Raw genomic sequence first — 85866 nt, 5'->3', positions numbered from 1 at the left:
TGTTGCGGGGCCGGGGGCGGCGCCCCGGGGCGCCGCGGCGTGTCAGGGGCGTCGGTCCCGGGAAAGGCCCCCTGCCGACCCGGTTCCATGGAACCGGAGTCCCACCCGCTTCGCGTGCGCCGCCCGCATCCGCGCCGGTGGGGCCCGCCGTCGTCAGGACACGCTCGGCCCCGTCCGGGGTTCGACGAGGGCGAGTGCGAACTCGAACGCCCGGTCGACCCGCGCGCGGTCTCCCGAGACGAGAAGGTCGAGCTGAAGCCCCCGTATCTGAGCCAGGAGGAGGGTGGCCAGGGCCGACGCGTCCTCGGGCGCCCACCCGTCCCGCCTGAGCCACCCGGAGATGAAGCCGACGAAGTCGTCCTCCATCGACCGTGTCGGCTCCCCGCCGTCGCCGGACCGCCGACCCGCGCCGGCGGCCATCTCGAACAGGAGCAGGAACTGCCGCTGCTCCTTGGGTTCGCACAGCCGTCGCCACGTGGTCCTCAGCAGTTGTGCCGTCGACCCGGCCTCCTGGAGTCCGCTGTCGGCGGTCACCTGGGCGAAGAGGTCGGTGCGGATCTTGTCCAGCACGCACGTGATCAGCTCGTCCTTGGACGAGAAGTGGCGCAGCAGCGTCGCGTGCGTCACCCCCAGCGCCTGGGCCACCGGACGCAGCGACAGGCCGGCGATGCCGTGGTCGAGGACGTACTCGGTCGCCGCGGCCAGCAGCTCCGGCCGCCGGTGCTGAAACCGGAGCGTCCGCCCGTCGACGCGCTCGGAACCCATCAGGTGTCGTCCTCCTCCGCTCGCCCGGTCGATTGAGCGTACCACTCGGTTGTCCTAACCGAGTGGTACTGCTACTTTTCCGCCATCGGAGCCGGAAGCCTCCGCATCGGTCGGGGTCCGGAAGGGACGGCGACGACCGATCCGGCACGGGTGCCGGCAGTCGGACCTCCACCACGGCAAGGACACTGATGACCGACACGACAGGGACGCCGATGACCGACGACGAGACGGCGGTCCGCGCCGCGTACACGGCCTTCGCCCGGGCGCTGCAGGCGATGGATCTCGAGGCGATGAAGGGTCGGTGGGACGACGGCTACGAGCACCTCGTCTACCAGCCGGAGGAGTACGGGACCGCCATCACGGCCTGGGACGCGATCGTCGACTACTGGCGCGGCATTCCGGAGGCGGTCGACCGGATCGAATGGCGTGAGATCGGCAGCGAGGTCGCCGTGCTCGGCGATGTCGCGCTCGTCTACTGGCGGGGCCACACCACGTTCGAGTTCAAGGACTCCAGCGAGCCGCTCGCCGGCGAGTCACGGCTCTCGGCCGGCCTGCGCCGGACCGGCAGCGGTTGGCGATTCATCCACTGGCACGAGTCGCGCAGGCTCGTCGTCGGCTGACGGCACGGCACGACCCATGAACAGGGGAGTTCCGCACCTGTCACTCAGGGAGGCGGTCATCCTCGACACAGATCGGACCATTGATGAACATCGTGCTCTGGGCCCTGCAGGGAGTGCTGGCCGCCGTCTTCCTCGGCGCGGGCCTGACGAAGATGGCCAAGCCGAAGGAGGACCTCGTCGCCCCCTTGGGCGCATGGGTCGAATCCTTCCCCGCCCCGGCGGTCAAGCTCCTCGGCCTGGTCGAGGTCCTCGGCGCCGTCGGCCTGGTCGTTCCGCCGCTCGTCGGAATCGCCCCGGTGCTGAGCCCGCTCGCGGCCGTCGGCATCGTCATGATCATGGTCGGCGCCATCGTGGCCCACGCGCGGGAATCGGCAGGGTCCAAGATCGCCATGAACGTCGTCCTGGGCGTGCTCGCGGCCGTCGTGGTGTGGGGACGCTTCGGGCCGTACGCGTTCTGACCGGAAGCAGGGTCGCCCTCCACCGGCGGCGACCCTGCTTTCCGAAGGCCGATTGCGGCGCTTCGCGTCCTGAACCACCGGCGCCGGTCCTCCCGGGATCAGTGAGGGGAGGGGCCCGTGGCCGCCGCGCGGGCGCTCCAGCGGCCCGCGCGGCGTTCGATCTCGATCGGGTGGTCGAAGCACTCCGACACGAACTTGGAGGTCAGCACCTCGTCGGCCGGACCGCACGCCACCGTGCGCCCGGCCCGCAGCAGCAGCGCGTGCGTGGTGGTGGCGGGCAGCTCCTCCAGGTGGTGGGTGACCATCACGGTGGCCATGTACGGGCGCGCGGCGCGCAGCCGGTCCACCGCCGCCAGCAGCCCTTCGCGCGCGGCCACGTCCAGGCCGGTGGCGGGCTCGTCGAGGAGGAGCAGGTCGGGGTCGGCCATCAGCGCGCGGGCGATGAGCACCCGCCCCCGCTCGCCTTGGGAGAGTGTGGTCCACGGGTCCTCGGCCCGGTCCGCCACCCCGAGCAGGGACAGCAGCTCCCCGGCGCGCGCGGTCTGCCCGGCGGTGGGCTCCCAGCGCGGCGGGACCTCGATGCTGCCGGTGGCGCCGGTCAGCACCACGGTGTGCGCGGGGAGCGCCGAGCGCAGGTCGTGGCGGGGGTCGACGTGGCCGATGCGCGCCCGCAGCTCGCGCACGTCCACCCGGCCGAGCCGGTGCCCGAGCACGTGAACGGTGCCCCGGGTGGGGTGGGCGCGCGCCCCGAGGAGCGTGAGCAGGGTGGTCTTCCCGGCCCCGTTGGGGCCGAGCAGCGCCCAGTGCTCGCCCGGGCGCACCGCGAGGGTCACCTGGTCGAGCAGGAGCTTGCCGGTGCGGACCAGGTCCACCCCGTCGGCGTCGATAACGTTCCGGTCGCACTCGTCGGCGGCCACGGGTCACCGCCCTCCCTCGTTCGCGGGCCTGTCGGACGCCGGATCACCCTACCGCCGGGGCGTACGGGCGCGCGGCCCGGCCCGGCACCGGGCCCCGCCCCCGGGCCGGACGCGGACGGGCCCGGTGATCGCACGGTCGACCTGCGCATTTACCGTGGTAGGCGACAGTGAGCACATCGCGCCGCGATCGGCGCGGAAGGGGCGCGAGAAGGTGGTAGGGGACCCGTCGGACCGGCCGTGCAAGCTGGTCGTGTGCCGGGGCTGTTGCTGCGGGACCAAGAAGAAGGTCCCCGGGGTGGACCACAAGGCACAGCTCCAGCGGCTCAGCGGGCTGGAGGACCACGAGGGGCGTTCGGTCCCGGTGCGGGTCAGCAAGTGCCTGGGCATCTGCTTCAAGGCCAACGTGGTGGTCGTGCAGCCGTCGTCCAAGGGGAGGGCCGGCGGCGGGCGGCCGGTGTGGCTGGGCGACTTCGCCGAGGACCGGTTGGTGGACGAGCTCGACGACTGGATCTTCCAGGGCGGACCCGGGGTGGCGCCGGTGCCCGAGCCGTTGCGCCCCCACCTGACCTCCAAGGACGCGAAGAAGCCCAAGAAGAAGAAGCTGAAGAAGCAGCTGAAGCGCAAGCGCAAGCGGGCCGAGGAGGAGAAGAGGGCGGCTTCCAAGGGGGCGAAGGACAAGAAGGGCAAGAAGGACGGGCCGGAGAAGGCGAAGGGCGAGAAGAAAAAGAAGAAGAAAAAGAAGAAGTGAGGTGGGCCCCCGGACCACCCCACTCCTTCCCGCCCCGTCGGCCCGGCGCCCTGGCCGGGCGCCGGGACCGGGTCCGCCGCTACGCGGGCGCCGCCACCTTCTCCGGCTCGCCCCCGCCCGGGCCGTCGGACCCGGAGCCGGCCCCCTCGTCCGCCTCCAGGCTGGTCGCCAGCGGCTTCTCCTTGATGAACAGCGACAGCACGAACCCGACCGCCACGATCGGCACCCCGTAGAGGAACACCGGGGGCAGCGCGTCCGCGAAGGCGTGCACCACGAAGTCGCGCACCTCCGGCGGGAGGGCCTGCAGCATGTCCGGGGTCAGCGAGCTGAGCCCGGCCTCGCCGCCCTGCATCTGCAGCCCGCCGCCGGGCAGCTCGGCCACCCGGTCGTTCAGCCGCCCGACGAAGATCGAGCCGAAGACCGCGATGCCGAACGACGCCCCGATCTGCCGGAAGTAGTTGTTGGCCGAGGTCGCCGTGCCCAGGTACCGCGCCGGGGCCGCGTTCTGCACGATGAGCACCAGGTTCTGCATCACCATGCCCACGCCCAGGCCCAGCACCAGCATCCCGGTCGCGTTGTACAGGTAGGCGGTGTCGGCGTCCATCCGGGACAGCAGCACCAGCCCGGCCATGATCACCAGGGTGCCGATGACCGGGAAGGCCTTGTAGCGCCCGGTCGAGGAGATCAGCCGCCCGGTGGTGATGGTGGCCGCCAGCATGCCCGCCACCATCGGGATCATCATCAGCCCGGACTCGGTGGCCGTGGCGCCGTTGACCATCTGCAGGAAGGTCGGCAGGTAGGACACGGTGGAGAACATCGCGATGCCCACGGTGATCCCGATCAGCGCGGTGAGCACGAAGTCGCGGTTGCGGAACAGCGACAGCGGGATGATCGGCTCGCTCGCCCGGCGCTCGGCCAGCACGAACAGCGCGGCGCCCACGACGGCCCCGGCGCCCAGGCCGATGATGACCGGGCTGGTCCAGGCGTACTCGCCGCCGCCCCAGCTGGTGAACAGCACGATGCACACGCTGGCGGCGGCCAGCAGCGCCGTCCCCAGGTAGTCCAGGCGCGGGCGCGGCCCCTCCGGCTTGGGCAGGTGCAGCACGGCGGCCGCGACGGCCAGGGCCAGGGCGCCCAGCGGCAGGTTGATGTAGAAGATCCACCGCCAGTCCAGGTGGTCGGTGAAGAACCCGCCGAGCAGCGGGCCGGCCACCGAGGCCAGGCCGAACACGCCGCCCATCAGGCCCATGTAGCGGCCGCGCTCGCGGGCGGGCACCACGTCGGCGATGATCGCCTGGGCGGTGATCATCAGCCCGCCGCCGCCGATGCCCTGCAGCGCGCGGAACGCGATCAGCTGCGGCATGTTCTGGGCGATGCCGCACAGCACGGACCCGACGAGGAACATGCCGATGGCGAAGATGAAGACGTTCTTGCGGCCGAACAGGTCACCGGCCTTGCCGTAGATCGGCATGCCCACCGTCGCGGCGAGCATGTAGGCGGTGACCACCCAGGACAGGTGCTCCAGTCCGTTGAGCTCGCCCACGATCGTGGGCAGGGCGGTGGACACGATCGTCTGGTCGAGCGCGCCGAGCAGCATCGTCAGCATGACGCTGAAGAACACCCAGCCGACGTGCGGCTTCCTGCTCTCGCCGCCCGCGCGGCTCGGCGGTGCCGAGGGGTCCTCGGTGCCGGTGGTGGTCATGGATGGATCTCGCTTCCCCGTGGGATGGTTCGGGCGCCGCCCCCGGCGGGCGCCGTGTGGGTCGGTGTGGGGTCGGTCTGGTGGCGGTGCGGGGGGTGCGGGGGAGGGGCGCCGGGTCAGGCCCGCTCGGCGGGGAGCACGAAGAACTCCCGAAAGGCCTGGAACGTCTCGTCCATGACGCGCTCCAGGTCCTCCCGGAAATCCTCGGGCTCGGGCGCCGGGTCGTCGGGGCCGTGCCCGGACTCCTTCAGCCGGTGCATGGTGAACCGCATCAGCGTGGTGGCCAGCAGCGCCCCGAGCTGGGCGCGCGTGCCCTCGGCGTCGCCGTCGCCGAGCCGCGCCGCGATGTCGGCGGCGACCCGCTGCTCGGTCTCGGCGAAGCGGGCCATGACGCGCGGCATCAGCGAGGGCTCCTGCTGGACCAGCCGCTTGCGCTGGTACAGGTCCCGCATGGCGGTGCGGTGCTCCTCCGGGTCGTCGCCGACGAAGGTCATCAGGTAGGCCTTCAGGTCGTCGACGGGGTCCCCCGTCGGGCCGCCCGAGGTGAAGACGGCCCGTCCCTCCTCGGACGGGCCCAGGGGGCCGTCTCCGACCAGGGCGTCGTCCTTGGAGGCGTAGTAGTTGAAGAAGGTCCGGGAGGACACGTCCGCGGCGGCGGCGATGTCGTCGACCGTGACCGCGTCCAGCCCGTGCTCAAGGACCAGCCGCACCGCCGCGCGGTGCAGGTTGCGGCGGGTCTCGCGCTTCTTGCGCTCCCGCAGTCCCATGGCGGTCCCCCCGTCGGAGCCGGGCCTTCCTCTGACACCTTCCATCTTGCAGTCTCTGCAAAAATGCGGCAACTGAATTTCTGCGTGATCTGAATCTCTGGAGCGGCGGGGAATACCGGACGGGCAAGAACGCCGGAGGGGGCCGCCGTCCACGGCGGCCCCCTCCGGCCTCGGTGCCTCCCGGGTCTCAGGCCCGGGACTTCTCCTGTGAGGCGAACTGGGTGCGGTACAGCGCCGTGTACAGGCCGCCGCCCGCCAGCAGCTCGTCGTGCGTGCCGCGCTCCAGGATGCGCCCGTCCTCCATGACGAGGATCAGGTCGGCCTCGCGCACCGTCGCCAGCCGGTGGGCGATCACCAGGGAGGTGCGGCCCTCCAGGGCGGTGGCCAGCGCCTCCTGCACCGCCGCCTCGGACTCCGAGTCCAGGTGCGCCGTCGCCTCGTCCAGGACCACCACCGAGGGGCGCTTGAGCAGCAGCCGCGCGATCGCCAAGCGCTGCTTCTCGCCGCCGGACAGGCGGTACCCGCGGTCGCCGACCATGGTGTCCAGGCCGTCCGGCAGCGCGTCGAGCAGGTGGCCGAGCTGCGCCGCCCGCATCGCCTCCACCAGTTCGGCGTCGGTGGCCTCCGGGCGGGCGTAGCGCAGGTTGGCGCCGACGGTGTCGTGGAAGAGCTGGGCGTCCTGGGTGACCACGCCGACCGCGTCGCGCACCGAGTCGAAGGACGCCCCGCGCAGGTCGGTCCCGCCCAGGCGCACCGCGCCCTCGGTCGGGTCGTACAGGCGCGAGACCAGGTGGGTCAGCGTCGTCTTCCCGGCGCCGGAGGGGCCGACCAGCGCGACCAGCGACCCGGCCGGGGCGGTGAACGACACCCCGCTGAGCACCTGGGTGTCGTCGCCGGACTCGGCCTGCGGCGTCAGCTCCAGGGAGGACAGCGAGGACTCGGCGGCGGTGGGGTAGCGGAAGGAGACCCCGTCGAACTCCACGTCCAGCGGCCCCGGCGGCAGCGGGCGGGCGTCGGGCGCCTCGCCGATCATCGGCTCCAGGTCCAGCACCTCGAAGACGCGGTCGAAGCTGACCAGCGCCGTCATCACCTCCACGTGCACGTTGGACAGCGCGGTGATCGGCGCGTACAGCCGGGTGAGCAGGGTGGCCAGAGCCACCAGGGTGCCCAGCTCGAAGGCGCCGCCGACGACCAGGGCGCCGCCCACCCCGTAGACCAGGGCCGTGGCCAGGGCGGTGATCAGCCCGATCATGGTGAACAGCAGGCCGCCGACGACGGCCTGGGTGATGCCGATGTCGCGCACCCGCCCGGCCCGGTCGGAGAAGGCCGCGGCCTCCTCGTCGGGGCGTCCGTACAGCTTGACCAGCATCGCCCCGCCGACGTTGAACCGCTCGGTCATCAGCGAGCTCATCTCGGCGTTGAGGTTCATCCCGTCGCGGGAGATCCCGGCCAGGCGGCGGCCGATCAGCTTTGCGGGGATGAGGAAGAGCGGCACCAGCACCAGCGCCGCCAGGGTGATCTGCCAGGACAGCACGAACATGGTGGCCAGCACCGCCACCGTGCTGATCAGGTTGGACACGATCGACTGCAGCACCGAGGTGATCGCGCGCTGGGCGCCCACCACGTCGGTGTTGAGGCGGCTGATCAGCGACCCGGTCTGGGTGCGGGTGAAGAACGCCAGCGGCATCCGCTGCACGTGCGTGAAGACCTGGGTGCGCAGCAGGTAGATGACGCCCTCGCCGATGCGGGAGGACAGCCACCGGTTGGCCAGGTTGAGCACGGCCTCCAGGACCGCCAGCCCGGCGACGGCCAGGGCGAGCGACGCCACCAGCCCGGTGTCCCGGTTCGCCACGCCCTGGTCGATGATCTGCTTGAGCAGCAGCGGGTTGGCGACCACGATCGCCGACGCCAGCGAGGTGCCGAGCACGAACAGCACGATGGAGCGCCAGTGCGGGCGGGCATAGCCCACGATGCGCCGGGCGAGGCCCTTGGGCAGCGCGCTCTGCTTCGCGCTCCCGTCGTTGACCAGGGAGCGGTAGATCGGGGGGCCGCCCCCTCCCATCATCGCCATATCGACCTCATTCGCCTTCGGGACAACGCGCGGAAAGCAGGGGAGGCGCGGCGGACCCGGCACCGCCCTGCAGCGTCGTCAACAGCCCCCGGAGGCGGCCTGTTCCCGGGTCGGGCGGGAGCAAAGAAGGTGCCATGCGCGGGAATAAGGGGCCGGAACCGGCCGTCGCCGTGCGGGGCGGGCCGCCGTCACCCGGGGCCGTGGGCGGTGTCCAGCGGCCCCGCTCAGAGGCTGGGCGACAGGCGGTTCAGCGTCGCGCTGGTCGAGCGCCCCCGGGTGAGCGGGAGCTCCCAGAAGTCGGCGCCGAGGGCCTCGGCGCCGCGCCGCTTGGCGTCGGTGTGCGGGTCGCCGGCGGTGATGGCGAGCGCGGCGGGGTCCAGGGGGCGCAGCAGGTCGGCGTAGGCGTCCCAGCCGTTGACCTCGGGAGGGCCGGAGACGATGAACACGCCGTCGACACAGCGCAGGGCGGCCAGCAGCTCGGCGCGCTCCTCGTCGGGGTTGACGGGGCGGTCGGGGCCCTTCCAGGCGCTGACCCGCCGGTCGTCCTCGACGCCCACCACGAGCGGCAGGCCGCGGTCGCGGATGGAGGACAGGAAGCGCAGGTGGCCCACGTGCAGCACGTCGAACACCCCGGTCACCACGGCGGGGGACGCGCCCCCCGGCGGCCCGGCGACCCAGCGGGCCGTCAGCGCGGGAACCTCCATGGGCATCTGCACACCTTCACACGATCGACCGGACGCGGAGCGGCCGCGGGGCGGGGGCTTGTCCGCCCGAACCAACATATCCCCGGGCGACCCCATTCCCCGCGCACGGCCCACCCCTCGGCCCGCAGAGGCCATGAGGCGGTGCCCACACCGGCGGAGCGGCGGCACGTCGGCCCCCGGGAACGACGAAGGCCGGGTCCGTTCGGACCCGGCCTCGACCGTGCACGGAGCGGGCGACGGGAATCGAACCCGCATGGCCAGCTTGGAAGGCTGGAGTTCTACCATTGAACTACGCCCGCGTGGCTCCGGTCCCTCTGAGTTTCCTCTAGACTCGTTGAGCCGACGGGGACAAGACTACAGTCTCCGCAGCGTTGGTCGTACACCCGGACGGCGCGGCCGGCGCGAGTGGTACGGGGAGTAGCGCAGCTTGGTTAGCGCGCATGCTTTGGGAGCATGAGGCCGCGGGTTCGAATCCCGCCTCCCCGACGACGTCTACGGCTCCAGGTCCGGGGGCGCTGCGGCTCCCGAAGGCCGTGAGCCCCCGCTGTTCTGCCCTAGACTTGGTGTGATCAGCAGGGGGGACGAGCGGGACCGGGTCAGGTCCCGGCTCAAGGCCCCGCGGCTCGGATCACTGACTGCTCGGCCGGTGCCGTCCCGGACACCGCGGCCTTGCGTCGTGCCCTGCGTGCCGGGTCGTCCCGGAAAACAGCCGGAAATCTAGGAGTACCGCCCCGTGAAGACCGATGTCGAGGAGCTCAGCCCGACCCGGGTCAAGCTGACCATCGAGGTTCCGTTCAAGGAGCTGGACCACGCCTTCGACGTGACCTACAAGTCGCTGGCCAAGCAGGTCCGGATCAAGGGCTTCCGCCCGGGTAAGGCGCCGGCCCGGCTGATCGACCGCTACGTCGGCCGCGGTGCGGTGATCAGCGAGGCGGTCAACCACGCCGTTCCCGAGCTCTACAACGAGGCCATCCAGAAGGAGGAGGTCTTCGCGCTCGGCCAGCCCGACGTGGAGATCACCAAGCTGGAGGACAACGACGAGCTCGCCTTCACCGCCGAGGTCGACGTCCGCCCCAAGTTCGAGGTCGCCGACTGGGAGGGCATCGAGGTCACGGTCGACGACGCCGAGGCCACCGACGAGCAGGTCGAGGACCAGCTGGGCAACCTGCGCGAGCGCTTCTCCACCCTGGTCGGCGCCGACCGCCCGGCCGCCGAGGGCGACCACGTCTCCATCGACCTGTCGGCCGCGGTCGACGGCGAGAAGCTGGAGGACGTCCAGGCCTCCGGCGTCTCCTACGAGGTCGGCACCAACACCATGCTCGAGGGCCTGGACGACACCCTGACGGGCATGTCCGAGGGCGACGAGGCCACCTTCTCCACGAAGCTGGTCGGCGGCGAGCACGAGGGCAAGGACGCCGACGTCACCGTCACCGTGCACAGCGTCAAGGTCAAGGAGCTCCCCGAGCTGGACGACGAGTTCGCCCAGCTGGCCAGCGAGTTCGACACCATCGAGGACCTGCGCGCCGACGTGCGCAACCGCCTCGGCGAGATGCGCCGCGTCCAGCAGCTCTCCCAGGCGCGCGACCGCGCCATGGAGAAGCTGGTCGACTCGGTCGACATCCCGCTGCCGGACTCGGTCGTCGACGAGGAGGTCGACCGCCGCCGCCAGAGCCTGGAGAACCAGCTCCAGCAGGGCGGGCTGTCCAAGGAGTCCTACCTGGAGTCCCAGGGCCAGACCGAGGAGGAGTTCGACGAGGAGCTGAAGACCAGCGCCCGTTCGGCCGTCAAGGCCGGCTTCGTCCTCGACCAGCTCGCCGTCCAGGAGGAGCTGTCGGCCGGCCAGGAGGACCTGACCGCCTACGTCGTCGAGCAGGCGCAGCGCATGGGCGTCTCCCCCGACCAGCTCGCCCAGCACCTGGTCCAGTCCAACCAGCTGCAGATCGCCTACACCGAGGTCGTCCGCTCCAAGGCCATGGACCTGGTCCTGGAGAAGGCCAAGGTGTCCGACGAGTCCGGCAACCCCGTCGAGACCGCCCGGGGCGGCGACGAGGACGCCGAGGCCCCCGCTGAGGCCGCGGCCGAGGCCGCCGACGCCCCGGCCGCCGAGGAGTCCGAGGCCAAGGCCGAGGACGAGAAGTCCGAGTAAGGCTTTCGCCCTGACGCTCCGGGTCCCCGGGCCGCGCCGCGTGCGCGGCCCGGGGACCCGTTCGCTTTCTGCGGAATGCGCGGCCGCCGTGGCCCGCCCCATGCGCTCAAAGCGAACAGGCCCGTGAAGCGTGCGAGCGGGACCGTGAAGAGCGTTAGTGTCGCAAGCGTCGCAACCGTTTCGATTTCGGAGCAGGTGACGAGAGTGCCGCCGACCCAGAACGAGTCCACGCGAGTCGAAGCCCGTACGGCCGAGTCGCCTATTCCCCCGGTGTTCGAGCAGACGTCGCAGCGTCTGCTGCGCCAGCGCATCATCTTCCTCGGCCAGCAGGTCGACGACGAGATCGCCAACCGCATCGTGGGTGAACTGCTGCTGCTGTCCGCCGAGGACCGCCAGAGGGACATCACGCTGTACATCAACTCGCCGGGCGGTTCGGTCACCGCCGGTATGGCGATCTACGACGTCATGCAGTACATCCCCAACGATGTGCGCACCGTCGGCATGGGCATGGCCGCGTCCATGGGCCAGTTCCTGCTGTGCGCGGGCGCGTCGGGCAAGCGTTTCGCCCTGCCCCACGCCCGCGTGATGATGCACCAGCCGATCGGCGGGATCGGGGGCACCGCCTCCGACATCCGGATCCTCGCCGACGACCTGCTGTACGTGAAGAAGATGTTCCAGGAGCGCATCGCCTTCCACACCGGCCAGACGGTGGAGCAGATCGAGAAGGACTCCGACCGGGACCGCTGGTTCACCGCCCAGGAGGCCAAGGACTACGGGTTCATCGACGAGGTGCTGGAGGGCACCCTCGACGTCTCCGGCCAGTCCTGAGGGCCGTGTCACGCCTGAGGAGTCCGGGACCGGTTACCCCCGAAGTACGGTGCATGTGGAGGGCCAGAACATGAACGAGTACGAGTACAAGGCGTTCGGCGCCGGCGGCATGGCTCCGCCGAGCCCCCAGAGCCGCTACATCCTTCCGTCGTTCGTCGAGCGCACCTCGTACGGCGTCAAGGAGATGAATCCGTACAACAAGCTCTTCGAGGAGCGGATCATCTTCGTCGGCGTGCAGATCGACGACACGTCGGCCAACGACATCATGGCGCAGCTGCTGACGCTGGAGCAGATCGACGCCGACCGCGACATCCAGATGTACATCAACTCGCCGGGCGGGTCGTTCACGTCGCTGATGGCGATCTACGACACGATGCAGTTCGTCCGCCCCGACGTGCAGACGGTGTGCATCGGCCAGGCGGCGTCCGCCGCCGCGGTGCTGCTGGCCGGCGGCACCAAGGGCAAGCGCGGCTGCCTGCCCAACGCGCGGATCCTGATCCACCAGCCCGCCACCGACGTCACCCGCGGCCAGGCCAGCGACATCGAGATCCAGGCGAACGAGATCATGCGGATCCGCAAGCAGCTGGAGTCCACGCTGGCCAAGCACACGGACAAGACGGAGGAGGAGATCTCGCAGGACATCGAGCGGGACAAGATCCTCACCGCGGAGGAAGCCAAGGATTACGGCATCATCGACTTCGTGCTGCCGTACCGCAAGACCTCCCTGAAGTAGGCGGTGTCCGCGGGCCCGGCAGGGCCCGCGGGGCCGTCCGCGGGGCACGGCCCCCACACGCCGCGGGCGATCGGGTGGTGAAGCCGGTCTCCCTCTTCGCTTACGCTCGTTAAGAGCGACGCACAGATCACCCCGCACGGAGTCGGCGCCGGAGGGCATATCCTGCAAGAGCGGATAGGCCCGCTGGGGACGCCTCGTACCGCGGACCGCGCAGCGGGCGCACGGGCGCCGTTGACGGGGCGGCCTACGTTTTAAGGAGTGGCTGGGTGGCACGCATCGGCGACGGTGGAGACCTGCTGAAGTGCTCGTTCTGCGGCAAGAGCCAGAAGCAGGTGAAGAAGCTCATTGCCGGCCCGGGTGTGTACATCTGCGACGAGTGCATCGACCTGTGCAATGAGATCATCGAGGAGGAGCTCGCCGACTCCACCGAGCTCAAGTGGGACAGCCTCCCCAAGCCGCGCGAGATCTACGAGTTCCTCGACTCCTATGTGATCGGCCAGGACCAGGCGAAGAAGGCGCTGTCGGTCGCGGTCTACAACCACTACAAGCGGGTCCAGTCCGAGGGCGACCGCCCCCGTGACGAGGACGTGGAGATCGCCAAGTCCAACATCCTGCTGCTGGGCCCCACCGGTTCGGGCAAGACGCTGCTGGCCCAGACACTGGCCAAGATCCTCAACGTCCCCTTCGCCATCGCCGACGCCACCGCGCTCACCGAGGCCGGGTACGTCGGCGAGGACGTGGAGAACATCCTCCTCAAGCTGATCCAGGCGGCCGACTACGACGTCAAGAAGGCCGAGACCGGGATCATCTACATCGACGAGGTCGACAAGGTCGCGCGCAAGAGCGAGAACCCCTCGATCACCCGGGACGTGTCCGGGGAGGGCGTGCAGCAGGCGCTGCTGAAGATCCTGGAGGGCACCACCGCCAGCGTGCCGCCGCAGGGCGGGCGCAAGCACCCGCACCAGGAGTTCATCCAGATCGACACCACCAACGTGCTGTTCATCTGCGGCGGGGCCTTCGCCGGGCTGGACCGCGTGATCGACCAGCGGGTCGGCAAGCAGGGGATGGGCTTCAACGCGGTGCTGCGCACCTCCTCCGAGCACAAGGCCGAGGACCTGTTCACCGACGCCATGCCCGAGGACCTGCTGAAGTTCGGGATGATCCCGGAGTTCGTCGGGCGGCTGCCGGTCATCACCAACGTGCACAACCTCGACCGCGAGGCCCTGGTGCGCATCCTCACCGAGCCGCGCAACGCCCTGGTCAAGCAGTACCAGCGGCTGTTCGAGCTGGACAACGTGGAGCTGGAGTTCACCGGGGACGCCCTGGAGGCCATCGCCGAGCAGGCCATCATCCGCGGCACCGGCGCGCGCGGGCTGCGGGCCATCATCGAGGAGGTCCTGCTCTCGGTGATGTACGAGGTCCCCAGCCGCGAGGACGTCGGCCAGGTGATCATCACCCGCGAGGCGGTCCTGGAGCACGTGAACCCCACGATCGTCCCTCGCGTGAACCCGGGCGACGAGCCCGAGGAGAAGAGCGCCTGACGGGCGCACCCACCGACGACGAAGGAGCGGGCGCCCCCGCCGAGGGGCGGCCGCTCCTTCGCTGTCCGCTGGGCCCTCGATGATCTCGACGAAGGTGCTGTCAAAACCGCCGGAATGACAGCACCTTCGTCGAGATCAACGCGGAGGGGACCCGGCGGTCAGCCCTCCAGGGCCTCCTGCATGCGGTTGATGTCGGCCTGCTGCTCGGCGATGACGTCGTTGGCCATCCGCAGCACGTCGGTGTCCTTGCCGTCGATGGTGACGTCCTCGGCCATCTGGATGGCGCCCTCGTGGTGCTCGGTCATCAGCTCGACGAACAGCTCGTCGAACTCCTCGCCCTCGGCGGCCTCCAGCTCGTCGAGCTGCTCCTGGACGAGCATGCCCGGCATGTCCGTGTGGTCGATCTCGATGGGGCAGGCTTCCAGCCCGCCGCCGCCGTGGTGGCCGCCGCCGTCCTCGACCCCGGCCTCGCCCTCGCGCCACTGGGTCAGGCCGCAGGAGTCGGCGTAGTTGGGGTTGCCCTCGGCGGGCCCGTAGACGTGGGTCTCCAGCCAGTTCTCCATGGCCTCGACCTCGGGCCCCTGGGCGTCCTCGATGCGCTCGGCGATCTTGCGCACGTCCTCGTTCTCGCCCTGCTCCGGGACCAGCGGCGTCATGTCCAGGGCCTGCTTGTGGTGCTCGATCATCTTGAGCACGTAGACCACGTCGGCCTCGTTGTGGGTGATCTCCTGGTTGGCGGCGTCGATCTGCTCCTGGGAGGCGGGCGAGGCGGACTCGCCGGGGCCGCCCGGCATCACCACATCGGGCTCGTCGCCGGAGCCGCCGCCCGAGCAGGCGGTGGCCGCGGCGAGAAGGAGGGCGGCTCCGAGCGCCAGGGTGTGACGCGGCACGGGGGGCTCCTCTCGGCGGGGAAGGCGCGGCGGTCGGCCGCTCCGGGTTGTCTACTGTCATCAGGGCCGGTTTGTCCAGTATCCGTCCCGTCGCCACATCGTGACGGGGGGTGTGCGTACGGGCTGAACTGCTCTGATCGCCGCGTGTGATCATTTATGTCGTTTTTACTCATGGTCGCGGTTCGTGTGGATATGTATCTTCTTCGTGTTCACCTTCGGTATCGGCGACGATGAGGAGCCCTCATGCCGAGATCCCCCCGGGTGTCCACGAGACGCCCGCTGCGCCGGCGCGTGCTGAGCGCCGCCGTGACCCTCCTGGCCGCCGCGGGACTGACCGCCTCCGCGCTGCCGGCCCAGGCGGACACCCCCGTCGACGAGATCGACAAGAGCGACAACGTCGAGCTGATGGCCAACCTGCCCAAGCCCGAGGGGTTCGAGCCGACCAACTCGGACCTGGCCTTCACCGGTGACCACGTCATCGTCGGCAACTACAACGGGTTCGTCATCCACGACGTCTCCGACCCGTCCGAGCCCGAGATCACCGCCGCGGTGCTGTGCCCGGGCGGCCAGGCCGACGTGTCGGTCAGCGGGGACCTGCTCTACTTCTCGGTGGAGTACCCGCGGGCGAACGACGAGTGCGGGGCCCCGGAGAGCACCCCCGAGGACCCCGGCGCCTTCGAGGGCATCCGGGTGTTCGACATCTCCGACAAGTCGAACCCCGAGTACATCGCGTCGGTGCGCACGGACTGCGGTTCGCACACCAACTCGCTGATCCAGGGCGAGGAGAGCGACTACATCTACGTGTCGTCGTACGCGCCGTCGGAGAAGTACCCGAACTGCCAGCCGCCGCACGACAAGATCTCCATCGTCGAGGTCCCCAAGGACGCCCCGCAGGAGGCGGCGGTCGTCGCCCAGCCGGTGCTGTTCCCGGACGGCGGCAACGAGGACCAGGACGGCCTGCTGCGGCCGACCCAGGGCTGCCACGACATCACCGTCTACGCCGAGAAGGGCCTGGCGGCCGGGGCGTGCATGGGCGACGGCATCATCATGGACATCAGCGACCCGCTGGAGCCCGAGGTGATCGAGACGGTGCGGGACGACAACTTCGCGTTCTGGCACTCGGCGACCTTCACCAACGACGCCAAGGGCGTCATCTTCACCGACGAGCTGGGCGGAGGCGGTGCGGCCACGTGCAACGCCGAGATCGGCCCCGAGCGCGGCGCGGACGCCATCTACGGCCTGAAGGCCAAGCCCGCCAAGGGCGACAGGCCCGCGAAGGCCGAGCTCAGCTTCAAGAGCTACTACAAGATCCCCAGGCACCAGAGCGACACCGAGAACTGCGTGGCGCACAACGGCTCGCTGATCCCGGTCAAGGGCAAGAACTACTTCGTGCAGTCCTGGTACCAGGGCGGGGTGTCGGTCATCGACTTCAACGACCTGGAGAACCCGAAGGAGATCGCCTACTTCGACCGCGGCCCGGTGTCCGACACCGAGCTGGTGCGGGGCGGCAGCTGGTCGGCGTACTACTACAACGGCTACGTGTACTCGGCCGAGCGCACCCGCGGCTTCGACATCCTCCGCCTGGACGACAAGCGGCTCAAGGGTGCCGAGAAGGTGCGGTTCGAAGAGCTGAACCCGCAGAACCAGGTCCGCTACTGACGCGCCGTCAACGTCGCCGGCACAAGGCGCCTGCGCCGAGGACATGACGCCGGGGCCCACGTACCCGTAACCGGAACGTGGGCCCCGGCCCCTCTGCGCTCGGTCCTGCCGACGGCCCCGTCGTCGGCCCCTCCGCGTGCGCCTCCCTGTCGGCCCCGCGGGTGCTGGGCCCCTTCCCGGGCGCCGCGGCCGTTTTGCGGACGTCCTAACGTCGGTTCACTCCCGTCCGAAACCCGGACAGCAGGCCGGGGAGCGGCGCCGGGCCGCCGGGCCCCCGGTGGGCCCAGGCGCACCCGTTCCGGCGTGCGCACATTCCCGGTTCGTGCCCGGAGTGTCACGACGTGCACCGGCAACGGGGGAAGCGCGCAGTGTGTCGAATCGGAAGCGGTCCGGATTACCCCTCTGTACAGGAGGGGACCGGTCTATGTAGTTTGCCCCTGTTTTCGGCTCTCACCGACGAAGGAGTCCGGATGCCGACATCCCCCCGGCCGCCCCGGCGGTCCCCGCTCGCGCGCGCGGCGCGCCTCGGCATCGCTCTGACGGGCGCGGCCGCCCTGGCCATCGGCCTCGCCCCCGCCGCCGGTGCCGCCGACACCGGCGGGAGCGGCACCGACAAGAGCGACAACATCGAGCACGTGGCCAACCTCCCCAAGCCCGAGGGCTTCGACAGCACCTCGGCCTACAACACGGACCTGGCCTTCACCGGCGACTACGCCATCGACGGCAACTACAACGGCTTCGCCGTCTACGACATCTCCGAGCCCGAGGAGCCCGAGCTCGTCACCACCGTCCTGTGCCCGGGCGGCCAGGGCGACGTGTCGGTCAGCGGCGACCTGCTCTACTACTCGGTGGACTACCCCCGGGAGAGCGCCGACTGCGGGGCCGCCGAGAGCACCCCGGCCGACGCCGACGCCTTCGAGGGCATGCGCGTCTTCGACATCTCCGACATCGAGAGCCCGGAGTACGTGGCGGCGGTGCCGACGGCGTGCGGGTCGCACACCAACTCGCTGGTGCAGGGCGAGGAGACGGACTACATCTACGTGTCCTCGTACGCGCCGTCCGACCGCTACCCGAACTGCCAGCCGCCGCACGACCAGATCTCGGTCATCGAGGTCCCCAAGGACGCTCCTGAGGACGCGGCGGTCGTGTCCGAGCCGGTGCTGTTCCCCGACGGCGGCAACCCGCCCGGCACCCCGAGCCGGGAGACCAGCGGCTGCCACGACATCACCGTCTACGCCGAGAAGGACATCGCGGCCGGGGCGTGCATGGGCGACGGCGTGATCATCGACATCAGCGACCCGGTGAACCCCGAGGTCGTCGAGACGGTGCGGGACGACAACTTCGCGTTCTGGCACTCGGCGACGTTCACCAACAAGGGCGACGGCGTCATCTTCACCGACGAGCTGGGCGGCGGCGCCGGGGCGACCTGCAACGCCGAGACCGGCCAGGAGCGCGGCGCGGACGCCATCTTCGGGCTCAAGGCCAAGCCCGCCAAGGGGGACCGGCCCGCGAAGGCGGAGCTCAGCTTCAAGAGCTACTTCAAGATCGACCGGTTCCAGGAGGACACCGAGAACTGCGTGGCCCACAACGGCTCGCTGATCCCGGTGAAGGGCAAGAACTACTTCGTCCAGGCCTGGTACCAGGGCGGCGTGTCGGTCATCGACTTCAACGACCTGGAGAACCCGGAGGAGATCGCCTACTTCGACCGGGGCCCATTCACCGAGGACCTGAGCGGGTCGTGGTCGGCGTACTACTACAACGGCCACATCTACTCCTCGGAGATCCAGCAGGGCTTCGACGTCCTGAAGGTGACCGACAAGCGGCTCAAGGGCGCCGAGGACGTGGAGTTCCACGAGCTGAACCCGCAGAACCAGCCGCGCTACTGACGCCGGGCGCGCCCGGCCCCACCCATCCCCACCCCCACCGTCCGCCCGCCCCGTGAACCGGGGCGGGCGGCGTACCGACGGGGCCGCGGTCTGGGCCCGCATGTGCCCGGCCGGCCCCGCCCCTCCCACGGAACGAGGAGTTCTGCATGTCGCTATCCCCCAAGCGCAGACGGTTCGGGCGCATCGGCGCCGCCGTCGCGGGCGCTGCGGGCCTGGCGCTGAGCCTGGCAGTGGCGCCGCCGGCCGCGGCGGACACCCCGCCGGCCGACTCGGTCACCAGTGACAACGTCGAGCACGTGGCGCACCTGCCCAAGCCCGAGGGGTTCGAGAGCACCAACTCGGACCTGGCCTTCACCGGCGACTACGCCATCGGGGGCAACTACAACGGCTTCGTGATCTACGACATCTCGGAGCCGGAGGAGCCCGAGGTCGTCAGCACGGTGCTGTGCCCGGGCGGGCAGGGCGACGTGTCGGTCAGCGGTGACCTGCTCTACTACTCGGTGGACTACCCGCGTGAGAGCACGGACTGCGGGGCCGCCGAGAGCACCCCGGCCGACGCGGACGCCTTCGAGGGCATCCGGGTGTTCGACATCTCCGACAAGGAGAACCCGCAGTACGTCGCGGCGGTGCCCACGGCGTGCGGGTCGCACACCAACTCGCTGGTGCAGGGCGAGGAGACGGACTACATCTACGTGTCGTCCTACTCGCCGTCGGAGCGGTACCCGAACTGCCAGCCGCCGCACGACCAGCTCTCGGTCATCGAGGTGCCGAAGGACGCGCCCGAGGACGCCAACCTGGCCAGCGAGCCGGTGGTCTTCCCCGACGGCGGCAACCACGACCAGGACAACCTGCTGCTGCCGACCCAGGGGTGCCACGACATCACCGTGTGGTCGGAGAAGGACATCGCGGCCGGTGCCTGCATGGGCGACGGCGTGATCTTCGACATCAGCGACCCGCTGCAGCCCGAGGTCATCGAGACCGTGCGCGATGAGAACTTCGCGTTCTGGCACTCGGCGACGTTCACCAACAAGGGCGACGGGGTCATCTTCACCGACGAGCTGGGCGGTGGCGGCGCTCCCACCTGCACCGCCGAGATCGGCCCGGAGCGCGGCGCGGACGCCATCTTCTCGCTGAAGGCCAAGCCCGCGAAGGGCGACAAGCCCGCGAAGGCGGACCTGAGCTTCCAGAGCTACTACAAGATCGACCGCCACCAGGGCGACGAGCAGAACTGCGTCGCCCACAACGGGTCGCTGATCCCGGTGAAGGGCAAGAACTTCTTCGTGCAGTCCTGGTACCAGGGCGGCGTGTCCATCATCGACTTCAACGACCTGAAGAACCCGGAGGAGATCGGCTTCTTCGACGCCGACAACCGGGTGGACGAGGACGTCGAGGTGAACACGAACACCTGGTCGACCTACTACTACAACGGCTACATCTACTCCTCGGACATCGACCGCGGCTTCGACGTGCTGAAGGTCGACGACAAGCGCCTCAAGGGCGCCGAGGACGTCGAGTTCGACGAGTTCAACCCGCAGAACCAGCCGCAGTACTGAGGCTCTGAGCCTTCAGGCGACTGAGTGACGCACAGGGCCGCCGCCCCGACGGGGCGGCGGCCCGTTCGTGTCGGTGGGGGAGTGGGGGGTCTTACAGCTCCCGCCGGCGAACGTCCCTGATGAAGGAGGCCCACTCAGAGGCCGGGAACGAGAGGTGCCCGAGCCCGCGGTTCTGCGTATCACGGACGGCGATGCCGGGGGCTGAGGTCGCGGCGACCTCGACGCAGCTACCACCGCTCTGGTTGCTGTAGCTCGACTTGTGCCACGGGCCTGCGACCTCGACGCACTCGCCGCCGGTCGTGCTGCTGTAACTGGACTTGCGCCAGGACGTATAAGTCACCGAAGTTCTCCCAAAGCAGTGGAGATGAGCTCGTGCGAAGCCTCCACAGGAAGCGCCGCTCCCCTGAGGTCCTCGAAGACTCGGGCGTAGTCGGCGACATCTTCAGGCGCTTCGATCAGCGAGCTCTCGAAGCGGGTCTCGGTGTGCGCGACCTGGCCACGACCGGGGGACGTGAAGAGACTGAACGCACCATCGAGCCCGGGATGCCGGGTGCAGTCTAGAGGCACTATCTGAACCGTCACGCGAGCGGCTTCAGCCATATGCAAGAGGTGCTCGATCTGTCTCGCCATCGTCTCGCGGCCACCGATGGGGCGACGGAGGACCGACTCGTCCAACACCGTCGTCATCAGCGGAGGGCGGTCTGAGGCGAAGATCCTCTGCCGTTCGATACGTGCACGCACCCGTTCTTCGAGCTCTTCGGCACTGCTCGACGGACGGCCGGTCCGGATGATGGCCCGTGCGTACTCCTCCGTTTGTAGTAGCCCCGGGATCAGTAGAGGGCTGAATTGCCGAATCTCGGTTGCATCCTGCTGGAGGGCGGTTACCTGTCGGGCCCATTCGGCGAGTCCGCTGAAGGCATTCATGCCCTCCCACATCCGAGAGAGCGCACCCTCTGTTGAAAGTGCCTGGTCGAGCTGGGCGAGATGCTCCGGATTGGTGCCCCGTACACCCCGTTCGAGGCCACTGATGGTCCCGTAGGACAGCATGACCCGCTTGCCGAGCTGCGTCTGTGTCAGCCCAGCTTGGATCCGTAGTCGTCGTAGTTCGCGTCCGAGTTTCACCCACTGTGGGCGACTCCTGTCGCTCATGGTCAACATGATTGAACCGCTGCTGAACCTGCGTCAACCAGAATGAACAAAAATCCGCAGTTCAGTTGACTTGCTAGTGGATTGACTTGTGCGTCAAGCAGGATCAATACCGAAGCGGCCCCGATCGGCGGTAGCGCGCCGGACCGGGACCTGAGCCCACGACCTGGAATGACAGGTGAGGACCTGATGGGCAACCCTATCCGTCCGCCCGATGCGCAAGCCGCCCGATTCGGCAACTCTGGGGACGACCCTTCCGCCCCCTCCAGCGCCTACAACCTCTTCCTCCTCCTCGCGTGCGACCTGCGGGAGACCTGGACCCTCCGCTGGGCGGGGGACGACCACCTCCGCCCCGACCTGTACATCGCCGAGCGGCGCACCGAACTCCCGGAGCACGCCCGCGCGGTCGGCGCCACCGGCCGCGTCGCCGCCCGCGACATCGACGAGTTCGCCCGCCGCCTCCGTGACCAGGAGGCCATCGACTGGAGCATCGGCCTGCACCCGCACCGTTGACACGCACGACCACCGCGGAATGACCGCACCATGACCGCCGTGGCCCGGTTCCCCTGGGGAACCGCGGGCGCCCGCCCGGTCCGCCGGGCACCCGCGGGGTGAATCGGGCCACGGTCCGCCGTCTTCTACGCTGGGCCTGTGAGCATCCCGACCCCAGTCACCGCGCCATGAGCAGCAAGCAGAGCGTCCACGAGCGCTACACCGCGATCATCGCCGAGATCATGGGCAGGCGCGTCGAGACCGACATCGACCCCACCACCGAGCGCGTGCGGGAGGTCCTGGACCTCCTCGGCGACCCGCAGCGCAGCTACCGGGTCATCCACCTGACCGGGACCAACGGCAAGACGTCCACGGCCCGGATGATCGACGCCCTCCTGCGCGAGCGCCACCTGCGGGTGGGCCGCTACACCAGCCCGCACCTGCGCACCGCCCGCGAGCGGATCGTCCTGGACGGGGACCCCGTCTCCGAGGAGGCGTTCATCGCCGCCTACGAGGACGTCATCCCCTATATCCGCATGGTCGACGAGGGCTCCGACGTCCCGCTGTCCTTCTTCGAGGTGATCACGGTGATGGCGTTCGCCGTCTTCGCCGACGCCCCGGTGGACGTCGCCGTCGTCGAGGTCGGCCTCGGCGGCACCTGGGACGCGACCAACGTCGCCGACGGGGACGTCGCCGTCGTCACCCCGATCGGCATCGACCACACCGACTTCCTCCCCGACACCGTCGAGGGCATCGCCGAGGAGAAGGCGGGCATCATCAAGCCGGGCGCCATCGCGGTCCTGGCCCAGCAGCAGCTCCCCGCCGCCGAGGTGCTCATGCGCCGCGCCTCCGAGGTCGGCGCCACCGTGGCCCGGGAGGGCCTGGAGTTCGGCGTCACCCACCGCGAGGTGGCCATGGGCGGGCAATTGGTCACGGTCAAGGGCCTGCGCGGCGGCTACGAGAACGTCTTCCTCCCGCTGTACGGGGAGCACCAGGCGAGCAACGCCGCCGTCGCCATCGCCGCCGTGGAGGCCTTCGCCGCCCCGGCCGAGGGCGACGACGAGCTGGACCCCGAGCTGATCGGGCAGGCGCTCGGCGGAGTGGAGTCCCCGGGCCGCATGGAGGTCGTGCGGCGCGGGCCGACGGTCATCGTCGACGCCGCGCACAATCCGGCCGGGATGGCGGCGACCGTCGCCGCCGTGGAGGAGTCGTTCGGCTTCACCCGCCTGGTCGGCGTGCTGGCGGTGATGGGGGACAAGGACGTCGAGGGCATCCTCGAACCGCTGGAGCCGCTGCTCACCGAGGTCGTCGTGACCCGCAACTCCTCGCCGCGCTCGCTGACCGCCGAGGACCTGGGCGACATCGCCGAGGGGATCTTCGGCAGCGAGCGGGTGCACGTGGCGCCGCGCCTGGACGACGCGATCGACCGGGCGGTGGCCCTGGCCGAGGACACCGGCGAGTTCTCCGGGACGGGTGTGCTGATCACCGGTTCGGTGGTGACGGCGGGCGACGCCGGCCACCTGCTGAAGGGGGACTGATGCGGACCATCTGCGCGGTGGTGCTCGGCTTCGAGGTGATCGTGATCGGGCTGGCCGTCCCGGTGGCGATCCAGCTCAGCGGGTTCTCCCCGGCGGTCGCCGGCGCCGTGTGGGGCGGCCAGGCGCTGGCGGCGCTGGTGCTGGCGGCCCTGCAGCGCAAGCACGCCTGGGCGCACTGGGCGGGGTGGGTCCTGCAGGCGACCCTGCTGGCGAGCGGGTTCCTGGTGCCGGGTCTATGGGTGCTGGGCATCATCTTCGCGGGCCTGTGGGTGGCCGGGGTGATGCTGGGGCGGAAGACCGACGCGATGAAGGCGGAGGCCGACGCCCGGGCCGCGGCCTCGGGCACCGACGGGGCCACCGGAGCGGCAGGGGCCGCCGAGGCGGGCTGAGGCCGAGGCAGGCTTCGAGGAGATGACGAACGGGGGCGGCGCCGGTCACGGCGCCGCCCCCGTCGTTCGTTCCGCCGGTCGGCGGGAGGGTCGTCCCCGCGCGTGCGGGGCGCTGGAAATGCTCATCGGGCAGGGAACGATCAAACAGTCTCCATCCCCGCGTTCGCGGAGCGGTACAGCACAATAGGCTGACACGCCTCGGGCGCCAATGCGGGCGGGAACGCGACCGCCCTGACCAGCGTCCCAGGTACGGGCCGACGCCTCCGCATCCCCCTTCCCCCATGAAAGGGCGCCACGATGGCGAATCCCCCTCCGTACCCTCCCCACCCCCACGGGCGGCCGTCGCCGCAGGGGCCGCCGGGGCCGGGCCCACAGCCCGGCCGCCCGCAGCCGCCCCACGCTGCCCCGCCCCCGCAGGCGAACCCGTCCCCGCAGCCGCCTTCGCCGCCGAAGAGCAACGGCGTCGTCCGCCTCGGCGGGGCCGGGCTCGCCCTCGGCGCGCTGGTGCTCTTCGCCGCCCTGCCGTTCGCCCCGTGGCAGGTGCCCGACGATGACAGATACGTCGACGCGGGGGAGGGGCGGACCTGGCTGGAGCTGCTCACCAGCGGCCACATCGAGAACATGCTCGGCCCCGGCCTGATCGCCCTGTCCGGGCTGTTCGCCGTACTGGTCGGGGTCATCGCCCTCATCATGGGGCGCGGCGGCACCGGCTACCTCGGGTTCGGCGTCGGCCTCTTGGCGGCGCTCGGGGCAGGGGCCGCCGGGGTGGGCTCCTTCTACTTCGCCGTGATCAACCTCGAATACGGCGTGGACCACGTCCTCTTCGGAACGTGGGGCCTGCTCATCGCGGCTCCGGTCCTTGCCGTGTCGTGCGTGATGTGCCTGGTGGGAGGGCTGAAGACCCGCCGGCCGAAGGCGCACCGCGGGCGCCCGGCATGACTCGGGGCTAGAAGCGGAAGTGGTGCGCGGCCTGAGGGGTGAGCAGCAGGCCGAACACCGTGCCGCTGAGGGCGGCCAGGGGGAGGAGGGTCAGCACGGGGACGGTCTCGCCGTCGACGGCCGCCGACACCATGGCCAGGAGGAACACCCCGCACACGATCCCTTCGAGCACGAGGGTGCCGACGCGGACTCCTCTACTGCGACGGCCGAAGCGGGCCGCCAGGACGAGGGTCGGCACCATGACGCCGAAGGCGACCACCCCGAACGCCACGGCGACGATGCCCACCACGAGGATCACGATCGCCACCCCGATGGCGGCGAGTGCATCGAAGAAGTCCGCCGGCGGCTCGGCCCCTCCGAGGGGTGAGTCGGCGACGAAGACGAGCAGGGCCAGCCCCGCCAGGCCCAGAAGGACCGCCAGGGCGGCGGCCGCCCCTTGGGCCCACAGGAGGATGCGGGCGATGACGACCGGCATGGGCGTCGGGGTGTCCGGGGCGTCCGCGGCGTCGCCGAGCGGGGCGTTCGTCGGCGGCAGGGCCCACACCGGCCGCCCCTGTGGCTGTGGATGGCCCATGTGCGGCTCCTCGCCCATCGGGTCCGAAGTGGCCCCACCGTACCGGCGGTCCGCACCTGGACGCCTCACCCCAGGCGTTCCGCCAGCTGCTCCAGGCCGCCTCGGATCAGCTTCCCGTAATCGTCGTCGTTGAGGGTGCCGATCGTGGCCCGTGCGTGATCGAGGTGCTCCCGCGCGCGGTCGAGATCGCCCAGCTTGCGGTAGCACTCGCCCAGGTTGAGATGCAGTGACGGGTAGAGACCGGCGACGGACAGCGGTACCCCGGCCTGCGCGGCGCGCTCATCCGTGATGTGGTCGGCGGCGGAGAGCGCGCGCAGGTCCCAGGCCAGTTCTTCGGCAACGTCGTCCTGCACGTCGGCCATCGAGTGGGCGAGGACGCACACGTGCAGGGGGTCGCCCTGGTCGCCGCCGATGTCGTCCCAGATCCGGGCGAAGAGGTCGCGGGCGTCTTCCCGTCGACCCTGGCGGTGGTTGAGGTCCACCGCCTCGCCGATCCGGGCCATGATCGGGTCGGTGGTCATCGGAGGCTCCCTCGTCGGTGTCGGTTGGCCTTCACAGCGCCTAGACGACTCCCGCCATCACACAGCCTTCCGCGTCCTGGCTTCCTCGGCGAGTCGGGAGAGGTCGCGTCCACCGCCGTATCCGAAGGACGCAGAGGAGCCCTCGAAATCCATCTCCACCTCGTCGAAGATCGCGAGTGCCTCCCGAGCCCTTCTGCGCTCGGCGAATGATTCAAGGGCGGCGTTGATCGTCGCCACCTTAGTTCCGGTGCCCAGCTCTTCGCGGGCTGCGTCGAGCCATTCGTCATTGACATCAACAGTGATCCTCGTCATGCATCGGTTATAGGCCACAGTTGCGGGTTCGTGGTGTGCTTGGTTGAACTTTTCTGGTGCTCTCAGTGCGTGTGAGCCAGCATCAAGAGTGTGTGTCCTTGGTGCGTGTCTCCGTTTGTGTGACGCCGGTCCCTCACACCACGACCGCGCCCAGGGACACCGACCTCGGTGCCCCCTTCGGGGCCGTGTAGGCGTTCCACGCCTCCGCCAGCCTCCGCACGCCCTCCGCCAGGCGGTCCGGGGCGGGGGAGAACGGCAGCCGCAGCCGGTCGCGGCTCCCTCCCGAGGCGTCGATGGCCGGGCCCGGCAGCACCGCCACCCCGTGCCTGATCGCCACCTGCGCGAAGGACGCCGCGTCCCCGCGCGGCAGGCGCGCCCACACCGTCTGCCCCCCGGCCGCCGGCGGGCACTCCCACTCCGGCAGCCGCCGCCCCATCTCCTCCAGCAGCAGGTCGTGCCCCGCCCGCAGCTCCGCGATGCGGCGCCCGCGCACCTGCTGGTAGTCCTCCAGCAGCGCCGCCGCCACGAGCTGGGACCCCACCTCGCCGCCCAGGTCCCGCATCGACTTCAGCCGCGTCAGCCGCGCCACCAGCTCCTCACGGGCCCGCAGCCACCCCACGCGCAGCCCGCCCCAGGCCACCTTGCTGAGCGAGCCCACCGTGACCGCCTCCCCGTAGGCCGCCAGCGGCGGCGGGGCCGGGGAGCCGTCCAGCGACAGGTCGGCGGCGACCGCGTCGTCCACCAGCACCACCCCGTACTGCGCCGCCGCCCGCACCAGCCGCCGCGCCGCCAGCGGCGGCAGCACCGACCCGGTCGGGTTGTGGTGGTTGGGCACCGTGTAGGCCAGCACCGGCCGGCGCTCGGCCATCAGCCGCACCGCCCGCGCCACGTCCAGTCCCTCCGGGCCCGTGGCGACCGGCATCAGCGCGGCCCCCGACGCCCGCAGCACGTCCAGCGCCCCCGCGTACGTCGGCGCCTCCACGAGTGCCCCGTCGCCCGGCGCCACCAGGTGCTCCACCAGCAGCGACAGCGCCTGTTGCGCCCCCGTGGTGACGAGCACCTGCTCCGGCGCGGTCGGCACCCCCTGCGCCGTGTACTTGGCGGCCACCGCCCGCCGCAGCCGCGCCAGCCCCGCCGGGTGGTAGCCGAGGTCGACGGCCGAGGGCAGGGACAGCTCCCCGTACGCCCGCGCCACCTCCGGCGGCGGCTCCTCCGGGGCGGCGCAGCTCAGCACCACCGTTCCGTCCTGCGGCTCGAGCAGCTGCAGGAACATCGGGTTGACCGGGCCCTCCTCCGCCGCCGGGGGCAGCGGCACCGCCTCGGCCACCCGCGTGCCGCTGCCCTGGCGCCGCTCGATCCGCCCCTCGCCGCGCAGCTCCTCGTAGGCCGCCACCACCGTGGTGCGCCCCACCGCCAGCGCCGAGGCGAGCACCCGGTCCGGCGGCAGCACCGCCCCGGCGCGCAGCGTCCCCTCCTCGATGAGCCGCCGCAGCCGCCCGGCCAGCAGCAGGTACAGCGGCCCCCGCCCCGACGACCAGCGCCCCAGCAGCGACGCCAGGGTCCGCGCGTCCACCTTGTCCGTTCCCATGCGGACCATTCTGCCCTGATTGGCCCTGGATCAGCGGACCAATCCCCGATGGCATGGAGGCATGCAGCGCACCGAACTCCACGACGCGACCCGCAGTGTGCACACCCCGGTGTCCGAGCCCGAGGGCAGCACCCCGCTGGGCGCCCCGCTCCACCTCGACCACCAGTTCGCCTTCGCGACCGCCGAGGCGCTGGCGGGGGCCTTCAACGGCCCCGACGCCGCACCCCTGTACGGCCGCTACTCCAACCCCACCGTCCGCTCCCTGGAACACGCCCTCGCCGACCTCGAACACGGCGCTGCCGCCACCGCCTACGCCTCCGGCATGGGCGCCATCAACGCCGTGATCACCGCACTCGTGGGCGGCGGCGACCACATCATCACCCAGCGCGCGCTCTACGGCGGCACCCACGCCCTCCTCACCGACCTGGAGAAGCGCTGGGGCGTGCAGGTCGACCGGGTCTCCGGCGACGACCCCGAGGAGGTGCGGGCCCTGCTGCGCCCGAACACCCGGCTGCTCTACCTGGAGACCATCGCCAACCCCACCACCCGCGTCAGCGACGTGCCCGCGCTGGCCGCGGTCGCCCGCGAGGCCGGGGTCCCCACGGCCGTCGACAACACCTTCGCCACACCGCTGCTGTTCCGCCCGCTCGACCACGGCGCCGACATCGCCCTCCACTCCACCAGCAAGTACCTGGGCGGACACGGGGACGCGATCGGCGGCGCCGCGGTCTACGCCGACCGCGACCTGCACCGGCGGGTATGGAAGCACGGCGTCGAACTGGGCGCCTGCGCCTCGCCGTTCAACGCCTGGCTCACCCTGCGCGGCCTGCGGACGCTGGCCCTGCGCATGCCCCGGCACAGCGCCAACGCGGCCGCGATCGCCCGCCGCCTGGCCGAGCACCCCGCCGTGCGCTCGGTGTCCCACCCCGACCTGCCCGACCACCCGGACCACGCCCGGGCCTCCCGCCTGCTCGCCTCGGGCGGCGGCGTGCTCTCCTTCGACCTGCGCGGCGGCCGGGCGGCCGGCGCCGCCTTCACCGAGGCGCTGGAGGTGGCGAGCCTGGCCCCGTCCCTGGGCGACGTGAAGACGCTGGCGATGGCGCCCGCCTCCACCTCCCACCACCGCCTCACCGCCGCCGAGCTGGAGGCCGCGGGCATCACCGAGGGGACGGTCCGCATCGCGGTGGGCATCGAGGACCCCGACGACCTGTGGGCCGACATCGCCAAGGCCCTCGCCGCCGTGTGACGGTGTCGGAGGGCCGGCCGGAGCCCCTGTGCGGCAGGCGGTCAGGCCTGTTCGCCGGTCGGTGGGGCCTGGCATCATGCATTGATCCGGGCCCGCCCGGGGCCCCGGCCCCCTGGAGGCCCCGTGCTCGCACCCCTGCGCAGTGGCGACCCGCGTTCGGTGGGCCCTTACCGGCTCAAGGCGCGCCTGGGCGCAGGGGGAATGGGGCAGGTGTTCCTCGGCCGCTCCAAGGGCGGCCGCCCCGTCGCCGTCAAGGTGGTGCGCGACGACCTCGCCGGGGACGGCGGGTTCCGGCGCAGGTTCGCCCTGGAGGTGGAGGCCGCCCGCCGCATCGGCGGCCACTACACCGCCCAGGTCGTCGACGCCGATACCGGCGGTACGCCGCCGTGGTTCGCCACGGCCTACATCGCGGGTCCGTCCCTGCAGTGGGCCGTGGACGAGCACGGCCCGTTCCCGGCGGGGTCGGTCGCCGCTCTGGGAGCGGGCCTCGCGGAGGGGCTGGCCGCCGTCCACGCCAAGGAGCTGGTGCACCGGGACCTCAAGCCCGGCAACGTCATCCTGGCCGAGGACGGGCCCCGGCTGATCGACTTCGGTATCGCGCGGGCCATGGACGCGACCAGCTTCACCCAGAGCCGGACCCTGCTGGGCACCCCTGCGTTCATGTCCCCCGAGCAGGCGCGCGGTGAGGAGATCGGTCCGCCGAGCGACGTGTTCTCCCTGGGGTGCGTACTGTTCTTCGCTGCCACGGGCGCCGGCCCCTTCGGGACGGGTGCTCCGCATGCGGTGGCCTACCGGATCGTGCACGAGGCGCCCGACCTGTCCGGGGTCTCGGGGCGCCTGGCCGGGCTGGTGAGGTCCTGCCTCGACAAGAGGCCGGGGCGAAGGCCCTCCACGAACGATGTGCTGGAGGCCCTCGCATCACAGGCGGAGGCCGAGGAGGCGCCGCCCGGTGCGCACTGGGTGCCCGACGCGGTCACCGAGGTCATCACCCGGGAGAAGACGAAGGTCCTGACGCTCGTCGGCCCCAGTGGGGCGAAGTCCGCGCCGACCGGGCCCGAGGGAGTGAGGCGGACGCCGGAGCGGGCGGAGGGGAGCCGCAAGGCCGAAGCGGGAGCCGGGCCCCAGAGGCCACGGCCCTCCGCGCCCTCGGCGCGGCGCGCGGCCGCGGCCCCGGTCTCCCTCGGCAACACGGACGTGCGTTGGGAGTTCACCGCCGTGAACTTCCGGGGCCGCGACCACGAGCGCTTCACCGTCCGATTGCCCCCCAACGGAAACACGGGGCTCGGCAGGGTCCACGGCGACGGCGTCTATACGGACGAATCCTCGGTGGGCCTTGCCGCCGTGCACGCCGGTCTGATCAGCCTGACGTACGGCGGCACGGTCACCTTCGAGGTCCGGCCGGGCCGAAGGGGCTACACCGCCTCCACCGCGAACGGTGTCACCACGTTCCGGCACGGACCTTCCCCCGGCGCCTTCGTCTTCCCCCGACCCCAGAAGCACGCACGGCACCCGTCCGGCGCGGCGGGCGGATTCAACGAGTGGGCCGCGGTCGTGGTCATAGCCGCGGCGTTCGTGATCGTCATCGTGCTCCTGTCCCTGGGCGGCGCGTAGGCGTCCGCCACCGGGGTGAGCCGGTCGGCCGCCCTCGGAACCGCCTCAGTCGACGAGCGCCGTGGCCTCGATCTCGACCAGGTGGTCGGGGATGTCCAGGGCGGCGACGCCGATCACCGCGATCGGCGGCGTCGGGGCCTTGCCCAGGGCTTTGGCCACCCGCTCCATGCCCTCCTGGAACACGGGCAGCTTCTCCGGGGCCATGTCCACGACGTACACGGTCAGCCGCACCACGTCGTCGAAGGTCGCCCCCGCCGCCTCCAGGCCGGTGGCGACGTTGCGGTAGCACTGCTCGACCTGGGCGGCGAGGTCCCCCTTGCCGACCGTGTTCTGCTCGGCGTCCCAGGACACCTGCCCGGCCACGGACACCAGCTTCGACCCGGTCGCGACCGACACCTGCTTGTACAGGTCGATCTTGGGCAGTCCTTCGGGGTGGATCAGGGTGACGGCCATGCCGGTCCTCTCCTCGTGCGCGGCGCCTGGCGGCCCACGCTCTCTTGCGGTTACCCGGGAACCGTAGGAGAGTGAGCGCCGACAGGGAAGAACGCACTTTTCCGTAACGGGGGAACCCGGCGGTGACCGAGCAGGACAGGGGCGGGACGGGCATGAAGAGCGAGGCGGACGCGGACCTGCGGCGCGCGGACTCCCTGGCGCGGGAGATCTTCTCCGACGTCGCCAACAAGTGGGCCCTGCTCATCATCGAGGCCCTGGGCGAGCGCACCCTGCGCTTCAGTGAGCTGCGCGGCGAGGTCGAGGGCATCAGCCACAAGATGCTCACCCAGAACCTGCGCATGCTGGAGCGCAACGGCCTGGTCGAGCGGACCGTGCACCCCACCGTCCCGCCGCGCGTCGACTACGCCCTCACCGGGCCCGGCCGCGACCTGCGGCAGGCCGTCGACCTGTTCTGCGACTGGACCCGCGCCAACCTCGCCCACATCGAGGACTCCCGCGGCCGCTTCGAGGGGTGAGGGGCGCCTCGGCCTCCGGCCCTATCAGCGATGATCTCGGGGATGTCGGGCTTGAACGGGCCCGCTTAAGCCCGACATCCCCGAGATCAACACGGGTTGGGGCCGACCTGTCGTTGCCGTATTAGGGGCCGCCCTGAACCGGCCTCGGGACCGCCGCCGCACGGGTAAGGTTGCGCTCACCGGGGCCGACGGCGCACCCCTCGCGCGGGCCGACCGCCCGTCGCGGGTGCGAACCGAAACCGCCGGCCGCGCCATCCCTACCGACAGCCCTGAGGAGATCCACGTGGAGCGCACCCTTGTCCTGATCAAGCCCGACGGCGTCCGGCGGAGCATCATCGGCGAGGTCGTCTCCCGCATCGAGCGCCGCGGCCTGCGCATCGTCGCCATGGACCTGCGCACGCTCGACGAGGAGACCGCCAAGACGCACTACGAGGAGCACGCCGAGCGCCCGTTCTTCCCCTCGCTCGTCGAGTTCATCACCGGCGGCCCGCTGGTCGCCATGGTCGTCGAGGGCGAGCGCGCCGTCGAGGCCTTCCGCGCCCTGGCCGGGGCCACCGACCCGGTCTCGGCCGCCCCCGGCACCATCCGCGGCGACTTCGCCCTGGAGGTCCAGGCCAACATCGTGCACGGCTCGGACTCGACCTACTCGGCCGAGCGGGAGATCAAGCTCTTCTTCCCCGACCTGCAGGCCTGACCGCCGGACCGGTCTCCGTCGGCCGCCCCGGCCGACGCGTCGTGAGCCCGAGTCCTCAGCGGTGCAACGATTCGGTGTGTTTGCGTAACGGAGCAACTCCCCAGCGTTACGATACGGGTGCTGGATCCACATCCGTGCTGGAACGAGACCCTATTGCCCGCCCCGTGCGCGACGCGCCGATTCGGTGCCGCTGAGGACGATTCATGACCACTAATCTCGCCTTTCTCGGCCGCGACATGGCGGTCGATCTCGGTACCGCCAACACGCTGGTCTACGTGCGCGGCAGGGGCATCGTGCTGAACGAGCCCTCCGTCGTGGCCCTCAACACCTCGACCGGCAAGATCGTCGCGGTGGGTGTCGAGGCGAAGCAGATGATCGGTCGCACCCCGTCCGACATCACCGCGGTGCGCCCGCTCAAGGACGGCGTCATCGCCGACTTCGAGATCACCGAGCGCATGCTGCGCTACTTCATCCAGAAGATCCACCGCCGCCGCCACTTCGCCAAGCCCCGTGTGGTCGTCGCCGTCCCCAGCGGCATCACCTCGGTGGAGCACCGCGCAGTGAAGGAGGCCGGCTACCAGGCCGGCGCCCGCCGGGTGCACATCGTCGAAGAGCCCATGGCCGCCGCGATCGGCGCCGGGCTCCCGGTGCACGAGCCCACCGGCAACATGGTCGTCGACATCGGCGGCGGCACCACCGAGGTCGCCGTCATCTCCATGGGCGGCATCGTCACCTCCCAGTCCATCCGCGTCGGCGGGGACGAGCTGGACCAGGCGGTGATGACCTCGGTCAAGAAGGAGTTCTCCCTGATGATCGGGGAGCGCACCGCCGAGGAGCTCAAGTTCGCCATCGGCTCGGCCTACCCCACCGGCGCCGAGGAGCTGCACGCCGAGGTGCGCGGGCGCGACCTGGTCAGCGGGCTGCCCAAGACGGTGGTGCTCTCCGCCGCCGACGTGCGCCAGGCCATCGAGGAGCCGGTCACCGCCATCATCGACGCGGTGCGCACCACCCTGGACAAGTGCCCGCCGGAGCTGTCCGGCGACATCATGGACCGCGGCATCGCCGTCACCGGCGGCGGAGCCCTGCTGCGCGGCCTGGACGACCGGCTGCGCCACGAGACCGGCATGCCCATCCACCTGGCCGAGAACGCGCTCGACTCGGTCGCCATCGGCTCGGGCACCTGCGTGGAGAACTACGAGCGCCTGAACCAGGTCCTCGTCCCCGAACGGCGGCGCTGACATGCGGCGCGACGGCCCACGCCCGCGCCTGGTCCTGGTCCTGCTGGTGGCGGCCTCCATCGCGCTGATGGTGCTGGACGGCCGCCCGGGCACCGACCCGGTCACCGGGACCGCCCGCGCCGCCGCCGGCGCGGCGTTCGGCCCGGTCGCCGGGGCGGTGTCCGCCGCCGCTGGGCCCCTCGCCGACGGCTACCGCACGCTCGCCGCCGCGCCCGGCGCCCGCGCGCGCATCGAGGAGCTGGAGGAGCGCAACCGCGCCCTGAGCGCCGAGCTGGCCGCCGCCGAGCAGGACGGCGTGCGCTCCGGGCGCCTCGACGACCTGCTGCACCTGTCCGGCCTGGGCGGCTACGAGATCGTGCCCGCGCAGGCGGTGACCCGGATGGGCTCGGGCGGCTACGCCGAGACCGTCACCCTGGACGCCGGCACCCGCGACGGGGTCGCCCGCGACATGACGGTGGTCGACGGCTCCGGCCTGGTCGGCCGCGTCATCCGCGCCTCCCGCTCCACCTCCACGGTCCTGCTGTTCACCGACGGCGCGTCCTCGGTGGGCGCGCGCATGGAGGGCTCGCGGGACATCGGCGCGGTGCACGGCCGGTCCCGCGCCCTGGACGGCCGTGCCCCCGCGGTCCTGGAGCTGATGCAGGCCGACGCCCAGGTGGAGGAGGGCGACCGGGTGGTGACCATGGGCTCGCACAACGACGCCCCGTTCGTGCCCGGCGTGCCGCTGGGCACCGTGACCCGGGTGCGCGAGACCCCCGGTGCGCTCACCCGCACCGCCGAGATCCGGCCCGCGGCCGACCTGGGCTCCCTGGACGTGGTGGGGGTGGTCGTCGGCGGCCCGGAGGAGGACCCGCGCGACTCGGTGCTGCCCGAGAAGCCCGACGGCGACGCCGCCCGGCCGCCCGGGGACTCCGAGCGGCGCACCGACCGGCACTCCGACCGGCAGGAGGGGGACCGATGAAGGGGGCGGTGACCGCACTCCTGGTGGCCGCCGCGGTGCTGGCGCAGGCCGCGCTGGTGAACCGGCTCCCGCTGCCCTGGGGGGTGGGCCCCGACCTGGTCGTCCTGGCGGTCGCGGCCACCGCGCTGCGCAGCGGCCCCGCAGGGGCGGCCGCCACCGGGTTCTGCGCCGGGCTCGCGGTGGACCTGCTGCCGCCCGCCGACCACGAGGCCGGGCGGTACGCGCTGCTGTACTGCCTGGCGGGCTACCTGGTCTCCCGCTACGGGCGGGTGGAGGGCCGCGGCCGCGCCCGGGTCTACGGGACCGCCGCGGTGGCCGCCCTGGGGACCGCCGCCGGATTCGCCCTCCTGGGCGCGGGCCTGGGCGACCCGCGGGTGGGCCTGGCGGCGGCCGCCGTCGCGGTCCCGCTGTCGGCGGCGGAGACGATGCTGGTCAGCCCGCTGGTCCTGGCCCCTGCGGGGCGGATCATGCGGGCGGTCGCCCCGGACGCCTACGCCGAGGGCGGCTACCCCGACCTGCCCGCGTTCAGCGGGGGAGGGACGCGCGGATGGCGTGGATGAGGAGGAGGCGGCCGGGGCGCCCCCGGCGGCGCGGCGGAGAGGCGCCGGGGGGTGGGCCCACCGCCCGCGCGGCGCCCGGGCGCCGCGGGCTGGTCCTGGCCCAGGTGCTGGTCCTGGCCCTGTTCGCGGCGCTGGGCGTGCGGCTGTGGTACCTGCAGGTGCCCATGGGCGAGCACTTCTCGCGGCTGGCCGAGGCCACCCACACCCAGGAGCTGGTGGTGCCCGCCACCCGGGGCCTGATCCTGGACCAGGCGGGGCGGCCGCTGGTGCGCAACCGCACCGCCCTGGTCGTCTCGGCCGACTGGCACGCCCTGCAGCGGATGCCCGACCAGGGGGCCGAGGTCCTGGAGCGGGTGGCCGAGGTGGTGGGCGAGCCCGCCGACACGGTCAAGAAGCGCACCCGGCTGTGCGGCCCGGAGGTGAGCCGCCCCTGCTGGCCCGGCTCGCCGTACCAGCCGGTCACCCTGGCCGACGACGTCGACCCCAAGGCGGCGCTGCAGATCATGGAGCGCTCGGAGGACTTCCCCGGCGTCTCCGCCCAGCACCTGGCGGTGCGCGACTACCCCAACGGCGACCTGGCCGCCCAGGCGCTCGGCTACCTGCAGCCGGTCACCCAGGAGGAGCTGGACGCCCGCGAGGAGCTGCGCACCCAGTACAGCGGTGTGGACCAGGTCGGCCGGGACGGCCTGGAGGCCACCTACGACCCCGAGCTGCGCGGCACCGCCGGGGTGCGCACCCTGGCGGTGAACAACCACGGCGAGGTGACCGGCCTCGTCGACGAGCAGGCCCCCGAGCCCGGCATGCACCTGGTCTCCACCATCGACCAGCGGGTGCAGCGGACCGTGGAGGACGCCCTGCGGCGCGGCCTGGACCGGGCGCGCGGCGCCGGCCACCCCGCGTCCACCGCCGCGGGCGTGGTGATGGACGTGCGCACCGGCGGCATCGTCGCCTCGGCGAGCCTGCCCGGCTACGACCCGTCGGTCTGGCAGGGCGGGATCGACCAGAAGACGTTCGAGGAGCTGCTCAGCGAGGAGGCGGGGTCGCCGCTGACCTCCCGGGTGATGCAGGGGCAGTACCCGCCCGCCTCCACCTTCAAGGTGTCCTCGCTGGCGGCGGGGGTGAAGGGCGGGCAGGCGCTGCGCGGCACCTACTCCTGCCCCTCCTCCATCTCGGTGGGCAACCGCTCCTTCGAGAACTACGAGGGGTCGGCGCACGGCGCGCTCAGCCTGCACCGCGCCATCGTCGTCTCCTGCAACACGGTCTTCTACCAGATGGCCTACGACGAGTGGCGCGAGGACGGGCGCAAGAAGAAGCCCGACGACGTGTTCGCCCGCACCGCCGAGGACTTCGGGTTCGGACGGCCCACCGGCGTCGACGTGCCGCACGAGGCCGCCGGGCGCATCCCCACCCGCGAGTGGAAGAGGGAGCTGTGGGAGGCCACCAAGGAGGAGAGCTGCAAGCGCGCCAAGGAGGGCTACCCCGGCGTGGCCGAGAAGGACCCGGGGCGGGCCTCGTACCTGAAGAGGGTCGCCAAGGAGAACTGCACCGACGGCTACCGGTGGCGCGCCGGTGACGCGGTCAACTTCTCCATCGGGCAGGGCGACGTGCTGGTGACGCCGCTGCAGCTGGTGCGCGCCTACGCGGCCGTCGCCAACGGCGGCACCCTGTGGGAGCCGCGCGTGGGCAAGGCGCTGGTCTCGGCCGACGGGGAGACGGTGAAGCGGATCGAGCCGAAGGAGGCCGGGAGGCTGGACGTGCCACCGGAGGTGCTGTCCTACATCCAGAAGGCCGTCACCCAGGTGCCCAAGGAGGGCACCGCGCGCGGCGCCTTCGGCGGGTTCCCGCAGGACGAGGTCTCCATCGCCGGGAAGACCGGTTCGGGCTCGGCGCTCAACAGCGACTCCACCGCCTGGTTCGCCTCCTACGCCCCGGCCGACGACCCGCGGCTGGCCGTGGTGGTCGTCGTCCCCAAGGGCGGCACCGGCGGCGAGACCGCCGCCCCCATCGTCCGGGAGATCTACGAGGGCATCTACGGCTTCACCCGCGAGGGCGGGGACGACAAGGACGGGAAGGGCGCCGGCGGCGAGGACAAGAGCGTCAAGGGCGGCGACCCGGACCTGCCCGGCGGCGAGCCCCAGGAGGACCTGCCCGAGGTGCGGCCCGACGGCACCATCGGCCTGGCGGCGGGGGAGTGAGGGCCGTGTCCACCACGCGCTCGGCACCCGAGCCCCTGCGCCGCGGGGCCGCCTCGCGGGTCCTGCACACCGTGGCGGTCAACCGCCCGCGCCGCCTCGACCGCACCCTGGTGGGCGGCGTCCTGGCGCTGACCGCGATCGGCACGGTGCTGCTGGCCGCCGCCACCTACGAGCCCGGAGACCCCGAGAGCCCGCTGGCCTACGTCGAGCGGCACCTGGCGCACGTGGGCATCGCGCTGGCGGCCGGGGCGGCCGTCGCCTTCGTCGACTACCGCAAGCCCCGCGCCTACGCCCCGATCGTGTTCATCGCCTCCTCGGTGCTGCTGGCCCTGGTGCTCAGCCCGCTGGGGCAGGTGGTCAACGGCTCCCGGTCGTGGGTCGCGCTCGGCCCCGTCCAGCTCCAGCCCTCCGAGTTCGCCAAGGTGGGGCTGGTGCTGATGGTCGCCATGCTGCTGGGCGAGCCCCGCGACGGGGAGACCGCGCCCACCAGCCGCGACGTGCTGTTCAGCCTGGGGGCCATGGCGGTCCCGCTGGGGCTGGTCATGCTCCAGCCCGACCTGGGGACCGGCATGGTGGTGGGCGTCACCTACCTGGCCATGCTCACCCTGTCCGGGGCGCCGCTGCGGTGGATCGCCGGGATGCTGGCCTGCGGGGTGGCGGCGGTCGTCGCGGTGTGGTGGTTCGGCCTGCTCAAGGCCTACCAGCTGGCGCGCTTCACCAGCTTCCTGGACCCCTCGCTGGACGCGCGGGGCACCGGGTACAACGCCAACCAGGCGATGATCTCCGTCGGGTCGGGCGGCATCAGCGGCACCGGCCTGTTCCAGGGCGAGCAGACCGCCGGGCGGTTCGTCCCCGAGCAGCACACCGACTTCATCTTCACCGTGGCCGGGGAGGAGCTGGGCTTCGTCGGCGGCATCGCCGTCATCGGGCTGCTGGCCCTGGTGCTGCTGCGGATCCTGCGCATCGCCGCCGGGTGCGAGCAGCCCTACGCCCGGCTGGTGTGCGTGGGCGTGGCCGCCTGGTTCGCCTTCCAGGGGTTCATCAACATCGGCATGACCATCGGCGTCACCCCGATCACCGGGATCCCGCTGCCGTTCGTGTCCTACGGCGGCAGCGCCACCATCGCCAACATGTGCGCCGTGGGGCTGGTCCTGGGGGTGCACGCGCGCGACCGGGGCTTCGAGTGACTCGGCATACCCTGGTAGGGCACGTGCCGCAGAACCCGACCCGGAGGCGACAGTCCGATGTCCTTCAATGCCGGTGAGAGCGTCCTTCCGCAGCTGGAGGGGCTCCTGCCGCGTGTGCAGAAGCCGATCCAGTACGTCGGCGGCGAACTCAACTCCGTGGCCAAGGACTGGGAGGGCGCCGAGGTCCGCTGGGCCCTGATGTACCCGGACGCCTACGAGGTGGGCGTGCCCAACCAGGGCGTGCAGATCCTCTACGAGGTCCTCAACGAGCGCGAGGGCGTGCTCGCCGAGCGCACCTACGCGGTCTGGCCCGACCTGGAGGCGCTCATGCGCGAGCACGGCGTCCCGCAGTTCACCGTGGACGCGCACCGCCCGGTGGGCGGCTTCGACGTGCTCGGCGTCAGCTTCGCCAGCGAGATGGGCTACACCAACCTGCTCACCGCCCTGGACCTGGCCGGGATCCCGCTGCACGCGGCCGACCGGACCGGGGACCACCCGGTGGTGCTGGGCGGCGGGCACGCCGCCTTCAACCCCGAGCCGGTGGCCGACTTCCTGGACGCCGCGGTGCTCGGCGACGGCGAGGAGGTCGCCCTGGCGATCACCGAGGTCGTGCGGGAGTGGAAGCGCGAGGGCCGCCCGGGCGGCCGCGACGGGCTGCTGGAGCGGCTCGCGGCCGGGGGCGGGGTGTACGTGCCGCGCTTCTACGACGTGGAGTACCTGCCCGACGGGCGGATCGGCGGCTACCGGCCCAACCGGCCCGGGGTGCCCTGGCAGGTGCAGAAGCACACCGTCATGGACCTGGACTCCTGGCCCTACCCCAAGGCGCCGATCGTGCCCGTGGCCGAGTCGGTGCACGAACGGTACAGCGTGGAGATCTTCCGCGGATGCACCCGCGGCTGCCGGTTCTGCCAGGCGGGCATGATCACCCGCCCCGTGCGCGAGCGCAGCCGGGAGACCGTGCAGTCCATGGTCGACGAGGGGGTGCGCAACACCGGCTTCCAGGAGGTGGGGCTGCTCTCCCTGTCCAGCGCCGACCACACCGAGATCGGCGGCATCGCCAAGGGGCTGGCCGACGCCTACGAGGGCACCAACACCGGCCTGTCGCTGCCCTCCACCCGGGTGGACGCCTTCAACATCGACCTGGCCAACGAGCTGACCCGCAACGGGCGCCGCTCGGGCCTGACCTTCGCCCCCGAGGGCGGCAGCGAGCGGATGCGCCGGGTGATCAACAAGATGGTCACCGAGCAGGACCTGATCCGCACCGTCACCGCCGCCTACGAGGCCGGGTGGCGCCAGGTCAAGCTGTACTTCATGTGCGGCCTGCCCACCGAGGAGGACGAGGACGTCCTGGCCATCGCCGACCTGGCCAAGGAGGTCGTCCGCACCGGACGGGAGGTCACCGGGCGCAAGGACATCCGGTGCACCGTGTCCATCGGCGGGTTCGTGCCCAAGCCGCAGACCCCGTTCCAGTGGGCGGGCCAGACCCCGGCCGAGACCGTCGACGCCCGGCTGCGCAAGCTCCGCGACGCGCTGCGCTCGGACAAGCGCTACGGCAAGTCGGTCGGGCTGCGCTACCACGAGGGCAGCCCCTCCATCATCGAGGGCCTGCTCTCCCGCGGCGACCGCCGGGTGGGCGCGGTCATCGAGCGGGTGTGGCGCGACGGCGGCCGGTTCGACGGGTGGAGCGAGCGCTTCTCCTACGAGCGGTGGATGCGCTGTGCGGAGGAGGCCTTCGCCGGGCAGCCGGTCGACGCGGACTGGTTCACCGTGCGCGAGCGCGCCGAGGACGAGGTGCTGCCCTGGGACCACCTGGACGCCGGGCTGGACCGCTCCTGGCTGTGGCAGGACTGGCAGGACGCCCAGCACGGCGAGGAGTCGGTGGAGGTCGACGACTGCCGCTGGAACCCCTGCTACGACTGCGGGGTGTGCCCGAGCATGGGCACCGGGATCCAGATCGGCGTGTCCCCCGCGGACCGCTCGAAGCTGCTGCCGCTGAGCGTGGTCTGACGCGCAGGAGCGCATGAGTATGGCCCGGTGCCCCGCTCGCACCGGGCCATACGCCGTGTAAGACGGACGGGGCGCCCGGATGGTTTGCACGATCGGCGAAAAATCTCGAAGATTCTTTGGTGCCAGGGATTTTCGCAGGTCGGCGCGGTGTTTCCCAGGTAGTGGGACGGCCCGGGTCCGGGGGGCGCGCGGTCCGGAGGGCGGCGTGTCCGCTTTTCAACCGGTGTCGCCCTGGGAACAGCACGGGTGTGCCCTGAGCGCGCCGGCGTGGCCGACAGGCCCCGTTTCGTCGGGTGATGGGCGCTCGCCCCCGGGGCGGTGGCGCGCTCCGCCCCCCGCGGGCCGTAGGCTGAATGGGACGTGAATTCCCCAGGTGGGTGTGTCGTGTTGGTATCGGCACCCCGCCAGGGGGGTCGACGAGGAAAGGAGTTCCGCTGCCCCCCGCACCTGAGGGCACCGCTTCGCCCGCCGACGACCGACCCGCACCGAAGCTGCGCGTGCGCTACGCCAAGCGCGGCCGGATGCGCTTCGCCAGCCATCGCGACATCGCGCGCGCTCTGGAGAGGGCGATCCGCAAAGCGGGCGTGCCCGTCGCCTACTCGGCGGGGTTCACACCCCACCCGAAGCTCTCCTACACCGGGGCCGCCCCCACCGGGGTGGCCAGTGAGGCGGAGTACTTCGAGATGGTGCTCGCCGAGTCCGTCCCGCCGGCGCGCGTGAGCGCCGGCCTCGACGCCGCCCTGCCCGACGGGTTGGACGTCGTGGAGGCCGTCCAGGCGGGACCGGGAGGACTGGCCGACCGGTTGCAGGCCTCGCAGTGGCGGGTGGAGCTGCCCGGCGTCGCCCCCGACGACGCCGAGAGTGCGGTGGCCGCCTTCCTGGCGGCCGACAGCGTCGAGGTCGAGCGGCTCACCAAGAAGGGCCGCCGCCGCTTCGACGTCCGCGCGGCCGTGGTCCGACTGGAGTCGGACGCGCGTGCCGCAAGGGAACACAACGCGACATATGCCATACTTCGGATGGTCGTCCGGCACACCGCACCTGCCGTTCGACCGGACGACGTGGTGACCGGCCTGCGTCACGCGGCCGGCCTGGCGCCGCCGTCATCGCCGATGATGACCCGGCTGGCGCAGGGGCCGCTGGACGAGGGGACCGGAGGGATCGCCGACCCGTTCGCGACGGATCGACGGGGCGCGACCCCCGGACCCGCGGAAGGGGAGCGGCCGGTGCCGCCCCCGTCGGGGATCGCGGGCCCGACATGACGACTTTGCCCCGGCGGCGGGAGGCCGCCGGGCGCCGACACAGCGACGACAGCTCTCGCGAGCCGCGGCCCGGCACCGAGCCGGAGCCGCGCCCGAGGGCTCTGACGGGAGACCGCCCGGATGCTCGAGAACGAGCCCAACGGCGGTGCCGAAGGCACCGCGGGTACAACTGAAACAGCAGGGACCGACGCCGAGGTCAGGGTGAGCGCCCCGGCCGCGCGCCGGGGGGTTCGGGCCGCCGGCCCGCCTCCGGAGCCGGACGCCCCGCAGGCCGCCCCCGCCGCACCGCTCACGCGGCCGGCCGGGCAGGTGGACGACGACGCCCACCAGGTGGTCGTCTCGGCCCCCAAGGCCGCGGGCGCGGTGCGCCGGGTGATCACGCCCGAGGAGCCGCCCGCCCCCGCCGTCCCGACCCGGCGCACCGTCACCGCGGCCGAGGCCGCGGAGGCGGACGGCGTCGACGGGACCGAGGAGGAGCAGGAGGAGGCGCAGGCCGAGGGCGCCGCCGCTGCCGCGCCCGAGGAGCCGGCCGAGAAGCCGCGCACCCGGACCCGGACGCGGCGCGCCGCCAAGGCCGGCGGCGCCGACGCCGGTGCCGCCGACGAGGCGGCCGCCGAGGGGCGGGCCGAGGAGAAGAAGGCGGGCGCGAAGAAGACGGCCGCCAAGAGGTCCACGGGCCGCAGGAAGGCCGAGCCGGAGCCCGAGCCCGAGGCCGCCCCGGCCGCCGAGGAGCCCGCCGCCGCTGTCGCGGACGTGTCGGCCGCCTCGCCGTTCCAGTCGCCCATGGTCCTGTTCCAGCCGCCGGTCGCGCCGCCCGCGGAGGCGCCCGCGGCCGCGGCCAACGGCACGCACGCGCCCGCCGCGGACGCCGAGGAGCCCGTGGACGAGGCCGATGAGGAGGCCGGGGAGGCCGAGGCCGACGCCGGGGACGCCGACGAGTCCGCGGAGGCCTCCGATGAGCGCCCCACCCGCCGTCGCCGCCGCCGCGGCGGACGCGGGCGCGGCCGTTCGCGCTCGGGCGAGGAGCAGGCCGAGGACGAGGGCGGCGAGGGCGAGGAGCCCGCCGCCGAGGCCGACACCGCCGAGGGCGGCAGGGCCGCCGCCCGGCAGGCCGAGTCCGACGAGGGCGGTGCGGCGGGCAGCCGCCGCCGTCGCCGCCGTCGCCGCCGCGGTTCCGGAGACGGCGCCGCCGAGGAGCCGGCGTCCAAGGACGACCCGCCCAACACCGTGGTGAAGGTGCGCGAGCCGCGCGCGGCCGCCACCGCCGAGAGCGAGGTCCAGGCGGTCCGCGGCTCCACCCGCCTGGAGGCCAAGAAGCAGCGCCGCCGGGAGGGCCGTGAGCAGGGCCGCCGCCGCGCCCCGATCATCACCGAGTCGGAGTTCCTGGCCCGCCGCGAGTCGGTCAAGCGCGACCTGATCATCCGCCGCATCGAGGACCGCACCCAGATCGCGGTGCTGGAGGACGACGTCCTCGTCGAGCACTACGTGGACCGCGCCACCCACCGCTCCTACGTCGGCAACGTCTACCTGGGCCGGGTGCAGAACGTGCTGCCGTCGATGGAGGCCGCCTTCGTCGACATCGGCAAGGGCCGCAACGCGGTGCTGTACGCGGGCGAGGTCAACTGGGACGCCTCGGGCATGGAGGGCCAGCCCAAGCGCATCGAGTCGGTGCTCAAGTCCGGCCAGTCGGTCCTGGTGCAGGTCACCAAGGACCCGGTGGGGCACAAGGGCGCCCGGCTCACCAGCCAGATCAGCCTGCCCGGCCGCTACCTGGTGTACGTGCCCGACGGCAACATGACCGGCATCAGCCGCAAGCTCCCCGACAAGGAGCGGGCGCGGCTCAAGCAGATCCTCAAGAAGGTGATGCCCTCCGACGCCGGCGTGATCGTGCGCACCGCCGCCGAGGGCGCCAGCGAGGAGGAGCTGGAGCGGGACATCTCCCGCCTGGCCTCCCAGTGGGAGTCGATCAAGCGCAAGTCGAAGTCGGCCTCGGCGCCCTCGCTGCTCAACAGCGAGCCGGACCTCACGGTCAAGGTGGTCCGGGACGTCTTCAACGAGGACTTCTCCAGCCTGGTCGTCTCCGGCGGCGAGGCCTGGGACACGGTCCGCGAGTACGTGGACTACGTGGCCCCGCACCTGTCCGAGCGGGTGGACCGCTACGACGGCGAGCGGGACGTCTTCGAGGCCTACCGGATCGACGAGCAGATCACCAAGGCGCTGGAGCGCAAGGTGTGGCTGCCCAGCGGCGGGTCGCTGATCATCGACCGCACCGAGGCGATGACCGTCGTCGACGTGAACACCGGCAAGTTCACCGGCCAGGGCGGCAACCTGGAGGAGACGGTCACCAAGAACAACCTCGAGGCGGCCGAGGAGATCGTGCGCCAGCTCCGGCTGCGCGACATCGGCGGCATCATCGTGATCGACTTCATCGACATGGTGCTGGAGAGCAACCGCGACCTGGTGCTGCGGCGGCTGCTGGAGTGCCTGTCCCGGGACCGCACCAAGCACCAGGTGGCCGAGGTCACCTCGCTGGGCCTGGTCCAGATGACCCGCAAGCGGGTCGGCCAGGGGCTGCTGGAGGCGTTCTCGCACTCCTGCGAGCACTGCAACGGCCGGGGCCTGGTGCTGTCCAGCGAGCCCGTCGAGGGCAAGGGCGGCGGCTCCGGCGGCGGCCGGAAGAAGAAGGGCAAGAACGGCTCCGACAAGGGCGGCGAGAAGGCGTCCGAGAAGGGCGCCGACGCGGCGGCGGACAAGGCCGTCGAGCAGGCGGCCGAGCCGGTCGCCGAGAAGGCGGACAAGGCCGCGGACAAGGCCGACAAGGCCGCTGAGAAGGCGGCGGAGAAGGCCGAGGCGGCCGAGCCGGAGGCCAAGGAGGCGCCGAAGAAGCGCTCGTCGAGGCGCAGGTCCGCCAAGCAGGCCGCGCCCGAGGAGCCCGCCGCGGAGGCGGCGGCCTCCGAGCCCGTCGCCGAGCCGGCCGCCGAGGCCGCGGACGCGCCGGTCGAGCAGGTGGCCGAGGCGCCCGCCGAGGCCGCGCCCGACGCCTCCGGGACCGAGGCCCCGGAGGAGGCACAGGAGGCGCAGGAGGCGCCGAAGAAGACCAAGCGCGCCTCCACGCGGTCCACGGCCAAGACGTCGACGGCGTCCAAGGCCAAGACCGCCAAGAGCACCTCCAAGACCGGCACCAAGGCGGCGGCGAAGTCCACGTCCGCGCGCCGGACCAAGAAGGCGGCGGAGGAGGCGGCCGAGACCGCCGACGAGGCCGCCGCCCCGGTCGCGGACGCGGCCCAGCAGGTTTCCGCGGAGCCCTCGGGCGCCGCGGCGGCGGAGCAGGGGACGGCCGCGCCCGAGGGCGCGGCGGCACCCGCGGACTCCGCCGACGCCGGGGAGGCCGACGGCGGGGCCGAGCGCCCGCGCCGCCGCCGCACCCGGCGCACCAAGACCGGCGGCACCCCCTCGGAGTCGGCGGTCGTCGTCGAGGCCTGACGGGCGCGGGCCGGACCGCGGTGCGCTGCGGTCCGGCCCCCGACCGGGCGTGCCGGGTGCCGACCGGGCGGTGGTAACCTAAAGGTCGGTGCGTCGGCGCGCCCCTATCGTTCGCGCGCCCGAGACCCGACTTCGATTCCCACGCCCCCTAGCGGGAGCCCGGTGGGTATGGGGCTGCGGTCAACAGCAGCGCATTTCACTCCCCGCCTCGGCGGGGATTGTCCACGAGCAGGAAGAGAGTTCCCCGGTGTACGCGATCGTGCGAGCGGGCGGCCGACAGGAGAAGGTGTCTGTCGATGACGTCTTGAACATCGACAGGGTCTCCGAGGAGGCCGGTTCGACGGTGTCCTGGGAGCCGCTGCTGGTCGTCGACGACGGCAAGGTCGTCAGCGACTCCAGCGAGCTGAGCGCCTACAAGGTCACCGCCGAGGTCCTCGGCGAGACCAAGGGCCCGAAGATCAACATGATCAAATACAAGAACAAGACCGGTTACAAGAAGCGCCTGGGTCACCGCCAGAAGTACACCCGGGTCCGCGTCACCGGCATCGCCAAGTAGAGGAGGGCTCCCCGATGGCACACAAGAAGGGCGCATCGTCCAGCCGTAACGGGCGCGACTCCAACGCTAAGCGGCTCGGTGTCAAGCGCTTCGGCGGCCAGTCCGTCAAGGCCGGCGAGATCCTGATCCGCCAGCGCGGGACGAAGTTCCACCCCGGCGACAACGTCGGCCGCGGTGGCGACGACACCCTGTTCGCGCTGGTCGAGGGCAAGGTCGAGTTCGGCAACCGGCGCGGCCGCAAGGCCGTCAGCATCGTACCGGCCGTCGCCGAGTAACCAGGCGCGCCGCGAGACGGAGCATTCCGCGTAGAGGCGGGTTGGAAGGGGGGACCCTTCCGGCCCGCCTTTCGTGGATGATGGGGGAGTGCGAAGTGGCATGAGAGGGCAGTGCCGGGAGGGAACGCCCCAGGTCAACGAGAGTGCTCCCCGCCCGCGCGGGGATGGACCGCACGATCTCGGCGGCCAGCTCCGCGCTGTCGAGTGCTCCCCGCCCGCGCGGGGATGGACCCGGCCTTGCCCACAAGTCCCCGACGTCGCGGGGGTGCTCCCCGCCCGCGCGGGGATGGACCCGACCGCCGAGGACGACTAGCCGACCCGACACCGTGCTCCCCGCACGCGCGGGGATGGACCCGCGGATGGCGGGAAGGCGCCCCTGGTGGATGGGTGCTCCCCGCACGCGCGGGGATGGACCCGTCACCGACGTCTCGCTGAGTTCGCCGACTCCGTGCTCCCCGCCCGCGCGGGGATGGACCCCGCTGCTCCTCGACGAAGATCCTTCCGACGGCCCGCTACCCCGCACGCGCGGGGATGGACCCGCGATCGAGAACGACCCCTGGAACGACTGCAGAGGTAGGCCCCGCCCGCGCGGGGATGGACCCGCCGTCTCGATCGGGTGGGCGAAGACCTCGGTGCGCCCTGCACGTATGGGGATGGACCGCCTTGATCGATAGCCTTCTGCCACCCATGTGCACGGGGATGGAACCAGGAAGGACCCGACGACGACGTTCACGCACATGGACCGCTCCCCGCGTGACGGGGATGGACCGCCGATCGTCTCTGTGAGGATCGTGAAGACTGGCTGCCCCGCGACGCGGGGATGGACCCTTCGGTAGGACCCGCTTGGCGAGGGCCTCCGTTCTCCCCGCTCGGACGGGGATGGCCACATATTGACCACGAGCAGCACGTTCACCACCATGGGCCACCCGACCACCGTGTTCACCGGTGCGGGCGGTCCCCCGCACTCCCTGCACAGGCGGGGATGGAACCTAGTTCACGTCAGCCTGGCTGTCCTTGAATGCCCCGCACATGCGGGGATGGACCCTTGTCGGCCTCCGTGTGGATGGGCGTCGGGTCGGTCGGGAGCCCCGCACGCGCGGGGAAGCGCCGGGGGCCGTCCGACGGGCGCCGTCCGGCATCACACCCCGCCCCCACGGTGTGATCGGTCTCCCTCCCGCCCATGCCTTCGCCGTCGGTCGGCCCGACCGTCTAGAGTGGTGAGCGGTGGATCATTCCTCCCCGCCCGGATCGGACCGGCGGGTCGAGGGCTTTCACACGGCAGGAACCGCGCGCCGGAGTGCGCGCCGGCGCGACACGGGGAGAACCAGGCACATGCCCGATTTCGTCGACGAAGCGGCCTTGCACGTCAAGGCCGGTGACGGCGGGCACGGCTGTGCCTCCATCCACCGGGAGAAGTTCAAGCCCCTCGGCGGCCCCGACGGCGGCAACGGCGGGCGCGGCGGCGACATCGTCCTGGAGGTCGACCCGCAGATCGCCACCCTCCTGGAATACCAGCGCCGCCCCCACCGCCGGGCCGGGAACGGCACGCCCGGCAAGGGCGGCAACCGCAACGGCGCCAACGGCGACGACCTGGTCCTGCCCGTCCCCGACGGCACCGTCGTCACCGGTGCGGACGGCGAGGTCATCGCCGACCTCGTCGGCGCCGGGACCCGGCTCGTGCTGGCCGACGGCGGCGCGGGCGGCCTCGGCAACGCCGCGCTCGCCTCGCCCAAGCGCAAGGCCCCCGGGTTCGCCCTCAAGGGCGAGGAGGGCCTGTCGGCCGACGTGCGCCTGGAGATCAAGACCATCGCCGACGTCGGCCTGGTCGGCTTCCCCAGCGCGGGCAAGTCCTCGCTCATCGCGGCCCTGTCGGCGGCCAAGCCCAAGATCGCCGACTACCCGTTCACCACGCTGATCCCCAACCTCGGCGTCGTCGACTCCGGCGAGGTGCAGTACGTCGTCGCCGACGTCCCCGGCCTCATCCCCGGGGCCAGCCAGGGGCGCGGCCTGGGCATGAACTTCCTGCGGCACATCGAGCGGTGCTCCACCCTCGTGCACGTCCTGGACTGCATGACCGCCACCTACGACCCCGACCGCGACCCGGTCCGCGACCTCGACGCCCTGGAGGCCGAGCTGGCCGCCTACGGCGAGCTGATGGAGGTCGACCTGTCCGACCGGCCCCGCCTGGTCGTCCTGAACAAGATCGACGTGCCCGACGCCCGCGACCTGGCCGAGATCGTGCGCCCCATGCTGGAGGAGCGCGGCCTGAAGGTGCTGGAGGTCTCCGCCGCCAGCCGGGAGGGCCTGCGCGAGCTGGCCTTCGCCATGGGCGACGAGGTCGCCCGCGCCCGTGCCGCCCGGCCCGAGCCCGAGCCCACCCGGGTGGTCCTGCGCCCCCGCGAGATCGGCGAGGCCTCGTTCGAGGTCGTCTCCCTGGGCGACAACATCTTCCGGATCCGCGGCACCAAGCCGGAGCGCTGGGTCCGCCAGACTGACTTCTCCAACGAGGAGGCCGTCGGCTACCTGGCCGAGCGCCTCGACCGGCTCGGCATCGAGGACGCCCTCGCCAAGGCGGGCGCCACCGCGGGGGCCGAGGTCTACATCGGCACCGAGGAGGACTCCGTGGTCTTCGACTGGGCACCGGGCATCGACTCCGACCAGGCCCCGATCGGCCCGCGCGGCAGCGACTCCCGGCTGGGCTGACGCCGCGCGGGCGAGGTGGCAGACGCCCGGCCGCTTCGACGATCGACACAGATGGGAAGTCGTCCGCCGTGCACCAGGAAGGCACAGCAGGGCAGAACAGGGACAGCGCCTCCGGGGTCTCCGGGGGCGGGACCCCGGGAGGCGCCCGGGGGGAACTGCGCGCAGCGCGGCGCGTGGTGGTCAAGGTCGGCTCCTCGTCGCTGACCACCCCCGACGGGCACATCGACACCGACCGCATCGCCGAGCTGACCGACGTGCTGGCGCGCCGCCGCGCCGCCGGGACCGAGCTGGTGCTGGTCTCCTCGGGCGCGGTCGCCGCGGGCATGGGCCCGCTCGGGCTGGCCGCCCGCCCCCGGGACCTGGCCACCCAGCAGGCCGCGGCCAGCGTCGGCCAGGGGCTGCTGGTGGCCCACTACACGGGCGCGTTCGCGCGCCACGGCCTGACCGCCGCGCAGGTGCTCCTCACCGTGGAGGACCTGATGCGGCGGGTGCAGTACCGCAACGCCCAGCGCACCCTGCGGCGGCTGCTCGACATGGGCGGCGTGCCCATCGTCAACGAGAACGACACCGTCGCCACGCACGAGATCCGGTTCGGCGACAACGACCGCCTGGCCGCCCTGGTCGCGCACCTGCTGCGGGCCGAGGCGCTGCTGCTGCTCTCCGACGTGGACGCGCTCTACGACGGGAACCCCGCCAAGCCGGGGACCCGGCGCATCCCGCGGGTGTCCGGCGCGGGCGACCTGGACGGGGTGGACGTCGGCGGCACCGGCGGGCGCGGGGTCGGCACCGGCGGGATGGTGACCAAGCTGGAGTCGGCGCGCATCGCCACCGAGGCGGGGGTGCCCACGGTGCTCACCTCCGCGGCGAACGCGGGGGCGGCGCTGGCGGGCGAACCGGTGGGCACGCTGTTCACCGCGTCGTCCAAGCGGCGGCCGACGGCCCGGCAGCTCTGGCTCGCGCACGCGACGGCGGGCCGGGGGACCGTGGTCCTGGACCCGGGTGCGGTGCGGGCGGTGGCCGCCGAGCACGCCTCCCTGCTGCCCGCCGGCGTGGTGAAGGTCGAGGGCGAGTTCAGCGCCGGGGACCCGGTCGACCTGCGCGACGAGGACGGGCGGACGGTGGCCCGCGGGCTGGTCAACTACGACGCCGCGGAGATCCCGATGCTGATGGGGCGCTCCACCCGGTGGCTGGCCCGCGAGATGGGGCCCGAGTACGAGCGCGAGATCGTGCACCGCGACGACATGGTGCTGCTGGACCGCGCCCGGTCGGCCGACGGGGGGAGCACGGCGGCGTCGAACGGCGGGAACGCTCCGGGCATCCCGAGGGCGACGGCCCCGGCGGGCGGCTCCCCGGCGTAGCCGCCCCCCACCCGCCACTTCCTTGTTGATCTCGGGGAAAACGACGCTACACGTGCGGTTTTAGGGGCGTTTCTCCCGAGATCAACGGGAGGGTGCGCTGCGCCGCTCCGCGATGATCTCGACGGGAGTGCAGTCATTCCGGAGGTTTTGGCAGCACCTTCGTCGAGATCATCGCCCCACCCCGGCGGGGGCGTCCGGAATAGGCTGGGCGCAGGCCCGCTACCCGATCCACGACCACGACATTCCCGAGCGAACGGAATCCCCGATGAGCAACACCGAGCGCGAGGTGCACGACGCCGCCCGAAGGGCCAAGGACGCCGCGGCCGACCTCGCACCGATGAGCCGGGCGGACAAGGACGAGGCCCTGGCCGCGGTCGCCGACGCGCTGGTCGCCGAGGCCGCCTCGATCGTCGCCGCCAACGCCGAGGACCTCGACCGGGCGCGCGCCGCCGGTGAGACCGAGGCCTACCTGGACCGCCTCGCCCTCACCGAGGAGCGCGTCTCTGCCGTCGCCGACGCGGTCCGCGCCGTCGCCGACCTGCCCGACCCCGTCGGCGAGGTCGTCTTCGGCTCCACCCTGCCCAACGGCCTGGAGCTGCGCCAGATCCGGGTGCCGCTGGGCGTCGTCGGGATCATCTACGAGGGCCGCCCCAACGTCACCGCCGACGCGGCGGCGCTGTGCCTCAAGAGCGGGAACGCCGCCCTGCTCCGGGGCTCCTCCTCGGCCTACTCCTCCAACACCCGCATCGTGGAGGTCATCCGGGGCGCCTTGGAGAAGACCGGTGTCCCCGCCGACGCCGTGCAGCTCGTGCCCGGTTCGGGGCGCGACTCGGCGCAGGCGCTCATGAGCGCCCGGGGTCTGGTCGACGTGCTCATCCCGCGCGGCGGCGCCAACCTCATCCAAGCCGTGGTGCGCGACTCCACGGTGCCCGTCATCGAGACCGGCGCCGGGAACTGCCACGTCTACATCGATGAGCACGCGGACCTGGACAAGGCGGTGGCCATCGCGGTCAACGCCAAGGCCCAGCGGGTGTCGGTGTGCAACGCCGCCGAGACGCTGCTGGTGCACGAGGGGATCGCCGACCGCTTCCTGCCGCGGTTCCTGCGGGAGATCGGCGACCTGGGCGTGACCGTGCACGGGGACGACCGGGTGCGCGCCGTCGACGACCGGGCCGTGCCCGCCACCGAGGACGACTGGGCCACCGAGTACCTGTCGATGGACCTGGCGGTGAAGGTGGTCGGCACCCTGGACGAGGCGATGGCGCACATCCGGGCCTACTCCACGGGGCACACCGAGGCCATCGTCACCGACTCGCAGGCGGCGGCGCGCCGCTTCACCTCGCGCGTCGACTCGGCCGCGGTCATGGTGAACGCCTCGACCCGGTTCACCGACGGCGGGGAGTTCGGCTTCGGCGCGGAGATCGGCATTTCAACCCAGAAGCTGCACGCCCGCGGGCCGATGGGGTTGCGGGAGATGACCTCCACCAAGTACATCGTCACCGGGGACGGCCAGGTGCGCTGAGCGGCGCGCCCAGGGGCCGGCGGGGTCCGCCGCGCGTCGCCGCGGTGGGCCCCGCCGTCGTCTTCGCCCGCCGGGCGGAGACGACGGGCCGGGCGGCAGGACCGGCAGCGGCAGGGCCGGCATCGGCGCGGATCCCCGGTCCTGCGGCCGGCGCCATGCCGTGCGGGCGCGTGTCCGCAGGTGAGCGCTCTGTGTCGGCGGCCGGTCACCGGGAGTCGGCCGGGCGGGGCGGGGCGACCGCGGCCGGGTGCCGGTCACTGCGGCCCCGTGAGGCACTACGATGCCGGAACAGCAGGACTTTTCACGTTTCCGGGAGCCCCCCATGACCACCGATCAGCACCCGCAGTCCGGATCGACGTTCGACAGCGGGGTGCCCACGGCCGCCCGCGTCTACGACGTCATGCTCGACGGCAAGGACAATTACGCCATCGACCGCCAGGTGGCCCAGGCCAGCCTGGAGGTCATGCCCGAGCTCAAGGAGATCGCCCGGCACAACCGGGAGATCCTGCACCGGGTCGTCCGCCACCTGGCCGCCGAGCAGGGCATCGACCAGTTCCTCGACCTGGGGTCGGGGCTGCCCACCGCGCGCAACACCCACGAGGTGGCCCAGCAGTCGAACCCGGCGGCGCGCGTGGTCTACGTCGACATCGACCCGCTTGTGTCGGCGCACGGCCACGCCATCCTGGCGGAGAACGCCTACACCCACGTCGTGACCGGCGACATCCGCGACCCGCGCTCGGTGATCGACCACCCCGAGGTGCGCGAGCTCATCGACTTCGACCGGCCGGTGTGCGTGATGCTGTGCGGCATCCTGCACCACATCCTCGACGAGGAGGACCCCAACGGCATCGTCGCGGCGTTCCGGGACGCGGCCGTCCCCGGGTCGTACTTCTTCATCACCAACTTCACCCGCCTGGGCGACGCCCCGGAGAGCGTGGAGCTGGAGCGGGTGCTGCTGAGCCAGCTCGGCACCGGCCGGGTGCGCACCTTCGAGGAGCTGATGGCCTACTTCGACGGAATGGAGCTGCTCGCGCCCGGGCTCGTCCCGCTGCCGCTGTGGCGCCCGGACGGCATCGTCCCGGACAGCACCTCCATCGCGGCGCGCTTCATGACCGGGGGAGTGGCGCGCAAGGACTGAGCGCGCGGGCGAGGGGCGGCGCGCGGCGGGGTGCGGGCCGGTCGGGACCGGCGGGCCCGCACCCCCTGCCGTGCGCCGTGACGACGGCGCCCGTACCGGCGGCGCCGTACCGGCGGCGGGGATGCGGCCCGTCAGTTCCGGCTGCTCTGCCCGCTGTCGGACCCGCCCCGGCCCCCGGCGCTCTTCCAGCGCTCGGCGACCGTGTCGAAGATCTTGCCGCCCGCGTTGGCGGCGGTCCCGGCGACGTCGCGCACCATGCCCACCAGCGGGTCCGAGGAGCGCTCCCAGGACTGCTTGTAGGAGTTGGCGGCGTTGCGCGCCTCCTCGCTGACCGAGGCGTCCTTGTCGGTGGCGCGGCGCGGGTAGTCCCCGGCGAGGATGGTGCGGTACGAGCCGTCCTCGATCCAGCGGTGCAGCTCGGCGGTGCGCACCACGGCGAAGGGGTGCGTGGTGCCGATCAGGCTCATCAGCTTCAGCAGGCTGTCGCGCGCGTCGCCCCCCTCGTCGTACTCCTTGGCCTGCTCCAGGAAGGCGTCGGTGTTCATCTCGGCCAGGCGCGAGCCGCCGGCCATCTTCATCAGCGCGCGCTTGGCGGCGTCGGGGTCCTGGGCGGAGAGCAGGCCCGCGCGGTCACAGGACAGCTCGGACTTGCGGTACCACTCCTCCAGGGCGGCGACGATGGCGCGCAGGCCGATGTAGCCCAGCGGGATCCAGGCCACGCGCGCGGCCAGGTTGATCAGCGCCAGGAGCATGGTGCGGTAGACGGCGTGGCCGGACAGGATGTGCCCGACCTCGTGGCCGACCACGAAGCGCTGCTCCTCGGCGTCGAGGAGGTCGAACAGCCCGCTGGTCATGACGATGAACGGCTTCTGGCTGCCGATCGCCATGGCGTTGGGCTTGGGGTCCATCTTGATGTAGAGCTCGGGGACCTCCTTGAGGTCGAGCACGTACGCGGCGTCGCGCACGTAGTCGTGCACGTCGGGGAACTGGCGCTCCCCGACCCGCACGGCGCCGGACAGGAACATCAGGCGCAGCGCGCGCTCGTTGAACAGCCCCGAGAGTTTGCGGAAGACCTCGTCGAAGCCGCGCAGCGACCGCAGGGCGACCAGGGCGCCGCGGTCGGCCGGGTGCTCGTAGGCGCGGGAGGAGATGTCGTCGAGTCGGACGCGGGCGCGGTCTGGTGTGTTGGTGGCCATGTCGGCATGCTATGCGCGCCTCCCCGGCCGACGCCACGATTTCCGGCAACGAGATATGACGCGAATTCTGATCCGCGCGGAAAGCCCTCCGTACGGCCCGGGGCGGCCTCCGCGCCGCCTCCACGGCCGTGTCCGCGCCGCCTTCCCGGCCGCCTCCGCGCCGCCCTCGGGGACGCGCCCGGCGCCGGGTGCGCGGACGGTGCGGTGGACGCCTTCGGTTAGTCTCGGCGGCGGCTGGAAAAACCGGTGTAAAGGGAGCGATGAGGTGGCGAACGGAGCGATGGGCGCGGACGCCGGCCGGGCGCCGGGAGGCCCCCGGCGCGTGGGGGTCATGGGCGGCACGTTCGACCCGATCCACCACGGGCACCTCGTCGCCGCCAGCGAGGTCGCCCACCTGTTCCACCTGGACGAGGTGCTCTTCGTCCCGGCGGGGCGGCCCTACCAGAAGGACCTGGCCAAGGTGGCCCCGGCCGAGGACCGCTACCTGATGACGGTCATCGCCACCGCGGAGAACCCGCAGTTCAAGGTGAGCCGGATCGAGGTCGACCGCGAGGGCCCCACCTACACCATCGACACGCTGCGCCAGCTCCGCAGCACCTACGGGCCGGACGTCAAGCTGTTCTTCATCACCGGAGCCGACGCCCTGGGCGCTATCCTGAGCTGGCAGAACGTGGACGAACTCTTCGAACTCGCGCATTTCGTGGGCTGTAACCGGCCCGGGCACCGGCTGACCGACACCGGGCTGCCCGACGGCAAGGTCAGCCTGGTGGAGATCCCGGCCCTGGCGATCTCCTCCACCGAGTGCCGGGAGCGGGTGAGCAAGGGCGAGCCGATCTGGTACCTGGTGCCCGACGGGATCGTCCGCTACATCAACAAGACCGGGCTCTACCTCGACGAACCGTCGGCGGGGCGGACCCCAGGGGAGGCAGCAGCTTCATCGTGACCGCTACGGACAGGGCCGTCGAGCTCGTGAACATCGCCGCAGAGGCGGCTTCGGACAAACTCGCCCAGGAGGTCGTCGCCTTCGACGTGAGCGACCAGCTCGTCATCACCGACGCCTTCCTGCTGTGCTCCGCCCCCAACGACCGGCAGGTGCGCTCCATCGTCGACGAGGTGGAGGAGCGCCTGCGCGAGGCCGGCGCCAAGCCGGTCCGCCGGGAGGGCGAGCGCGACGGGCGCTGGGTACTGCTGGACTACGTCGACATCGTCGTGCACGTCCAGCACGAGGAGGAGCGCGGCACCTACGGCCTGGAGCGGCTGTGGAAGGATTGCCCCGCGATCACCCTGCCGGAGAGCGCGCGGGGCCGCGAGCGCACCCAGGACGGCGCCTGAGAGGTCCATGGGGCGGTTCCCGGGGCCCGTCCCGGAGGCGGTCCGCACCGACCTGCACCCACCCGCACAGGAGTTGAGCCGATGGCCGAATCCCGTCGTGTCCTCTGCTGGCGCCACGGCCAGACCCAGTGGAACGCCGAGAAGCGCTTCCAGGGGCAGTCCGACATCCCGCTCGACGACGTGGGCCGGGAGCAGGCCCAGCGCGCGGCGCGCCTGCTGGCCGCGCTGCGCCCGGACGCCGTCGTCGCCTCCGACCTGCGCCGGGCGGCGGACACGGCCGGGTACCTGTCGGAGGCCGCGGGGCTCGCCGTGCACACCGACAAGGGGCTGCGGGAGCGCTTCGGCGGGCCCTGGGAGGGGCTGACCACCGCGGAGATCCGCGAGCGGTGGCCGGAGGAGAACGCCCGCATGGAGATCCCCGGCGGCGAGCCCATCGAGGAGGTGGGCGAGCGCGTCACCGAGGCGATCGAGCGCGGGCTGGAGCGGGTCCCCGAGGGCGGGCTGCTGGTGGCCGTGGGCCACGGGGCGGCGCTGCGCGCGGGCATCAACCGCATGCTCGGGCTGCCGGTGGAGATCCGCCAGGCGCTGGGGCCGCTGGGCAACTGCTCGTGGTCGGTGCTGGGGCCGCTGCGCGTGGGCGGGTGGCGCCTGCTGGAGCACAACGCCTCCAGCCTCCCGGAGGAGAGGATCCTCGGCGACGACCGGTGAGCACGTCCCCGCAGGTCCAGGGGGCGTGTTCGGAATCCGTTTCGACTAATCCGGCGGATTCCGCTATCGTTCAGGGTGTCGGCAGGGCGGCAGGCCCGCCCCCGCCGGACCCGAGGGGCTATGGCGCAGTTGGTAGCGCGCCTCCATGGCATGGAGGAGGTCTGGGGTTCGAATCCCCATAGCTCCACAGAAGCGAACGGCCCGGTGCGGATCACATCCGCACCGAGCCGTTCGTCGTTCCCCTCCCTGTTCCTCTTCCTCCCCGACGGTTCCGTCCGGTCCCGGCCACCGCACGGGGAACCGCTCCCACGACGGGGCCGTCCCAGTGCCGTGACGAACCACTGGGAGCGGGGCCCCGACCGCCCGCCGGAGCCGGAGGAGTTCTCCCTTCCGGTCGCGACTCGGCTGGTGTGGGGTATGGCGGGGCTGATGTTCCTGGCGGGGGTGCTGGACTACACCCTGCTGTCGTACACGGCCGGCTTCATCCTTCTCTGCCTGGCCTGGGTCGCAGCGGTCTGCTGTGCCGTGATCTGGGCCTACGCGGTATCGATGCGGTTCACGAGGATGGCCGCGGGCTTCGTCGCAGTGCTGGTCCTGGTCGGGGCGTCGCTGTTCCTCGCCAGGACGGTCGTGTACCACGCCTGGGCCGATGAGGTCCGTTGCACGGTGGTGGCGACGAGCTCGTGGAAGGAGACCTACAAGGCCCCCGGAAGGAAATGGAACGGAAGGATCAGAGGCGGAGCGTCGCGCGCCGTCCATGAGGTCGAGTGGGTGTGCGGCGGTGAACACGTCAAGGTGACGAAGCCCGGGAACTCTCCCCTTGAGAAAGGGGAGAGCTACGACATGGCCTACGACCCCGAAAGGCGCGTGCCGTTCGAACGGGCCGGAAAGGTCCTGGCCCTGTGGAAGCCCGGCCTCACCGGGGTCGCGGCCCTCGGCGTGCTGATGTATCTCGGCGGCTACCTGCGACGCCCCGCCTGGACCCGGATGGACAAGGCCTGAGGGCATGCCGACCGCCCAAAGCCGCGACCCCTACAGCGACGAGGAGCCGAGGGACCGGACGCTGCTGATCGCCACCGTGGTCTTCGCGGCGGTGGCGGGCCTGACGTTCTTCCTCGCGCTCGTGCACTATTTCGCCCTGCCGCAGTGGCTCGGCTTCCTCTTGCTCTGCGTGGTGTGGCTCGTCGGGTTCGGCTGCTCCCTGGCCTGGGGCCGCTGCGCGAGTGCCGGGTGCGCCGGGTCGTTCGTGGGTGCGGCCGCGGGGCTCGTGCTGCTCTGGGCGGTGGTCCTGGCGGCCCGGGTCCTGGCCTACGACTCCTTGACCGAGGAGGTCAGGTGCACGGTGGTCGCGGCCGAGACGCGGGTCGTGCGGCAGGACCCCTTCAGCGAGCGGCGGAAGCGGTTCGTCCACGAGGTGGAATGGGATTGCGCGGGCGAGCAGGTCTCCATGCGTCGTGTCGGAGCGTTTGGCGGAGAGGGCGGCGAGCCCGTGCTCCGCTATTCGGAGGGGGAATCCCGCGTCATGGCGTACGACCCCACGGGGCGCCTGCGGTTCGAACCGGCCGCCAGTGCCACGGACCCGTGGACGCCGTCGGTGATGGGGGCGGTGTCGCTCGGGACGATGGTGCTGCTCGCCGGGCCGAGGCTCCGGTCCGGGCGGCCGCGGCCAGGGAAGTCCGGGAAGGACCGACGCCCCCACAGGCGCGACCCGTGGGGGATCGACGGCGACGGGCGCTCGGACCGGTCGGATCGTCCTGAGCCGTGGGAGAAGTACGGTTTCGACTTCTGACCCGCCGACACACGTCGGTCCGGGCCCCCGCCCTCAGGAGGGGGTCACAGGTACAGGCCGGTGCCCTGCTGCGGGGACTCGTTGGCCACGGCGTGGATGTCGCGTTCGCGCAGGACCAGGTACCGCTCGGCCTGGAGTTCGACCTCCAGCTGGTCCTCCGGGTTGAACAGGACCCGGTCGCCGGTCTTGACGTGTCGGGCGCTGGTGCCCGCGCCGCAGACCTCGCCCCACATGAGGCGGGTCGCCATCTTCACGGTGTCCGGGATGACCAGCCCGCCGGTGCTGCGGCGCTCCCCCTTCTCCGGGAGCAGCCGCACGAGCAGGCGATCGTGGAGCATCTGGATTTCGAGCTTTGAATCGGGCACCCTGCAAGCTTATTGGGTCCCGAGCCGTGACCGGGAGCGATTGGCCGGGTGCGATGTCCGGCGCGGGATTGCGGGGGCCTCCGCGATGAACACGGTGAACGCGGTGAACGCCGGGGGAACGGCGCGAGCACTCCTGCTGATCCGGTAAGGTCGATGTGTCGCCGCGGCGAGGCCGACACCGGCACGCAGGGGCGACGACCAGGGGCTATGGCGCAGTTGGTAGCGCGCCTCCATGGCATGGAGGAGGTCTGGGGTTCGAATCCCCATAGCTCCACCTGGACGATGAGCCCTCAGAGGGCCCAGCGGCCGTGCTCATCGAGCAGCCGCTCCCGGTAGGCGGTGGGGGACTCCCTGAACTCCGCCTTGAACAGCCGGCTGAAATGCGCGGCGTCGTGGAGGCCCCAGCGGGCCGCCACCCACGAGACGGGGCGGTCGGCGAACAGCGGGTCGGCGAGGTCGCGGCGGATGTGTTCGAGGCGCCGCGACCGGATCCACATCGACACCGTCTGCCCCTCCGCCGAGAAGATCGTGTACAGGTGCCGCGTCGAGATGTAGTGGGCGCGGGCGATGGACGACGGCGTGAGGTCGTGCTCGCCGAGGTGCTCCAGGATGTACTCGCGCACCTCCCGCGCTAGGCTCCGGGCCGGGTTCGCCCCGGGCCCCCGGCGGCGGTGCAGTTCCTGCGACAGCATGGTGACGAGCAGGTCGAGCGCCGAATGGACCAGCCGTGAGGCATGGCTCCCGGACAGCTGGTCCATGTTCCTGCCGAGCTCGACGAAGAACGGGTTGATCACCCGGCCCAGGCCCGTCCCCCTGGGGAAGCGCGTGGCGGTGACCCGGGCGACCTCGTCCCGAGGCAGGTCCACGAGCTCGTGCGGGAACATGATCACCATGGCCTGGTTGCGCTCGGGGAACGTCAGCGTGTAGGGCCGGTGCGTGTCATAGATGGCCAGGTCGCCGGGGTGCAGTCCCACCGAGCGGCCGTCCTGCTCCAGGACCGCGGAACCGGCCAGCTGCAGGCTCAGCTTGTAGAACTGGCCGTCGCAGTCGGAGATGAGCTCGGGGGTCCGCCGCACGACGTGCGGTGTCGCCGCGATCTCGAACAGGGAGACGTTCCCGACCACGGTCCGCGCGAGGTGGCCGTGGAAGGCGACGCCGCCGAGCTCGTCGATCCTCAGCGGCACGACGGTGTGCGCGACCGCGGCTCTCCAGGCGTCGAGGGCGAAGGGGGCGTTCGGCGTGTCGATCGCGTGGCTCATCGCTCGTCCTTCCCCGCGGGGGGTGGCGGATGGGGGTAACCGTATACGATCTGCCGCCGTTCTCGAGGGGTCCCGGCGCGGCGCCGGTGCCGGTTGTCCGAGCGCGCAGAGCGCTTGACGATCCGTGGCCGATCGGGCGAGGGGGCGGACGGCGCCCCGCGCGGGCGGTTACGTTGATGCCCGCACTCGCGACCACTGGAACATCCGCACAAGGAGGATCGGTGACGACGGATACCACCCCCCGCGGCACCCGGCCGTCGTCCTTCGGCGTGACGCACCCGCTCGACATGCTGACGGCCGAGGAGATCACCGCCGCCCGGGACATCCTCGTCCGCGACGGCAGGGTCGGTGAGACGACCCGGTTCCCGCGCCTGTTGCCCGTCGAGCCGGACAAGCGGGCCGTCCCGGACCCCGGCGCGGACGACTTCGACCGCAGCGTCCTGGCCACCCTGCTGGACACGGCCACGGGACGCGTCAGCGAGGCCGTCGTGTCCGTCACCGCCGGAACGGTCACCTCCTGGCGGGAGGTGGCCACGGAGGAGCACCCCTACGGGCAGCCCCCCTACCTGATGGAGGAGTACGGCCGCACCGCCGAGATCGTCAAGGCGGACCCCCGGTGGCAGGAGGCCATGGCGCGCCGCGGCATCACCGACACGGCCCACACCTTCGTCGCCCCGCTCGCGCCCGGCCACTTCCCCCGGGAGGGCGAGACGGGACGGCGCATGATCCGGTCGCTGACCTTCCACCGGCGCCACGCCGGCGACAACCCCTGGGCGCACCCCGTCGAAGGGCTGATCGCGCACGTGGACCTGACCGCGGGAGAGGTGGTGCGCCTGGAGGACGACGGCGACGTCCCCGTGCCGATGGAGGAGTGGAACTACACCCCTGAGCACACCGGACCGGCCCGCACCACGCTCAAGCCGCTGGAGATCACCCAGCCCGAGGGCCCCTCCTTCACCGTGGACGGCACCTTCGTCCGCTGGGAGAACTGGTCCCTGCGGGTCGGCTTCAACGCCCAGGAGGGCCTGGTCCTCAACCAGGTCGCCTTCCGCGACGGCGAGGAGGACCGCCCCGTCCTCCACCGGGCATCCGTCCCCGAGATGGTCGTCCCGTACGGCGACACGGCGCCCACCCGCTACTGGATCAGCTACTTCGACGCGGGCGAGTACTCCCTCGGCAAGAACGCCAACTCCCTCGAGCTGGGCTGCGACTGCCTCGGCGAGATCACCTACTTCGACGCCGTGGTGGCCGACGACCACGGCCACCCGATGCCCATCCCGCACGCCGTGTGCATGCACGAGGAGGACTACGGCGTCCTCTGGAAGCACACGGAGCCGGGCGAGGCCTCCCAGGTGCGGCGCTCCCGCCGCCTCGTGATCTCCTACTTCGCCACCGTCGGCAACTACGACTACGGGTTCTTCTGGTACTTCTACCTCGACGGCTCGATCCAGATGGAGACCAAGGCGACCGGCATCGTGTTCGCCGGCGCCGCCGAGCCGGGGACCCGGAACCCGCACGCCCCCGAGATCGCCCCCGGCATCATCGCCCCGGTCCACCAGCACATCTTCTGCGCGCGGCTGGACATGGCCGTCGACGGGCCGGAGAACTCGGTCGAGGAGGAGAACCTCGTCCCGATCCCGACCGGGCCGGAGAACCCCTACGGCAACGCCTTCACCTACGAGCGCGTCCCGCTGTCCCGCGAGTCGGAGGCCGTCCGGGACGCCGACAGCGAGACCGGGCGCCGCTGGTACGTCACCAGCGCCAACCGGCGCAACGCCGTCGGCAGGCCCACGTCCTACCAGCTCACCCCGATGGCGGGCCCACGGCTCATGGCCCGGCCGGGCTCCTCGGCGGGCGAGCGGGCCGCGTTCGCCCGCCACCACCTGTGGGTGACCGCCTACGACCCGCGGGAGCGCTTCCCGGCGGGCGACTACCCGAACCAGCACGCGGGGGACGGCATCGGCCGGTGGGTGCAGGCCGACCGCCCGCTCACCGGTACCGACATCGTCCTCTGGCACACGTTCGGGCCCACCCACATCCCCCGGCCCGAGGACTGGCCGGTGATGCCCGTCGACTACTCCGGGTTCTGGCTCAAGCCGCACGGCTTCCTCGACGCGAACCCGGCGCTCGACCTCCCGGACCGCGCCGCGCCCGGCGGGGGCGGGCACGGCGGGTCCGGCGGGTCCGGCGGCGAGTGCTGCCACTGACCGGGCGCGCGCCCCCGCGCGCACCGGACGCGCCGCGGCCATCAGGCCGCGATGACCTGCGGGACGGCTACGGCCTTGAGCCCCTCCACACCGAACTCCAGGCCGTAGCCGGACCCCTTGACACCACCGAACGGCACCATCGGGTGCAGGGTCCCGTGCTTGTTGATCCAGACCGTGCCGGCCTCGATGCGCGCCGCGACCCGCTTGGCCCGCTCGACGTCGCCCGACCAGACCGACGCGCCCAGCCCGACGTCGAGGGCGTTGGCCTGGGAGACCGCCTCATCGAGGTCGGTGTAGGGCAGGACCGGCAGCGCCGGGCCGAACTGCTCCTCCACGACGAGCCCGGCGTCGGCGGGCAGGCCGGTCACGATCGTCGCCGGGTAGAAGCGGCCGGGCGCCCCCCGGTCGGGGTCGCCCCCCGTGACCAGGCGCCCGCCCGCGGCCCTGGCCTGCTCGACGAGGCCGTCGACGATCCGGAACTGCTCGGCGGTCGTGAGCGGCCCGAGCATGCTCTCCTCCTCGACCCCCGGCCCCATCGGCATCCGGGCCGCCACCTCGGCCAGCGCCTCGACGACGCCGTCGTGGACGGACTCGTGCACGTACAGGCGCTTGAGCGCCGCGCACGTCTGCCCGGTGTTGATGAAGGCGCCCCAGAAGAGGTCCTCGGCGATGGCGGCCGGATCGGCGTCGGGCAGCACGATCCCCGGGTCGTTGCCGCCGAGTTCGAGCGTGAGGCGCGGCAGGTTGCCCGCGCTCGACGCGGCGATCGCCTTCCCGGTGCGCGTCGAGCCGGTGAACATGATCTTGTCGAACGCCGGGTGCGCCGCGAGCGCGGCACCGAGGCCGCCGTCCCCGGACAGCACCGTCAGCACGCCCTCGGGGAGCACCCGGTTCACGATCGCGGCGAGCGCGAGCACCGTGAGCGGCGTGTCCTCGGACGGCTTCATCACCACGGCGTTGCCCATCCGCAGCGCCGGCCCGAACTGCCAGGACGCGATGAGCGCCGGCCAGTTCCAGGGCCCGATGGCGCCCACCAGGCCCGCGGCGCGGTAGGTGAGCGTCGCCTGGCCGGATTCGTCGTCGAGCACCCGCTCGGGGGCCAGCGGGGTGGCGGCGGCGGCGCGGAGCCAGGCCGCGACCCCGCCCGCCTCGAAGCGGCTGCCCGGGCCGTTGAGCGGCTTGCCCTGCTCGCGGGAGATGAGGAGGGCAAGCGCCTCGGCCGACCGGTCGACGGCGTCGGCCGCGGCGTTCAGCAGCCGGGAGCGCTCCTCGTGGCCGAGCGCCTCCCAAGCGGGCTGGGCCGCCCGGGCGGCCGCGACGGCCCGTTCGAGGTCCTCGGCGCCGTGCTCGGGGGCGCGGCCGATCTCCTCGCCGGTGGCGGGGTCGGCCACCGGCCGGCCGCCCTCCGGCGCCGCCACGGCGGCCAGCAGGTTCTCGTAGCTCTCCATGTCCTCACCTCTGTGTCGTCCGCCTCTGTGTCGTCCACGACGCGGGGTCGATTCTCGGCTCCGGCCGGCCGGGCGGGCTTGTGTGTCCGTGCACGGCGGGCGCGCGAACGTGCACGGCTCACGCGGGGAAGGCCGACCGCGCCGAGTAGCCGAAGTCCAGGGTCACCGCCGCCCCATGGATCCCCGCGGCCCGCGGGGAGGCGAGGAACAGCACGTGCTCGGCGACGTCCTCGGGCCGGTGGACGGGGTATCCGGCGCCGGTGAAGTCCGGGACCTGCAGGTCGCCCCGGCTCATCGGGGTGTCGACCACGGACGGGCAGACGGCGTTGACGCGCACCTCGTCGGCCGTCTCCACCGACAGCGCCCGCGCCAACTGCACCACGGCGGCCTTCGACGCGCAGTACGGGACCATCCCCGGGGCGGCCACGAGCGCCGAGTCGCTGGCGACCAGGACCGCCGCCCCGTGCGGGGAGCGGCGCTGGGACGCGAGGGTGTGCTTCAGCGTCAGGTAGGCGCCCGTGACGTTCACGGCGAAGACCCGCTGCCAGTCGGTGAGGGCGACCTCCTCCAGGCGGCTGCCGACGGGCCCGGACACCCCGGCGCAGGTGACGACGGTGTCGATGCGGCCGAGGCGGTGGAGCGCCGCCCCGACGGCCGAGCGCACCGACGCCTCGTCCGTGACGTCCGCGGCGAGGGCCAGGGCCGGGCCGCCCGGGGGTCCGTGCGCGGGCAGGGCGTCCACCCGCTCCTGGACGCCGTCGCGGTCCCGGTCCAGCAGCACGGGCGTCGCGCCCCGCTCCGCCGCCAGTGCGGCGACCGCGGCGCCGATGCCGCTCGCGGCGCCCGTGACGAGGACGACCAGGCCGCTGAGGCCGCCGGGGTCCGGGGGAGCGGTGGTCACGGTGCGTCCCCCGCCTTTCCGTCGAACGCCAGGGTCGGCACGTCGACGATGTGCGCGCCGCCGTCGACCACGAGGGTCGCGCCTTGGACGTAGGCGGCGTCGGGCCCGAGCAGGAACGCCACCACCCCGGCGATCTCCTCCGGGGCGGCGGGCCGCCGGAGCGGCACGTCGCGCGTCACCGTGGCGTAGGCGGCCTCGACGTCGGCCGCGCCGCCGCCTTCGACGAGCACGCGCATCTCCTCGTCGGCCATCGGCGTGCGGACCCAGCCGGGGCACACGGCGTTGGCCCGCACGCGGTGCCCGTGGTCGCGCGCGATCGACCGCACCAGCCCGAGCAGCGCGTGCTTGCCGACCGTGTACCCGGCCGTCTCCGGGGCCGCCCGCAGGCCCGCGAGCGAGGAGACGGCCACGAAGGCGCCGCCCGACCTCTCCAGCGCCCGGAGCGACTCGCGGGCGGTGACGAACGCCGTCGTCAGATTGGCGTCCAGACTCGACCGCCACGCCTCGTCGCTGGTGTCGCCGACGCTGTCGTAGCCGTGCCCGCCCGCGTTCGCCACGACGCCGTCGAGGCTCCCGTAGAGCTCGACGACGTCCGCGACGAGGCGCCCCATGGCGGCGCCGTCCGCCGCGTCGGCGGGCATCGCCACCACGCGCTGGTGCGCCGACGCGACCTCGTCGAGCGGTTCCCTCCGCCGGCCGGAGACGACGACGTCGCCGCCGTCCGCGGCCAGCCGGGCGGCGACCGCGGCGCCGATACCGGTGCCGCCGCCGGTGACCAGGTAGGTGCTCATGGGTTCCTCTCCGTGTCCGTGGTCGCGGGCGGTTCGGAGACGCGGTCGAGGTCCTGGTCGAGGACCGACCACACCTCCGGCTTCGACGAGCGCAGGTGGTAGGCCACGGCGAGCGCGGCGGCGACGGCGACCGGCAGCAGCCAGGGGAGCAGGGCGATGACCGGGCTGTCGCTGCCCGCGAGCTCGGGGAAGTTGCCGAACGCCAGCGCCGTGACGGTCCACAGCCCCAGTCCGCCGAGGAGCGGCAGGACGAACGTCGAGAGCGGGCGCGGGTCGCGGACCCGCCGGAAGTGCACAACGATGGCGGTCGCGGCGATCGCCTGGAGCAGGACGATGCCGAGCGTGCCGATGCCGGTGAAGGCAGCGACGAGGTTCGCGATCGGGTCGGCGCCGGCGACCGCGTACGCCATCGCGACGAGCGTCGCGAAGGCGAGCTGGACGGTGGAGGCGGCGACGGGCGCCCCGTTCGCGCGGCGGGTGCGCGCCAGCGGCCGGGGCAGCACGCCGACCCGGCCGAGCGCGTACAGGTACCGGGTCGCGGAGTTGTGCAGGGCGAGCAGGGCCGCGAAGAGGCTGACCACGAGCAGCAGGCGCATCACGTCGGTCAGGCCGTCGCCGAGGTACTCCGCCGAGACGGTGAAGACGAGGTCGCCCGCGGCGAGGTGCTCCAGGGCCGTGTCCCCGGCGCCGCGCACGCCCAGCGCGGAGACGATCGCCCAGGTGGTGACGGCGGCGAAGACGCCGATGAAGACGATCGCCGCATAGGTGGCGCGCGGAATGGTGCGCTTGGGGTCGCGGGCCTCCTCGCTGAACAGTCCGGTCGCCTCGAAGCCGACGAAGGCGTTGGCGGCGAAGAGCAGCCCGAGCCCCACCGAGCCGGTCAGGAACACCTCGGGCAGGAACGGTTCGAACGAGTAGCCGGTGGTGACGAGGATGGCGATGTCCAGAACGACCAGGATGGCGACCTCGAGGACGAGGGCGACGCCGAGCACCTTGGCCGACAGGTCGATGCCGCTGCGCGTCAGCAGCCACACGCCCGCGACCGAGGCCAGGCTCCACAGCCACCACGGCAGGTCCGGGCCGAAGACGTCGGCGACGACGATCGAGGTGAAGAAGCCGCTCGTGCCGACCGCCCCGGCGACGAAGCAGTTGTAGCCGACCAGGGCCACGAAGGCGGCGACCAGGCCCGCCGTCCGGCCGAGGCCGCGCACCACGAAGGCGTAGAAGCCCCCCGCGTTCACCAGGCGCTTGGCCATCTGGGCGTACCCGACGGCGAACAGCAGGAACACGGCGGTGGCCAGGAGGAACATCATCGGCGTGCCGCCGCCCGTGCCGACGGCGATGCCGATGCCGCCGATGACGATGATGCCGGTCAGGGGGGCGACCGCGGCCAGGACGAGGAAGACGACCCCCGGGACGCCGAGGTGCCCCTTGAGTCTCGTTTCCGGTGTGGAGGACAAAGGTCCGCTCCCTTGCCGAGATGGGACGCAGGGGGATGTGTCAGGGCGCGACGGCGCCGAGGATCTCGGCCCGCGCGCCGACGGGGAAGTTCACGGTGGAGCCGGAGTCGAACCCGTCGTCGCCGAAGATCTTGCCGTCGGTGCGCAGGGCGTCGAGGTCGATGAGGAGCAGGCCGAGCGTCGGGACGATCTTCTCCCGCCAGACGAAGAGGGTCAGCCCGTCCCCGACGGCGATGTGGTGGCACCGGTCCGTGTCGGCGAGGCCCTGCTCGGCCCCGCGCAGGCAGTGCCAGGTGTACAGCTCCGGGGTGAGGTAGATGTGCTCGTACACCTCGCTCGGCGAGTAGGTGTACCGGTTGCGCAGCCCGACGAGCGCGGTCGTCGGCCCGTGCGGACGGGCCGGCGGGCCGTCGATGCCGCCGTGGGAGATGCGCGCGGTGACGCCGGTGGGCTCGTCGCCCCGCCGCACCCGGGTGTGCGCGGACTCCGCCCTCGTCGCGGCGTCCGGGAGCCGCCCCTCGACCAGGGTGACGGCCCCGGTGGCGGTGTCGGCCACGAACGTCGTGGAGACCCCGTCGGCGACGCCGTCGACCAGGTAGACGCCGGGCCGGATCGAGGTGACCCGGACGGGCACGTCGGTGTGGGCGCCCCAGGACGCCGTGTTCCCGGCGATCCTCAGTTCCATCGGCGCCTCGAAGTGCGGCGCCTCGAAGTGCAGTGTGAACGTGCGGCCTGCGAGGTCGGCCGTCTCGCCGAGGAGGTCCGCCTCTGGTGCGAATCCCTCGCCGAGGGCACCGACCGGGATGAACGACTGGCTCATGGGTCTCCTCGTCGTCGGGTGGTGCGACCGGATCCCAGGACCCTAGGCAGCCCCGCGGCGTGCGCCTATGACACCGGCGCACGGGTCTTGTCTGTGGCGGCACAGAGGTGGCGCACAGGTGGTGCAGCGGCGGTGTATCGGCGGTGCGCCGGACGGCGGCGCCCGGCGACAACCCTCGTGCACTCCTGCGCAAGACGGCGGCGCCCGTGGCGCGGACGATGCCTGGCTACGACGCCGGTGCGACGGCGAACCCGGAGGAGGCCGAGCCATGACGGATCGACGAAGGCCGCTGCGGAGGCGGAGGTTCCTGCAAGCCGCGGGCGCCGGAGCGGCGCTGGGCGCGATGGGAGGCGCCGCCGAGGCGGCGGCCGGGTCCGGAGGGGGCCGGGGCGGCGGAGGCGCCGGCAAGGGCAAGGCGGACCTGGTGCTGTTCGACGGCAAGGTGCTGACCATGGACGGGGACTTCGCCCCCGCCGAGGCCGTCGCCATCAAGGACGGCCTGGTCCGGGCCGTGGGGACCACCCGTGAGCTGCGGCGGTACATGGACTCGCGGACCGAGGCGGTCGACCTCCGGGGCCGGACCGTCATCCCCGGGGTCAACGACGGGCACTGCCATCCGATGGGCCTCGGTACGGGGCGGCCTCCGCTGACGCTGGACCTGGGCCGGGACGCGGTCGGGTCCATCGCCGACATCCGCGCCCTCGTCGCCGAGGCCGTCCGGGACAAGGAGCCGGGGGAGTGGATCCGCGGCTTCGGGTGGGACCAGGGCTACCTCGCCGAGGGCCGGTACCCGACCCGGCACGACATCGACGAGGTCTCCGCGGACAACCCGGCCGCCCTGCGGGAGTGGTCCGCGCACGCCCTCTGGGTGAACTCCAAGGCGCTGGAGCTCGCCGGGATCACCCGGGACACCGAGCCGCCGCCCGGCGGCGAGATCGTCAAGGACGGCGACGGCGAACCGACCGGGCTGCTGTTGGAGGGGGCGGCCGGCCTGGTCGACGCGGTCATGCCGGACTTCACCGAGGAGGAGAAGCGGCAGGGGCTGCGCGCGGCCGTGGATATCATGCACCGGAACGGCGTCACCTCGGTGACGGACGCCGGGATCGACCTGGACTCGGTCCGGCGGTACCGCGACATGCTGGCGTCGGGCGACATCCGGCAGCGCTTCACCGTCATGATCGCCGCCTCCGACGGCCTGCGGGACACCTTGGCGGAGGCCGGGCGGATCGAGACCGACCACGAATGGCTGAACGCGAGCCAGGTGAAGATCTTCGCCGACGGCGTGCCGACCCAGGCCCGGACGGCCTGGGTCTCCGAACCCTACGTCGGCGGCGGCAACGGCGGGCTCACGCTGCCCGGGGACTCGGTGGACGAGCAGCTCGCCCTGCTGAACGACTGGGTCATGACCGCGCACGAGATGGGCTTCCAGGTGGGGACCCACGCGACCGGCGACCTGACGGCCAATGCGGTCGTCGACGCCTACGCGGCCGCCATCGAGCGGTTCGGCGGCGAGGAGCTGCGCCACTACGTCATCCACGGCGACCTGGCGACGCCCGAGGACCTGCGGCGCATGGCCGCGCTCGGCCTCCCGGTGAGCTACAACCCCCAGATCAAGCGCTCCCTCTCGCACCAGCTGGTCGACGTGATCGGCCGGGAGCGCACCGATTACCAGTGGCCCTACCGCACCGCGCTCGACCTGGGCGTCCCGGTCGCCAGCGCCTCCGACGCGCCCGTCGTGGGCCTGCCGGACTTCCGCGAAGGACTGACGGCCGCGCTGACGCGCAAGAGCCTGGAGACCGGCGAGGTGTTCGGCGCCGAAGAGGTCATCGGCCTGGAGGAGGCCCTGGCCTCCTACACGACCGCGGGCGCATGGCAGGACCGCGCCGAGTCGTGGAAGGGCACGCTCGCGCCGGGCATGGCCGCCGACCTCGCCGTGTTCGACGGGGACCTGGTCGACACCCCGCCCGAAGAGATCGTGGACCTGCCGATCGCCATGACCATCGTCGGCGGCGAGGTGGTCTACGACGCGTCCGACACCTCCGACGGCGCGCCCGCCGCGGCGGCCTCCTCCGCGTCCGGGCCCAGCGGCCTCGCGGCGTACATGCACAGCGGCTGCCGCCACGACTGATGCCGCCGCGACCGAGCGCCCCCGGTGCCCCGCACGGTGCCTCGGAGGGCGCTCACGGCCTCCGGCCCGCCTCGAGGTAGGCCTCCATGGTGCGGAGGATGTGCGCGCGGGTGGTCCGCTCGATCTCCTCCGCCGGTGCGCCGCCGCGCAGGAGCGCGAGGATGTGCTCGTGCTCGTCGAGCGAGGCGGCGGGCCGGGCGGGGACGAAGGAGAAGGTGGAGCGGCGGATGAGCGCCATGCGCTGCCATTCGCGGTCGAGCAGTTCGAGCAGGTGGCCGTTGGGGCACGGCGCGCAGAGCAGCCGGTGGAACCGCTCGTTGAGCTCGGTGAACCGCACCGGGTCGAAGTCGGCGCCGTACAGGGCGCGCATGCGCTCGTTGAGGGCGGCGGCCTCGTCGAGGCGGGCCGTGTCCAGGAGGGGCGCCGCCAGCGCGGTGGCGGCGCCCTCCAGGTAGGCGAGCACCTGCATGGTGTCGGTGTAGTCGGCGGTGTCGATCCCGGTCACCTCGGCCCCGACGTTCTGGGTGAACGTCACCAGGCCCTCGGCCTCCAGGCGCCGGACCGCTTCGCGCACCGGCACCGCGCTGACGGTGAACTCGCGGGCGAGCCGGTCCAGGACGAGCCGGTAGCCGGCGCTGTAGCGGCCGGACAGGATGCGTTCGCGCAGCTGCCGGTACACCGTCTCGGACTTCGACAGCGCGCGGTCTCCGGCCGCGGCGGTGTCCGCCATGAAGGTCCTCTCTACAGCTGCCCGCCGAGCTTGAATCCTCCGCCCGTGTCGTCCTTGCGAGTGTAGGAGAAGCCGTCGGCGCCGACGGTCACGTCCATCTCGGCGGGTTCCTCGCGCTCGCGGAGCGGCACGGGGTCGCCGTCGAGGTCGAGCACGGTGGACGCCTCGGTGTACCAGCTCGGCACGACGGGGTGGCCCCACCAGTCCCGGCGCTGCTCGTCGTGCACGTCCCAGGTGACGACGGGGTTGTCGGGGTCGCCGGTGTAGTAGTCCTGGGTGTACACCTCGATGCGGTGGCCGTCGGGATCGCGCAGGTAGAGGTAGAAGGCGTTGGACACGCCGTGCCTGCCGGGGCCGCGCTCGATGGCGTCGGAGCGGCGCAGGGCACCGAGCTTGTCGCAGATGTACAGGATGTTGTGCCTCTCGTGGGTGGCGAAGGCGATGTGGTGCATCCGCGGCCCCGCGCCGCCGGTGAGCGCGGTGTCGTGGACGGTGTCCTTGCGGGCGAGCCAGGCGGCGTAGGTGACGCCGTCGTCGTCGCGGATGTCCTCCGTGCGTTTGAAGCCGAGGCCCTCCAGGTAGGCGGCTCCGGCCACGACGTCGGGGCAGACCTGGTTGAAGTGGTCGAGCCGGACGATCGCGCCCGCGCCGTACTGTTCGTAGCGCCAGGTCAGGCGCGGAACGTGCGCGACGTCGTGGAAGAACTCGTAGGGGAACCCGAGCGGGTCGAGCACCCGGACGACCTCGCCGACCCCGGTGCGGAACCCGGGGGGCTCGCGCCGGACCGCGCACCCCAGCGCGCGGTAGTGGGCCTCGGCCGCGTCCAGGTCACGGGGGGTCCGCACGCGGAAGCCGAACGCGGCGACGGCGGGCACCGGGCCCTCGCGGAGGACCAGGTTGTGGTGGATGAACTCCTCCAGCGCGCGCAGGTGGATCTCGCGGCCGTTCTCCTCGGTCACGACCAGCCCGAGGACGTCCACGTAGAACTCGCGGGCTGCCGCCAGGTCGCCGACCACGAGTTCGAGGTAGGCGCAGCGCAGGATGTCGGGGGGTGCGGCGGTCATCGCAGGCTCCTCGCTCCCGAGAAGAACGGGTCCCGGTCGTCGTAGCCCCCGGCGCCGAAGCGCGCGGTGGGCACCTCGCCCAGGGCGACGTGCACGGCCTGCTGCTCGGTGTAGAAGTCCAGGGAGCGGTGGCCGCCCTCCTGGCCGAGGCCGGAGGCCTTCACCCCGCCGAACGGGGAGCGCAGGTCGCGGACGTTGTGGGAGTTGATCCACACCATGCCCGCCTCGATCCGGTCGGCGACCCGGTGCGCCCGCCGCAGGTCGTTCGTCCACACGTACCCGGCGAGCCCGTACGGGACGTCGTTGGCGAGGCCGACCGCCTCGTCCTCGGTGTCGAACGGGGTGATGGCGACGACGGGGCCGAAGATCTCCTCCTGGAAGATCCGCGCCGTTGGGGGGACGCCGGCGAACACGGTGGGGGAGAGGTAGTTGCCGTCGGGCAGGTGCTCCGGCCGCCCGCCGCCGGCCACGAGTTCGGCCTCGCTCCTGCCGGAATCGACGTAGTCCATCACGCGCCGGAAGTGCTCGGGGTGCACCAGGGCGCCCACCTCGGTCGCCGGGTCGTCCGGGGGGCCGACCTTGACGGCGGCCGCGCGCTCGGCGTAGCGGGACACGAACGCGTCGTAGACGGACCGTTCGACGAGGATGCGGGAGGAGGCGGTGCAGCGCTCGCCGTTGAGGGAGAACACGCCGAACAGGGTCGAGTCGAGCGCGGCGTCGAGGTCGGCGTCGGCGAAGACGAGTGCGGGGGACTTGCCGCCGAGCTCCATCGACAGGCCCTTGAGCCCGTCGGCGGCGTTGGCGAAGATCCGCCTGCCGGTGCCGGTCTCTCCGGTGAACGAGACCAGGTCGACGCCCGGATGCGTGACCAGCGCCTCCCCTGCGACCTCGCCGATCCCGTTGACCAGGTTGAACACCCCGTCGGGCAGCCCGGCCGCGGCGAAGACCCGGGCCCACAGCGACGCCGACAGCGGCGTGAACTCCGCCGGTTTGAGCACGACCGTGCAGCCGGCGGCCAGCGCGGGGGCGAGCTTCCACGACTCCAGCATGAACGGCGTGTTCCACGGCGTGATCAGCCCCGCCACGCCGACCGGCTTGCGGTTGACGTAGTTGAGCTGCAGGCCCGGCACCTTGTAGGCGTCGTCGGACCGGGCCACGACCAGGTCGGCGAAGAACCGGAAGTTCTCCGCGGCCCGGCGGGCCTGGCCCTTCGCCTGAGTGATCGGCAGCCCGGTGTCGAAGGACTCCATGGCGGCCAGCTCCTCGTCGACCGACTCGACGGCGTCGGCGATCCTGCCGAGGACCCGGGCGCGCTCGCGGTCGCGCATCCGCGGCCAGGGGCCGTCGGCGAAGGCGCGGCGGGCGGCCGCGACGGCGGCGTCGACGTCCGCCTTCCCGCCTGCGGCGGCCCGGGTGTAGACCTCGTTGGTGGCGGGCGCGAGCACGTCGAACGTCGCGCCGTCGGCCGAGGCGGCGGGCTCGCCGCCGATGTGGTGCGGGATCGGGTCGGGGATGGTGGCGGGGACGCCGTCAGGGAGGCTGTCGGGGATGTTCATGTGAGACTCCTCGGCGGGACGGGAGTGAGGTACTGCTCGGCTTCGGCGGCCAGCGCGCGCACCGTGTCCCGGCCCTGCCCGCTCAGCGGGGCCAGCGGCGGCCGGACGTGGTCCGAGCGGATCAGGCCGCGGCGGGCCATCAGCCACTTCGCCGGGGCCGGGTTGGTCTCGGCGAACAGCAGGTCGACCAGCGGGTGCACGCCGTAGTGCAGCTCGCGGGCCCGGTCCCAGTCCCCGGCGACGGCCGCCTCATAGGTCCGGGCGACGGTGGACGGCGCGATGTTGGACAGGGCGGAGATGAAGCCGATCCCGCCGAGCGCGATCAGCGGCAGGCACAGCAGCTCGATGCCCGACCACATCAGGACGTCCCGCCCGCAGGCGTGCATGACGCGGGAGAAGTGCTCGAAGTCCTTGGTGGTCTCCTTGATGCCCACGATGTTGTCGTGGTCGCGGTAGAGCCGGGCGAACGTCTGCGGCGCCAGCTCGACCGCGGTGCGCACCGGCACGTTGTAGGCGACGACCGGGAGGTCCGGGAACTCGCGGGCGACCGTCGAGTACCACGTGTAGAGCGCCTCCTGCGTGGGGCGCGCGTAGTAGGGCGTGACGACAAGGACGGCGTCCGCCCCCGCGTCGGCGGCGACGGCGGTGAGCTCCAGCGTCTCGTCGAGCTTCGCCGAGCCCGTGCCGGGGAGGAAGGGCGCCTCGTCGGCGACCTCCTCGGCGACGAGCCGGATCGCCTCGGCGCGCTCGGTGAGCGTCTGCGCCGACGGCTCCCCGGTCGACCCGCCGATCGAGATCCCGCGCGAGCCGTTGGCGAGCTGCCAGCGCACCATCGTCCGCAGCGACGCGTGGTCCACGGCCCCCTCGTCGGTGAAGGGGGTGAACAGCGGCGCGATCGCGCCCCTGATGCGGGACGGGTCGGATCGGAATCGCATCAGTCCGCCTCCAAATCCTGCGCTTGGTCCGGCGCCTCGTCCGGTGCCTGTTCCTCGTCCGGCACCTGTGCCTCATAGCGCTGCCGCCACCGTGTGTTCAGCGGGTACAGGCCGTTCACGGATTCGCCTCGCCGGACCATCCCGGCGATGAACTCCTCCTCCCTCTCCTGGGCCTCGGCCGCCTCCAGCACCTCGCCCACGAGTCCGGGCGGGATGACGACGGCGCCGTCGTCATCGGCCACGACCACGTCCCCCGGCCGGACGGCGGCCCCGCCGCACGCGATCACCGTGTCCGTCTCCCACGGCACGTGCCTGCGCCCGAGCACCGCCGGGTGGTGTCCGGCGCAGAAGACCGGCAGGCCGGTCGAGGCGACGGCGGCGGCGTCGCGGACCGCGCCGTCGGTGATGACGCCCGCGGCGCCGCGGACCTCGGCCCGCAGCGCGAGGATGTCGCCGAGCGTGCCCGCGCTCGCGTCGCCCCGCGCCTCCATGACCAGCACCTCGCCCGGGCCGACCGTGTCGAACGCCCGCTTCTGCGCGTTGAAGCCGCCGCCCCGCTCGGCGAAGAGGTCCTTGCGGTACGGCACGAACCGCAGGGTCCGCGCGAGGCCCACCAGGCGCCGGCCCGGCACCAGCGGCCGCACCCCGTCGATGGAGACCTCGTCCAGCCCCCGCCTGCGCAGCTGTACCGACAGGGTGGCCACCGCCACCGCCGCCAGCCGCTCCCGGACCTCCGGGGTGGGCACCGGTTCCGGCACGCGGCCCCACGCGTCGGCGCGCTGCGCGTCGTCCACCCGCGGCGGGTGGCCCCACGGGGCCAGCGCCGGGCCCGCCGTCACGTCGGTGGCCAGCCGGCCCGACGTGAGCGCGGGATCGTCGAGGGAGAAGGCCTCGACCTCCACCCGCTGCCCCGGCCGCGCGACCGACGCGCCCGCGGGCGTCCCCGTGAGGACGACGTCGCCCGGTTCGAGGGTCATCAGGCGGGACAGGTCGGCCACGAGCAGTCCGAACGGGAAGATCAGGCCCGGGCCGCCGTCGTCCTGGACGAGCGCCCCGTCGAGCCACGTGCGGATGCCGATCCGCTCCGGATCGAGCCTTTCGGCCGGGATCAGGTCCGGGCCGAGGGGCGTGAAGCCGTCGCCGCCCTTCGACCGCACGTTGCCGCCCCGGTCGGCGTAGCGCAGGTCGTGCAGCCCGAGATCGTCGGCCGCGGTGACCCACCCGACGTGCGCCCAGGCCCGGTCCGGGGGCACGTCGCGCGCGGCCGTCCCGACGACCAGCGCGATCTCGCCCTCGAACCCCAGGAGCTCGGTGCCCTCCGGCCGGGCGACCGTGCCCGGGCCGGTGACCGATGAGGCGGTCTTGAGGAAGTAGGAGGGATGCGCGGGCGTCCGGCCGCGCTGGGCCGCCCGCGAGGCGTAGTTGAGGTGGACGGCGATCACCTTGCCCGGCCGGTGGCCGAGGAGCGCGGTGATCGGGTCGTTGCCCATGACGGTCACCTCGTATCAGAGACGATATCGTATATGATTCTGTGCGGCGGGCGGCGCCCGCGTCAAGCCGCGGCCGGATCGGCCTGTGCGCCCGGCCGTCCATGGACGGCGCACCCCTGGGCGTCCGCTAGACTGGTGCACGCCTCTTCAGGGGACACCTCCTCGGAATCAGAAGGCCTGTCTTCAGGGGACACGGGGCTATGGCGCAGTTGGTAGCGCGCCTCCATGGCATGGAGGAGGTCTGGGGTTCGAATCCCCATAGCTCCACAGAACGCGGAAGGCCCGGACATACCGTCCGGGCCTTCCGCGTTTTCCGGGCCGCCCGCATCCACCGGCCCCCTTTCACCGCCGTCCCGGCAGCCACACGGGCCACACCTTTCGTGGCCGGTACCGGACCGCCCCGCGACCCGTCAGCCGTGTCTGTGATACGCGCCACGTCCCCGGGGAAACCGGAGGTGAGGGCGGATGGCGCGCACATGGGCCGCCGCCCCTGCCGCCTGGGCGGCGCCGCCGACGCGGACAGGGGCCTATTGAGGGCGTCGATCGGACGGTAGTTTCGTTGACGTCACCCATTGAGCAGAGGAAGACCGTGACACCGAATCCCCCCGCCCGGTCCCGCCTCACTGCACGAACACTCATCGCGACCGGGGCCCTGCTGGCGGCCGCCTCCGTCGGCACCGCGGCCGCGGACGCCGTGCGCCCGGACTCCCCCGGGACCGGAGGCGAGCACTTCGCGGGCGCGCGCATCGCCGCCGTCGACTGGTGCGGCACGGGCGTCGTCGGCGACCTCAACAGCGACCGCTCCGAGGGCCCCGCCACCGCCCGCTGGGCCCCGCCGGAGGGCACCGACGGGCCCGAGGGCGCCGAGCGCTCGGAGGGCCCAGGCGGAGTCGCGGGGGAGCAGCACTTCCCCGAGCCGCCGGAGGCGGGCATCAGCAGGGTGACCGCGGGGCGCGACGCGCTCTCCGCCGAAGCGTCGGTCGTCGGCGTGCACTTCTCCCCGTCGTGTGCGCTCGTACAGGACGGCGCCAGTGGCACCGGCGGCTCGGGTGGCCAGGACGAGGGGGCGCACGCGACCTCGGGCGACGAGGACCTGGCGGCCCTCTTCGGCGCCGACGACCTGGTGGTCGTCGGCACGGTCGAGTCGCAGGCGCAGTGGACCCGCGAGCGCGGGGCGACGGCGCGGCTCGACGTGCAGGACCTGCAGGTGCTCGGCCACGAGGTGGAGGTCGGCGCCGGGACCTACGAGCGCACGTTCACGGCGACGGGTCCGGACGGGCCCGTGGAGGTCGACTTCACGGCGCGCGCGACGGTGACCGAGCTGCCGGACGGGCAGCCGGGGGCGACGACCGCTTCGGCCGGCCTGGACATGGAGTTCGACGTCACCTCACCGGCGGAGGACGGGGAGGAGCCCGAGCGGCGGACCTACCGGTTGGAGCTGGCCGGCACGAGCGTGCACAGCGAGCGCGCCGTCCAGGACGGCCAGGAGCCGCAGCAGGGTCAGGACCCCGAGCCCGACGACGACCTCTCGCCCGGTGTCCCGCCGGACCCGGGCGACGGTCCGGAGAGCGACGGCGGAGGATCGGACGGCCAGGGCGACAAGGACGGCCAAGGCGGCCAGGACGGCCGTGGCGGCGGGGACGGCCGCGAGGGCGCGGACGGTACCGGCTCCGACCCCGGCGACGGGGATCGGGGAGCGGACGGCGGTGCGGGGAACACCCCGGACGGCTCGCAGGACGGCTCCTCCGACAGCGGGTCCGACACCGGCTCCGGAGACGGGAACGGCGACGGGCGCGGCGACACCGGCGACGGCTCGTCCCCGGATACGAGCAGGAGCCCTGATCCCGGTTCCCGGGGGGCACCCGGCCGCGACGACGTGACCATCGACCCGCAGGGGAGTGGGCCCCGGGGCGGGCTGCCGGTGACCGGCACGGCGATCGCGGGCATGGTGGCCGCCGGTGTCCTGTCCCTGGCAGGAGGCAGCGCCGCCCTGTACCTGGGCCGCACGAGAAGGTCCTCGCAAGCCGACGACTGACGCCGGGCCCCGGGCGGCCGCCGGGCTGTCGGGTGCGGCGTGCAGGGCGGCGACGACGGGGGCAACAGCCCTTTCGGTAGCGCTGTCGGGCGCCTGGCGTGTGCGTGGCCACCGTCGATGGCGGCGACGGCGGAAGCGGGGCGGTTCCCCGGCCCTGCCGGCCGGGCGGCGGGCCTCTGGTGGTGCGGGCGGCGACGCGGTCGAGCGGGTGCACGGTCGCCCGCGCCCGTGACGCCTGCACCCCCGGTGCCCCCTCCCCGTTGATCTCGGGGGATCACCCCTGCCGGGGTTTCAGTGCACTCCAGCGGACGCGGTCCGGTCGCCGAGCGTGTTCGCGCCGTGTCCGGGGGATTCCTTCGTTTCCCCCCTTTGACCTGGGTGGACGTGGGCTGGTTCGGGGTCTTGGGGGGCGTTTGTTCTGAGTCGTCCCTTGTGACGGGGGTGGGTCCCCGGTTAGTGTGACGGGCGCCACTCTAACCGAACGGTGTTAGGAATCTCGGAGCGAGAAAGGCCGGTCCCCCTGATGGCAGTACGCGCTCCCCGTCCGCCCGCGGCCCCCGGCCGTACGGACACGCCCGGCTCGGTCCGGGCCTGGGTCATCGTCGGGATGCTGGTCGTCCTGATGGGCCTGAACTACGCCGACAAGCTCGCCTTCGGCCTCGCCGCCAACCCGATCATCGACGAGTTCGACCTGACCGCCACCCAGTTCGGGCTCGCCAACAGCGTCTTCTACATCCCCTTCTTCATCGCCACCCTGGGCGTGGGCTTCCTCGCCGACCGGACCTCCACCACCTGGCTGCTGGGCGGCATCGCCGTGCTGTGGGGCCTGTCCCAGTTCTCCATGGTCGCCGCGGCGGGCCTGGGGATGATCATCTTCGCCCGGCTCCTGCTCGGCGCCTCCGAAGGGCCCACCTACGGCCTGGTCAACCACGCCTCCTTCACCTGGCTCAAGGAGAGCGACCGCAGCCTGGCCAGCTCCCTGCTGTCGGCCGGGGGATCGCTCGGCGTGATGGTCGGCGCCCCGGTGCTCACCTGGCTGATCGTCGACCACGGCTGGCGCATGGCCTTCATCGTCTCCGGCGCGGCGAGCATCCTCTGGTGCGCGGTCTGGCTCTTCATCGGCAGGGAGGGGCCGCTGAGCGACCGGCGGAGGCGCGCGGGGAAGCGGGGAGGGGACTCCGCCGGCGCCGGTGCCGAGCGGGGCCCAGACGCCGGTCGCGGCGCCGCTCCGGCCTCCGCCGCCGAACCCGGACCCGACCCCGGCTTCTGGCGGATCGTCACCACGCCCACCTTCATCGCCGTCTCCCTCGCGGCCTTCGCCGGGAACTGGTCGATCTCCGTCAAGCTGGCCTTCATGCCGCTGTACGTCCAGAACGTCCTCGGCCTCACCGAGCACGAGACCAGCCTCTACATCGTCGTCGGCCAGCTGTTCACGATGCTCTGCGTCTACGTCGCGCTGGCCTTCGTCATCAAGACGATGATGGCCCGCGGCCACTCCGGCCGGGTCGCCCGCGGCGTCCTCGGCGGCGCCTGCGTCCTGTTCGCCGGCGCCTGCATGATCGCGTTCGTGCTGCTCCCCGGCCTGCCGCTGAAGCTCGCCGTCTCGATCCTCGCCGCCCTGGTGCTCATCTCCTTCCCCGTCGGCAGCACGGTGATCGGGCAGATCACCCCGACCCGCCGCCGCGCCGGGGTCCTGGGCACCTACGCCGCCCTCTACGGCCTGGCCGGGGTCATCGGCCCCTTCGTCACCGGCCTGTTCGCCGACGCCGGCGCCACCGAGGCCGCCGGGCTCGACAACGGCCTGCTCTTCTGGGGCGCCCTCACCCTGGTGTGCGGCGCGGTCGCGATCGCCTTCACCCGCCCCGAACGCGACGCCGAGCGGCTCGCCGCCCGCGCCGCCGCCGAATCGGCCGACCGGTAGAACCCGGTCCGACCTGGGCATAACCACCGCCGATGGCCGAGACACCGGTAGGGAGGAGACCGCGATGTCCCTGACCCTCGGCGGTGGTCCGCTCAGCAAGCATCCGCCGGACACCGTCAACTACACGATCGAGTCGCCGCACCACGCGCTCTTCATGCAGCCGTTCCCGCGCAGGGTCCGGGCGCGGCTCGCAGGAGGCACGGTCCTGGACTCCGGGCGCGGCTACCTGGTCCACGAGACCGGCCTGCTCCCGCAGCTCTACGTGCCGACCGAGGACATCCCGGCCGCCCGCCTGACGCCGAGCGAGACCACCACCCACTGCCCGTTCAAGGGGGACGCCTCCTACTGGCACCTGAAGGCGGGCGACCGAACGGTGCCGGACGCCGTGTGGTCCTACACCGACCCGCTCCCCGGGGCGCGGTGGCTGCGCGGCCTCAGCGCCATGTACTGGGAGGCAGCCGACTCCTGGATGGACGAAGAGGAGGAGGTCCACGGCCACCTGCGCGACCCCTTCCACCGGGTCGACGCCCGCATGTCGTCGACCCTGGTGCGGGTCCGCCACGGCGACCAGGTGGTGGCGCTCACGAGCAAGCCCAAGATCGTCTCCGAGACCGGCCTGCCGAACCGCTACTACATCCCGCCGGACGACGTGCGCCGGGACCTGCTGGTGCCGAGCGAGACCACCACCTACTGCCCGTACAAGGGGCAGGCGCGCTACTGGAACCTGCGCACCGGCGCCGGGGAGCTGGCCGACGCCGCGTGGAGCTACACGGTGCCGCTCAAGGACGGGCACGACATCCGCGACCACTACTGCTTCCTGCACGACGAGCTGGAGACGACGGTCGAGCAGGCCTGATCCGGGCACGCCCGAGCCGGGCAGGGGCCTCGCGCCGGAGGGCGGCGCGAGGCCGCAGGGGCCGCCGTCCACCGGCCCGCGACAACGGCCGCAGGCGTCACCGGGGCGCGGTACTGTCGCATGCGTGCCAGAACTCCCCGACGTCCCGACCCTGCTCCAGGCCGCCGTCGACGCCCTCGGCGGCTCCCACCGCGAGGGCCAGGCCCGCATGGCGCGGGCGGTCGCCTCCGCCATCGGCGACAGCGAGCACCTGGTCGTCCAGGCGGGCACGGGCACCGGAAAGTCGCTGGGCTACCTCGTCCCCGCGATCCGGCACGCCGTGGCCGAGGACACCACTGTGGTGGTCTCCACCGCCACCCTCGCCCTGCAGCGCCAGCTCATCGAGCGCGACCTGCCCCGCCTGGCCGGGGCCCTGGCGCCGAGCCTGGGCCGCGAGCCGACCTTCGCCATCCTCAAGGGCCGCGGCAACTACCTGTGCCGGCACAAGCTCGACGGCTCCGGGGACGACGCGGACGACGGCGCCGAGCTGTTCGACCCCCGCCGGCTGTCGGCCGTGGGCCGCCAGGTCAAGCGCCTGCACGAGTGGGCGGAGGAGACCTCCACCGGCGACCGGGACGACCTCGACCCCGGCGTGGGCGACCTCGCCTGGCGGCAGGTGTCGGTCGCGGGCAACGAGTGCATCGGCACCGCCTGCCCCTTCAACCAGGAGTGCTTCGCCGAGCTCGCCCGCGAGGACGCCGCCTCGGCCGACGTCGTCGTCACCAACCACGCGCTGCTGGCCATCGACGCCATGCAGGGCCGCCACATCCTGCCCGAGCACGCCGTGCTCGTCGTCGACGAGGCGCACGAGCTGGTCGACCGGGTCACCTCGGTCGCCGCCGCCCAGCTGGGGGACCGGGCGGTGACCGCCGCCGCCAAGCGCGCCGCCCGGCTGGTGGAGCCGGACACCACCGAGCGCCTGGAGGAGGCCGCCGACGGCCTCGGGCTGATGGTCGCCGACGTGGAGCCGGGCCGCCTGGACCAGCTCGACGAGGGCCTGGCCGGGGCGGTCGCCGTGGTCCGCGACGCCGCGCACGCCTGCCTCACCGCGGTCAAGGGCGTCAAGACCGGCGGCGAGGACGACCCCGAGGGCACCGCCTCCCGGCGCCGGGCCCTGGCCGCCCTGGAGGAGGTGCACGACGCCGCCGAGCGCATCCTGGAGTCGGTGGAGCCCCCGCTGCGCGAGCGCACCTCGGTGGTGTGGCTGGCCAAGGGGCCGCGCACCGCGCCCAGCCTGCACGTGGCCCCGCTCGGGGTCGGCGGGCTGCTGCGGGACAAGCTCTTCGGCGACCGGACGGCCGTGCTGACCTCGGCGACGCTGGCCCTGGGCGGCACCTTCGACGCCCTCGCCGGCCAGTGGGGCCTGGGGCGGGAGATCGTGCTCAAGGACGACGTGCCCGACCCCGGCCTCGCGCCGGACCCCGACAGCGCCGACGGGGAGCCGCGCTGGCGCGCCCTGGACGTCGGCTCCCCCTTCGACCACGCCCGCAGCGGCATCCTGTACGTCGCCAAGCACCTGCCCCAGCCGGGCCGGGACGGGCTCGACGAGCGCTACCTGGAGGAGATCGCCGGGCTCATCGAGGCTGCCGGCGGCCGCACGCTCGGCCTGTTCTCGTCCATGCGGGCGGCCGAGCAGGCATCCGAGGAGATGCGCGAGCGGCTCGACCTGCCCGTGCTGTGCCAGGGGGAGGACTCCACCGGCCGCCTGGTGGAGCGGTTCGCCGACGACGCGCGGGCCTGCCTGTTCGGGACCCTGTCGCTGTGGCAGGGGGTGGACGTCCCGGGGCCGTCGCTGCAGCTGGTGATCGTGGACCGGATCCCGTTCCCGCGCCCGGACGACCCGCTGTCCTCGGCCCGCCAGCGCGCGGTCGGCGCGCACGGCGGCAACGGGTTCATGGCGGTGGCGGCGACGCACGCCGCGCTGCTGCTGGCCCAGGGCACCGGGCGCCTGCTGCGGTCGGTGGACGACCGCGGCGTGGTGGCCGTGCTGGACCCGCGCCTGGCCACGGCCCGCTACGGCGGGTTCCTGCGGTCGAGCCTGCCGCCGTACTGGGGGACGAGCGACCCGGAGGTGGCGCGGGCGGCGCTCAAGCGCCTGGACGCGGCGGCCCCCGCGGCGGTCGGGAAGGGGTGAGGGCGGCCGCGGCGGCTCAGGGGCGGCCGCTCAGCGGCGGACCCGGTAGCCGAACAGGCGCACCGCGTACTCCGGGCTGCTCCCGTCCTCGGAGGACTGGATGTGCCAGCGGTCCTCGTGCCCCCCGATCGCCAGCTCGTTCCAGACCAGGTCGATCAGTTTGAGCCGGGCGGTCACCGCCGACTCCGGGTCGAGCACCACCGAGTAGGCCCGGTCCGACAGCCGCTGGGTGACCATCCCCACCGGCTGGCCGTCCCAGATGGCCGGCACCGGGGCGTGGCCGATCTCGACGTCGCACTGGCGGAGCTGCTCGATCTCCTCCTCCAGCGCCTCGGCGGCCATCGCCTCGTCGAGTTGGAGGGCCTCCTCCAGCTCGTCGCGGTCGCTGTCGTCGCGCAGGTAGGCGTGGTCGGTGCGGCGCCCGCAGGTGCCGCACAGCCGACGTACCACGCACCGGGCGACCCCGTGGGCGGACTGCGCCTCACCCGTGCCCTGCCTGTCGCTGACGGTGCGGATACGGCCGCATTCGCAGCACAGGGCCGTGAGATCCTGCTTCATCCTTCAGTCCCCCTCCCACGGCGAGTATGCGATGGGAGCGCACCGTTAGGGAACCGGTTCTCCGAAGGAGTTCCGTCAAACTTGTGCCGATCAATGACCAAAGAGTGATGGATCGCCCGAATCGCCCCGACCTTCACCTGCGATGTCTCCGCGCCCGCTGTCCGCCCGCGGGGCCCGGCCGCGGCCGTTTTCCCAGCATTCTCAGGTTTACCGTCAGCTCTCCCGGCCCTTTTCGGCCTTTTCCGCGGGCTCGGCGGGGCGCTCTTCGGGCCCGCCCGGCGGCCCGCCGTCATCCCCGTCCGGAGGTTCGGCCCCTCCCGGAGGTTCGGCGCCGCGGGCTCCGGAGGGGTCCTCCCCGGCGGCCCCGTCCCCGCCTCCACGGGCGGCGCGCTCGTCCTCCGGACCGTCCAGCAGCGGGTGCCCGGCCACTTCATAGCGCCGGATGTACACGCTCAGGAACGCCTGCAGGCTCGCCCCCGCGGGCAGCGCCAGCAGGGCGCCCGGGGCGCCCAGCACCGCCGCACCCGCCAGCACCGCGCCGAACGCCACCGCCGGGTGCATGTCCAGGGTCCGGGCGGTGATGCGCGGCTGCAGCACGTAGTTCTCGAACTGCTGGTAGACGGTGATGAACAGGAGCATCCACACCGCCGGCCACACGCCGCCGATCAGCGCGACCACCACCGGCAGCGCCCCGCCGATGTAGGTGCCCACGGTCGGGATGAACTGGGAGAGCACCCCCACCCACAGCGCCAGCGCGAAGGCGTAGTCCACGTCCAGCACCATCAGCGCCGCGAAGTGCGCCAGCGTGGAGACCAGCGCCAGCAGCGCCCTGGAGTAGATGTAGCCGCCGGTCTTGTCGATCGCGATCTCCCAGGCGCGCAGCACCTCCCGCTGCGTGCGCGGGGGCAGCACCGAGCACAGGGTCCGCCGGAAGCGCGGGCCGTCGGCGGTCAGGTAGTAGGTGAACAGCGCCACCGCCAGGCCGTTGAACAGCAGCGTCAGCAGGGCGGTCCCCGCGCCCCAGGCGTTCTCGGCGGCGCTGGAGGCCCACCGGTTGAGCTGGCCGCTGACGTCGGTCACCTCGGCCAGCAGCAGCTCCGGCTCGAAGTCGGCGTTGAAGGTGGTGTTGACCCAGCTCAGCAGGGCGCGGCTCATCGCGGGGATCTGCGCGGCGAACTCCAGTACCTGGCCCACCAGCATCGATCCGAGCACCGACAGGAACGCCACCAGAGCGCCCAGCGCCGCCAGCATCACCGCGCCGGTCGCCAGCCCGCGCGGCCAGCGGTGCCTCTGCAGCCAGTTCACCGCCGGCTCCAGGGCCAGCGCCAGGAACAGGGAGATCAGCAGCAGCACGAGCAGCCCGCGCAGCTGGAGGAAGAGCCAGCCCGCCACCGCGACGCCGATGACCGTCATGACCGCCAGGAACATCGCGCGCGGCAGCCACGCGGGCATGCCGCCCTTGTCGGAGTCGGTCATCGGGGTGGAATCGCCATCTCTGCTCTGCTCGCCGTGGTGCCGCGGCCCGGGGCGGGCGGCGGCGGTGTCGGGGGACCGGAGGGGACGGCCCGGGGGCGGGGGGTCAGTCGTCGAGGGACAGGCCGCGCTTGTTGCGCTCGGTCCACTCGCGCATCCGCTTGGGGTACCCGACGATCTGCACATCGTAGACGGGGGCGGCCAGGTCGCGCGCGACCTTGCGGATGACGTCGGGCGACCCGACCCGCCGCCGGGTCCACTCCCCGTCGTGGGCGACCGCCACGGCCGTGGTGGAGGTCGCGAACGTCTCCGGCTCCACGAAGAACTCCACACCGGTACGGGACTTCGCGAAGTCGATCAGGGTCTTGATGTCGGAGTCCTCGGCGGCTCGGTCGAAGCGGGCCTTGCCCCGCTTGCGGGCTCTGCGCAGTCCGAACCGGTCTCGCCATCCCATGTGCGTGTGCGCTCCCGTCGCCGTTCCGCCGGTGTGTGCTGGTCGTGGTGTGCGGTGGGGAATGTGCCACCGAGTCTATCCACCTGCGGCCAGGCGGTTTTCGGCGTTCAGGGTATGCGGGAGTGATCGCGCTGCTACGGTCGGTGCGCACGGACGCGAGGGAGAGTGTGGCGTGACGCTGTGGACCTGGGTCGCCGAGACGTCGCGGCGCCTCCGCGAGGAGGGGCACGCGGAGACCGCCGACGCCGTGGCGCGGCTGCCGCAGTTGGCGGCCGAAGGGGAGGTGGGGCGGATCCGCGGCCTGCTGCCGTCGGCGCTGCGCGCCGTGCGGGACGGCGCCGACGCACTCCCCCCGTGGACCGAGGGATACCTGAACCACTGGGGTGCGGCCGCGCGGGTGGGCCACCGGGGTGAGGGGACCGCCGCGCTCGACCTGGTCGAGGGCGCTCTGCGCGCCGCGCACGGCGAGGACGGCGATGAGGAGGACGAGGACGGCGGCGCCTGCGGCCCGGCCGCCTGCGCGGCGCAGAACGTCCTGGACTGCTACGCCAACATCGACGGCCCGGGCCGCACCGTCGACCGCACCGCGCTGCTCGCCGAGGCCATGACGCACGGCGGCCCGGGGCTCCCCGCCTGGGAGGCGCTGGTCGTGGCGCACGCCGACATGCTTATCGACGACGAGCGGCCCGACGAGGCCGTGCGCGAGCTGGACCTGCGCGCCGCCGAGATCCGCGAGGCCGGGGCCGAGGTCGGCATGGAGTACGGGTTCGCCTATGTGCGCGCCCTGCGTTACCAGGAGCGCTACACCGACGCCCTGCTCACCGTGGACCGGCTGGAGGAGGGCGCGCTGCGGGCGGTCCCGGTCGGGGTGCCGCGCTCGGCGGCGGCCCGCCGCCTGCGCTTCGAGCGGGCCCGGCTGCTGGCCTGGCTGGCGCGCTCGGGCCTCAAGCCCCCGGAGGAGGCGCGCGAGGCCCTGCCCGAGACGGGCGAGGCCGACGCCAACCCGCGCCTGCGCAAGGCGTGGGTGGACGCGGCCGAGGACCTGGTGGCGCTGGGCGAGCTGCGCAACGACTGGCGCGTCGGGGTGGCCCTGACGTCGTGGTCCCGGTACGCCGAGCGGGTCGGCGCGCACCGTCCGTGCGCCCAGATGTCCATGGCCGCCGCGCGCCTGGCGGCGGCCCGCGACGCCCGCTGGGTCGCCGACTGCGCGATCCGCCGCGCCCAGCGCGCGCTGGTGCGCGTGCGCAGGGCCCAGGACCTGGAGAACGACCTCGAAGAGGCGCACGCGATGGTCAGGGCGGTCCCCGCGGTGGTGCTGCCCACCGAGCCGGAGGACCTCCTGGACGAGCTGCGCAAGGAGCCGCGCGCGTCGGTGGACCCCGAGCGCCAGGCCGACCTGGTGGTCGCGGCGCGCGCCCGCCGCCCCGAGGACACCGCGCTGCTGAACGCGCTGGGCCAGGTGGGCCGGACCCTCATGCTGAGCGACACGGCGGCCGAGCCCCAGTGGCACCACGTCCGCCGCGAACCGGGGGACCAGAAGGCGGCGCTCTCACTGTTGGAGACGCTGCTCCACGACAACGACACCGCAGGCGTGCGCACCCTGGTCCGCACCCTGACGGAGGCGTCCCCCGCGAAGCCCTGAACGCAGGGGTGCGGCGACGGCGGTTACCGGGCCCCGGCCGCCGGGGGCGGGTCTCTCGCGGTCCGGCGCTCGGCGTTGATCTCGGGGAACTCGGGGTTGAACCGGACACGATAAGCCCGACTTCCCC

Annotated in this window: 74 protein-coding genes, 5 tRNA genes and 1 CRISPR repeat array; of the genes, 48 read left to right on the top strand and 31 right to left on the bottom strand. The window is 72.6% G+C overall.

The genetic code is table 11. From position 1 onward, the window contains the following. Positions 1-153 precede the first annotated feature (153 nt). The gene (locus tag O4J56_RS08245; protein WP_270684846.1) at positions 154-765 is read right to left on the bottom strand and encodes a TetR/AcrR family transcriptional regulator; all 612 of its coding nucleotides are present in this window, start codon (positions 763-765) and stop codon (positions 154-156) included. Between the two features lie 188 nt (positions 766-953). On the opposite strand from O4J56_RS08245, the gene O4J56_RS08240 reads away from it, so the two are divergent. Together O4J56_RS08240 and O4J56_RS08235 are read left to right on the top strand one after the other, a co-directional pair. Beyond that, positions 954-1385, top strand: coding sequence for a nuclear transport factor 2 family protein (locus O4J56_RS08240; protein WP_270684844.1), 432 nt, complete (start codon positions 954-956; stop codon positions 1383-1385). 83 nt (positions 1386-1468) lie between these two features. After that, entirely contained in the window at positions 1469-1843 is a 375-nt protein-coding gene (locus O4J56_RS08235) for a DoxX family protein (protein WP_270684843.1), read from the top strand. A 98-nt stretch (positions 1844-1941) separates the two neighbouring features. On the opposite strand, the gene O4J56_RS08230 is transcribed toward O4J56_RS08235, so the two are convergent. Then, entirely contained in the window at positions 1942-2760 is an 819-nt protein-coding gene (locus tag O4J56_RS08230) for an ABC transporter ATP-binding protein (protein ID WP_270684842.1), read from the bottom strand. Positions 2761-3055: 295 nt separating this feature from the next. Here O4J56_RS08230 and O4J56_RS08225 point away from each other — a divergent pair, with 295 nt between their 5' ends. Then, positions 3056-3508, top strand: coding sequence for a (2Fe-2S) ferredoxin domain-containing protein (locus O4J56_RS08225; RefSeq protein ID WP_270684841.1), 453 nt, complete (start codon positions 3056-3058; stop codon positions 3506-3508). 79 nt (positions 3509-3587) lie between these two features. On the opposite strand, the gene O4J56_RS08220 is transcribed toward O4J56_RS08225, so the two are convergent. The 5 genes from O4J56_RS08220 to O4J56_RS08200 all read right to left on the bottom strand — a co-directional run bounded on the left by O4J56_RS08220 (position 3588) and on the right by O4J56_RS08200 (position 9051). Further along, on the bottom strand, positions 3588-5210 hold the full coding sequence (locus tag O4J56_RS08220) for an MDR family MFS transporter (protein WP_270684840.1): 1623 nt from the start codon (positions 5208-5210) through the stop codon (positions 3588-3590). 116 nt (positions 5211-5326) lie between these two features. Beyond that, entirely contained in the window at positions 5327-5977 is a 651-nt protein-coding gene (locus tag O4J56_RS08215; RefSeq protein ID WP_408639098.1) for a TetR/AcrR family transcriptional regulator, read from the bottom strand. 187 nt (positions 5978-6164) lie between these two features. Continuing rightward, positions 6165-8048 carry an ABC transporter ATP-binding protein gene (locus O4J56_RS08210; RefSeq protein ID WP_270684837.1) on the bottom strand — a complete coding sequence of 628 codons (1884 nt, stop codon included), beginning with the start codon at positions 8046-8048 and terminating at the stop codon, positions 6165-6167. 224 nt (positions 8049-8272) lie between these two features. After that, positions 8273-8758 carry an adenylyltransferase/cytidyltransferase family protein gene (locus tag O4J56_RS08205; RefSeq protein WP_270684835.1) on the bottom strand — a complete coding sequence of 162 codons (486 nt, stop codon included), beginning with the start codon at positions 8756-8758 and terminating at the stop codon, positions 8273-8275. A 222-nt stretch (positions 8759-8980) separates the two neighbouring features. Then, a tRNA-Gly gene (locus tag O4J56_RS08200) sits at positions 8981-9051 on the bottom strand. Positions 9052-9163: 112 nt separating this feature from the next. Here O4J56_RS08200 and O4J56_RS08195 point away from each other — a divergent pair. The 5 genes from O4J56_RS08195 (at position 9164) to clpX (ending at position 14000) form a co-directional block, all read left to right on the top strand. Then, positions 9164-9238: transfer RNA gene (locus O4J56_RS08195), tRNA-Pro, on the top strand. A gap of 247 nt (positions 9239-9485) precedes the next feature. Next, a complete protein-coding gene (gene tig, locus O4J56_RS08190) occupies positions 9486-10898 on the top strand; it encodes a trigger factor (RefSeq protein WP_270684833.1) in 1413 nt (470 codons plus the stop codon). 261 nt (positions 10899-11159) lie between these two features. Next, positions 11160-11726 carry an ATP-dependent Clp protease proteolytic subunit gene (locus tag O4J56_RS08185; protein WP_270684853.1) on the top strand — a complete coding sequence of 189 codons (567 nt, stop codon included), beginning with the start codon at positions 11160-11162 and terminating at the stop codon, positions 11724-11726. Between the two features lie 70 nt (positions 11727-11796). Next, positions 11797-12459, top strand: coding sequence for an ATP-dependent Clp protease proteolytic subunit (locus tag O4J56_RS08180; protein ID WP_270684831.1), 663 nt, complete (start codon positions 11797-11799; stop codon positions 12457-12459). A 266-nt stretch (positions 12460-12725) separates the two neighbouring features. Continuing rightward, positions 12726-14000 (top strand): ATP-dependent Clp protease ATP-binding subunit ClpX, encoded by a 1275-nt coding sequence (gene clpX / locus O4J56_RS08175; protein WP_270684830.1) that lies wholly within the window; start codon positions 12726-12728, stop codon positions 13998-14000. A 158-nt stretch (positions 14001-14158) separates the two neighbouring features. Here the strand turns inward: clpX and O4J56_RS08170 are convergent, their stop codons facing one another. Beyond that, complete coding sequence (locus O4J56_RS08170) at positions 14159-14890, bottom strand: DUF305 domain-containing protein (protein ID WP_270684828.1); 732 nt, start codon at positions 14888-14890, stop codon at positions 14159-14161. A gap of 243 nt (positions 14891-15133) precedes the next feature. Between O4J56_RS08170 and O4J56_RS08165 the strand changes: the two genes are divergently transcribed. The 3 genes from O4J56_RS08165 (at position 15134) to O4J56_RS08155 (ending at position 19988) form a co-directional block, all read left to right on the top strand. Further along, positions 15134-16549 carry an LVIVD repeat-containing protein gene (locus O4J56_RS08165; RefSeq protein WP_270684826.1) on the top strand — a complete coding sequence of 472 codons (1416 nt, stop codon included), beginning with the start codon at positions 15134-15136 and terminating at the stop codon, positions 16547-16549. 470 nt (positions 16550-17019) lie between these two features. After that, on the top strand, positions 17020-18435 hold the full coding sequence (locus O4J56_RS08160) for an LVIVD repeat-containing protein (RefSeq protein ID WP_270684825.1): 1416 nt from the start codon (positions 17020-17022) through the stop codon (positions 18433-18435). Between the two features lie 146 nt (positions 18436-18581). Next, positions 18582-19988, top strand: a complete 1407-nt coding sequence (locus O4J56_RS08155) for an LVIVD repeat-containing protein (RefSeq protein ID WP_270684823.1) — start codon at positions 18582-18584, stop codon at positions 19986-19988. A gap of 91 nt (positions 19989-20079) precedes the next feature. Here O4J56_RS08155 and O4J56_RS08150 read toward each other — a convergent pair whose 3' ends face one another. After that, positions 20080-20328 carry a DUF397 domain-containing protein gene (locus O4J56_RS08150; protein WP_270684821.1) on the bottom strand — a complete coding sequence of 83 codons (249 nt, stop codon included), beginning with the start codon at positions 20326-20328 and terminating at the stop codon, positions 20080-20082. Further along, positions 20325-21137 carry a helix-turn-helix domain-containing protein gene (locus O4J56_RS08145; RefSeq protein ID WP_270684820.1) on the bottom strand — a complete coding sequence of 271 codons (813 nt, stop codon included), beginning with the start codon at positions 21135-21137 and terminating at the stop codon, positions 20325-20327. The genes O4J56_RS08150 and O4J56_RS08145 overlap by 4 nt, the downstream gene beginning before the upstream one ends. Before the next feature lie 186 nt (positions 21138-21323). On the opposite strand from O4J56_RS08145, the gene O4J56_RS08140 reads away from it, so the two are divergent. The 4 genes from O4J56_RS08140 to O4J56_RS08125 all read left to right on the top strand — a co-directional run bounded on the left by O4J56_RS08140 (position 21324) and on the right by O4J56_RS08125 (position 24492). Then, positions 21324-21647, top strand: coding sequence for a hypothetical protein (locus O4J56_RS08140; RefSeq protein WP_270684818.1), 324 nt, complete (start codon positions 21324-21326; stop codon positions 21645-21647). A gap of 167 nt (positions 21648-21814) precedes the next feature. After that, complete coding sequence (locus O4J56_RS08135) at positions 21815-23164, top strand: bifunctional folylpolyglutamate synthase/dihydrofolate synthase (protein WP_270684816.1); 1350 nt, start codon at positions 21815-21817, stop codon at positions 23162-23164. Continuing rightward, on the top strand, positions 23164-23553 hold the full coding sequence (locus O4J56_RS08130) for a DUF4233 domain-containing protein (protein WP_270684815.1): 390 nt from the start codon (positions 23164-23166) through the stop codon (positions 23551-23553). Before O4J56_RS08135 ends, O4J56_RS08130 begins: the two co-directional genes overlap by 1 nt. A gap of 297 nt (positions 23554-23850) precedes the next feature. Continuing rightward, positions 23851-24492, top strand: coding sequence for a hypothetical protein (locus O4J56_RS08125; protein WP_270684813.1), 642 nt, complete (start codon positions 23851-23853; stop codon positions 24490-24492). Between the two features lie 7 nt (positions 24493-24499). Here O4J56_RS08125 and O4J56_RS08120 read toward each other — a convergent pair whose 3' ends face one another. From O4J56_RS08120 to O4J56_RS08105, 4 genes are all read right to left on the bottom strand, one after another. Beyond that, complete coding sequence (locus tag O4J56_RS08120; protein ID WP_270684811.1) at positions 24500-25066, bottom strand: hypothetical protein; 567 nt, start codon at positions 25064-25066, stop codon at positions 24500-24502. A 65-nt stretch (positions 25067-25131) separates the two neighbouring features. Then, positions 25132-25587: a tetratricopeptide repeat protein gene (locus O4J56_RS08115; protein ID WP_270684809.1), complete on the bottom strand. Its 456-nt coding sequence runs from the start codon at positions 25585-25587 to the stop codon at positions 25132-25134. Positions 25588-25644: 57 nt separating this feature from the next. Continuing rightward, on the bottom strand, positions 25645-25899 hold the full coding sequence (locus tag O4J56_RS08110) for a type II toxin-antitoxin system VapB family antitoxin (protein ID WP_270684807.1): 255 nt from the start codon (positions 25897-25899) through the stop codon (positions 25645-25647). A 133-nt stretch (positions 25900-26032) separates the two neighbouring features. Then, the gene (locus tag O4J56_RS08105) at positions 26033-27487 is read right to left on the bottom strand and encodes an aminotransferase-like domain-containing protein (RefSeq protein WP_270684805.1); all 1455 of its coding nucleotides are present in this window, start codon (positions 27485-27487) and stop codon (positions 26033-26035) included. Positions 27488-27548: 61 nt separating this feature from the next. Here O4J56_RS08105 and O4J56_RS08100 point away from each other — a divergent pair, with 61 nt between their 5' ends. Together O4J56_RS08100 and O4J56_RS08095 are read left to right on the top strand one after the other, a co-directional pair. After that, positions 27549-28733, top strand: coding sequence for a trans-sulfuration enzyme family protein (locus O4J56_RS08100; RefSeq protein ID WP_270684803.1), 1185 nt, complete (start codon positions 27549-27551; stop codon positions 28731-28733). Between the two features lie 123 nt (positions 28734-28856). Further along, positions 28857-30344, top strand: coding sequence for a protein kinase domain-containing protein (locus O4J56_RS08095; protein ID WP_270684801.1), 1488 nt, complete (start codon positions 28857-28859; stop codon positions 30342-30344). A gap of 45 nt (positions 30345-30389) precedes the next feature. Here O4J56_RS08095 and O4J56_RS08090 read toward each other — a convergent pair whose 3' ends face one another. Beyond that, positions 30390-30797, bottom strand: a complete 408-nt coding sequence (locus O4J56_RS08090) for a RidA family protein (protein WP_270684799.1) — start codon at positions 30795-30797, stop codon at positions 30390-30392. 152 nt (positions 30798-30949) lie between these two features. Here O4J56_RS08090 and O4J56_RS08085 point away from each other — a divergent pair, with 152 nt between their 5' ends. The 16 genes from O4J56_RS08085 to O4J56_RS08010 all read left to right on the top strand — a co-directional run bounded on the left by O4J56_RS08085 (position 30950) and on the right by O4J56_RS08010 (position 52448). Then, positions 30950-31312 (top strand): winged helix-turn-helix transcriptional regulator, encoded by a 363-nt coding sequence (locus O4J56_RS08085; RefSeq protein WP_270684851.1) that lies wholly within the window; start codon positions 30950-30952, stop codon positions 31310-31312. 283 nt (positions 31313-31595) lie between these two features. After that, entirely contained in the window at positions 31596-32006 is a 411-nt protein-coding gene (gene ndk / locus O4J56_RS08080) for a nucleoside-diphosphate kinase (RefSeq protein ID WP_270684798.1), read from the top strand. Between the two features lie 203 nt (positions 32007-32209). Next, the gene (locus tag O4J56_RS08075) at positions 32210-33244 is read left to right on the top strand and encodes a rod shape-determining protein (protein ID WP_026123833.1); all 1035 of its coding nucleotides are present in this window, start codon (positions 32210-32212) and stop codon (positions 33242-33244) included. Position 33245: 1 nt separating this feature from the next. After that, the gene (gene mreC, locus O4J56_RS08070) at positions 33246-34205 is read left to right on the top strand and encodes a rod shape-determining protein MreC (protein ID WP_270684796.1); all 960 of its coding nucleotides are present in this window, start codon (positions 33246-33248) and stop codon (positions 34203-34205) included. Continuing rightward, positions 34202-34765: a rod shape-determining protein MreD gene (gene mreD / locus O4J56_RS08065; protein WP_408639097.1), complete on the top strand. Its 564-nt coding sequence runs from the start codon at positions 34202-34204 to the stop codon at positions 34763-34765. The genes mreC and mreD overlap by 4 nt, the downstream gene beginning before the upstream one ends. Continuing rightward, a complete protein-coding gene (gene mrdA, locus O4J56_RS08060; RefSeq protein WP_270684794.1) occupies positions 34753-36960 on the top strand; it encodes a penicillin-binding protein 2 in 2208 nt (735 codons plus the stop codon). Before mreD ends, mrdA begins: the two co-directional genes overlap by 13 nt. Positions 36961-36965: 5 nt before the next feature. Further along, on the top strand, positions 36966-38147 hold the full coding sequence (rodA, locus tag O4J56_RS08055; RefSeq protein WP_270684787.1) for a rod shape-determining protein RodA: 1182 nt from the start codon (positions 36966-36968) through the stop codon (positions 38145-38147). A gap of 57 nt (positions 38148-38204) precedes the next feature. Then, the gene (locus O4J56_RS08050) at positions 38205-40154 is read left to right on the top strand and encodes a TIGR03960 family B12-binding radical SAM protein (protein WP_270684786.1); all 1950 of its coding nucleotides are present in this window, start codon (positions 38205-38207) and stop codon (positions 40152-40154) included. Positions 40155-40651: 497 nt separating this feature from the next. Further along, positions 40652-41413, top strand: coding sequence for a TIGR03936 family radical SAM-associated protein (locus O4J56_RS08045; protein ID WP_270684784.1), 762 nt, complete (start codon positions 40652-40654; stop codon positions 41411-41413). 120 nt (positions 41414-41533) lie between these two features. Then, positions 41534-44896, top strand: coding sequence for an Rne/Rng family ribonuclease (locus O4J56_RS08040; protein WP_270684782.1), 3363 nt, complete (start codon positions 41534-41536; stop codon positions 44894-44896). 247 nt (positions 44897-45143) lie between these two features. Further along, positions 45144-45452 (top strand): 50S ribosomal protein L21, encoded by a 309-nt coding sequence (rplU, locus tag O4J56_RS08035; protein WP_270684781.1) that lies wholly within the window; start codon positions 45144-45146, stop codon positions 45450-45452. Positions 45453-45466: 14 nt separating this feature from the next. After that, on the top strand, positions 45467-45727 hold the full coding sequence (gene rpmA, locus O4J56_RS08030) for a 50S ribosomal protein L27 (protein WP_270684779.1): 261 nt from the start codon (positions 45467-45469) through the stop codon (positions 45725-45727). 141 nt (positions 45728-45868) lie between these two features. Beyond that, positions 45869-46203: a CRISPR direct-repeat array (repeat unit 30 nt; unit sequence GAGTGCTCCCCGCCCGCGCGGGGATGGACC). A gap of 856 nt (positions 46204-47059) precedes the next feature. Beyond that, the gene (gene obgE, locus O4J56_RS08025) at positions 47060-48430 is read left to right on the top strand and encodes a GTPase ObgE (protein WP_270684777.1); all 1371 of its coding nucleotides are present in this window, start codon (positions 47060-47062) and stop codon (positions 48428-48430) included. Positions 48431-48498: 68 nt separating this feature from the next. Further along, on the top strand, positions 48499-49788 hold the full coding sequence (gene proB, locus O4J56_RS08020) for a glutamate 5-kinase (RefSeq protein WP_408639096.1): 1290 nt from the start codon (positions 48499-48501) through the stop codon (positions 49786-49788). Positions 49789-50053: 265 nt separating this feature from the next. Next, entirely contained in the window at positions 50054-51310 is a 1257-nt protein-coding gene (locus O4J56_RS08015) for a glutamate-5-semialdehyde dehydrogenase (RefSeq protein WP_270684775.1), read from the top strand. Positions 51311-51632: 322 nt separating this feature from the next. Further along, positions 51633-52448 carry an SAM-dependent methyltransferase gene (locus O4J56_RS08010; RefSeq protein WP_270684773.1) on the top strand — a complete coding sequence of 272 codons (816 nt, stop codon included), beginning with the start codon at positions 51633-51635 and terminating at the stop codon, positions 52446-52448. 131 nt (positions 52449-52579) lie between these two features. Here O4J56_RS08010 and O4J56_RS08005 read toward each other — a convergent pair whose 3' ends face one another. Continuing rightward, positions 52580-53644, bottom strand: coding sequence for a M48 family metallopeptidase (locus tag O4J56_RS08005; protein WP_270684772.1), 1065 nt, complete (start codon positions 53642-53644; stop codon positions 52580-52582). A 280-nt stretch (positions 53645-53924) separates the two neighbouring features. On the opposite strand from O4J56_RS08005, the gene nadD reads away from it, so the two are divergent. The 6 genes from nadD (at position 53925) to O4J56_RS07975 (ending at position 57473) form a co-directional block, all read left to right on the top strand. After that, complete coding sequence (gene nadD / locus O4J56_RS08000; RefSeq protein WP_270684848.1) at positions 53925-54587, top strand: nicotinate-nucleotide adenylyltransferase; 663 nt, start codon at positions 53925-53927, stop codon at positions 54585-54587. Next, positions 54584-54976, top strand: a complete 393-nt coding sequence (rsfS, locus tag O4J56_RS07995; protein WP_270684771.1) for a ribosome silencing factor — start codon at positions 54584-54586, stop codon at positions 54974-54976. The genes nadD and rsfS overlap by 4 nt, the downstream gene beginning before the upstream one ends. Before the next feature lie 81 nt (positions 54977-55057). Then, positions 55058-55684 carry a histidine phosphatase family protein gene (locus tag O4J56_RS07990; RefSeq protein ID WP_270684770.1) on the top strand — a complete coding sequence of 209 codons (627 nt, stop codon included), beginning with the start codon at positions 55058-55060 and terminating at the stop codon, positions 55682-55684. Positions 55685-55798: 114 nt separating this feature from the next. Next, a tRNA-Ala gene (locus O4J56_RS07985) sits at positions 55799-55871 on the top strand. A 143-nt stretch (positions 55872-56014) separates the two neighbouring features. Then, the gene (locus O4J56_RS07980; RefSeq protein ID WP_270684769.1) at positions 56015-56686 is read left to right on the top strand and encodes a hypothetical protein; all 672 of its coding nucleotides are present in this window, start codon (positions 56015-56017) and stop codon (positions 56684-56686) included. Positions 56687-56690: 4 nt separating this feature from the next. After that, complete coding sequence (locus tag O4J56_RS07975; protein ID WP_270684767.1) at positions 56691-57473, top strand: phage holin family protein; 783 nt, start codon at positions 56691-56693, stop codon at positions 57471-57473. A 44-nt stretch (positions 57474-57517) separates the two neighbouring features. Here the strand turns inward: O4J56_RS07975 and O4J56_RS07970 are convergent, their stop codons facing one another. Then, complete coding sequence (locus O4J56_RS07970) at positions 57518-57811, bottom strand: GroES family chaperonin (RefSeq protein ID WP_270684765.1); 294 nt, start codon at positions 57809-57811, stop codon at positions 57518-57520. Positions 57812-58039: 228 nt separating this feature from the next. Between O4J56_RS07970 and O4J56_RS07965 the strand changes: the two genes are divergently transcribed. Continuing rightward, a tRNA-Ala gene (locus tag O4J56_RS07965) sits at positions 58040-58112 on the top strand. Positions 58113-58128: 16 nt separating this feature from the next. Here the strand turns inward: O4J56_RS07965 and O4J56_RS07960 are convergent. After that, positions 58129-59097: an AraC-like ligand-binding domain-containing protein gene (locus O4J56_RS07960; RefSeq protein ID WP_270684764.1), complete on the bottom strand. Its 969-nt coding sequence runs from the start codon at positions 59095-59097 to the stop codon at positions 58129-58131. A 221-nt stretch (positions 59098-59318) separates the two neighbouring features. Here O4J56_RS07960 and O4J56_RS07955 point away from each other — a divergent pair, with 221 nt between their 5' ends. Continuing rightward, entirely contained in the window at positions 59319-61304 is a 1986-nt protein-coding gene (locus tag O4J56_RS07955) for a primary-amine oxidase (protein WP_270684763.1), read from the top strand. Between the two features lie 41 nt (positions 61305-61345). Here O4J56_RS07955 and O4J56_RS07950 read toward each other — a convergent pair whose 3' ends face one another. The 5 genes from O4J56_RS07950 to O4J56_RS07930 form a co-directional block, all read right to left on the bottom strand. Beyond that, positions 61346-62752: an aldehyde dehydrogenase family protein gene (locus O4J56_RS07950; protein ID WP_270684762.1), complete on the bottom strand. Its 1407-nt coding sequence runs from the start codon at positions 62750-62752 to the stop codon at positions 61346-61348. Positions 62753-62870: 118 nt separating this feature from the next. Continuing rightward, a complete protein-coding gene (locus tag O4J56_RS07945) occupies positions 62871-63653 on the bottom strand; it encodes an SDR family NAD(P)-dependent oxidoreductase (RefSeq protein ID WP_270684760.1) in 783 nt (260 codons plus the stop codon). After that, positions 63650-64444 carry an SDR family NAD(P)-dependent oxidoreductase gene (locus O4J56_RS07940; RefSeq protein WP_270684758.1) on the bottom strand — a complete coding sequence of 265 codons (795 nt, stop codon included), beginning with the start codon at positions 64442-64444 and terminating at the stop codon, positions 63650-63652. Before O4J56_RS07940 ends, O4J56_RS07945 begins: the two co-directional genes overlap by 4 nt. Continuing rightward, positions 64441-65904: an APC family permease gene (locus O4J56_RS07935; RefSeq protein WP_270684757.1), complete on the bottom strand. Its 1464-nt coding sequence runs from the start codon at positions 65902-65904 to the stop codon at positions 64441-64443. The genes O4J56_RS07940 and O4J56_RS07935 overlap by 4 nt, the downstream gene beginning before the upstream one ends. Before the next feature lie 40 nt (positions 65905-65944). After that, a complete protein-coding gene (locus O4J56_RS07930) occupies positions 65945-66724 on the bottom strand; it encodes a MoaF C-terminal domain-containing protein (protein WP_270684755.1) in 780 nt (259 codons plus the stop codon). A gap of 268 nt (positions 66725-66992) precedes the next feature. On the opposite strand from O4J56_RS07930, the gene O4J56_RS07925 reads away from it, so the two are divergent. Then, positions 66993-68852 carry an amidohydrolase gene (locus O4J56_RS07925; protein WP_270684754.1) on the top strand — a complete coding sequence of 620 codons (1860 nt, stop codon included), beginning with the start codon at positions 66993-66995 and terminating at the stop codon, positions 68850-68852. A 52-nt stretch (positions 68853-68904) separates the two neighbouring features. Here the strand turns inward: O4J56_RS07925 and O4J56_RS07920 are convergent, their stop codons facing one another. Genes O4J56_RS07920 through O4J56_RS07900 form a run of 5 tightly spaced genes read right to left on the bottom strand, consistent with a single transcriptional unit; the run spans position 68905 to position 74627 of the window. Continuing rightward, positions 68905-69582, bottom strand: coding sequence for a GntR family transcriptional regulator (locus O4J56_RS07920; RefSeq protein ID WP_270684753.1), 678 nt, complete (start codon positions 69580-69582; stop codon positions 68905-68907). A gap of 11 nt (positions 69583-69593) precedes the next feature. Next, on the bottom strand, positions 69594-70646 hold the full coding sequence (gene hpaD, locus O4J56_RS07915) for a 3,4-dihydroxyphenylacetate 2,3-dioxygenase (RefSeq protein WP_270684752.1): 1053 nt from the start codon (positions 70644-70646) through the stop codon (positions 69594-69596). Then, the gene (gene hpaE, locus O4J56_RS07910; protein ID WP_270684750.1) at positions 70643-72202 is read right to left on the bottom strand and encodes a 5-carboxymethyl-2-hydroxymuconate semialdehyde dehydrogenase; all 1560 of its coding nucleotides are present in this window, start codon (positions 72200-72202) and stop codon (positions 70643-70645) included. Before hpaE ends, hpaD begins: the two co-directional genes overlap by 4 nt. After that, positions 72199-73137, bottom strand: a complete 939-nt coding sequence (gene dapA / locus O4J56_RS07905; protein ID WP_270684749.1) for a 4-hydroxy-tetrahydrodipicolinate synthase — start codon at positions 73135-73137, stop codon at positions 72199-72201. The genes hpaE and dapA overlap by 4 nt, the downstream gene beginning before the upstream one ends. Then, positions 73137-74627 (bottom strand): fumarylacetoacetate hydrolase family protein, encoded by a 1491-nt coding sequence (locus tag O4J56_RS07900; RefSeq protein WP_270684747.1) that lies wholly within the window; start codon positions 74625-74627, stop codon positions 73137-73139. Before O4J56_RS07900 ends, dapA begins: the two co-directional genes overlap by 1 nt. 194 nt (positions 74628-74821) lie before the next feature. Here O4J56_RS07900 and O4J56_RS07895 point away from each other — a divergent pair. The 5 genes from O4J56_RS07895 (at position 74822) to O4J56_RS07875 (ending at position 81612) form a co-directional block, all read left to right on the top strand. Continuing rightward, positions 74822-74894, top strand: a tRNA-Ala gene (locus tag O4J56_RS07895). Between the two features lie 322 nt (positions 74895-75216). Beyond that, complete coding sequence (locus O4J56_RS07890; RefSeq protein ID WP_270684745.1) at positions 75217-76662, top strand: hypothetical protein; 1446 nt, start codon at positions 75217-75219, stop codon at positions 76660-76662. 523 nt (positions 76663-77185) lie between these two features. Next, the gene (locus O4J56_RS07885) at positions 77186-78583 is read left to right on the top strand and encodes an MFS transporter (protein WP_270684744.1); all 1398 of its coding nucleotides are present in this window, start codon (positions 77186-77188) and stop codon (positions 78581-78583) included. Positions 78584-78647: 64 nt separating this feature from the next. Beyond that, positions 78648-79439: a DUF427 domain-containing protein gene (locus tag O4J56_RS07880; RefSeq protein ID WP_270684743.1), complete on the top strand. Its 792-nt coding sequence runs from the start codon at positions 78648-78650 to the stop codon at positions 79437-79439. A 124-nt stretch (positions 79440-79563) separates the two neighbouring features. Continuing rightward, complete coding sequence (locus O4J56_RS07875) at positions 79564-81612, top strand: ATP-dependent DNA helicase (RefSeq protein WP_270684741.1); 2049 nt, start codon at positions 79564-79566, stop codon at positions 81610-81612. 30 nt (positions 81613-81642) lie between these two features. On the opposite strand, the gene O4J56_RS07870 is transcribed toward O4J56_RS07875, so the two are convergent. From O4J56_RS07870 to O4J56_RS07860, 3 genes are all read right to left on the bottom strand, one after another. Next, a complete protein-coding gene (locus O4J56_RS07870; protein WP_270684739.1) occupies positions 81643-82170 on the bottom strand; it encodes a DUF6315 family protein in 528 nt (175 codons plus the stop codon). Between the two features lie 213 nt (positions 82171-82383). Continuing rightward, complete coding sequence (locus O4J56_RS07865) at positions 82384-83646, bottom strand: AI-2E family transporter (RefSeq protein WP_270684738.1); 1263 nt, start codon at positions 83644-83646, stop codon at positions 82384-82386. A gap of 103 nt (positions 83647-83749) precedes the next feature. Next, complete coding sequence (locus O4J56_RS07860; protein WP_270684736.1) at positions 83750-84097, bottom strand: hypothetical protein; 348 nt, start codon at positions 84095-84097, stop codon at positions 83750-83752. A gap of 172 nt (positions 84098-84269) precedes the next feature. On the opposite strand from O4J56_RS07860, the gene O4J56_RS07855 reads away from it, so the two are divergent. Then, positions 84270-85739, top strand: coding sequence for a hypothetical protein (locus tag O4J56_RS07855; protein WP_270684734.1), 1470 nt, complete (start codon positions 84270-84272; stop codon positions 85737-85739). The last annotated feature ends 127 nt before the right edge of the window (positions 85740-85866 follow it).

This window comes from Nocardiopsis endophytica (assembly GCF_027706725.1).
Lineage (GTDB): Bacteria > Actinomycetota > Actinomycetes > Streptosporangiales > Streptosporangiaceae > Nocardiopsis_A > Nocardiopsis_A endophytica.
This window is presented reverse-complemented; position numbering and strand designations above follow the sequence as displayed.

What these genes read in the sequence shown, in the direction of transcription:
- O4J56_RS08040 (WP_270684782.1), top strand. Translation starts at nt 41,534, where the DNA reads ATGCTCGAGAACGAGCCCAACGGCGGTGCCGAAGGCACCGCGGGTACA.
- O4J56_RS07885 (WP_270684744.1), top strand. Translation starts at nt 77,186, where the DNA reads ATGGCAGTACGCGCTCCCCGTCCGCCCGCGGCCCCCGGCCGTACGGAC.
- O4J56_RS08180 (WP_270684831.1), top strand. Translation starts at nt 11,797, where the DNA reads ATGAACGAGTACGAGTACAAGGCGTTCGGCGCCGGCGGCATGGCTCCG.
- O4J56_RS08010 (WP_270684773.1), top strand. Translation starts at nt 51,633, where the DNA reads ATGACCACCGATCAGCACCCGCAGTCCGGATCGACGTTCGACAGCGGG.
- O4J56_RS07925 (WP_270684754.1), top strand. Translation starts at nt 66,993, where the DNA reads ATGACGGATCGACGAAGGCCGCTGCGGAGGCGGAGGTTCCTGCAAGCC.
- O4J56_RS07975 (WP_270684767.1), top strand. Translation starts at nt 56,691, where the DNA reads ATGCCGACCGCCCAAAGCCGCGACCCCTACAGCGACGAGGAGCCGAGG.
- O4J56_RS07870 (WP_270684739.1), bottom strand. Translation starts at nt 82,170, where the DNA reads ATGAAGCAGGATCTCACGGCCCTGTGCTGCGAATGCGGCCGTATCCGC.
- O4J56_RS08015 (WP_270684775.1), top strand. Translation starts at nt 50,054, where the DNA reads ATGAGCAACACCGAGCGCGAGGTGCACGACGCCGCCCGAAGGGCCAAG.
- dapA (WP_270684749.1), bottom strand. Translation starts at nt 73,137, where the DNA reads ATGCGATTCCGATCCGACCCGTCCCGCATCAGGGGCGCGATCGCGCCG.
- O4J56_RS08215 (WP_408639098.1), bottom strand. Translation starts at nt 5,977, where the DNA reads ATGGGACTGCGGGAGCGCAAGAAGCGCGAGACCCGCCGCAACCTGCAC.
- O4J56_RS07860 (WP_270684736.1), bottom strand. Translation starts at nt 84,097, where the DNA reads ATGGGATGGCGAGACCGGTTCGGACTGCGCAGAGCCCGCAAGCGGGGC.
- O4J56_RS08140 (WP_270684818.1), top strand. Translation starts at nt 21,324, where the DNA reads ATGGGCAACCCTATCCGTCCGCCCGATGCGCAAGCCGCCCGATTCGGC.
- mreD (WP_408639097.1), top strand. Translation starts at nt 34,202, where the DNA reads ATGAAGGGGGCGGTGACCGCACTCCTGGTGGCCGCCGCGGTGCTGGCG.
- O4J56_RS08135 (WP_270684816.1), top strand. Translation starts at nt 21,815, where the DNA reads ATGAGCAGCAAGCAGAGCGTCCACGAGCGCTACACCGCGATCATCGCC.
- O4J56_RS08005 (WP_270684772.1), bottom strand. Translation starts at nt 53,644, where the DNA reads ATGGCCACCAACACACCAGACCGCGCCCGCGTCCGACTCGACGACATC.
- O4J56_RS08090 (WP_270684799.1), bottom strand. Translation starts at nt 30,797, where the DNA reads ATGGCCGTCACCCTGATCCACCCCGAAGGACTGCCCAAGATCGACCTG.
- hpaD (WP_270684752.1), bottom strand. Translation starts at nt 70,646, where the DNA reads ATGACCGCCGCACCCCCCGACATCCTGCGCTGCGCCTACCTCGAACTC.
- obgE (WP_270684777.1), top strand. Translation starts at nt 47,060, where the DNA reads ATGCCCGATTTCGTCGACGAAGCGGCCTTGCACGTCAAGGCCGGTGAC.
- O4J56_RS07900 (WP_270684747.1), bottom strand. Translation starts at nt 74,627, where the DNA reads ATGGGCAACGACCCGATCACCGCGCTCCTCGGCCACCGGCCGGGCAAG.
- O4J56_RS08125 (WP_270684813.1), top strand. Translation starts at nt 23,851, where the DNA reads ATGGCGAATCCCCCTCCGTACCCTCCCCACCCCCACGGGCGGCCGTCG.
- nadD (WP_270684848.1), top strand. Translation starts at nt 53,925, where the DNA reads ATGGGCGCGGACGCCGGCCGGGCGCCGGGAGGCCCCCGGCGCGTGGGG.
- O4J56_RS07880 (WP_270684743.1), top strand. Translation starts at nt 78,648, where the DNA reads ATGTCCCTGACCCTCGGCGGTGGTCCGCTCAGCAAGCATCCGCCGGAC.
- O4J56_RS08050 (WP_270684786.1), top strand. Translation starts at nt 38,205, where the DNA reads ATGTCCTTCAATGCCGGTGAGAGCGTCCTTCCGCAGCTGGAGGGGCTC.
- hpaE (WP_270684750.1), bottom strand. Translation starts at nt 72,202, where the DNA reads ATGAACATCCCCGACAGCCTCCCTGACGGCGTCCCCGCCACCATCCCC.
- O4J56_RS08115 (WP_270684809.1), bottom strand. Translation starts at nt 25,587, where the DNA reads ATGACCACCGACCCGATCATGGCCCGGATCGGCGAGGCGGTGGACCTC.
- O4J56_RS07940 (WP_270684758.1), bottom strand. Translation starts at nt 64,444, where the DNA reads ATGAGCACCTACCTGGTCACCGGCGGCGGCACCGGTATCGGCGCCGCG.
- rpmA (WP_270684779.1), top strand. Translation starts at nt 45,467, where the DNA reads ATGGCACACAAGAAGGGCGCATCGTCCAGCCGTAACGGGCGCGACTCC.
- O4J56_RS08205 (WP_270684835.1), bottom strand. Translation starts at nt 8,758, where the DNA reads ATGCCCATGGAGGTTCCCGCGCTGACGGCCCGCTGGGTCGCCGGGCCG.
- O4J56_RS08160 (WP_270684825.1), top strand. Translation starts at nt 17,020, where the DNA reads ATGCCGACATCCCCCCGGCCGCCCCGGCGGTCCCCGCTCGCGCGCGCG.
- O4J56_RS08100 (WP_270684803.1), top strand. Translation starts at nt 27,549, where the DNA reads ATGCAGCGCACCGAACTCCACGACGCGACCCGCAGTGTGCACACCCCG.
- O4J56_RS08145 (WP_270684820.1), bottom strand. Translation starts at nt 21,137, where the DNA reads ATGAGCGACAGGAGTCGCCCACAGTGGGTGAAACTCGGACGCGAACTA.
- O4J56_RS07990 (WP_270684770.1), top strand. Translation starts at nt 55,058, where the DNA reads ATGGCCGAATCCCGTCGTGTCCTCTGCTGGCGCCACGGCCAGACCCAG.
- O4J56_RS07865 (WP_270684738.1), bottom strand. Translation starts at nt 83,646, where the DNA reads ATGACCGACTCCGACAAGGGCGGCATGCCCGCGTGGCTGCCGCGCGCG.
- O4J56_RS08075 (WP_026123833.1), top strand. Translation starts at nt 32,210, where the DNA reads ATGACCACTAATCTCGCCTTTCTCGGCCGCGACATGGCGGTCGATCTC.
- O4J56_RS07970 (WP_270684765.1), bottom strand. Translation starts at nt 57,811, where the DNA reads ATGCTCCACGATCGCCTGCTCGTGCGGCTGCTCCCGGAGAAGGGGGAG.
- O4J56_RS07930 (WP_270684755.1), bottom strand. Translation starts at nt 66,724, where the DNA reads ATGAGCCAGTCGTTCATCCCGGTCGGTGCCCTCGGCGAGGGATTCGCA.
- mreC (WP_270684796.1), top strand. Translation starts at nt 33,246, where the DNA reads ATGCGGCGCGACGGCCCACGCCCGCGCCTGGTCCTGGTCCTGCTGGTG.
- O4J56_RS07920 (WP_270684753.1), bottom strand. Translation starts at nt 69,582, where the DNA reads ATGGCGGACACCGCCGCGGCCGGAGACCGCGCGCTGTCGAAGTCCGAG.
- O4J56_RS08245 (WP_270684846.1), bottom strand. Translation starts at nt 765, where the DNA reads ATGGGTTCCGAGCGCGTCGACGGGCGGACGCTCCGGTTTCAGCACCGG.
- O4J56_RS08165 (WP_270684826.1), top strand. Translation starts at nt 15,134, where the DNA reads ATGCCGAGATCCCCCCGGGTGTCCACGAGACGCCCGCTGCGCCGGCGC.
- O4J56_RS08085 (WP_270684851.1), top strand. Translation starts at nt 30,950, where the DNA reads ATGAAGAGCGAGGCGGACGCGGACCTGCGGCGCGCGGACTCCCTGGCG.
- O4J56_RS08105 (WP_270684805.1), bottom strand. Translation starts at nt 27,487, where the DNA reads ATGGGAACGGACAAGGTGGACGCGCGGACCCTGGCGTCGCTGCTGGGG.
- O4J56_RS07950 (WP_270684762.1), bottom strand. Translation starts at nt 62,752, where the DNA reads ATGGAGAGCTACGAGAACCTGCTGGCCGCCGTGGCGGCGCCGGAGGGC.
- O4J56_RS08130 (WP_270684815.1), top strand. Translation starts at nt 23,164, where the DNA reads ATGCGGACCATCTGCGCGGTGGTGCTCGGCTTCGAGGTGATCGTGATC.
- O4J56_RS08110 (WP_270684807.1), bottom strand. Translation starts at nt 25,899, where the DNA reads ATGACGAGGATCACTGTTGATGTCAATGACGAATGGCTCGACGCAGCC.
- O4J56_RS08240 (WP_270684844.1), top strand. Translation starts at nt 954, where the DNA reads ATGACCGACACGACAGGGACGCCGATGACCGACGACGAGACGGCGGTC.
- O4J56_RS08220 (WP_270684840.1), bottom strand. Translation starts at nt 5,210, where the DNA reads ATGACCACCACCGGCACCGAGGACCCCTCGGCACCGCCGAGCCGCGCG.
- O4J56_RS08235 (WP_270684843.1), top strand. Translation starts at nt 1,469, where the DNA reads ATGAACATCGTGCTCTGGGCCCTGCAGGGAGTGCTGGCCGCCGTCTTC.
- O4J56_RS07960 (WP_270684764.1), bottom strand. Translation starts at nt 59,097, where the DNA reads ATGAGCCACGCGATCGACACGCCGAACGCCCCCTTCGCCCTCGACGCC.
- O4J56_RS08155 (WP_270684823.1), top strand. Translation starts at nt 18,582, where the DNA reads ATGTCGCTATCCCCCAAGCGCAGACGGTTCGGGCGCATCGGCGCCGCC.
- O4J56_RS08120 (WP_270684811.1), bottom strand. Translation starts at nt 25,066, where the DNA reads ATGGGCCATCCACAGCCACAGGGGCGGCCGGTGTGGGCCCTGCCGCCG.
- O4J56_RS08210 (WP_270684837.1), bottom strand. Translation starts at nt 8,048, where the DNA reads ATGGCGATGATGGGAGGGGGCGGCCCCCCGATCTACCGCTCCCTGGTC.
- mrdA (WP_270684794.1), top strand. Translation starts at nt 34,753, where the DNA reads ATGGCGTGGATGAGGAGGAGGCGGCCGGGGCGCCCCCGGCGGCGCGGC.